At 71.4% G+C, this 113037-nt stretch carries 104 protein-coding genes (2 of these 104 cut by a window edge); 64 read left to right on the top strand and 40 right to left on the bottom strand.

Annotated features, from left to right (window positions below; translation table 11 throughout):
* Window positions 1–338, bottom strand: partial view of a hypothetical protein gene (locus tag IO24_RS0103820; RefSeq protein WP_045296029.1) — the 5' end (the start) only. It extends 1696 nt beyond the left edge of the window; only the first 338 of its 2034 coding nucleotides appear in the window; it begins with the start codon at window positions 336–338; the stop codon falls past the left edge of the window.
* A 367-nt stretch (window positions 339–705) separates the two neighbouring features.
* Between IO24_RS0103820 and IO24_RS0103815 the strand changes: the two genes are divergently transcribed.
* The 7 genes from IO24_RS0103815 to IO24_RS0103785 all read left to right on the top strand — a co-directional run bounded on the left by IO24_RS0103815 (window position 706) and on the right by IO24_RS0103785 (window position 11257).
* Window positions 706–2232 carry a leucyl aminopeptidase gene (locus IO24_RS0103815; protein WP_031131785.1) on the top strand — a complete coding sequence of 509 codons (1527 nt, stop codon included), beginning with the start codon at window positions 706–708 and terminating at the stop codon, window positions 2230–2232.
* Between the two features lie 301 nt (window positions 2233–2533).
* On the top strand, window positions 2534–3922 hold the full coding sequence (gene lpdA, locus IO24_RS0103810; protein ID WP_031131782.1) for a dihydrolipoyl dehydrogenase: 1389 nt from the start codon (window positions 2534–2536) through the stop codon (window positions 3920–3922).
* A gap of 63 nt (window positions 3923–3985) precedes the next feature.
* Window positions 3986–5791, top strand: coding sequence for a 2-oxoglutarate dehydrogenase, E2 component, dihydrolipoamide succinyltransferase (gene sucB, locus IO24_RS0103805; protein WP_031131779.1), 1806 nt, complete (start codon window positions 3986–3988; stop codon window positions 5789–5791).
* Window positions 5792–6046: 255 nt separating this feature from the next.
* A complete protein-coding gene (locus tag IO24_RS0103800) occupies window positions 6047–6670 on the top strand; it encodes a GntR family transcriptional regulator (protein WP_031131778.1) in 624 nt (207 codons plus the stop codon).
* Between the two features lie 266 nt (window positions 6671–6936).
* On the top strand, window positions 6937–9639 hold the full coding sequence (gene aceE, locus IO24_RS0103795) for a pyruvate dehydrogenase (acetyl-transferring), homodimeric type (RefSeq protein ID WP_031131776.1): 2703 nt from the start codon (window positions 6937–6939) through the stop codon (window positions 9637–9639).
* A 59-nt stretch (window positions 9640–9698) separates the two neighbouring features.
* A complete protein-coding gene (locus tag IO24_RS0103790) occupies window positions 9699–10682 on the top strand; it encodes a helix-turn-helix transcriptional regulator (protein WP_031131773.1) in 984 nt (327 codons plus the stop codon).
* 53 nt (window positions 10683–10735) lie between these two features.
* Window positions 10736–11257 carry a DUF4240 domain-containing protein gene (locus tag IO24_RS0103785; protein ID WP_199808820.1) on the top strand — a complete coding sequence of 174 codons (522 nt, stop codon included), beginning with the start codon at window positions 10736–10738 and terminating at the stop codon, window positions 11255–11257.
* Here IO24_RS0103785 and IO24_RS0103780 read toward each other — a convergent pair whose 3' ends face one another.
* Together IO24_RS0103780 and IO24_RS0103775 are read right to left on the bottom strand one after the other, a co-directional pair.
* A complete protein-coding gene (locus IO24_RS0103780; protein WP_234335192.1) occupies window positions 11258–11503 on the bottom strand; it encodes a hypothetical protein in 246 nt (81 codons plus the stop codon). It lies immediately after the preceding gene.
* A 54-nt stretch (window positions 11504–11557) separates the two neighbouring features.
* A complete protein-coding gene (locus tag IO24_RS0103775; RefSeq protein WP_234335191.1) occupies window positions 11558–12421 on the bottom strand; it encodes a peptidoglycan recognition protein family protein in 864 nt (287 codons plus the stop codon).
* Window positions 12422–12612: 191 nt separating this feature from the next.
* Between IO24_RS0103775 and IO24_RS0103770 the strand changes: the two genes are divergently transcribed.
* Window positions 12613–13797 (top strand): MarP family serine protease, encoded by a 1185-nt coding sequence (locus IO24_RS0103770; RefSeq protein ID WP_031131765.1) that lies wholly within the window; start codon window positions 12613–12615, stop codon window positions 13795–13797.
* A gap of 7 nt (window positions 13798–13804) precedes the next feature.
* Here the strand turns inward: IO24_RS0103770 and IO24_RS0103765 are convergent, their stop codons facing one another.
* Window positions 13805–14302, bottom strand: a complete 498-nt coding sequence (locus IO24_RS0103765; RefSeq protein ID WP_031131763.1) for a GNAT family N-acetyltransferase — start codon at window positions 14300–14302, stop codon at window positions 13805–13807.
* A 71-nt stretch (window positions 14303–14373) separates the two neighbouring features.
* Between IO24_RS0103765 and IO24_RS0103760 the strand changes: the two genes are divergently transcribed.
* Together IO24_RS0103760 and IO24_RS0103755 are read left to right on the top strand one after the other, a co-directional pair.
* Window positions 14374–15276, top strand: a complete 903-nt coding sequence (locus IO24_RS0103760) for a TIGR01777 family oxidoreductase (protein ID WP_031131761.1) — start codon at window positions 14374–14376, stop codon at window positions 15274–15276.
* Between the two features lie 282 nt (window positions 15277–15558).
* The gene (locus tag IO24_RS0103755) at window positions 15559–16965 is read left to right on the top strand and encodes an NAD(P)/FAD-dependent oxidoreductase (RefSeq protein WP_031131759.1); all 1407 of its coding nucleotides are present in this window, start codon (window positions 15559–15561) and stop codon (window positions 16963–16965) included.
* A gap of 80 nt (window positions 16966–17045) precedes the next feature.
* Here the strand turns inward: IO24_RS0103755 and IO24_RS0103750 are convergent, their stop codons facing one another.
* Entirely contained in the window at window positions 17046–18527 is a 1482-nt protein-coding gene (locus IO24_RS0103750; protein WP_031131757.1) for an NsdA family TPR-like regulatory protein, read from the bottom strand.
* Between the two features lie 238 nt (window positions 18528–18765).
* Here IO24_RS0103750 and lipB point away from each other — a divergent pair, with 238 nt between their 5' ends.
* The 4 genes from lipB (at window position 18766) to IO24_RS0103730 (ending at window position 21868) form a co-directional block, all read left to right on the top strand.
* A complete protein-coding gene (gene lipB, locus IO24_RS0103745) occupies window positions 18766–19566 on the top strand; it encodes a lipoyl(octanoyl) transferase LipB (RefSeq protein ID WP_031131755.1) in 801 nt (266 codons plus the stop codon).
* Window positions 19567–19660: 94 nt separating this feature from the next.
* Window positions 19661–20626, top strand: a complete 966-nt coding sequence (lipA, locus tag IO24_RS0103740) for a lipoyl synthase (RefSeq protein WP_031131753.1) — start codon at window positions 19661–19663, stop codon at window positions 20624–20626.
* A 261-nt stretch (window positions 20627–20887) separates the two neighbouring features.
* On the top strand, window positions 20888–21091 hold the full coding sequence (locus IO24_RS0103735; protein ID WP_030837456.1) for an SCO2195 family GlnR-regulated protein: 204 nt from the start codon (window positions 20888–20890) through the stop codon (window positions 21089–21091).
* A 75-nt stretch (window positions 21092–21166) separates the two neighbouring features.
* The gene (locus IO24_RS0103730; protein ID WP_031131751.1) at window positions 21167–21868 is read left to right on the top strand and encodes a DUF4191 domain-containing protein; all 702 of its coding nucleotides are present in this window, start codon (window positions 21167–21169) and stop codon (window positions 21866–21868) included.
* 71 nt (window positions 21869–21939) lie between these two features.
* Here the strand turns inward: IO24_RS0103730 and IO24_RS0103725 are convergent, their stop codons facing one another.
* On the bottom strand, window positions 21940–22407 hold the full coding sequence (locus IO24_RS0103725; protein WP_031131748.1) for an RDD family protein: 468 nt from the start codon (window positions 22405–22407) through the stop codon (window positions 21940–21942).
* 210 nt (window positions 22408–22617) lie between these two features.
* On the opposite strand from IO24_RS0103725, the gene glnA (IO24_RS0103720) reads away from it, so the two are divergent.
* The 4 genes from glnA (IO24_RS0103720) to IO24_RS0103705 all read left to right on the top strand — a co-directional run bounded on the left by glnA (IO24_RS0103720) (window position 22618) and on the right by IO24_RS0103705 (window position 26577).
* A complete protein-coding gene (gene glnA / locus IO24_RS0103720) occupies window positions 22618–24027 on the top strand; it encodes a type I glutamate--ammonia ligase (RefSeq protein WP_031131746.1) in 1410 nt (469 codons plus the stop codon).
* A 109-nt stretch (window positions 24028–24136) separates the two neighbouring features.
* Window positions 24137–24403, top strand: coding sequence for an SCO2583/SCO2584 N-terminal domain-containing protein (locus tag IO24_RS0103715; RefSeq protein WP_031131744.1), 267 nt, complete (start codon window positions 24137–24139; stop codon window positions 24401–24403).
* A gap of 28 nt (window positions 24404–24431) precedes the next feature.
* Window positions 24432–24803 carry a cupin domain-containing protein gene (locus tag IO24_RS0103710; RefSeq protein ID WP_031131742.1) on the top strand — a complete coding sequence of 124 codons (372 nt, stop codon included), beginning with the start codon at window positions 24432–24434 and terminating at the stop codon, window positions 24801–24803.
* A 151-nt stretch (window positions 24804–24954) separates the two neighbouring features.
* Window positions 24955–26577: an alpha/beta fold hydrolase gene (locus tag IO24_RS0103705; protein ID WP_031131739.1), complete on the top strand. Its 1623-nt coding sequence runs from the start codon at window positions 24955–24957 to the stop codon at window positions 26575–26577.
* Window positions 26578–26586: 9 nt separating this feature from the next.
* Here the strand turns inward: IO24_RS0103705 and IO24_RS0103700 are convergent, their stop codons facing one another.
* Window positions 26587–27219, bottom strand: a complete 633-nt coding sequence (locus tag IO24_RS0103700) for a TetR/AcrR family transcriptional regulator (protein WP_031131737.1) — start codon at window positions 27217–27219, stop codon at window positions 26587–26589.
* Between the two features lie 103 nt (window positions 27220–27322).
* On the opposite strand from IO24_RS0103700, the gene IO24_RS0103695 reads away from it, so the two are divergent.
* The gene (locus IO24_RS0103695) at window positions 27323–28378 is read left to right on the top strand and encodes an aldo/keto reductase (protein ID WP_031131735.1); all 1056 of its coding nucleotides are present in this window, start codon (window positions 27323–27325) and stop codon (window positions 28376–28378) included.
* 54 nt (window positions 28379–28432) lie between these two features.
* Here IO24_RS0103695 and IO24_RS0103690 read toward each other — a convergent pair whose 3' ends face one another.
* A complete protein-coding gene (locus IO24_RS0103690) occupies window positions 28433–28747 on the bottom strand; it encodes a hypothetical protein (RefSeq protein ID WP_031131733.1) in 315 nt (104 codons plus the stop codon).
* Window positions 28748–28976: 229 nt separating this feature from the next.
* Here IO24_RS0103690 and IO24_RS0103685 point away from each other — a divergent pair, with 229 nt between their 5' ends.
* The 10 genes from IO24_RS0103685 to IO24_RS0103635 all read left to right on the top strand — a co-directional run bounded on the left by IO24_RS0103685 (window position 28977) and on the right by IO24_RS0103635 (window position 39085).
* Window positions 28977–29336, top strand: coding sequence for an arsenate reductase family protein (locus IO24_RS0103685; protein ID WP_031131730.1), 360 nt, complete (start codon window positions 28977–28979; stop codon window positions 29334–29336).
* A gap of 120 nt (window positions 29337–29456) precedes the next feature.
* On the top strand, window positions 29457–30140 hold the full coding sequence (locus tag IO24_RS0103680) for an RlpA-like double-psi beta-barrel domain-containing protein (protein ID WP_031131728.1): 684 nt from the start codon (window positions 29457–29459) through the stop codon (window positions 30138–30140).
* Window positions 30141–30435: 295 nt separating this feature from the next.
* The gene (glnII, locus tag IO24_RS0103675) at window positions 30436–31467 is read left to right on the top strand and encodes a glutamine synthetase (RefSeq protein ID WP_031131726.1); all 1032 of its coding nucleotides are present in this window, start codon (window positions 30436–30438) and stop codon (window positions 31465–31467) included.
* A 69-nt stretch (window positions 31468–31536) separates the two neighbouring features.
* On the top strand, window positions 31537–32427 hold the full coding sequence (locus IO24_RS0103670) for a HEAT repeat domain-containing protein (protein WP_107062887.1): 891 nt from the start codon (window positions 31537–31539) through the stop codon (window positions 32425–32427).
* 985 nt (window positions 32428–33412) lie between these two features.
* Window positions 33413–33535 carry a hypothetical protein gene (locus tag IO24_RS47090; RefSeq protein WP_267886817.1) on the top strand — a complete coding sequence of 41 codons (123 nt, stop codon included), beginning with the start codon at window positions 33413–33415 and terminating at the stop codon, window positions 33533–33535.
* Window positions 33536–33653: 118 nt separating this feature from the next.
* Window positions 33654–34241 carry a winged helix-turn-helix domain-containing protein gene (locus tag IO24_RS0103655; protein ID WP_031131720.1) on the top strand — a complete coding sequence of 196 codons (588 nt, stop codon included), beginning with the start codon at window positions 33654–33656 and terminating at the stop codon, window positions 34239–34241.
* 93 nt (window positions 34242–34334) lie between these two features.
* Window positions 34335–35336, top strand: a complete 1002-nt coding sequence (locus tag IO24_RS0103650; RefSeq protein WP_078899142.1) for an SDR family oxidoreductase — start codon at window positions 34335–34337, stop codon at window positions 35334–35336.
* Window positions 35337–35420: 84 nt separating this feature from the next.
* Window positions 35421–36680, top strand: coding sequence for a sensor histidine kinase (locus IO24_RS0103645; protein WP_031131716.1), 1260 nt, complete (start codon window positions 35421–35423; stop codon window positions 36678–36680).
* The gene (locus IO24_RS0103640; protein WP_031131714.1) at window positions 36671–37324 is read left to right on the top strand and encodes a LuxR C-terminal-related transcriptional regulator; all 654 of its coding nucleotides are present in this window, start codon (window positions 36671–36673) and stop codon (window positions 37322–37324) included. The genes IO24_RS0103645 and IO24_RS0103640 overlap by 10 nt, the downstream gene beginning before the upstream one ends.
* A gap of 204 nt (window positions 37325–37528) precedes the next feature.
* Window positions 37529–39085, top strand: a complete 1557-nt coding sequence (locus IO24_RS0103635) for a DUF1996 domain-containing protein (RefSeq protein WP_031131712.1) — start codon at window positions 37529–37531, stop codon at window positions 39083–39085.
* Between the two features lie 72 nt (window positions 39086–39157).
* On the opposite strand, the gene IO24_RS0103630 is transcribed toward IO24_RS0103635, so the two are convergent.
* The gene (locus IO24_RS0103630; protein WP_031131710.1) at window positions 39158–39604 is read right to left on the bottom strand and encodes a hypothetical protein; all 447 of its coding nucleotides are present in this window, start codon (window positions 39602–39604) and stop codon (window positions 39158–39160) included.
* Between the two features lie 162 nt (window positions 39605–39766).
* Between IO24_RS0103630 and IO24_RS0103625 the strand changes: the two genes are divergently transcribed.
* The 3 genes from IO24_RS0103625 (at window position 39767) to IO24_RS0103615 (ending at window position 43085) form a co-directional block, all read left to right on the top strand.
* Window positions 39767–40294, top strand: a complete 528-nt coding sequence (locus tag IO24_RS0103625; RefSeq protein ID WP_031131707.1) for a tetratricopeptide repeat protein — start codon at window positions 39767–39769, stop codon at window positions 40292–40294.
* Window positions 40295–40341: 47 nt separating this feature from the next.
* Window positions 40342–42303, top strand: a complete 1962-nt coding sequence (locus IO24_RS0103620) for a hypothetical protein (RefSeq protein WP_031131706.1) — start codon at window positions 40342–40344, stop codon at window positions 42301–42303.
* A gap of 92 nt (window positions 42304–42395) precedes the next feature.
* A complete protein-coding gene (locus tag IO24_RS0103615; RefSeq protein ID WP_078899140.1) occupies window positions 42396–43085 on the top strand; it encodes a TetR/AcrR family transcriptional regulator in 690 nt (229 codons plus the stop codon).
* A gap of 6 nt (window positions 43086–43091) precedes the next feature.
* Here the strand turns inward: IO24_RS0103615 and IO24_RS0103610 are convergent, their stop codons facing one another.
* From IO24_RS0103610 to IO24_RS0103580, 7 genes are all read right to left on the bottom strand, one after another.
* Window positions 43092–43448 carry a 5-carboxymethyl-2-hydroxymuconate Delta-isomerase gene (locus IO24_RS0103610; protein WP_031131703.1) on the bottom strand — a complete coding sequence of 119 codons (357 nt, stop codon included), beginning with the start codon at window positions 43446–43448 and terminating at the stop codon, window positions 43092–43094.
* 103 nt (window positions 43449–43551) lie between these two features.
* Window positions 43552–48948 carry a pullulanase-type alpha-1,6-glucosidase gene (pulA, locus tag IO24_RS0103605; protein WP_031131701.1) on the bottom strand — a complete coding sequence of 1799 codons (5397 nt, stop codon included), beginning with the start codon at window positions 48946–48948 and terminating at the stop codon, window positions 43552–43554.
* Between the two features lie 192 nt (window positions 48949–49140).
* On the bottom strand, window positions 49141–50514 hold the full coding sequence (locus tag IO24_RS0103600; RefSeq protein WP_031131699.1) for an alpha-amylase: 1374 nt from the start codon (window positions 50512–50514) through the stop codon (window positions 49141–49143).
* A gap of 119 nt (window positions 50515–50633) precedes the next feature.
* Complete coding sequence (locus tag IO24_RS0103595; protein ID WP_031131696.1) at window positions 50634–52328, bottom strand: glycoside hydrolase family 13 protein; 1695 nt, start codon at window positions 52326–52328, stop codon at window positions 50634–50636.
* Between the two features lie 144 nt (window positions 52329–52472).
* A complete protein-coding gene (locus tag IO24_RS0103590; protein WP_031131693.1) occupies window positions 52473–53381 on the bottom strand; it encodes a sugar ABC transporter permease in 909 nt (302 codons plus the stop codon).
* Window positions 53382–53395: 14 nt separating this feature from the next.
* Window positions 53396–54400, bottom strand: coding sequence for a carbohydrate ABC transporter permease (locus IO24_RS0103585; protein ID WP_031131690.1), 1005 nt, complete (start codon window positions 54398–54400; stop codon window positions 53396–53398).
* A gap of 109 nt (window positions 54401–54509) precedes the next feature.
* Window positions 54510–55778 (bottom strand): extracellular solute-binding protein, encoded by a 1269-nt coding sequence (locus tag IO24_RS0103580; protein ID WP_031131688.1) that lies wholly within the window; start codon window positions 55776–55778, stop codon window positions 54510–54512.
* A 402-nt stretch (window positions 55779–56180) separates the two neighbouring features.
* Between IO24_RS0103580 and IO24_RS0103575 the strand changes: the two genes are divergently transcribed.
* Window positions 56181–57215 carry a LacI family DNA-binding transcriptional regulator gene (locus IO24_RS0103575; protein WP_031131684.1) on the top strand — a complete coding sequence of 345 codons (1035 nt, stop codon included), beginning with the start codon at window positions 56181–56183 and terminating at the stop codon, window positions 57213–57215.
* A 93-nt stretch (window positions 57216–57308) separates the two neighbouring features.
* Entirely contained in the window at window positions 57309–58241 is a 933-nt protein-coding gene (locus tag IO24_RS0103570; RefSeq protein ID WP_078899138.1) for a phosphatase PAP2 family protein, read from the top strand.
* Here IO24_RS0103570 and IO24_RS0103565 read toward each other — a convergent pair.
* A complete protein-coding gene (locus IO24_RS0103565; protein WP_031131679.1) occupies window positions 58238–61246 on the bottom strand; it encodes a bifunctional [glutamine synthetase] adenylyltransferase/[glutamine synthetase]-adenylyl-L-tyrosine phosphorylase in 3009 nt (1002 codons plus the stop codon). The genes IO24_RS0103570 and IO24_RS0103565 overlap by 4 nt on opposite strands.
* Before the next feature lie 148 nt (window positions 61247–61394).
* Between IO24_RS0103565 and IO24_RS0103560 the strand changes: the two genes are divergently transcribed.
* Genes IO24_RS0103560 through IO24_RS0103550 form a run of 3 tightly spaced genes read left to right on the top strand, consistent with a single transcriptional unit; the run spans window position 61395 to window position 63059 of the window.
* Window positions 61395–61913 carry a pyridoxamine 5'-phosphate oxidase family protein gene (locus IO24_RS0103560; protein ID WP_031131676.1) on the top strand — a complete coding sequence of 173 codons (519 nt, stop codon included), beginning with the start codon at window positions 61395–61397 and terminating at the stop codon, window positions 61911–61913.
* A gap of 15 nt (window positions 61914–61928) precedes the next feature.
* Complete coding sequence (locus IO24_RS0103555) at window positions 61929–62375, top strand: VOC family protein (protein ID WP_031131675.1); 447 nt, start codon at window positions 61929–61931, stop codon at window positions 62373–62375.
* 57 nt (window positions 62376–62432) lie between these two features.
* A complete protein-coding gene (locus IO24_RS0103550; protein ID WP_031131673.1) occupies window positions 62433–63059 on the top strand; it encodes a VOC family protein in 627 nt (208 codons plus the stop codon).
* Window positions 63060–63116: 57 nt separating this feature from the next.
* On the opposite strand, the gene glnA (IO24_RS0103545) is transcribed toward IO24_RS0103550, so the two are convergent.
* The gene (gene glnA / locus IO24_RS0103545; RefSeq protein ID WP_031131671.1) at window positions 63117–64478 is read right to left on the bottom strand and encodes a type I glutamate--ammonia ligase; all 1362 of its coding nucleotides are present in this window, start codon (window positions 64476–64478) and stop codon (window positions 63117–63119) included.
* 294 nt (window positions 64479–64772) lie between these two features.
* On the opposite strand from glnA (IO24_RS0103545), the gene IO24_RS0103540 reads away from it, so the two are divergent.
* The gene (locus IO24_RS0103540) at window positions 64773–65966 is read left to right on the top strand and encodes a globin domain-containing protein (RefSeq protein WP_031131669.1); all 1194 of its coding nucleotides are present in this window, start codon (window positions 64773–64775) and stop codon (window positions 65964–65966) included.
* On the opposite strand, the gene IO24_RS0103535 is transcribed toward IO24_RS0103540, so the two are convergent.
* Entirely contained in the window at window positions 65963–66412 is a 450-nt protein-coding gene (locus tag IO24_RS0103535) for an RrF2 family transcriptional regulator (protein WP_031131667.1), read from the bottom strand. The genes IO24_RS0103540 and IO24_RS0103535 overlap by 4 nt on opposite strands.
* Before the next feature lie 190 nt (window positions 66413–66602).
* Here IO24_RS0103535 and IO24_RS0103530 point away from each other — a divergent pair, with 190 nt between their 5' ends.
* The 8 genes from IO24_RS0103530 to IO24_RS0103495 all read left to right on the top strand — a co-directional run bounded on the left by IO24_RS0103530 (window position 66603) and on the right by IO24_RS0103495 (window position 74048).
* A complete protein-coding gene (locus IO24_RS0103530) occupies window positions 66603–67268 on the top strand; it encodes a DUF3105 domain-containing protein (protein ID WP_031131665.1) in 666 nt (221 codons plus the stop codon).
* Window positions 67265–67885 (top strand): DUF305 domain-containing protein, encoded by a 621-nt coding sequence (locus IO24_RS0103525; RefSeq protein ID WP_031131663.1) that lies wholly within the window; start codon window positions 67265–67267, stop codon window positions 67883–67885. Before IO24_RS0103530 ends, IO24_RS0103525 begins: the two co-directional genes overlap by 4 nt.
* Before the next feature lie 217 nt (window positions 67886–68102).
* Window positions 68103–70043: a S53 family peptidase gene (locus tag IO24_RS0103520; protein ID WP_031131661.1), complete on the top strand. Its 1941-nt coding sequence runs from the start codon at window positions 68103–68105 to the stop codon at window positions 70041–70043.
* A 78-nt stretch (window positions 70044–70121) separates the two neighbouring features.
* On the top strand, window positions 70122–71876 hold the full coding sequence (locus IO24_RS0103515; protein WP_031131659.1) for an NAD+ synthase: 1755 nt from the start codon (window positions 70122–70124) through the stop codon (window positions 71874–71876).
* Between the two features lie 56 nt (window positions 71877–71932).
* Complete coding sequence (locus IO24_RS0103510; protein WP_031131657.1) at window positions 71933–72235, top strand: ArsR/SmtB family transcription factor; 303 nt, start codon at window positions 71933–71935, stop codon at window positions 72233–72235.
* Complete coding sequence (locus IO24_RS0103505) at window positions 72232–72627, top strand: VOC family protein (RefSeq protein WP_031131655.1); 396 nt, start codon at window positions 72232–72234, stop codon at window positions 72625–72627. Before IO24_RS0103510 ends, IO24_RS0103505 begins: the two co-directional genes overlap by 4 nt.
* Before the next feature lie 120 nt (window positions 72628–72747).
* The gene (locus IO24_RS0103500) at window positions 72748–73476 is read left to right on the top strand and encodes a haloacid dehalogenase type II (RefSeq protein ID WP_031131653.1); all 729 of its coding nucleotides are present in this window, start codon (window positions 72748–72750) and stop codon (window positions 73474–73476) included.
* A complete protein-coding gene (locus tag IO24_RS0103495; protein WP_031131651.1) occupies window positions 73473–74048 on the top strand; it encodes an O-methyltransferase in 576 nt (191 codons plus the stop codon). Before IO24_RS0103500 ends, IO24_RS0103495 begins: the two co-directional genes overlap by 4 nt.
* A 55-nt stretch (window positions 74049–74103) precedes the next feature.
* Here the strand turns inward: IO24_RS0103495 and IO24_RS0103490 are convergent, their stop codons facing one another.
* From IO24_RS0103490 to IO24_RS0103475, 4 genes are all read right to left on the bottom strand, one after another.
* Complete coding sequence (locus tag IO24_RS0103490; protein ID WP_031131649.1) at window positions 74104–75321, bottom strand: MFS transporter; 1218 nt, start codon at window positions 75319–75321, stop codon at window positions 74104–74106.
* Between the two features lie 136 nt (window positions 75322–75457).
* On the bottom strand, window positions 75458–76510 hold the full coding sequence (locus tag IO24_RS0103485) for an endonuclease/exonuclease/phosphatase family protein (protein ID WP_031131647.1): 1053 nt from the start codon (window positions 76508–76510) through the stop codon (window positions 75458–75460).
* 179 nt (window positions 76511–76689) lie between these two features.
* A complete protein-coding gene (locus IO24_RS0103480; protein WP_031131646.1) occupies window positions 76690–77328 on the bottom strand; it encodes a TetR/AcrR family transcriptional regulator in 639 nt (212 codons plus the stop codon).
* Window positions 77329–77375: 47 nt separating this feature from the next.
* Entirely contained in the window at window positions 77376–78977 is a 1602-nt protein-coding gene (locus IO24_RS0103475; RefSeq protein ID WP_078899136.1) for an MFS transporter, read from the bottom strand.
* 201 nt (window positions 78978–79178) lie between these two features.
* On the opposite strand from IO24_RS0103475, the gene panB reads away from it, so the two are divergent.
* From panB to IO24_RS0103460, 3 genes are all read left to right on the top strand, one after another.
* Window positions 79179–80054, top strand: a complete 876-nt coding sequence (gene panB, locus IO24_RS0103470) for a 3-methyl-2-oxobutanoate hydroxymethyltransferase (RefSeq protein WP_031131643.1) — start codon at window positions 79179–79181, stop codon at window positions 80052–80054.
* 128 nt (window positions 80055–80182) lie between these two features.
* A complete protein-coding gene (locus tag IO24_RS0103465; RefSeq protein ID WP_031131641.1) occupies window positions 80183–81202 on the top strand; it encodes an ATP-binding cassette domain-containing protein in 1020 nt (339 codons plus the stop codon).
* Window positions 81199–82020, top strand: a complete 822-nt coding sequence (locus tag IO24_RS0103460; protein WP_031131639.1) for an ABC transporter permease — start codon at window positions 81199–81201, stop codon at window positions 82018–82020. Before IO24_RS0103465 ends, IO24_RS0103460 begins: the two co-directional genes overlap by 4 nt.
* 20 nt (window positions 82021–82040) lie before the next feature.
* On the opposite strand, the gene IO24_RS0103455 is transcribed toward IO24_RS0103460, so the two are convergent.
* Both IO24_RS0103455 and IO24_RS47310 read right to left on the bottom strand, forming a co-directional pair.
* Window positions 82041–85319, bottom strand: a complete 3279-nt coding sequence (locus tag IO24_RS0103455; protein WP_234335190.1) for an ATP-binding protein — start codon at window positions 85317–85319, stop codon at window positions 82041–82043.
* A gap of 81 nt (window positions 85320–85400) precedes the next feature.
* Window positions 85401–85571, bottom strand: coding sequence for a DUF6578 domain-containing protein (locus IO24_RS47310; RefSeq protein WP_338055560.1), 171 nt, complete (start codon window positions 85569–85571; stop codon window positions 85401–85403).
* 103 nt (window positions 85572–85674) lie between these two features.
* On the opposite strand from IO24_RS47310, the gene IO24_RS0103450 reads away from it, so the two are divergent.
* Window positions 85675–86475: a site-2 protease family protein gene (locus IO24_RS0103450; RefSeq protein WP_031131635.1), complete on the top strand. Its 801-nt coding sequence runs from the start codon at window positions 85675–85677 to the stop codon at window positions 86473–86475.
* 10 nt (window positions 86476–86485) lie between these two features.
* On the opposite strand, the gene IO24_RS0103445 is transcribed toward IO24_RS0103450, so the two are convergent.
* Together IO24_RS0103445 and npdG are read right to left on the bottom strand one after the other, a co-directional pair.
* The gene (locus tag IO24_RS0103445) at window positions 86486–86665 is read right to left on the bottom strand and encodes a hypothetical protein (RefSeq protein ID WP_031131633.1); all 180 of its coding nucleotides are present in this window, start codon (window positions 86663–86665) and stop codon (window positions 86486–86488) included.
* Window positions 86666–86748: 83 nt separating this feature from the next.
* Entirely contained in the window at window positions 86749–87468 is a 720-nt protein-coding gene (gene npdG, locus IO24_RS0103440) for an NADPH-dependent F420 reductase (protein WP_031131631.1), read from the bottom strand.
* Between the two features lie 151 nt (window positions 87469–87619).
* Here npdG and IO24_RS0103435 point away from each other — a divergent pair, with 151 nt between their 5' ends.
* On the top strand, window positions 87620–88222 hold the full coding sequence (locus IO24_RS0103435) for a hypothetical protein (RefSeq protein WP_031131629.1): 603 nt from the start codon (window positions 87620–87622) through the stop codon (window positions 88220–88222).
* 73 nt (window positions 88223–88295) lie between these two features.
* Here the strand turns inward: IO24_RS0103435 and IO24_RS0103430 are convergent, their stop codons facing one another.
* On the bottom strand, window positions 88296–88529 hold the full coding sequence (locus IO24_RS0103430) for a hypothetical protein (protein ID WP_031131626.1): 234 nt from the start codon (window positions 88527–88529) through the stop codon (window positions 88296–88298).
* 58 nt (window positions 88530–88587) lie between these two features.
* On the opposite strand from IO24_RS0103430, the gene map reads away from it, so the two are divergent.
* Together map and IO24_RS0103420 are read left to right on the top strand one after the other, a co-directional pair.
* Window positions 88588–89445 (top strand): type I methionyl aminopeptidase, encoded by an 858-nt coding sequence (gene map, locus IO24_RS0103425; protein ID WP_031131624.1) that lies wholly within the window; start codon window positions 88588–88590, stop codon window positions 89443–89445.
* 124 nt (window positions 89446–89569) lie between these two features.
* Window positions 89570–90217 carry a biliverdin-producing heme oxygenase gene (locus IO24_RS0103420; protein ID WP_031131622.1) on the top strand — a complete coding sequence of 216 codons (648 nt, stop codon included), beginning with the start codon at window positions 89570–89572 and terminating at the stop codon, window positions 90215–90217.
* A 23-nt stretch (window positions 90218–90240) separates the two neighbouring features.
* On the opposite strand, the gene IO24_RS0103415 is transcribed toward IO24_RS0103420, so the two are convergent.
* Window positions 90241–90885: a PhzF family phenazine biosynthesis protein gene (locus IO24_RS0103415; protein ID WP_031131619.1), complete on the bottom strand. Its 645-nt coding sequence runs from the start codon at window positions 90883–90885 to the stop codon at window positions 90241–90243.
* Window positions 90886–91046: 161 nt separating this feature from the next.
* Here IO24_RS0103415 and efeO point away from each other — a divergent pair, with 161 nt between their 5' ends.
* From efeO to IO24_RS0103395, 4 genes are all read left to right on the top strand, one after another.
* Window positions 91047–92195, top strand: a complete 1149-nt coding sequence (gene efeO / locus IO24_RS0103410) for an iron uptake system protein EfeO (protein ID WP_031131617.1) — start codon at window positions 91047–91049, stop codon at window positions 92193–92195.
* Window positions 92196–92197: 2 nt separating this feature from the next.
* The gene (gene efeB / locus IO24_RS0103405; protein WP_031131614.1) at window positions 92198–93433 is read left to right on the top strand and encodes an iron uptake transporter deferrochelatase/peroxidase subunit; all 1236 of its coding nucleotides are present in this window, start codon (window positions 92198–92200) and stop codon (window positions 93431–93433) included.
* A gap of 4 nt (window positions 93434–93437) precedes the next feature.
* A complete protein-coding gene (gene efeU, locus IO24_RS0103400) occupies window positions 93438–94271 on the top strand; it encodes an iron uptake transporter permease EfeU (protein ID WP_031131611.1) in 834 nt (277 codons plus the stop codon).
* 355 nt (window positions 94272–94626) lie between these two features.
* Window positions 94627–95619: an SCO2278 family lipoprotein gene (locus IO24_RS0103395; protein WP_078898761.1), complete on the top strand. Its 993-nt coding sequence runs from the start codon at window positions 94627–94629 to the stop codon at window positions 95617–95619.
* Between the two features lie 41 nt (window positions 95620–95660).
* On the opposite strand, the gene IO24_RS0103390 is transcribed toward IO24_RS0103395, so the two are convergent.
* Window positions 95661–96401 carry a bifunctional DNA primase/polymerase gene (locus tag IO24_RS0103390; RefSeq protein WP_031131606.1) on the bottom strand — a complete coding sequence of 247 codons (741 nt, stop codon included), beginning with the start codon at window positions 96399–96401 and terminating at the stop codon, window positions 95661–95663.
* 209 nt (window positions 96402–96610) lie between these two features.
* Between IO24_RS0103390 and IO24_RS0103385 the strand changes: the two genes are divergently transcribed.
* Window positions 96611–97468, top strand: coding sequence for a glycerophosphodiester phosphodiesterase (locus tag IO24_RS0103385; RefSeq protein ID WP_031131604.1), 858 nt, complete (start codon window positions 96611–96613; stop codon window positions 97466–97468).
* On the opposite strand, the gene IO24_RS0103380 is transcribed toward IO24_RS0103385, so the two are convergent.
* Window positions 97447–98085: a TetR/AcrR family transcriptional regulator gene (locus IO24_RS0103380; RefSeq protein WP_031131602.1), complete on the bottom strand. Its 639-nt coding sequence runs from the start codon at window positions 98083–98085 to the stop codon at window positions 97447–97449. The genes IO24_RS0103385 and IO24_RS0103380 overlap by 22 nt on opposite strands.
* Before the next feature lie 106 nt (window positions 98086–98191).
* Between IO24_RS0103380 and IO24_RS0103375 the strand changes: the two genes are divergently transcribed.
* Window positions 98192–98398 (top strand): DUF6243 family protein, encoded by a 207-nt coding sequence (locus IO24_RS0103375; protein ID WP_031131600.1) that lies wholly within the window; start codon window positions 98192–98194, stop codon window positions 98396–98398.
* 70 nt (window positions 98399–98468) lie between these two features.
* On the opposite strand, the gene IO24_RS0103370 is transcribed toward IO24_RS0103375, so the two are convergent.
* From IO24_RS0103370 to IO24_RS0103360, 3 genes are all read right to left on the bottom strand, one after another.
* On the bottom strand, window positions 98469–99452 hold the full coding sequence (locus IO24_RS0103370; RefSeq protein WP_031131598.1) for a small ribosomal subunit Rsm22 family protein: 984 nt from the start codon (window positions 99450–99452) through the stop codon (window positions 98469–98471).
* 492 nt (window positions 99453–99944) lie between these two features.
* Complete coding sequence (locus tag IO24_RS0103365; protein WP_031131596.1) at window positions 99945–101123, bottom strand: serine hydrolase domain-containing protein; 1179 nt, start codon at window positions 101121–101123, stop codon at window positions 99945–99947.
* On the bottom strand, window positions 101066–102373 hold the full coding sequence (locus tag IO24_RS0103360) for a multidrug effflux MFS transporter (RefSeq protein ID WP_031131595.1): 1308 nt from the start codon (window positions 102371–102373) through the stop codon (window positions 101066–101068). Before IO24_RS0103360 ends, IO24_RS0103365 begins: the two co-directional genes overlap by 58 nt.
* An 85-nt stretch (window positions 102374–102458) precedes the next feature.
* Here IO24_RS0103360 and IO24_RS0103355 point away from each other — a divergent pair, with 85 nt between their 5' ends.
* Together IO24_RS0103355 and IO24_RS0103350 are read left to right on the top strand one after the other, a co-directional pair.
* On the top strand, window positions 102459–103493 hold the full coding sequence (locus IO24_RS0103355) for a Gfo/Idh/MocA family protein (RefSeq protein ID WP_031131592.1): 1035 nt from the start codon (window positions 102459–102461) through the stop codon (window positions 103491–103493).
* A gap of 49 nt (window positions 103494–103542) precedes the next feature.
* Window positions 103543–104361, top strand: a complete 819-nt coding sequence (locus IO24_RS0103350; RefSeq protein WP_031131589.1) for an SDR family oxidoreductase — start codon at window positions 103543–103545, stop codon at window positions 104359–104361.
* A 262-nt stretch (window positions 104362–104623) separates the two neighbouring features.
* Here the strand turns inward: IO24_RS0103350 and IO24_RS0103345 are convergent, their stop codons facing one another.
* Both IO24_RS0103345 and IO24_RS0103340 read right to left on the bottom strand, forming a co-directional pair.
* Window positions 104624–105610: an aldo/keto reductase gene (locus tag IO24_RS0103345; RefSeq protein WP_031131586.1), complete on the bottom strand. Its 987-nt coding sequence runs from the start codon at window positions 105608–105610 to the stop codon at window positions 104624–104626.
* Between the two features lie 57 nt (window positions 105611–105667).
* On the bottom strand, window positions 105668–105994 hold the full coding sequence (locus tag IO24_RS0103340) for a hypothetical protein (protein ID WP_031131583.1): 327 nt from the start codon (window positions 105992–105994) through the stop codon (window positions 105668–105670).
* 193 nt (window positions 105995–106187) lie between these two features.
* Here IO24_RS0103340 and IO24_RS0103335 point away from each other — a divergent pair, with 193 nt between their 5' ends.
* The 3 genes from IO24_RS0103335 (at window position 106188) to IO24_RS0103325 (ending at window position 107696) form a co-directional block, all read left to right on the top strand.
* Complete coding sequence (locus tag IO24_RS0103335; protein ID WP_031131580.1) at window positions 106188–106745, top strand: DoxX family protein; 558 nt, start codon at window positions 106188–106190, stop codon at window positions 106743–106745.
* Window positions 106746–106797: 52 nt separating this feature from the next.
* On the top strand, window positions 106798–107223 hold the full coding sequence (locus tag IO24_RS0103330; RefSeq protein ID WP_234335134.1) for a MazG-like family protein: 426 nt from the start codon (window positions 106798–106800) through the stop codon (window positions 107221–107223).
* Between the two features lie 89 nt (window positions 107224–107312).
* Entirely contained in the window at window positions 107313–107696 is a 384-nt protein-coding gene (locus IO24_RS0103325; protein WP_031131576.1) for a peptidase inhibitor family I36 protein, read from the top strand.
* 64 nt (window positions 107697–107760) lie between these two features.
* On the opposite strand, the gene IO24_RS0103320 is transcribed toward IO24_RS0103325, so the two are convergent.
* The 4 genes from IO24_RS0103320 to IO24_RS0103305 form a co-directional block, all read right to left on the bottom strand.
* The gene (locus tag IO24_RS0103320; protein ID WP_031131574.1) at window positions 107761–108855 is read right to left on the bottom strand and encodes a peptidoglycan-binding protein; all 1095 of its coding nucleotides are present in this window, start codon (window positions 108853–108855) and stop codon (window positions 107761–107763) included.
* Window positions 108856–108954: 99 nt separating this feature from the next.
* A complete protein-coding gene (locus IO24_RS0103315; RefSeq protein WP_037667123.1) occupies window positions 108955–109974 on the bottom strand; it encodes a helix-turn-helix domain-containing protein in 1020 nt (339 codons plus the stop codon).
* Between the two features lie 94 nt (window positions 109975–110068).
* The gene (locus tag IO24_RS0103310) at window positions 110069–110527 is read right to left on the bottom strand and encodes a peptidoglycan-binding domain-containing protein (protein WP_031131570.1); all 459 of its coding nucleotides are present in this window, start codon (window positions 110525–110527) and stop codon (window positions 110069–110071) included.
* A gap of 370 nt (window positions 110528–110897) precedes the next feature.
* On the bottom strand, window positions 110898–113037 hold the 3' portion of the coding sequence (locus tag IO24_RS0103305; RefSeq protein ID WP_031131568.1) for a pPIWI_RE module domain-containing protein. It continues 728 nt past the right edge of the window; the window shows 2140 of its 2868 coding nt (coding positions 729–2868); its start codon lies beyond the right edge, outside the window; the stop codon is at window positions 110898–110900.

Raw genomic sequence — 113037 nt, 5'->3', positions numbered from 1 at the left:
TCGGCGGAGCCCGCGCCGAACGGCGCCTCGTTCGGCAGGACGACGCCCTGGTACTTGGCGCGGGGCCGGCCGTTCACGGTGTCGCTCAGGAACGACGCTGTGATCTTCGGCCGGCCGGAGTCGTTCAGGTCGATGGTGGTGTACGGGACGCCCGTGCTCTTCAGCTGGGCGGTGACGGCCTTCACGGGGCTGTCGCCGTTGTCCACCACCAGCACCTTCAGATCGATGCGTGGTTCCTCCGCGGCCGCCGCCCCGGGCGCTGTCACCCCGGCCGTGATCATGCCTGCCGCCGTCATCGCGGCGGCCGTGTTCCTCCATCTGCGCGCACGCTGCGCCATGATTCCTCCCCCAGAAGATCCCAGGAATCCTCTTGCGGTCGAACAGAGGAGGATCCGTGGAAATCATGCAAAGCGGCGAGCAGGACGCTCACCGGATCGCGACGAGTGTGACTCAGTTCACCGACATGAAGGATCAAGAAGTGGCCACTACGCCACGGACAGGTGAACGCCCGCATGAACGAGCGAACCGGACCACGCGCGTAGTCTCGTCGTCGAGTGTTCGCCGCGCCGGGGAAGGCCCCGTGAGATGCGGACCCCGAGGTCGGAATAGGGTCGGCCGACCGGCCCTTGGGGTCGGCTGTCGGGCCCGGTCGACCCACACCGTTCGACCACAGCAACTTCACATCGGAAGCGAGATTTCACCACCGTGACTGCTCTCACTCTCAGCACCGCCGCGGCGCCCGGTCTGCGGGCCGACGCGATCGTGATCGGTGTCGCCAAGGGTGCCAAGGGGCCGGTCGTCGCACCGGGCGCCGAGGCCGTGGACAAGGCGTACGACGGCAGGCTCGCCGGCGTTCTGGAGACCCTCGGCGCCTCCGGCGGCGAGGGCGAGGCGACGAAGCTGCCGGCACCGTCCGGCTTCAAGGCACCGCTCGTCCTGGCGGTCGGCCTGGGCGCGGTCCCGGAGAAGGACGCCGAGTACGGCACCGAGGCCCTGCGCAAGGCCGCCGGTGTCGCCGCCCGCGCCCTGGCCGGGTCCAAGAAGGCCGCCTTCGCACTGCCCCTGAGCGACGCCGCCGACGCCGGCGCGATCGGGGAGGGCGCGCTGCTCGGCGCGTACTCCTTCGACACCTACAAGGACAACGGCACGGACGCCAGGACGAAGAACGGCAAGGCCCCCCTCGCCGAGATCGTCCTGCTCGGCGGCAAGCCCCGCGACAAGGCGTACAAGGCCGCGGTCGAGCGTGCCGCCGCCGTGTCCGAGGAGCTCAACCGCGCCCGCGACCTGGTCAACACCCCGCCGAACGACCTGAACCCCGAGTCGTTCGCCGCGATCGCCCAGGCCGCGGCCAAGGAGCACGGCATCAAGGTGCAGGTGCTCGACGAGAAGGCCCTGGCCAAGGGCGGCTACGGCGGCATCCTCGGCGTCGGCGCCGGCTCGGCGGCGGGACCGCGCCTGGTGAAGCTGTCGTACACCTCCTCGAAGGCGAAGAAGCACCTCGCCTTCGTCGGCAAGGGCATCACCTACGACTCGGGCGGCATCTCGCTGAAGCCGGCCGGTCACAACGAGACGATGAAGTGCGACATGAGCGGCGCGGCCTCGGTGTTCGCCGCGGTCGTCGCCGCCGCGCGCCTCGGCCTGGAGGTCAACGTCACCGGCTGGCTCGCCCTGGCCGAGAACATGCCCTCCGGGTCCGCGACCCGTCCGGGTGACGTGCTGCGGATGTACAGCGGCAAGACGGTGGAGGTGCTCAACACCGACGCCGAGGGCCGGCTGGTGCTGGCGGACGCGCTGTGGGCGGCGTCGCAGGAGAAGCCGGACGCGATCGTGGACGTGGCGACGCTGACCGGGGCGATGGTGATGGCGCTGGGCAACCGGACGTTCGGGATCATGGGCAACGACGACGCGTTCCGCGCCGCGCTGTGCGAGGTCGCCGAGGAGGTCGGGGAGCCGGCGTGGCCGATGCCGCTGCCGGAGCACCTGCGCAAGGGGATGGACTCGGCCACGGCCGACATCGCGAACATGGGTGAGCGGATGGGCGGCGGGCTGGTCGCCGGTCTGTTCCTGCGCGAGTTCGTGGGCGAGGGCGTCACCTGGGCGCACCTGGACATCGCCGGGCCGGCCTTCAACGAGGGCGGGCCGTTCGGCTACACGCCGAAGGGCGGCACGGGCAGCGGTGTGCGGACGCTGGTGCGGCTGGCCGAGCTGACCGCCGCGGGCGACCTCGGCTGAGTTCGCCTCTCGGCCCGGTCTCGCAGGTTGTGTGGCGAGTGCGGGGGCGTGGGGGTTGTTCGCGCAGTTCCCCGCGCCCCTTCGGGCGCGCGCCCCTTCGGGGCGCTCCTTCCGAGGCGGCTCATCTGAACGTGGGGCGTCTCACACCGCAGCCCGGCGTCTCCTTGTGTGCTGACAAGTGCGAAGATGGGGCTCGGCAGGACAGGGCCCCACCGAAGGGCCGAAGAACGAGCGGCCGGACACCAGCCGCCTGCCGGTCATCGAAGACCGGCTCACGGCGCACATGCATGGAGGACGTGACGTGGCGAACGACGCCAGCACCGTTTTCGACCTAGTGATCCTCGGCGGTGGCAGCGGTGGTTACGCCGCGGCCCTGCGCGGGGCGCAGCTGGGCCTGGACGTCGCCCTGATCGAGAAGGACAAGGTCGGCGGCACCTGCCTGCACCGGGGATGCATCCCCACCAAGGCCCTGCTGCACGCGGGCGAGATCGCCGACCAGGCCCGCGAAAGCGAGCAGTTCGGTGTGAAGGCCTCCTTCGAGGGCATCGACATCGCCGGGGTCCACAAGTACAAGGACGGTGTGGTCGCCGGCCTGTACAAGGGCCTGCAGGGCCTGGTCGCCTCCCGGAAGGTGACGTACATCGAGGGTGAGGGCCGGCTGTCCTCCCCCACGTCCGTCGACGTGAACGGCCGCCGCGTCGAGGGCCGCCACATCCTGCTCGCGACCGGCTCCGTGCCGAAGTCGCTGCCCGGCCTGGACATCGACGGCAACCGGATCATCTCCTCCGACCACGCCCTCGTCCTGGACCGTGTGCCCAAGTCCGCGATCATCCTGGGCGGCGGCGTCATCGGCGTCGAGTTCGCCTCCGCGTGGAAGTCCTTCGGCACCGAGGTCACGATCGTCGAGGGCCTGAAGCACCTCGTCCCGGTCGAGGACGAGAACTCCTCCAAGCTCCTGGAGCGCGCGTTCCGCAAGCGCGGCATCAAGTTCAACCTGGGCACCTTCTTCGAGAAGGCCGAGTACACCCAGGACGGCGTCAAGGTCACCCTCGCCGACGGCAAGGAGTTCGAGGCCGAGGTCCTGCTGGTCGCCATCGGCCGCGGCCCGGTCTCCCAGGGCCTGGGCTACGAGGAGCAGGGCGTCGCCATGGACCGCGGCTACGTCCTGGTCGACGAGTACATGCGCACGAACGTGCCGACCGTCTCCGCGGTCGGCGACCTCGTCCCGACCCTCCAGCTCGCGCACGTCGGTTTCGCCGAGGGCATCCTGGTGGCGGAGCGCCTGGCCGGTCTGAAGACCGTCCCGATCGACTACGACGGTGTCCCGCGGGTGACGTACTGCCACCCGGAGGTCGCCTCCGTGGGTATCACCGAGGCCAAGGCCAAGGAGATCTACGGCGCGGACAAGGTCGTCGCTCTGAAGTACAACCTCGCGGGCAACGGCAGGAGCAAGATCCTGAACACCGCGGGCGAGATCAAGCTCGTCCAGGTCAAGGACGGTGCCGTCGTCGGCGTCCACATGGTCGGCGACCGCATGGGCGAGCAGGTCGGCGAAGCCCAGCTGATCTACAACTGGGAGGCGCTGCCCGCCGAGGTCGCGCAGCTCATCCACGCCCACCCGACCCAGAGCGAGGCGCTCGGCGAGGCCCACCTGGCCCTGGCCGGCAAGCCGCTGCACGCGCACGACTGACCCCTCGGTCGACGAACGCGACGACACAGACTTCCGCACTTTCCGTAAGGAGCAACCGAAACCATGGCGGTTTCCGTAACCCTTCCGGCGCTCGGCGAGAGCGTCACCGAGGGCACCGTCACCCGTTGGCTGAAGGCCGAGGGTGAGCGCGTCGAGGCCGACGAGCCGCTGCTCGAGGTCTCGACCGACAAGGTCGACACCGAGATCCCCTCCCCCGCCTCCGGCGTGCTGTCCTCCATCAAGGTCGCCGAGGACGAGACGGTCGAGGTCGGCGCCGAGCTGGCCCTGATCGACGACGGCAGCGGCGCGCCCGCCGCCGAGCAGGCCCCGCAGGCCGAGCAGGTCGCCGAGCCCGCTCCCGAGCCGGCCCCGGCCGCCCCGTCCACCGAGCAGGCCGCCCCGGCGCCCGCTCCCACCGCCGACGCCGCTGCCGGCGGCGGCTCCGCCGAGGGCACGGACGTCGTCCTGCCCGCGCTCGGCGAGTCCGTCACCGAGGGCACCGTCACCCGCTGGCTGAAGTCGGTCGGTGACAGCGTCGAGGCCGACGAGCCGCTGCTCGAGGTCTCCACCGACAAGGTCGACACCGAGATTCCGGCGCCCACTTCGGGCACCCTGCTGGAGATCGTGGTCGGCGAGGACGAGACCGCCGAGGTCGGCGCCAAGCTCGCCGTCATCGGCGAGGCGGGTGCCGCTCCGGCCGCCGCCCCCGCGCAGGAGGCCCCGGCGCAGCCCGAGCCCGCCCCGGCCCCGGCGCCGCAGCAGGCCGCCCCGGCCCAGCAGGCTCCGGCCGCTCCGGCCGCTCCGGCTCCGCAGGCTCCGTCGGCCCCGGCTCCGCAGCAGCAGACCGCCCCGGCTCCCGACCCGGTCCCGGCCGCTCCGGCGCCCGCCCCGGCTCCGGCCCAGGCCCCCGCTGCTCCGGCCGCCGCCAAGCCGGCCGACGACGGCGCCTACGTCACCCCGCTGGTGCGCAAGCTCGCCGCCGAGAACGGCGTCGACCTGGCCGGCGTCAAGGGCACCGGCGTCGGTGGCCGGATCCGCAAGCAGGACGTCGTCGCCGCCGCCGAGGCCGCGAAGACCGCCGCCGCTGCTCCGGCTCCGGCCGCTGCCCCGGCTGCCGCGAAGAAGGCCCCGGCGCTGGAGGCGTCCCCGCTGCGCGGCCAGACCATCAAGATGCCGCGGATCCGCAAGGTCATCGGCGACAACATGGTCAAGGCCCTGCACGAGCAGGCCCAGCTGTCGTCGGTCGTCGAGGTCGACGTCACGCGTCTGATGAAGCTGCGCGCCCGTGCCAAGGACGCGTTCGCGTCGCGTGAGGGCGTCAAGCTCTCCCCGATGCCGTTCTTCGTCAAGGCCGCGGCCCAGGCACTGAAGGCGCACGCGCCGATCAACGCCAAGATCAACGAGGCCGAGGGGACCATCACCTACTTCGACACCGAGAACATCGGTATCGCGGTGGACTCCGAGAAGGGCCTGATGACCCCGGTCATCAAGAACGCCGGTGACCTCAACCTCGCCGGTATCGCCAAGGCCACGGCCGAGCTGGCGGGCAAGGTCCGCGCCAACAAGATCACCCCGGACGAGCTGTCCGGCGCGACCTTCACCATCTCCAACACCGGCTCGCGCGGCGCGCTCTTCGACACGATCATCGTGCCGCCGGGCCAGGTCGCGATCCTCGGCATCGGCGCGACGGTCAAGCGTCCCGCCGTCATCGAGACGGAGGAGGGCACGGCCATCGGCGTCCGCGACATGACGTACCTGACCCTGTCCTACGACCACCGCCTGGTGGACGGCGCCGACGCCGCCCGTTACCTGACGGCGGTCAAGGCCATCCTGGAGGCGGGCGAGTTCGAGGTCGAGCTCGGCCTCTGACCTTCAGGTCCACGGCTGATCGGTGCCCCGTCCGGATCTTCCGGGCGGGGCACCGTCGTACCCCGGGGGCGCGGGGAACTGCGCGATCGAGCACCGGCGGCCCGCGGCCGCCCGCAGACCGTCCGGTCCGAGCTCGCATGCGCCGCAACCACCGTGTGCGCCTCGTCTCACCTGCGCGACAGCGCTCACGTCGGCCCCACCCGCGGCGCGAACCGGCCGTATTGTCTAAACGTCAATCCCGCGTAAGGAGCCCTCATGACCGCGCCCGTCATCCACTCGCTCCGCGAGCAGATCCGCGAGCACATCCTGGAGGGGATCATCAGCGGACGCTGGCAGCCGGGCGAGCGGATCGTGGAGCGCCGGATCGCCACCGAGCTGGAGGTCAGCCAGACCCCGGTCCGCGAGGCCCTGCGCGAGCTGGAGTCCCTGCGCCTGATCGAGTCCGCTCCGAACAAGGGCGTGCGCGTCCGCAACCTCACGGCCGCCGACCTGGAGGAGAGCTACCCGGTCCGGGCCGGCCTGGAGGCCATCGCCGCGGAGCTGGCCGCGCAGGGCCTCTCGGAGGACTGCTCGGCACTGGAACCCCATGTCAGCGCCCTGTACGAGGCCGACCGCGTCTCCGACGGCACGGCCCAGGTCCGCCACACCGTGGCCTTCCACCGCGAACTGGTGCGCGCCGCGGGCAACTCGGTCCTGCTGCACACCTGGGAGGGCCTCGGCATCGAGGTGTTCACGGCCCTGTCGATCCGCTGGCTGGGCACCCAGCAGCAGTCGTACGCGGAGGAGCACGAGGAGCTCGTCGCCGCGTTCAAGCGCCGCGATCCCCGTATCGCCGAACTGGTGAAGGCTCACGTCCTGGGCTGCGCACCCCGGGCGTGACACCCGAGCGCACCCTCGCTCAAACAGCTCCGACCTGCGAAAATCGTTCGAAAGTCGGTCACCGCGTGCCACTGTTGGAGGCACCCCGTGCCTATTTTCTCGTGATCAAGAGGTTTTGCCCCTCAACCCTTTGATCGATCATCGATCAGCGAGTTACAGTCGCCGACGGGCTTTCACCCGAGCCCCGCGCCCTGTCCTGCCAAAGACAAAGGGCACCCCCGATCCCGTATGTGAGGGAACCCCCTTCGACTGAGGAAGGCGGCGACATGACCGACCCCAACGCCATCCAGCCGAGCGAGCTCGACCAGCTCCACGACCGGGACCCGGAGGAGACCGCCGAATGGCAGGCCTCCCTGGACGCGGTCACCCAGGCTGCCGGGCCGCACCGTGCCGCATACCTGATGCGCCGCACGCTGGAGCGCGCAGAGGGCGCCGGCATCGCGCTGCCGAAGCTCCTCGAGACCGACTACGTCAACTCCATCCCCACCGCCGCCGAGCCCGCCGTGCCCGGCGACGAGGCGATGGAGCAGCGGATCACCGCGTGGAACCGCTGGAACGCGGCCGCGATGGTGACCCGGGGCAGCAAATACGGCGTGGGCGGCCACATCGCCACCTTCGCCTCCGCCGCCTGGCTGTACGAGACCGGCTTCAACCACTTCTTCAAGGGCAAAGAGGCCGACGGCTCCGGCGACCAGCTCTACATCCAGGGCCACGCCTCCCCCGGCATCTACGCACGCGCGTTCCTCGACGGCCGTCTGAACGAGGAGCAGCTCGACAACTTCCGCCGCGAGTCGGGCGGCAACGGCCTGCCCTCCTACCCGCACCCGCGCCGCCTGCCCTGGCTGTGGGAGTTCCCGACCGTCTCCATGGGTCTGGGCCCGCTCTCCGCCATCTACCAGGCGCGCTTCAACCGCTATCTCACCAACCGCGGCATCAAGGACACCTCCGCGTCGCACGTGTGGGCGTTCCTCGGCGACGGCGAGATGGACGAGCCCGAGTCGACGGCGGCACTGGCGCTCGCGGCCCGTGAGGAGCTCGACAACCTCACGTTCGTCATCAACTGCAACCTGCAGCGCCTGGACGGCCCGGTCCGCGCCAACTTCAAGATCGTGCAGGAGCTGGAGGCCCAGTTCCGCGGCGCCGGCTGGAACGTGATCAAGACGCTGTGGGGCACGGCCTGGGACGAGCTGTTCCAGCTCGACACCACCGGCGCGCTCGTACGCCGGCTGCGTCAGGTACCGGACGCGCAGATCCAGACGTACCAGACCCGCGACGCGGCCTACATCCGCCAGGACTTCTTCGGCGGCGACCCGGCGCTGGTGGAGATGGCGAAGCTGCTGAGCGACGACAAGATCCTCGAGTGTTTCCACCTCTCGCGCGGTGGTCACGAGGCCCGCAAGGTGTACGCCGCGTACCGGGCGGCCGTCGAGCACCAGGGCGCGCCGACCGTGATCCTGGCGCAGACGGTCAAGGGCCACACCCTCGGTGAGGGCTTCGCGTCGAAGAACGCCAACCACCAGATGAAGAAGCTGACGGTGGACGAGTTCAAGAACATGCGCGACCTGCTCGAGCTGCCGATCAAGGACAGCGACTTCGTCGACGGCGTGGTGCCCTACGGCCACCCGGGCGCCGACTCCCCCGAGGTCCGCTACCTCCAGGAGCGGCGTGCCGCCCTCGGCGGTCCGGCCCCGGCCCGCCGGGCCCACCCGGTCGCGCCGCTGCCCGCCCCGGCGGAGAAGGCGTTCGCGTCCTTCGACAAGGGCTCGGGTTCGCAGAACGTGGCGACGACGATGGCGTTCGTCCGCCTGGTCAAGGACCTGGTCCGCGACAAGGAGACCGGCAAGCGCTGGGTGCCGATCGTCCCGGACGAGGCGCGCACCTTCGGCATGGAGTCGCTGTTCCCCTCGCTCGGCATCTACTCGCCGAAGGGCCAGACGTACGAGCCGGTCGACCGCGACCAGCTGATGTACTACAAGGAAGCCAAGAACGGCCAGATCCTCAACGAGGGGATCACCGAGGCCGGTTCGATGGCCGACTTCATCGCCGCTTCGACGTCGTACGCGACGCACGGCGAGACGATGATCCCGTTCTACATCTTCTACTCGATGTTCGGCTGGCAGCGCACGGCCGACCAGATGTGGCAGCTCGGCGACCAGCTCGGCCGCGGCTTCCTCGTCGGCGCCACGGCCGGCCGTACGACGCTGACCGGCGAGGGCCTGCAGCACGCCGACGGCCACTCCCCCGTGATCGCGGCGACGAACCCGGCGGCGCTCTCGTACGACCCGGCGTTCGCCTACGAGGTCGCGGCCATCGTCAAGGATGGCCTGCGCCGGATGTACGGCGAGGCGGCCCCGGGCGAGGACCAGGACGTCTTCTACTACCTGACCGTCTACAACGAGCCGCTGCCGCAGCCCGCGAAGCCGTCCGTCGCCGGTGTCGACGAGGGCATCGTGAAGGGCCTGTACCGCTTCAACACGGCGGAGTCCGCGGGCATCACGCCCCCGGCCAACGCCCCGCGGATCCAGCTGCTCGGCTCCGGTACGGCGATCCACTGGGCGCTGAAGGCGCAAGCGCTGCTCGCCGAGGAGTGGGGCGTGGCGGCCGACGTGTGGTCGGCGACCTCGTGGAGCGAGCTGCGCCGGGACGCCCTGGAGGCGGACGAGGCGCTGCTGCGCGGCGAGGAGCGGGTGCCGTTCGTGCGGCAGGCGCTCCAGGGCGCCGAGGGCCCGGTGCTGGCGGTCTCCGACTACATGCGCCAGGTCCCGGACCAGATCGCGCAGTGGGTCGAGCAGGACTGGTCCTCGCTGGGCGCCGACGGCTTCGGCCTCTCGGACACCCGTGAGGCGGCCCGCCGCCACTTCGGTGTCGACGCCGAGTCGATCGTGGTCGCGGCCCTGGCCCAGCTCGCCAAGCGCGGCGAGGTCCAGGCGACGGCCGTGAAGGAAGCGCGCGCGAAGTACGGTCTGTGAGCACGGACCGGTGATCGGCGGGCCCTCGCTTCGGCGGGGGCCTGCTGCATGATGTGGGCATGCGTGCTGCCCGGCTGATCAAGATGGTGCTGCTGCTCCAGTCCCGGCCCTCCATGACGGCCGCCGAGCTCGCCCGTGAGCTGGAGGTGTCGGAGCGGACGGTCACACGGGACGCGCAGGCGCTGTCGGAGGCCGGTGTGCCGGTCTACGCGGACCGGGGCCGGGCCGGTGGCTACCGGCTGGTCGGCGGGTACCGGACGCGGCTGACCGGGCTGCACCGCGGCGAGGCCGAGGCGCTGTTCCTGTCCGGGGTGCCGGGGGCGCTGCGCGAGATGGGGTTGGAGGACGCGGCCTCGGCGGCCCGGCTGAAGGTGTCGGCGGCACTGTTGCCGTCCCTGCGGGACGCTTCCAGGACGGCGGCCCAGCGGTTCCACCTGGACGCGCCGAACTGGTTCAAGGAGCCGAAGACGCCCGTGCTGCTGCCGGCTGTCGCGGACGCGGTCTGGGACGACCGGCGGATCAGCGCCCGTTACCGGCGCGGGGAGGACGAGGTCGTCCGGGAGCTGGAGCCGTACGGGCTCGTACTGAAGGCCGGCGTCTGGTACCTGTGCGCGCGGGTGGCCGGGGGCTCCTTCCGGGTGTACCGGATCGACCGGTTCACGGCCGTGGAGCCGGGCGCCGAGCGCTTCGAGCGGGAGCCGGAGTTCGATCTGCCCGCGTTCTGGGAGGAACGGGCGGAGCAGTTCGCGCGGTCCATCCTGCGGGCGCGGGTCGTGGTGCGCCTCTCCCCCGACGGTGTGCGCGGACTGCCGTACGCCGTCGATTCGCCGACCGCCCGGGAGGCGCTGGCGGACGCGGAGGCCCCGGACGGCGACGGCTGGGTGACCGTTGCCCTGCCGGTGGAGTCCGAGGAGGTCGCCCACACGCAGCTGGCGGTCCTGGGCCCGGAGGTGGAGGTGCTGGCGCCGGAGGGCCTGCGTGAGCGGTTCGCCGCGGACGCGGCTCGGCTGGCCCGGCTCTACCGGCCCTGGTGCGGCGCATAACGATCCCGCGCACTCCGGGTGCGCCCCTGTGCCCCAGGGCCGATGCTTGACCCGTGATGGACGAGACGGAGTTCTGGGAGCTGGTGGACGACGCCCGGCAGGCCGCCGAAGGCGACCCGGAGGAGCAGGCCGACCTGCTCGTGGACCGGCTCGCGCGGCTGGACCCGGACTCGGTCCTGGACTTCGCCCGGCACTTCGAGTCCCGCTACAACCGCGCCTACCGCTGGGACCTGTGGGGCGCCGCCTGGGTGCTGCTCGACGGGGCGAGCGACGACGCCTTCGACTTCTTCCGGTGCTGGCTGATCGGCCAGGGCCGCCATGTCTTCGAGGGCGCCGTGCACGACCCGGACTCGCTCGCCGATCTGCTGGACGACTTCGACGAGGAGATCGACGGCGACGGCGAGGAGCTCGGCTACGCGGCGGACGAGGCCTACGAGCAGCTCACCGGCGCGGTCGCCCCCGACCTGGAGATCGCGCCGGCGCCCCCGGAACCGGAGGGCACACCGCTCGACTTCGAGAACGAGGGGCTGCTCGCCGAGCGCTATCCCCGGCTGTGGGAGCGCTTCAGGGGCTGATCAGGCGGCCCGGTGGCGGCTCGCGTCGGACGGGACGTACGCGTGCGCCCGGTCGGCCCGCACCGCGTGGTGCATCGGAGCCGCGTTGGCCCGGTCGAGGGCGGACGCGGTGACCGCGGCCGGGCCCAGGACCACGGTCGCGACCGCGCAGAGCACCGCCCAGGGGCCGCGTCCGCCCCCCGTCCGCACACCGGCGTCTCCCGTGTCTCCCGCGTCACCCGGGGCCTTCGCGCCACGGTTGCTCATGGTCCCCACCCTCCGGTCGGCTGCCTGTGCGGACGACCGTAGGGGGCCGGGATCTCAGGACGCCGCGCGTTCGCTGAGACCTTCCTGTGGACCGTCCGGCCGGCCCTGGAGCCGGGCGGCGAGGTCCCTGATCTCAGGCAGGCGGGCGTGCAGGGCGGCGCCCGGGCAGCTGGTCATGTAGCCGTCGTTGTGGCCCGCGAGGGCGGGCAGACTGGCGGTGGAGCCGGCCGCGTACCGGCTCAGGCCGTTGCTGGAGACCAGGCGGACGTCCGAGCGCGGGTCGGTGCCGGTCAAACCCAGCTTCCACGCGGACAGCGCGGCGATCGCGCGGACCATGGGTCGCGGGACGGGCATGCCCTCGGTGAAGGTGCCGAGGGCGGCGATGCCGGTGGTGCGGTGGTTGAAGCCCTGGGTGTGGGCGCCGGTGACGGCGCGCTCCACGCCCCCGGCGCGGCCTTCGTAGACGGTGCCGCAGCGGTCCACGACGAAGTTGTAGCCGATGTCGTCCCAGTCCCGGGTGCCGGTCTGGCCGGTGTAGAGGTCCCGGATGATGCGGGGCGCGTCGGCGCAGTCGTAGCCGTTGGGCGAGTCGGTGTGGTGAATGAAGACGGCGGCGACCCGGTCGTCGTAGCGGGGGCGGGGCTGCGCGCGGGCGGCGTCGCCCAGCCAGTGCGCTCTCGGCACGATGTGCGGGCGGGGGGCGGCGTAGGGCATGGCGGTGGAGCGGGGCGGGGCGGCGCGGGAGCCGGTCTCGGCGGCGTTCTCGACGCCGTGGGCGCACAGGACCAGCGCCACGACGGCGGCGACCCCCGGCAGGCAGCCGAGCAGTGCCCGGGCCGTGCGCGGCAGGCCGGCTATGCCGGGTGTCCCGTCGGCGGAGTGCCTGCGTGCGCCCCGCCGTCTTCGGAAGACACGCATGGTCCCACTGTCGGCCTGATCCGGTCCGTCCGCGATGTGTGATGTGCCACCCGGTGGAACCATCGTCACGGTCCGCGGCGTTTTTCCGAGTGCACGCCCGCGTGGCCGATTGCGATCATCCCGCGCGCGTGTGACTGATCACCGGGCCCTCCCCCCGCGTATTAAGGGGTTCCGAGAGAAAGGCGGCGTGCGTGGACCTGCTCGACATCCTGCTGTTGCTGGTCGTCCTGGCCTACGCGGCGTCCGGGTACCGGCGCGGGCTGGTGGCCGGCTGTGTGTCGCTTGCGGGCTTCGTGGGTGGCGCGGTCGTCGGCGTGTGGATCCTGCCGTGGGTCATGGACCTGGTGGAGCCGGGGACGACGCGGGCGACGGTGACGGCGGTGTTCACGGTGCTGCTCCCGGCGGCCGTGGGGCACGAGCTGGCGGGCCGCCTCGCGCTGCGGCTGCGGCGGGAGCTGGACCGGGGGCCGCTCAGAGTGGCGGACGGGATCGGCGGGGCCGTGGCCAACGCGGTGGCCGTGCTGATCGTGGCGTGGGTGGCCGCGAGCGTCCTGGGCGCTTCCTCGTCGCCGCTGGTCACCTCGGCGATCCGGGACTCCCGGCTGCTCGGCGCCGTGCAGCGGACGATGCCGGACACGACGCCGGCCTGGTTCTCGGGGGCCACGTCCGCGCTGACGCAGGCGGGTTTCCCGCAGGTCTTCAACCCCTTCGAGAACGAGTCGACGGCCGAGGTCGCCAAGCCCACCGGCGACAGCGTCACGGCCGCCGCCACCGACGCCGCCAAGCGGAGCACGGTGAAGGTCGAGGGCGTCGCGGGCACGCAGGGCCGCGAGGGCAGCGGGTTCGTCTACGCGCGCGAGCACGTGATGACCAACGCCCATGTGGTGGCGGGCATCGACGAGCCGACCGTGCAGATCGGCGGGGTCGGGCGGACGTACGAGGCGCGGGTGGTGCTCTTCGACCCGCAGAAGGACGTGGCCGTGCTGTACGTGCCGGATCTCAAGGCGCCTGTGCTGCGGTTCGACGACGACGCCGACCGCGGCGACTCGGCGGTCGTCGCGGGCTATCCGCAGGACGGCGACCTGGACCTCCAGGCGGCGACGGTCGCGAACCGGGTGCGGGCGACGGGCCAGAACATCTACAACGACGGGACCGCCACCCGGGAGATCTACTCGATCCGCTCCACGGTCCGCCCCGGCAACTCCGGCGGCCCCCTGCTCACCACGGACGGCCGGGTGTTCGGCGTGGTCTTCGCCCGCTCCACCACGGACGCCGAGACGGGCTACGTCCTGACGGCGGACGAGGTGGCCTCCGACGCGAGCAGCGCTGCGGACGCGACAGCGCCGGTGGACACGGGCGAGCTGGCCGCGTCGTAGCCCCGGCTCACAGGAAGCGCCCCATGAACACGTCGTCGACGTACGTCCCGTCGAGCAGGAACTCCTCGGGCAGGATCCCCTCGACCACGAACTCCTCGGCCGCGTAGAGCGCCCGGGCCGGGGTGTTGTGCCCGAGGACCCGCAGGGTGATGCGGCGGGCGCCGCGCCGGCGGGCCTCCTCGACGGCGGCCCGGACCAGTGCCCGCCCGACCCCCCGGCCGCGCGCCCCCTCGGCGACGGCGAGGCCCTGGATCTGGCGGACGTGCCGGTTCGAGTCGAGCGGAGTGGGGAATCCGAGGTGGACGTAGCCCGCGAGACGGCCGTCGAGCTCGGCGACGAGGCAGTCCTCGGGGGTGTGCCGCTCACTGAAGAAGGGAGCGTAGGGCGGCTGGGGCTCGGGCATCACCGCGTGCAGAGGCGACCAGGTGAGCCGGTCGAGCAGGGCCAGCTCACCGTCGTCCTCGGGCCGGGCGGCACGGATGCGCGGTGCGGGGAGCTCGGGCATGGGCGTCACCCTACGGCGAGCGGATCAAGGTCTTGCAAGGGTTTTACGGAGCCGCCCGGCAGGATGGGTTCATGGAGCGTTCAAGAATCGCGGTGGCGGGTGCGTCCGGTCTCATCGGCAGCGCCCTGGTGCGGTCCCTGGCCGCCGAGGGGCACGAGGTGCGCCGCCTGGTGCGCGGCACGCCCGGCTCGGCCGGGGAGATCCGCTGGGACCCCGAGGGCGGGCGGGTGGACGCGGCCGGGCTCGCCGGGTGCCACGCGGTGGTGAACCTGGCGGGGGCCGGAGTCGGCAACCGGCGCTGGACGGACGCCTACAAGCAGCGGATCCGCGACAGCCGCGTGAAGGGCACGGCGGCCCTCGCCGAGGCGGTCGCCTCACTGGACGCGAAGGACCGGCCGCGGGTCTTCGTCAACGGCAGCGCCATCGGCTACTACGGCGAGACCGGGGAGCGGACGGTCGACGAGAGCGCGCCCGCGGGAGAGGGTTTCCTGCCCTCGCTGTGCGTGGAGTGGGAGGGGGCCGCCGAGCCCGCCCGGGAGGCCGGGGCCCGCACCGTGTTCACGCGGACGGGGCTGGTCGTCTCGCGCGAGGGCGGTGCCTGGGGGCGGCTGTTCCCGCTGTTCCGGGCGGGGGCCGGCGGGCGGATGGGGGACGGGCGGCAGTACTGGTCGTTCGTCGCGCTGCACGACGAGGTCGCCGCGATCCGCCATCTGATCGAGACCGACGGTCTGTCCGGGCCGTTCAACGTCACCGCCCCGCACCCCGTGACGAACCGTGAGATGACGGCGGCCATGGGGCGCGTGCTGCACCGCCCGACGCTGTTCCCGGTGCCCGCGACCGTCCTGCGGACCGTGCTCGGCGAGATGGCCGGGGACGTGCTCGGCAGCGCCCGGGTGCTGCCGACGCGTCTGCTGGAGTCGGGCTTCCGGTTCGCCTTCCCGGAGATCGAGGGAGCGATCCGGGCGGCGCTGTGAGGGGCCTCCGATCCGCCGGGACGGGCCTCGACGGCGCACACCGGCCGCCTGTCCGGGATCCGGCCGGCCTTTCCGAGACAGCTTCCCGAGCCGCACACCAGCCCCCTGCGACCACTTCATGCCCACATGACGCCCGTATGCGACCGCTGTGCGACCGTGCCCTGCCGATGCGCGACTCCCGCTGACCGATCGCGGTCCTACCCTCGACCAGAACTCGCGTATCCCTGCGGCCTGTTGAGGGCATGACGTCTCCAGCGCCCGCGCAACCTCGAGGAGGGGCACGTGCTTGAGCCCGCGTACCAGGCGGACGTGGTCGTCGTGGGGGCCGGGGTCGCCGGACTCTCGGCCGCGCACCGGCTGACCAGCGCAGGAGTGACGACCATGGTCCTGGAGGCCGCCCACGGGGTCGGCGGCCGCATGGCGACGGAGAAGGTCGACGGCTTCCGGCTCGACAGGATCGGCCAGTTGCTGTCCACGGCGTATCCCGAACTACGGCTGACACCCGGTCTCGACGGGCTGGTGCTGCGGCCCTTCGCGCCCGGTGTCCTGCTGCACGGCGACGGCCGCCACCACCGCGCGGGCGTCCAGCCGGGCGCAGGGGGCGCACGGGGCGCACTGCACGCGGTTCGCGCGCTGGCGAGTGTTCCCCGGCCGCCGTCCGCACCGAGGCCGCCCAGGAGGCCGGTGGCCGTGCCCGGCCGGCAGGTCTCCGTCCCCCGGAGCCGGTCCGGCGCCCCGCTCGGCACGGCCGTCGACCAGGCCCGGCTGGGTGCCGCCCTGACCCGCCTGGCGGGCACCCCGGCCGAGCGGCTGCTGGCCCGCCCGGAGTCGCCCGCCGGTGAGGCCCTGGCGGCGCGCGGACTGCCTGCCCGTACGATCGACGGCTTCCTGCGTCCGCTGCTCGCGGCGCTGCTGTGCGACCCGGGCCTGACGACGTCCAGCCGGTGCGCGGACCTCGCGCTGCGCGCCTTCGCACGCGGCCGGTTGTGCCTGCCGGAGGGCGGCGCCGACGCCCTGCCGGAACTGCTGGCGCGCACGCTGCCGCCGGGCACGGTGCACACCGGCGTACGCGTCACCTCCGTGTCGACGACGTCGGTGACCACCGCGGAGCACGGTGAGATCCGCTGCCGGGCGGTACTGGTGGCGACGGGTGCGCGGGCCGCCGCGGAGCTGCTGCCGGGGTTGCGGGTGCCGGAGTTCCATCCGGTGACGGTGGTGCACCACACGACGGACGAGCCGCCGGGGACGGGGGCGTCGCTGCTGCTCGACGCGGATCTCGGCGGGCCGGTCGCGCACACGGCGGTGGTCAGCCAGGTCGATCCGTCCCGGGCGCCGGCGGGGCGGGCACTGGTGTCGTCGACGGTTCTCGGGCGGCCTCCCGGGGATGTCGACACCGCCGCGCGCATGCATCTGGCACGGCTGTACGGGGTGTCGACGGCGCGGTGGGAGACGCTGGCCGTGCACCGGACGGTGGAGGCGGTGCCGGCGATGCGGCCGCCGCATGATCTGCGGCGGCCGGTGCGGTTGCTGGCCGGGCTGTATGTGTGCGGGGATCACCGGGACACCAGCACTGTCCAGGGCGCTCTGCACTCCGGGCATCGGGCGTCGGCGGCGATTCTGGCGGACTTGGGGGCGGGGCGGTCGATGCATGTTGCCGATCCGCTGCCGACTGTGCCGCGGGCTGCTTAGGGCGCTTCGTCGGCTGCGGGCGCGTGGGGGGTGTTCGCGCCCACGCGGCGGAGCCGCATAATCGGCACAGCCCCGCGCCCCTAAAGAAGGGCCGCTACCTTGTCGCGGTAACTGCGCACCGGCGCCGCGTCCTTGTACGGCTCCAGCCTTCGCTCGAAGTCCCGCACGTACTCCACCGCCCGCACCGAACGCATCTCCGCCGCCTGGCCTGCCGCTTCCGCGGCGAGCTGGCAGGCCTGGTCGAGTTCGCCGAGGCCCAGGCGGGCGGTGGCCAGGACGATCCGGCAGAAGAGGCGGCTGCGGGCGTAGGAAGGGGCCCGGAGCTGGAGTGAGCGTTCCGCGTGCTGGGCGGCGGCGCGGAACTGCTGCAGGTCGCGGTGGCAGTGGCCGAACTCGTCGGCGAGCTGGGCCTCGTCGAAGAACTTCGCCCAGTACGGCACGTCGTCCCCGGGCCGGGCCGTCTCCAGGGCGCGTTCGGCGCGGACCAGGGCCGCGGTGCAGGCCCGGACCTCGCCGAGCACCCCGTGCCCGCGCGCCTCGGAGGCGTGCAGCAGAGCCTGGACGACGGGCGGGCCGGAGGTGCCGGCGCCCTGCTGGGCCACGCGGGCGAGCTGCACCGCCTCCCGCCCGTGCCCGAGGTAGACGGCCTGACGGCTCATGGTGACCAGCACGTACGCCCCGTACGTCCGGTCCCCGGCAGCCTGGGAGAGCCGCAGCGCCTGCACGAAGTAGCGCTGGGCGAGTCCGTGCGCGGCGATGTCGTACGACGTCCAGCCCGCGAGCCGGGTCAGGTCGGCGGCGGCCGCGAAGAGCCGGCGGCCGGTCTGCTCGCCGTAGGTGCCGCGCAGCATGGGCTCGCACTCGTGCTCCAGGTAGCGTACGAGGGCCTGGCGGGCGTGGCCGCCGCCGTAGGCGTCGTCGAGAGTGCGGAACAGTTCGCCGACCGAGCGCAGGGCGGCGATGTCGCCGGCGGTGACCTTCTGGCCGGGCCCGCGTTCGGCCTGGCCGCGCTGGCGGGGCAGGGACGGCACGCCCTGCTCGGGCGTGGCCGTCGGGCGCGGGGCCGGGCGGCCCTGCGCCGGGATACCACGGCCGCCGGCCGGCTCGCCCCGGGCGACCTTCTCGTCGGCCCGGCCGATCAGCCAGTCCCGGCTGGGCACCACGAGCCCGGCCGGGGTGAAGGCGATCTTGCGGAGTTCGGCATGGCTGCCGGAGTCCTTGCGCCACAGCCCGCTGACGATGTCGACGGCCTCCTCGGGGGTGGCGGCGAACTCCAGCCCCGCGTAGACCGGGGCGCAGGCGTCCAGGCCGAGGTCCTGGGCGGTGAGGCGGCGGCCCAGGCGCCGGGTGAAGACCTCGGCGATCAGGGCGGGCGTCGTGCCCCTGGGCTGCTGACCTCGCAGCCACCGGGTGACGGATGTCTTGTCGTATCTCAGATCAAGCCCGTGTTCGAGACCGAGCTGGTCCACGCGACGGGCGAGTCCCGCGTTGGAGAACCCCGCTTCTGCGATGAGCGCGGCGAGCTGTCGGTTGGGGGTGCGCTGCGCGGGTCGTTCCGTCATGGTGCGGTGCGGTCTCCTGCCTTCCGGTGCTGGTGATGTGCCGGATTGCCTGTGAGCAGGCCTTTTGGCTTGCTGAACGGCGCGAATGTAGCGGAGAGTAAGCACCCCATCACACATTTTCCCGGACATTCATCCGATCGTGTGAGGATTGCCTTCGGGGCTGACGTGTCCGGGCCGGACGTACAGTGGCTTGGGCGCGCTACGTGCCTGACACACCCGTCCGAGGGAGGCGCTTGCCGTGAGTGGGTTGCGGTTCGTCCGCATGGGGTTCGGTGACGAGGCCGTCGAGTACCAGGAGGCGTGGGACGAGCAGCGCCGGGTGCACGCGGCGCGCTTCGCCGACGAGGTCCCCGACACCGTTCTGCTCCTGGAGCATCCCCCGGTCTACACGGCCGGACGGCGCACGGCGGACAGCGAGCGGCCCCTCGACGGCACTCCCGTCATCGACGTGGACCGCGGCGGCAAGATCACCTGGCACGGCCCCGGCCAGCTGGTGGGCTACCCGATCCAGAAGCTCCCGCGCCCCGTGGACGTCGTGGCGCACGTGCGCCGCCTCGAGGAGGCCCTGATCCGCACCTGCGCGGAGTTCGGCCTGGAGACGAGCCGGGTCGAGGGCCGCAGCGGCGTGTGGATCCTGGGCGACCCGGTCGAGCAGCGCCCCGCGCTCGGCGGGCTGTCGCTGGACTTCGACCCCCGGCTGCACGACGAGGAGTTCGACCCGCGCATGAACGGCCCGGAGTACGCGCCGTCCAACGCGGGCCAGCGCCGCGAGGACCGCAAGATCGCCGCGATCGGCATCCGCGTGGCCAAGGGCGTCACCATGCACGGCTTCGCGCTCAACGTGAACCCGGACAACAAGTGGTTCGACCGGATCATCCCGTGCGGCATCCGGGACGCGGGCGTCGCCTCACTGGCCGGCGAGCTCGGCCGGGACGTGACGATCGAGGAGGTCCTGCCGGTGGTCGAGCGCCACCTGCGGGAGGTCCTGGAGAACGCGGAGCTGAAACCGCGGGAGATCGAGAAGACCCCGGCGGCATAAGTGCGCGCGTGGAGGGGCTAGCACCCACACAGGCATTCAAATCGACGGGCGTACCCTTGAGGACGCCGAAGAATCAAACGCTAGGGAGCCGGTCGTGTCCGCAGTCGCACCCGACGGACGCAAGATGCTGCGCCTGGAGGTCCGCAACAGCCAGACCCCCATCGAGCGCAAGCCCGAGTGGATCAAGACCCGGGCGAAAATGGGTCCCGAGTACACCGCGATGCAGAAGCTCGTGAAGAGCGAGGGGCTGCACACCGTCTGCCAGGAAGCCGGCTGCCCCAACATCTACGAGTGCTGGGAGGACCGCGAGGCGACCTTCCTCATCGGCGGCGACCAGTGCACGCGGCGCTGTGACTTCTGCCAGATCGACACCGGCAAGCCCGAGGCGCTCGACCGCGACGAGCCCCGCCGCGTCGGCGAGTCCGTCGTCACGATGGACCTGAACTACGCCACGATCACCGGCGTCGCCCGCGACGACCTGGAGGACGGCGGCGCCTGGCTGTACGCCGAGACCGTGCGCCAGATCCACCAGCAGACGGCCGGGCGCGAGGCCGGCCGTACGAAGGTCGAGCTGCTGGCCCCCGACTTCAACGCGGTCCCCGAGCAGCTGGCGGAGGTCTTCTCCTCCCGGCCCGAGGTCTTCGCGCACAACGTCGAGACGGTCCCGCGGATCTTCAAGCGCATCCGCCCCGGCTTCCGCTACGAGCGCTCGCTGAAGGTGATCACCGAGGCGCGCGACTACGGCCTGGTCACCAAGTCGAACCTCATCCTCGGCATGGGCGAGACCCGCGAGGAGGTCAGCGACGCGCTGAAGCAGCTGCACGAGGCAGGCTGCGAGCTGGTCACCATCACGCAGTACCTGCGCCCCTCCGTGCGCCACCACCCGGTGGAGCGCTGGGTGAAGCCCCACGAGTTCGTGGAGCTGAAGGAGGAGGCCGAGCAGATCGGCTTCTCCGGCGTGATGTCCGGGCCGCTGGTGCGTTCCTCGTACCGCGCCGGGCGGCTCTACGGGATGGCCATGGAGAAGCGCGACGGGCACGTCGCGGCGCCGGCCGTCTGACGAACCGTCACCACCCCTGCCCACCCCAGGGCGGACAAGCGTGTGAATTCGCGCACAAGAGACTACTCACCGGTAGCGACCGATTTGACGCGGTCCTGACCGTCCTCGCAGATGAGGGCACATGTCAGGACCGCGTCGGCGTTCCACCGCTCCCCGCCGGGGCTTCATGGGTGTTTGACCGGCCGGTCACGCCCTGGTAACACCAATCAGTGACGCTGAACTCACAGCACGTACACCCATGACCCGAGGGGGACCTCACCCATGCAGGCCGCGCCGCCCGTCCGCGCCACCGCGATTCCGTCCTTCACGACAGCACTGCGCGCCGTCGAGTCGCTGCTGATGAGCAGCGGTCAGCGCACCGCCCGCCGCAACGCATGGACCTCCGTGCTGGAGGACCGCCGTCGCGCCAAGGACCGGGTCGAGACGCAGCGCGTCATCGAGCAGTCCCTGTCCGTCCGCCCCTGACCCACGGCCCTCCCCCAGGGGCCCCGGCGGGCACTGCCGTCGTCGGCGCTTGTGGGGCCACGTAGACTTCGTGGCATGGCGAGGAAGGAACCTGCAGCGGACGCTGCGAACCCCGGGCGACTGAAGCAGATCGCTCTGACCTACAAGATGACCCGCAAGGCCGACAAGAAGATCGGCCTTGTACTCGCGGCAGTCGGAATCGTCACCTTCGGTGTCTTCCTCGCGATCGGTTTCTTGATCGGTCACCCCATCTATCTCGGCATCCTGGGCCTCCTGCTCGCCTTCCTCGCGTCGGCGATCGTGTTCGGGCGCCGGGCCGAGCGGGCCGCCTTCGGGCAGATGGAGGGACAGCCCGGCGCCGCGGCGGCGGTGCTCGACAACATCGGCCGGGGCTGGACGACGACCCCCGCGGTGGCGATGAACCGCAGCCAGGACGTGGTGCACCGGGCGGTCGGCAAGGCCGGCATCGTCCTGATCGCCGAGGGCAACCCGAACCGGGTGAAGACCCTGCTGGCCGCCGAGAAGCGGAAGATGAACCGCATCGTCGCGGACGTCCCGGTGCACGACCTGGTCGTGGGCACGGGCGAGGGCCAGGTCGAGCTGAAGAAGCTGCGGACGACCATGCTGAAGCTCCCGCGCGTGCTGACCGGCCCGCAGGTCACGTCCACCAACGACCGGCTGCGCGCCCTCGGTGACCTGATGAGCAACATGCCGCTGCCGAAGGGGCCGATGCCGAAGGGCATGCGGCTGCCGAAGGGCGGGCCGAAGGCTCGCTGACACCCCGCACACGACATGAACGAGGGGCGCCCGGATCACACCGGGCGCCCCTCGTTCGTGTCACTTGCGGGTCAGATGCGGACCTCGACCGTGCCCGCCAGCCGGTCGTGCAGGCCGCGGCCGTCGCGGTCCCAGATCAGGGCGGGGATCGCGAGGAAGAGCAGGACCGTGCGCAGTACGGCGCGCCACGGGCTGACCCCGCCGGTCTCCAGGGCGAGCACCCGCAGGCCGAGGAGGCGCTTTCCGGGGGTGAAGCCGACCGAACCGACGGTGAGGACCATCAGCGCGAACATGATGAGCGGCGCCCAGATCTGGGCCGCGTCGTTGTAGCTCTGCGTGATGAGGCCGTATGCGATCAGGAGGCACAGGCCCCAGTCGACCGCGAGAGCGCCGAGCCGGCGGCCCGGGCGGGCGATCGAACCGGGTCCCTCCTCGGGCAGACCGAGTTGCTCGCCCCGGTATCCGAAGTCGACACCGGCCTCTTCCGCGGCCGCGCGGGGCCCGGAAAGCCACGATCCGAGTGCTTGCCTGTTGTCCACCCGTCCACGGTACTGCGCCCGTAAATGACCAGGGCACGGCGGGGTGTGTCCGGGCTACGGTGGAGGGTGAGCCGGTTAACTTGTGCGAAACAAATGAGTCACGCCCGAGAAACCACCCGTCCCTAGGGTCGAGGTCAGCGTGTGCCACCCGCACTGGCCGCACGAACGAACTACCACCCCGGCGGGACGGTCGGGAGTAGGAGGAGCTGGATGTTCCAGAACGCCGACGAGGCCAAGAAGTACATCGCGGACGAGGACGTCAAGTTCATCGACGTCCGCTTCTGCGACCTGCCGGGCGTGATGCAGCACTTCACGATCCCTGCCGAGGCCTTCGACCCGGCCGAGGAGCTCGCCTTCGACGGCTCCTCGATCCGCGGCTTCCAGGCCATCCACGAGTCCGACATGGCGCTCCGCGCGGACCTGTCGACTGCCCGGGTCGACCCGTTCCGCCGCGACAAGACCGTCAACATCAACTTCTTCATCCACGACCCGATCACGGGCGAGCAGTACTCCCGTGACCCGCGCAACGTGGCGAAGAAGGCCGAGGCCTACCTCGCGTCGACCGGTATCGCGGACACCGCGTACTTCGGCCCCGAGGCCGAGTTCTACGTCTTCGACTCGGTCCGCTTCTCCACCTCGGCGAACGAGAGCTTCTACCACATCGACTCCGAGGCCGGCGCCTGGAACACCGGTGCGGTCGAGAACAACCGTGGTTACAAGGTCCGCTACAAGGGCGGCTACTTCCCGACCCCGCCGGTCGACCACTTCGCCGACCTGCGTGCCGAGATCTCCCTCCAGCTGGCCGCCTCCGGCCTCCAGGTCGAGCGCCAGCACCACGAGGTGGGCACCGCCGGCCAGGCGGAGATCAACTACAAGTTCAACACGCTGCTCGCCGCGGCCGACGACCTCCAGCTCTTCAAGTACATCGTGAAGAACGTGGCCTGGCAGAACGGCAAGACCGCGACCTTCATGCCGAAGCCGATCTTCGGTGACAACGGCTCGGGCATGCACGTGCACCAGTCGCTGTGGACCGGCGGCCAGCCGCTCTTCTACGACGAGGCCGGCTACGCGGGCCTGTCCGACACCGCCCGCTACTACATCGGCGGCATCCTCAAGCACGCCCCGTCGCTGCTGGCCTTCACCAACCCGACGGTGAACTCCTACCACCGTCTGGTCCCGGGCTTCGAGGCGCCGATCAACCTGGTGTACTCGCAGCGCAACCGCTCCGCGGCCATGCGTATCCCGATCACGGGCTCCAACCCGAAGGCGAAGCGCGTCGAGTTCCGCGCGCCCGACTCCTCCGGCAACCCGTACCTCGCCTTCTCGGCCCTCCTCCTCGCGGGTCTCGACGGCATCAAGAACAAGATCGAGCCGGCCGAGCCGATCGACAAGGACCTCTACGAGCTGGCTCCGGAGGAGCACGCGAGCGTCGCGCAGGTGCCGACCTCCCTCCCGGCCGTCCTCGACCGCCTGGAGGCCGACCACGAGTTCCTGCTCCAGGGCGACGTGTTCACCCCGGACCTGATCGAGACGTGGATCGACTACAAGCGCGCCAACGAGATCGCGCCGCTGCAGCTGCGTCCGCACCCGCACGAGTTCGAGCTCTACTTCGACGTGTGATCGACGCCTGATCGAGGCATGACGCTCGCGCCCCCGCTGTCGTTCCGACAGCGGGGGCGCGAGCGTATGTTCTATTCTTGGGTCAGGATCTCACGGGGGTGGAGCGGACATGCCGGAGCACGAACAGGACGACCAGCAGCGGGAGTTCGACCTCAGATGGGCGGACGGAGCCGAGCACAAGGAGCCCTCGGCCCGGGCCCGTATGCTCGCCGCCCGCTGGAAGGACAACCCGCCCGGTCCCGTGCCGTTCCGCGCCGACCCGGAGTACGTCTCGTCCCGCCGCCGCTCCTCCTGGATCTCGACCGCCGTGGTACTGGGCTGCGTGGCGGCGGTGATCGTGCTGCTGGGGTACATCAACTTCCGGGCGCCCTACTAGACGACGGCGGCTGCTAGCGTCCGGCCCCGTGAACGACAGCGTGCATGTGGGCAACGCGGGCCGGGACGCGGCGCTGGACCGGGGATGGCTCCTCGGGCATTTCAAGGACGCCGGGGATCCGCGCCACAGCGAGGCGGTGGAGATCAAGTGGGGTGTGCACCCGCGGGGCGACGAGCGCTCGCGGTGGGTGAGGGGTGAGGAACGGACAGCGCTCCTGGTCCTGATCAGCGGGCGCTTCCGCGTCGAACTCCCCGGGCGCAGTGTGCTGCTGGAGCGGCAGGGGGACTACGTCGTGTGGGGGCACGGGGTCGATCACTCCTGGTACGCGGAGGAGGAGTCGGTGGTGCTGACCGTGCGGTGGCCGTCCGTGCCCGGCTACGCGGTGACCGCCGACGGCTGACGGCTTTGCCGGCCCTGGGGGCGATCACGACCCCTTCGTGGGCCCGGGTGCGCACGTATCGAGCAGGACATGAGCCGCTGGTTCCCGGTGTGGGGAGCGCCGGGACTGTGAACGCCCCTCGGGGCCGGGGGCCGCGTGAGTGAATGGCCGTATGAGTGAGCTGATCCCCTTCACACACGTCATCGGCGGTGAACGACTCAGCGGGCTGACCACCGGTGGCGGCGAGAGGGCCCGGGCCACGGTCGTCCTGCTGCACGGCGCGGGCAACGGCAGCAAGGAGCGACTGGTGCCGCTGCTGGCGGAGTTCGCCGCCCACGGCTGCCACGCCCTCGCCTTCGACTTCTCGGGACACGGGCAGAGCACGGGCCTGCTGCCCGAACTGAGTCTGCGCCGCCGCTTCGAACAGGCCGTCTCCGTCATCGACGCCCGCGCGCGCGTGGACGGGCCGCTGGTCCTGGTCGGGTTCAGCATGAGCGGCCAGACGGTGGCGGATCTCGTACGGCATTACGGGGACCGGGTGGCGGCCCTGGGGCTGTGCGCGCCGGCGGTGTACGCGGCCGAGGCGTGGGACGTGCCGTTCGGCGCGGGTGACGGGCGGTTCAGCGAGATCATCCGCAGGCCCGGGAGCTGGCACGCGGCTCCCGGACTCGACGCCCTGCGGGCGTTCGAGGGACGGGCGGTGCTCGCGGTGCCGGGCACGGACGAGGTCATCCCGCCCGCGGTGACGGAGGCGTTCTCCCAGGCGCTGGCGCGGCGCGCCCAGTTCACCCACTGGGAGCTCCCCGACGCCGGGCACCGGTTGGGCCTGTGGTTCGGCGGCCACCCCGACGACCGGCGGGAGTTCGTCACCGCCGTCCTGACCGGGCTCGGCGAGCGGGGCTGGACGGCGACCCGCGCGTGGGTGGCCAAGCAGCTCCCCGAGGGCCGTACGGTCGACAAGTCGGCTTTCATGACCGGCGGCTGGAGCGCCCAGATGCGGCGGCTCACCCTCGACGACGGCACCGAGCTGGCGCTGCGGACCTTCGTGAAGCCCTTCTTCCGGCGGCACGCGCCCGGGCTGCTGGCCCGCGAGGCGGAGATCCTCACGCTGCTCGCGGAGCAGGAGGGGGTGCCGGCCGCCGAGCTGGTCGGTGTCGACGCGACCGGCGAGCACTGCGACCATCCGTCCCTGCTGATGTCCGTGCTGCCGGGGCGGGTCCGGGTCGACGAGGAGGAACTCGGCCCGCGGGTGGACCTGCTGGCGGGTCAGCTGGCCCGGATCCACCGGATCGTCCCCCGTCAGCGTCCGCGCCCGTACCAGGCGTGGACGTCGCCGGCGGCGGTTCCCCCGGGGTGGGAGCGGGCCGTGGACGTCATCCGCCGCGATCCCCCGCCCTACGACGGCTGCTTCCTGCACCGGGACTTCCATCCCGGGAACGTCCTCTTCACCGGTTCGGGGGCCGGTCTGCGGGTCAGTGGTGTCGTCGACTGGGTGGAGACCTCGTGGGGTCCTGCCGACCTGGACGTCGCGCACTGCTCCACGGCACTCGCGCTGCTGTACGGACCCGGGTACGGCCTCGGTTTCCGGGAGCGCTACGAGGCCCGGGGCGGTCGCCGCCTGGCCGTCGGCCCGGAACATCTGTACTGGCGGCTGCTCGACGCCCTGGCGTACGTCCCCGACGCGGCGAAGCTGGCGGGGCCGTGGCGGGAGCTGGGGCGGACCGATCTGACGCCGAAGGTGCTGGGTGAGCGGCTGGAGGCGTATGTGACGGGGCTGCTGGAGCGGTACGCCTGAGGCGTTCGGTCACGCGCGCCGGAGCTTACCCTCGCCTCGCACGTACACCCCCGCCCGCGCCGCCGTCACCGCCGCCTCGGCGGCCCGGTCGGCCATGGCCTCGTCGAGCCGGCCGCCGCTGATCAGCAGGTGGTAGTAGAGCGGGGCGGACACCGCGCGGACCACCTCGTGCGCGTCGGTGCCCTCGGGTGCCTCGCCCCGGTCGACGGCCTGCCGGACGCAGGGGGCCCACTCCCGGACGCGGATGTCGTAGAAGCGGTGCAGCGCCGCGGCCGTCTTCGCGTCGCCGGTGGCCGCGGCGATCAGCGCCTTGAACAGCGGCCCCTGCCGGGGGTCCGTCAACGTGCGCTGCACGAGACGGGCGTTGGCCGTCAGGTCGCCGAGCAGTGAGCCGGTCTCGGTGCGCGGCGCGGACTGCTCGGCCATGTCCGCCAGGAGGTCCGCCACCAGACCGGTCACTGTTCCCCAGCGGCGGTAGACGGTCGTCCTGCCCACGTCTGCGCGGCGCGCGATCTCGGCCAGGTCCAGGCCGGTGAGGCCCTGCTCGGTCAGGGCGTCCTCGGCCGCCCGCAGCACCGCCTCCCGCACTCGCGCCGTGCGCCCCCCGGGCCGTACGGTCCCCGGTTCGCCCCCCTCAGCCATAACGGCGCTCCCGTTCCATTAGTGACTCCATCCTGCTACCTTAGTGACTACTAACGGAACAACAGACCCATTAAGAAGGGGTCGTCGCCGAGAGGGGTCCGAGATGGAATACAGGCGATTGGGCGCGTCCGGGCTCATGGTCCCGGCACTGAGCTTCGGAGCCGGCACCTTCGGCGGCCGAGGCCCGCTCTTCGGCGCTTGGGGCACGACCGACGCGCAGGAGGCGCGCCGCCTGGTGGACATCTGCCTGGACGCCGGGATCACGATGTTCGACACCGCCGACGTCTACTCCGCCGGCGCCTCCGAGGAGGTGCTCGGGGAAGCGATCAAGGGCCGCCGCGACCAGGTGATCGTGTCCACCAAGACGAGCCTGCCGATGGGCGACGGGCCGGGCGACGCGGGCTCTTCCCGCTCCCGGCTGATCCGCGCCTGCGAGGACGCCCTGCGCAGGCTCGGCACGGACCACGTCGACCTCTTCCAGCTCCACGCCTTCGACGCCGGGACGCCGGTCGAGGAGGTGCTGGCCGCGCTCGACTCACTGGTCCAGGCGGGCAAGGTGCGCTACACCGGTGTCTCCAACTTCTCCGGCTGGCAGGTGATGAAGTCCCTCGCGGCCGCCGAGCGGCACGGCCGTCCGCGCTATGTGGCGCACCAGGTGTACTACTCGCTGATCGGCCGCGACTACGAGTGGGAGCTGATGCCGCTCGCCCTCGACCAGGGCCTCGGCGCGATCGTCTGGAGCCCGCTCGGCTGGGGGCGCCTCACCGGCAAGGTCCGCCGCGGCACACCGCTCCCGCCCGACAGCCGCCTGCACCGCACCGCCGGCTACGGCCCGCCCGTCTCCGACGAGCACCTCTACGGCGTGGTCGACGCACTGGACGAGATCGCGGAGGAGACGGGCAGGGCGGTGCCGCAGATCGCCCTCAACTGGCTGCTGCGGCGACCGACCGTGTCCTCCGTCCTCATCGGCGCCCGCGACGAGCGGCAGTTGCGCCAGAACCTCGGCGCCGTCGGCTGGAGCCTCACCCCCGAGCAGGTGGCGAAGCTCGACGCGGCGAGCCACCGCCCGGCGCCGTACCCCTATTTCCCCTACGAGCGCCAGGAGGGCTTCGCCCGCCTGAATCCGCCGGTCTTCACGGCGCCCGGCCGGGCGGCATGAGCGAGCGCCGGGCACCCCGTGGCCCGGGGCGCCCGGCGCTCGGACCGGAGCGGCTCAGCGCGCGTACCGCATGAACGCCCGCACCATGTGGCACGTCGTGTCCGACGGCGGGTGGACGCCGATCAGTTCCGCCGTGTCGCGGATCGTCTCGTTGCGGGCCTGGTTCGGCATGAAGATCCCGGAGTCGAGCAGGGCGATGGCGAGGCGCATCGCCTTGAGGCGGCGGTTGTGCGTCACGTACCACTGGCGCGGCCGGCCCGGCGGCAGCGGCCGCTTCTCCACGGGCGCGTACGGCAGGTCGAGCAGGACGGGACGCTTCGCGGTGGACTGGGTGGGCAACGGCTTCGACTTCAGGGCGGCAGCGGGCACAGGCATCCTCCTGTCGCGGTCGGGCGGCTCACCGAAGACGTCGGCATCTCCGGCGCCACCCTCGAACACTGCTTACAGTCTACCGCCCGGCACTGACAACGGGCAGTGTGCAGAGCCCGGCAAACGACCAGGTGAGCCAGGTAATTGACGTCCCGTCACGACAGGTTCGCGAGGTACGGGTGGGGTGTCGGAAAATCGAACAAGACCGTCGGGCGCGTACCGTGTGCACATGGAGATCTGGATCAACCCCGCGTGTTCGAAGTGCCGCAGCGCCCTGACGCTGCTCGACGCCGAGGGTGCCGACTACACCGTCCGCCGCTACCTTCAGGACGTGCCGAGCGAGGACGAGATCCGGGACGTGCTCGAGCGCCTCGGTCTCGAACCGTGGGACATCACCCGCACCCAGGAGGCCGACGCCAAGGAGCTCGGGCTCAAGGAGTGGCCGCGGGACGCCGGTTCGCGCGATCGCTGGATCACGGCACTCGCCGGGCATCCGAAGCTGATCCAGCGCCCGATCATCACCGCGGACGACGGAACGGCGGTGGTCGGCCGCACCGACGAGGCCGTGCGGGACGCCCTGTCGCGCTGACGGCACGCCATCGCGCATGTGGCACAGGTCACTTCAGGGACTCCTGTAAACCGCTGAGTAACCTCGTTCGGTATCTCGTACATAGCGGCGTACGCTCCCCTACCTCTTCAGGAGGCGCGCATGTCGCGCAGGAGAACACTCGGCACGAAGAAGAAGATCGCGCTGCTGGTGAGCGCGGCGACGGTGGCGGGAGGCGGGGCCTTCGTCATGGCGAGCACGTCGAACGCCGCCCAGACCCCCAAGTCGGCGTCGGAGTCGACGGTCTGCCTGGGTCTGGCCACCGCCCTCGGCAACAACCAGAAGTTCATCGCGGACCAGCGGGCCGCCCCGGACGCGCAGTCCGAGGCACGGATCGCCAACCGCGAGGCGGTCGTCGCGGAGATCAAGCGGAAGCAGGAGGCGTCGGGGTGCGCCGTCGGGGAGTCGGCTCAGGACTCCCAGACCGCGCAGCCGTCGCAGCCGGCGCAGCCCTCGGACCCCGCGGAGTCGGCGCAGCCCTCGCAGCCCGCCGCGTCCGCCCCCGCCGCGGACCCCGGCGGCGGTGCCGCGGCCTCCGGGCAGCAGGTGTGCAACGGCTCCACCGTGACGCTCTCCGGCGAGGGCGGTGCGCCTGCCGCGTCCAGCAACCAGTTCCCGGCCGGCACGAAGCTGAAGGTCACCAACCTGGACAACGACAAGTCCACGACGGTGGAGGTCACTTCGGTCTCCGGCAGCTGTGCGCTGCTCAACAACGCGGCCTTCGAACAGGTCCGTGAGCCCGGCAAGTTCCTGATCCGCCGGGCCCTGATCGAGAAGGTGGGGTGAGGCCGCAGGCCGACTGAAGGGATGAGGCGGCGGCCACCCCCTCGGCCGCCCCCTCGTACGTGTCACCGGTCCTGCTGCTCCCGGCCAGGGGCAGCAGGACCGGCGTGTCTGCGGCACAACACCCTCTCGGTGGTGAAGCGCGGCACAGCGGTGCCAGGTAACACGGGGTTCACATACGAGCAATGGCCGGGAAATCGCCTGTTGACAGGCTGCCGGGCAGCTGAGGCGGCGCCCCAGTGCCGCAGCGCCGCAGCACCCGCATCGCGCCTAGACACACCCCCGAAGGATGAGGCCCGTGACCTTCAAGGCTGAGTACATCTGGATCGACGGCACCGAGCCGACGGCCAAGCTGCGTTCCAAGACGAAGATCATCGCGGGCTCTCCCGCCGGTCTCGACGCGCTGCCGATCTGGGGCTTCGACGGGTCCTCCACCAACCAGGCCGAGGGCCACGCCTCGGACTGCGTCCTCAAGCCGGTCTTCACCTGCCCGGACCCGATCCGCGGCGGCGACGACATCCTGGTGCTGTGCGAGGTCCTGAACATCGACCTCACACCGCACGCCACCAACACCCGTGCGGCGCTGGCCGAGGTCGAGGAGAGGTTCGCGGCGCAGGAGCCGATCTTCGGCATCGAGCAGGAGTACACGTTCTTCAAGGACGGCTACCCGCTCGGCTTCCCCAAGGGCGGCTTCCCGGCCCCCCAGGGCGGCTACTACTGCGGTGTCGGCGCCGACGAGATCTTCGGCCGTGACGTCGTCGAGGCGCACCTGGACAACTGCCTGAAGGCCGGTCTCGCCATCTCCGGCATCAACGCCGAGGTCATGCCCGGCCAGTGGGAGTTCCAGGTCGGCCCGGTCTCCCCGCTGGAGGTCTCCGACCACCTGTGGGTGGCCCGCTGGCTGCTCTACCGCACCGCCGAGGACTTCGACGTCGCCGCCACGCTCGACCCGAAGCCGGTCAAGGGCGACTGGAACGGCGCCGGCGCGCACACCAACTTCTCCACCAAGGCGATGCGCGAGTCCTACGACGCGATCATCACCGCGGCCGAGTCGCTCGGTGAGGGCTCCAAGCCGCTCGACCACGTCAAGAACTACGGCGCGGGCATCGACGACCGCCTGACCGGCCTGCACGAGACCGCCCCGTGGAACGAGTACTCCTACGGCGTCTCCAACCGCGGTGCCTCGGTCCGCATCCCGTGGCAGGTCGAGAAGGACGGCAAGGGCTACATCGAGGACCGCCGCCCGAACGCCAACGTCGACCCGTACGTGGTGACCCGGCTGCTCGTCGACACCTGCTGCTCGGCTCTGGAGAAGGCCGGCCAGGTCTGATCCACGCGCCTTCCCGAGAGGGGCGCCTGCCGTCTTGGCGGGCGCCTCTTTTGCGTATCCTGCGCCGTCATGGGGACCGACGGGGTGGGGCGAGTGCATACGTACGGCTCGGCGGGGGACGTGTCCGGGCTGCTGCGCGCGATGGAGTCGACGGACGCGGACGTGCGCGAGGAGGCGATGAACCGGCTGTGGCCCGCGGCCTGGAACGACGACGACCTCGCCGTGGCGACCGCGGGTGCGGTGCCGCGACTGGCCCGGCTCGCCCTGGAGGGGCCCGGCCACCGGGAGGACCTGCTGCGGCTGCTCGGCAGCCTCGCGACCAGACCCGGGTGGCCGAGCGAAGAGGAGCCGGCCCCGCGGGCGGTGGCGGACGAGCTGCCGCCCCTGCTGCCCTTCGCGCACCACGCCGACCCGCGGGTACGGGACGCGATGGTGCTGCTGATCGCCGCGTGCGGCCGGGAGGACTGCCTGCCCCTGTTGCGCCGGCGGCTCGGCCAGGAGACCGACCCGCCGGTGCGTGCCCACCTGGTGACCGCGCTCGGGCTGCTGGATCCCGGCGACGGCGCGCGGCGGAACGCTCTGCTCACCGACCCTGAACCCCGGGTCGCGCTCGCCGCCGCCGAGGACCTGCTGCGCACTGCCGAACTGCCGCTGCCCGAGCCGCTGGTCGACCACTGCGTGCGGGCGTACACGGCCGACCCGCACGAGCCGGACCCCCGCCCTGGGGCCGGACCCGCACAAGCCGTACACCGACCGGCTCCTGGAGGACCCCGAGGCCGCGCTGCGGGCCGTGGCCGGGGGTGTGCCGCTCGCCTTCGACATCACCGCCCGTTGGCGCGACCGCGAGGCCGACGTGTTCCCCTGGGTGCTGCGCGAGACGGAGGGCGAGGCCTGGGAGCTGCACCGGCTGGCACAGCTGACCTGCGCGCTGCCACCGGAGCTGCACCCGCGCGTGCGTGACCACGTGCTGCCCCACCTGACCTCCTCCGTGCCGGACTTCCGGGCGGCTGCGATCACCGTGCTCGCCCGGGCGAAGGTGCCGGAGGCCGTCGAGGAGGCCGTACGCCTCGTGGAAGAGACGCCCGGTTCGTACGGTACGGCCCGCGCCGCCCACGCGGTGGCCGAGGAGTTCGGAGCCGGGGCCCGGGCTGTGGCGCGGGCCGTGGCCCGGCAGCTGGGAAGCGCCCGTCCGGATCTGGTCGAGGTGCTGACGCGGTTCCCCGAGGTGGCGGCCGACGCCGTCGAGGAACTCACCGTGCTGCTCTCCCGCACGGGCACCGGACACCCGCCGGTCGCGGTCGCCGTGCTGGGCCGGATGGGTCCCGCCGCCGGTGAGCGGGCGCAGCGGGCGCTGCTGGCCTGCGTGACCGAGCAGGCCCACCTCTCGGTCTCGGCGGTCGCCGCGGTCGCACACCACCGGGTCAGCGATGACCCCGAGCCGGCCCTGTCCTTCTTCCTTCGACAGGTGGACGAGCGGTACCCGTTTCCGATGATGGACCGGGCGAGTGAACTCGGGCCCGCTGCCGCGCCCCTGCTGCCGTTCATCGAGCCGTCCCTCACCGACGACGGCTCGTCCCTCGCGGCTCTGGCGGTCTGGCGCATCACCGGCCGGACCGAGGACACCGTGCGGCCCCTGGCCCGGCAGGCACTCGAGTGGGAACGGTTCTACGGCGGCAGGCCCCACCCCGTGGTGACGCTCACGGAGATGGGACTCCTGCCCCGCTTCGCCGTGGCCCCGCTGCGACGGGGAGCCGAGGCGCGGCACCGGGTCGTGCACGACTTCATGTCCGGCGACGGCCCGCATCCGGACTACGTCGTCCGGGCGGCCGTCCGCCACCTGCTGGAGACCGCCCGGGTCGTGGACTGAGGCCGGCTTTCCGCCAGGAAACGTCCACGCAGTGAGAGAAGTCTGCTGCCACGGGCGGGGGTCTGCTTCAATGGGCCCATGACCGGCTACCAGAAGCACACCGCGACGGGTCGCCATGACCTCGAGCCCTTCTGGCCGTCCCGCCAGGACCACGACTTCGACCGGGTGTGTTGCCGCGCGACGAACGCGCCGGCCCTCTAAAGCCGTACACCCCGGCCTTCGGCCAGCGCGAACCGCGTACGTCCCTCGGCGAGCCCGACCACGAATCGCGGCCGTCGATCTCCCCGACGAACTCCTCGCGCGAAAGAGCTGACCTCTCATGGCGACCACTCGTTCCCTGTCCACCGCCGCCCCTCTCGACGCCCCCGCACCGCACGGCCCCCGGCATCGGCTGCGTGCCGTCGACCGGGACGAGGTGGTGACGGTCGCGGACCTGCTGCCGGGTGCCACCTGGCTGCCGGCGCCGCAGCACACCCTGCCCGTGCTGCCGGGGCAGCCGCCGATGATCGGCTACCTGGTGCTCGTCCCGGCCGACCAGCAGCCGCCGTTCCCGGTGGCGGTGCCCGACCTGCCGCAGGCCGCCGGCCCGGAGACCGTGGCCGAGCCGGGCGGCGAGCCGCTGATCCGGGTCGACACCGTGCAGCGCACCGCCCGGGTGGCCGGACGGCCGCTCGACCTCACGTACCTGGAGTTCGAGCTGCTGGCGCACCTGGTGGCGCACCCGGGCCGGGTGCACACCCGCGACCAGCTGGTCGGCACGGTGTGGGGCTACGGGCACGTGGGCGACGGCCGCACGGTCGACGTCCACATCGCCCGCCTGCGCCGCAAGCTGGGCGTGGAGCACCGCGACACCATCCGCACCGTGCGCCGCGTGGGCTACACGTACGTACCGCCGACAGCGCACTGAGGCACGTCCCCGCCCGCCCTGTTCCGTCGCGTCGTGTCTGCTGACAGCAGATCCCCGTTCCGTCCCCTCGCCCCACCGGGCAGAGTCACCGGCATGAGGCTTCTGATGCTGGGTGGTACGGAGTTCGTGGGGCGGGCCGTCGTGGAGGCGGCGCTGGGGCGGGGCTGGGAGGTGACCGTCTTCCACCGGGGGCGGCACGACGCACCGCCGGGCGTGCGGTCGCTGCTCGGTGACCGCACGGCGCCCGGCGGCCTGGCAGCCCTCGAGGAGGATCCGGGCGAGTGGGACGTCGTCGTCGACACGTGGTCGGCGGCGCCGCGCGCGGTGCGGGACACGGCGCGGCTGCTGCGGGGCCGCGCCGGCCGGTACGTGTACGTGTCGAGCTGCTCGGTGTACGCGTGGGCCCCGCCCGCCGGGTTCGACGAGGAAGCGCCCCTGGTGGAGGGGGCGTCGGCCGACGCGGAGCAGACCGCGTACCCGCAGGACAAACGGGGCGGCGAGCTGGCCGTGCTGGACGCCTTCGGCGCGGACCGGTCGGTGCTCGTACGGTCCGGGCTGATCCTCGGCCCGTACGAGAACATCGGCCGGCTGCCCTGGTGGCTGGGCCGGACGGCACGCGGGGGGCCGGTGCTGGCGCCGGGCCCGCGTGAACTGCCCCTCCAGTACGTGGACGTGCGCGACCTGGCCGGGTGGATCCTGCACGCGGCCGAGCGGGAGCTGAGCGGGCCGTACAACCTGGTCAGTCCGCAGGGGCACGCCACCATGGGCGCGTTGCTGGAGACCTGCGTGCGGGTCACCGGCGGCGCCGCCGAGCTCCGCTGGACCGAGCCCGGGGTGATCCTGGAGGCGGGCATCGAGCCGTGGACCGAGCTGCCGGTGTGGGTGCCACCGGGCAGCGACCTGCACGACGCCCTGCACAGCGCGGACGTCTCCCGGGCGATCGGGGCCGGGCTGGTCTGCCGGCCCGTCGAGGAGACGGTGGCGGACACCTGGCGGTGGCTCGAGGACCTCGGGGGTGTGGCACCCCAGCGCCCGGACCGGCCACGCTCGGGACTCGACCCGGAGGTGGAGGCGAAGGTGCTCGCGGCCGGCTGAGCCGCACGAGGTGTACGTAGCACCACCCCCGGCCGGGTGTCCCGGCCCCGTGACCCGGCACGCGCGCTCGACGAGACTGACGCCATGACCATGGACACGAAGAACGGCAGCGGGCGGACGACAGGGCGGGGCATCGGGCTCGCCGCGGTGCGGGGGCTGGCGCTCGCCCTCGTCTCCCTGCCGGGGGCGGTGCTGTGCTTCTGCCTTTCCCTGGTCTCGATCGCGCTCATCCCGATCGGGGTCGGGCTCGTCACGACGCCGTACGTGCTGACGGGCGTGCGGGCGTTCGCGAACGGGCGGCGGGTGCTCGCGGCGGAGTGGGGCGGGGTGCGGATCCCTCCGGCGTACCGGCCGCTGCCGAAGGACGCCACCCCCTGGGCACGCACCTTCGCGATGCTGCGCGACCCGGCGACCTGGCGGGACCTGCGGTGGCTGCCGGTCGACATGACCGCGGGGTTCGTCACGGCGCTGCTGCCGGCGGTGCTGTTCCTCTATCCGCTGGAGGGGTTCGCGCTCGCGGTCGGGTTGTGGCGGGTCTTCCCCGACGGGTACTGGTACGGGTTCGTGCCGGTCAGCGGGCAGGCTTCCGCGTTCGGAGCGGCGGCCCTGGGCCTGGTGCTGCTGTTCCTCGCCCACTTCTTCACCCCGCGCCTGCTGAGCGTGCACTTCCGGCTCACCCGGGCCGTGCTCGGCAGCAACCAGAGGGAACTGGCCGAGCGGGTGCGGGTGCTGACCGAGACGCGGCGTGACGCCGTCGACGCCTCCGCCGCCGAACTGCGGCGCATCGAGCGGGACCTGCACGACGGGGCCCAGGCCCGGCTGGTCGCCGTCGGCATGGACCTGGGCACCATCGAGGCGCTCCTCGACAAGGACCCGGCGCAGGCCAAGGAGCTGATCGCGCAGGCCCGCAAGTCCTCGGTGGAGGCGCTGTCCGAGCTGCGCGAGCTGGTGCGCGGCATCCACCCGCCGGTCCTCGCCGAGCGCGGCCTGGGCGACGCGGTACGGGCGCTGGCGCTGCGGCTGCCGGTTCCCACCGAGGTGAGCGTGGACCTGCCCGGGCGGGCTCAGGCGCCCGTGGAGTCGGCCGCGTACTTCGCCGTGAGCGAGGTGCTCACCAACGCCGTGAAGCACTCGGGCGCCGACCGGATCTGGGTCGACCTGCACCAGGCGGACGGCATGCTGCGGGCGAGCGTCACGGACAACGGCAAGGGCGGTGCGGTGATCGGGGCCGGTTCGGGGCTGGCCGGGGTGGAGCGGCGACTGGGTACATTCGACGGCGTCCTGGCCGTCAGCAGCCCCGCGGGCGGTCCCACCATGGTCACCATGGAGATCCCTTGCGCGTAGTCCTGGCCGAAGACCTCTTCCTGCTGCGCGACGGACTCGTCCGGCTGCTGCAGGCGCACGGTTTCGAGATCGCGGCGGCCGTCGAGTCCGGGCCCGAACTGGCCGCCGCGCTGGCCGAACTGGACCCGGACGTCGCCGTGGTCGACGTCCGCCTGCCGCCCACGCACACCGACGAGGGCCTGCAGTGCGCGCTCGACGCCCGCAGGGAGCGGCCCGGACTGCCGGTGCTGGTGCTCTCCCAGCACGTGGAGCAGCTGTACGCGCGCGAGCTGCTCGCCGACGGCAACGGCGGGGTCGGCTATCTGCTGAAGGACCGGGTGTTCGACGCCGAGCAGTTCGTGGACGCCGTCCGGCGGGTCGCGGCCGGTGGTACGGCGATGGACCCGCAGGTCATCCAGCAGCTGCTGGCCCGCCGTTCGGGCGACGACCGGCCGCTGGCACGGCTGACGCCCCGGGAGCGGGAGGTGCTGGAGCTGATGGCGCAGGGCCGGTCCAACGCGGCGATCGCCGGGAAACTGGTCGTGACGGAACGGGCGATCGCCAAGCACACCGCGAACATCTTCGGCAAACTGGGCCTTGAGGTCTCTGACGACGACAACCGCCGCGTGCTGGCGGTTCTCGCGTATCTCGACCACGGCCGGTGAAACCGGACCCGTCTCCTCACCCCCTGTGGATGATCCACAACTCCTGGTACTCCAGGGGCTGTTGAGGGACACAGAGTCCTCACGAATCTCGCATCAATTTCCGGGACCTCTGAACACCCGTGGGACGCCCTGCGTATGGAAGGGAGCCGCTTCACTCCTGTCGGGCGCCTCGATGCCCCCGAAAAAGGAAGTCAGAGGAGTTCCATGGGACGCAACACAAGAAAACGCCGTACGCCGCTGGCCACCAAGGCCATTGCCGCATCGGCGGCCCTAGCGCTCGGTGGGGGCGGGCTGATCTGGGCAAACTTCTATGCCTCGGCGCATGAGGAGAACTCGGCGAACCAGACGAAGGCCGCGGGCGCGCAGATCGCAACGATCCAGTGCCCGGACGTAGGACAGAAGCTGACCGATGTGCCGGACGGTGCCCGCCAGGGGGTGGACAAGGAGCTGGCCAACCTCGACAAGCAGATCAGCGAGGCCTACACCCGGCTCGCCTCCACGCGTCAGGCCCAGGCCGGTGACTCGGGCTTCGTCAACAACGCCATCCTCGGCCCGCTGAAGTCGAAGCGTGTCGCGGCCATCGACCGGATCGGCATCAACATCCGGCGGGTGGGCGGGCAGGCCCCGGGCAACCTCGAGCAGCTGGCCACGTGCCAGGGCATGGCCGCCGACGCCAACACCAACGACGGCCAGGCCGGCGGTGGTCAGAACAACGACGGCCAGAACGACGGCGGCCAGAACGACGGCGGTCAGAACGACGGCGGTCAGGACCAGGGCCAGGACAACGGCGGCCAGGACAACGGGCAGGGGCAGGGCGGCAACGGCGGGCAGGCCGGCAACGGCCCCGCGGCGGGCGACTTCATCAACATCGAGGACGTCCAGCCCAACTCCCGCAACCTGCCGAACGGTCTCGCCGCGAACGGTGACGGCGGTTCCACGGGCTCGTTCACCACGAACTGCGGCACCAACGAGAACGAGAACCGCAACTCGGACAACGTGATCGTGGCGCCGGGTGTCTCCAACGGTGCGCAGCACCAGCACGACTACGTCGGCAACCAGGACAACAGCGCCTTCGCGAGCGACGAGGACCTGGCGAACGCCGACACGTCCTGCCAGAACCAGGGCGACAAGTCGTCCTACTTCTGGCCGGTCATCCGCATCCAGGACGGTACGCAGGACATCGACCAGGGTCAGCCCGGCGGCGGTCAGGACGGCAACGTCGGCAAGATCGTCGAGCCGGCCGAGGCCCAGCTGAAGTTCGTCGGCAACCGCACCAGCGACGTCGTCGCGATGCCGAAGGCCCTGCGCATCATCACCGGTGACGCCAAGTCCCTCACCAACGGCCTGAACAACGCCAACACCTCGTGGAGCTGCACCGGCTTCGAGGACCGGCAGGTGACGGACAAGTACCCGATCTGCCCCGAGGGCAGCAGCGTGGTGCGCACGTCCAACTTCCAGAGCTGCTGGGACGGCCAGAACATCGACAGCGCCAACCACCGCACCCACGTGGACTTCGTAGAGGCGGACGGCAGCTGCTCGAACGGCTTCCAGGCCATCCCCCAGCTCCAGGTCCGGCTGGTCTACGACGTCCAGGCGCCGCAGATCAACAACGGTCAGGTCCAGAACGCCTTCGCGGTGGACTCCTTCCCGGAGCAGCTGCACAAGCCGATCACCGACCACAACGACTTCATCAACTTCTTCGACGAGAACGTGATGAACGAGATGGTCGAGTGCATCAACAACGGCGAGGACTGCCAGTAGTCCTCACCCGGTGAGAAAGCCGGCGGTGGGAATTCCCACCGCCGGCTTTCGCTTGCCCGGATATCCGTGCGGTCAGCCGTGGCTGCCGCCGCCGTGTCCGCCCTTGTTGTGGCTGCCGCCGGGGTTCATGTGCTCGGAGCCCTCTTCCATGGTCCCGCCGAGGGTGCCCTGCAGCGCCGTGACCGTCTTCTGCTGGCCGACGGCGACCCACTTGCGGCCGACGAGGTAGTAGCCGCCGTAGTCCTTGGCGCTGTTCAGCCACTCGCGCTGGCCGCGGTCGGTGGCGAAGGTCGCGAGGACGTACTTCTCCTTGCCCTTCTTGCAGAGGGCCTGGCGGATGGTGTCCGCGTCGGTCTGCATGTTGGGCTTGCAGTCGGCCTCGGCCGCGATGTGCTCCAGGCTGCCGGACACCGCCTCCGGGACGGCCGCTTCGTCCTTGCCGCCGGATCCGCCGCAGCCGGCCAGCGCCAGTATCACCACCGCGCCGCTCAGCGCGAGCATCGGTCGGGTCACCCTCATCTGTTCCTCCGGTCCTTGTCGGCACGGTCCCTGTCACGGCACGATCCGGACGCATGCCGCACGGAGCCCCGGCAAGAGGCTCTCGCCTTCGATACGGCTGCGGCGCCCACCGTGCTCAAAATTCCGCTGCCCCGGTGTGCACTCCTGTGCGAGGGTGGGCCGGTGGATCAGGACTGGGAAGACCGCGTGGCCGCCCTGTGGGACCGTTTCGACGACTACGCGGAGACGGAAGAGGACGAGTCCCGCTTCCGCGCCGACGTCGACGCCCTCGTCGCCGAGCTTCCCGAGGGCAGCCCGCACGGCCCGTTCGAGCAGGCCTGCGCCTGGGACTCCACGGGCCGCTCGGACAAGGCGGTCCCGCTGTACCGGGAGGCACTGGCCCTCGGCCTCGCGGACGACAGCCCCTACAAGGCCCGCCGGACGAAGATCCAGCTGGCCAGCTCGCTGCGGAACACCGGCCGGGCCGAGGAGGGCGTCGCGCTGCTGACGCCCGAGCTGGTCGCCCCGTCCGACGACCTGGACGACCCCGTACGCGCCTTCCTCGCTCTGTGCCTGTCGAGTCTCGGCCGTGACCGGGAAGCCCTGGCGCTGGCCCTGGGCGCCCTGGCCCCGCACCTGCCGTGCTACCAGCGGTCGACGGCGAACTACGCCCGGCTGCTCGTGGAACCGGCCGAGCACCCGGAGGCGTGACGCTCCGCAGCAGGTGACCATCCAATGATTCGCTCGTTCTGCTGAACGTGCAGTCACAGGATGTCGCCCAGCGCCCCGCACCCTCCGCCCATGCCGGACCGGTCGTCGACGTCGAGCAGGCCGAGGCCGCGCTCGTCGAGCACTACCCGCGGCTCGTCCGGCTTGCCTACCTGGTGCTGCCACCCCGGCTGGGCCGCAGCCGCCGCGTCCTGACCGCGCACGCCCTCACCCAGCGGGCCCTCCCCCGGCACCGCACACCGGCCCCGGTGATCCCGGCGCAGTACGGGGGTCCCCCCTGCTCGAGCGGAGCCGAGAGCGTGCGGGACGGCCGGGACGGCGATCCGGGGTACGCCCTGGTCCGTCTCCAGGTGCTGCGCACGGCGCTGGAGGCGGGGCTGCCGCTGAAGGCCAAGGCGTGGCCCAAGAGGTCCCAGCTGCCGCCGCTGCTGCCGCACGTGTGGGGCCTGAAGCTGTTCCCGCGTTCCGGCGGCGCCGACGAACTCGCCCTGGACCAGCGGCTGGCCACCCTGTCGGGCCCGGCCCGGGCCGCCTACGCGCTGCGCGGCCTGGAGCGGCTCACGGACGACGGGGTGTGCAAGGTCCTCGCGGCAGCGGGCGTCGCCGACCCGGAGGGCGCGGTGCTGGAGGCCGACGGGATCCCCGCCCAGTACGGGCTGCTCGACTCCCCCGAGTTCGACCCCTGCTCGCTCCAGGCCCGCCCCACCGACCTGATGCGCCGCCGCCAGCACCTGAAGGCCGCGCTGGTCGCCGGCGCCGCCCTGCTGGTGTGCGGTGCGCTGCTCGGCCTGCCCGGCGAGGGCTGGGGCCCCGAGGGCGCCGCGGCACCCCCGTACGCGCGCAACCCGGCCGCGCAGGCCGCCCTGGACCCGGCGAAGCTGACCCGGGTCCCGCCCGGCGCGTGGCGCAGCACGGCGCGCACCGACTTCTCCGTGTGGCCGGCCCGCGGCGACCGCGCCGGTGACCAGGCCCTGCTGCGCCGCGCCTTGGCCGTGTGGGCCCGCCCCGGCGAGACGGTCCAGGTGTCGGCGACCCCCGGAACCCTCTCCGGCGGCCCGGCCGGACCGCCCCAGCTGCTGTACGCGGGGACGGTCGACGCGGCGCGCGTGGTGATCCTCTACGACGGTCTGCGCATCGCCCGGTACGCCGAGCCGAAGGACGGCACGCAGGGCGCCGCCCTCGACTTCGCCCGGGTCGACGGGGCCGGCCGGGCCGAGGCGGGCGCGGTGGTCCTGGGCCGGTCCGACGGCAACGTCCGTTATCTGACGGCCCCCTGGGTGAAGAAGGCGGGCGAGCGGGACCTGATGAAGCCGGTCTCCGGCGCGATGGACCTCACGCTCACCGACGGTGTCACCGCACCCCTGGCCAGTCCGGCCCTGCGGTCCGGCCCCTGCACCTCGTGGAACGTGCTGCAGGTGGCCGACGGCCCCAGGACCCGGCTGCTGACCGACCTCGGCGAACTGGTCCCGGCCCGGCTCACCGCCGGACGGCCGGGCTCACCCCGTGAGGTGTCCGGTGCCGCGGCGCTGCGCACCTGGCAGCCGTTCGCCTGCTCGCTGGGCACGGTGCGCTCGGCGGGGGTGCGGAGCGTCAACGCCTGGGCGTTCAACACGCAGCCGCTGCCCGACGCGAGCGGCTCTGCGGCGTGGGTGTGCACGCGGGCGGAGACCTGGCGGGGCGGTGGGGCGCGGGTGCTGGCGCAGTTCCACACGCCGGGCGGGGCGTACGGGGCGGTGGCGGCGAAGGCCGAGAACGTCCCGGCGTGCGGGCCGCGGGACCCGCATGTGCTGGCCGGGGTGCTGTGGAAGTCGAAGGCCGGCGACCGGTACCTGCTGGCCGCCGGAAGCCGGAAGACGGCGTCGATCCGGGCGACGGGCGGTGTGGACGGGGCGGCGCAGAGCAGTCTGCTGACCGCGCCGGCCGAGCAGGGAGCACAGGCTCAGCTCAAGGGGACCCTGAAGGACGGGCGTTCGCTCCGCGGGCTGCGCTGACAGGGCGGTTCCCGGGCCCGTCCGGTGAGGCCGGTCGAACCCCGTGATCGATCCGGCCGTTCGAGGCCGGAATCGATCGGTAAGGTGTTCGTATGACTACCGGGGTTCGCCGCAGAATGGGAGTCGAGGAGCGGCGGCAGCAGTTGATCGGCGTCGCCCTCGAACTGTTCAGCCGCCGCTCGCCCGACGAGGTCTCCATCGACGAGATAGCGTCGGCCGCGGGCATTTCACGCCCGTTGGTCTACCACTACTTCCCCGGCAAACTCAGCCTGTACGAGGCCGCGTTGCAGCGCGCCTCGGACGATCTGGCGGCCCGGTTCGTGGAGCCGCACGAGGGTCCGCTGGGGGCGCGGCTGCTGCGCGTCATGCACCGCTACTTCGACTTCGTGGACGAGCACGGGCCCGGTTTCTCCGCCCTGATGCGCGGCGGCCCGGCGGTGGGGTCCTCGACGACCAACGCGCTCGTCGACTCCGTACGGCAGGCCGCGTATGTCCAGATCCTTTCGCACCTGGGCGTGACCGATCCGCCCGCGCGCCTCGAACTGGTCGTCCGTTCCTGGATCTCGCTCGCCGAGTCGACCGCGCTGATCTGGCTGGACGGCCGGCGCATCCCGCGTGAGGAGCTGGAGCCCCAGCTCGTCAACGACTTCGCCGCCCTCGCCGCGGTCAGTGCCGCCTACGACGAGGAGATGGCCGCGCTGCTGCGCGGCATCGTCGAGGACGAGCCGGCCGACGGCCCGTTCTCGCTGCTGGCCGGCCGGCTCATCGCCCTGGCGAGCTGAACCGGCTCAGCTCTCGGACTTCGCGTACGACGGGTCCAGGTCGCGGACCTCGGCGGAGGCGTGCAGCGCGAGCCCCTCGACGGGCTCGAGGTGGGTCCGCAGCAGTTCCAGCGCGGCCTGGGTGAGCCGGGCCTTGGTCTCGTCGGTGCGGCCGGCGAGCAGCGCGATGTGGACGTGCACATGGGCGTGCCCCTCGGTCTCGGGGCCGACCACGATGTCCTCGGTCGGGCGGAACCGGGTCTTGCACGCCGGCGGCTTGGCGGCCGCGATCTCGACCGTCGCCTCGTGCAGCGCCTTCGCGAATCCGGGCCGGTCGAAGCCGTCCGCGAGGTCGGCGGAATAGTCGACGGTGATCTGCGGCATCAGTACTCCTGTTTCTGGGCCAGTGGCCTCACCTTAGAGCCTGTCCGGCACATGGGGGCGGGGCAGCCCGTGGGTCACGGACTGCCCCGCCCCGCGTGGTGCGCTATCCGGCGGCCCGGGTGAAGACGGCGACCGTGCGCCCCGGAACGGCGAACGTGCCCGATTCCGCCGCGTAGGAGGAGGACCTGACGGTGGCGTCCGCCCCCGCCGCCTGGACCGGATGCAGCCGGTATCCGGCCCCGGCGAGTGCGGGGACGCGCTGTTCCTGCCGCTGAGGAGTGGCGTTGAAGACGACGACGAGGTCACCGAGCCGCATGGTGATCACGCCGGGTGTCTCGTCCTTGCCGGACAGCGGGAAGGAGAGCCGGGACTGCACCTGCCCGGCCGTGCCGAGGGAGAAGTCCTTCTCGGTGCTCCGGATCCGCAGCAGGTCGCGGTACGCGGCCGAGGTGCCCTCGATCTGCTCGCAGCCCACCTCGACCTTGGTCAGCAGCGGCTTGGCGTACGGCCACTTGTCCGCGTTGTCGGCCGCCATGGGCAGGCCGCGGCCGAAGCCGTTGCCGTCCTCGCACCTCCAGTGGACGGCGTTGAACCAGTCGCCGCTGTCGTAGGAGTTGCGGTCCAGGGACTTGGAGCGGAGCAGGTCGGTGCCCGCCTGGGAGAGGGCCGGGCCCTGCGAGAGGGTGGCCGTCGCCATGGCGAGGACCTGCATCCGGGCCCGGTCGGCCGGGCTCGTCGAAGCGGGCAGTTTGAAGGCGAGCGCGTCGAACAGGGACTCGTTGTCGTGGGCGTCGGCGTAGGCGAGGGCGTCGCCCGGCGCGTCGGCGTATCCGGCGGGGGCGCCGTTGTAGTCGACCTCGGAGCCCTTGACCTCCTTACCGGCGGTGTCGGTGAACCGGTAGCCGGCCAGGTTCCCGGAGAGGCCGACCTTGATGAGGTCCTGGTAGTGCAGCAGGCGGGCCTTCTGTTCGGCCGGGGTGCCGTTGGTCTTTGAGGAGTTGGGGTCCGTGTACAGACCGGACGCGAAGCCCTGGACGCCGGGGTCCTCGTCGAAGGGGCCGCCGCCGCGCACGGCGTCGCGGGCGCGGTCGGAGAAGGTGGCGATGCCGGTGCCGGCCATGTTCTTCTGCGTGGCCTGGACGAACCGGGCGTCGTCGGCGACCTCGCCGAAGTTCCAGCCCTCCCCGTAGAGGATGATCTTCTTGCCGTCGACGCCGTCCTTCGCGAGGGTCAGCGCGTCGAGGGCCTTCCTGACCGCGAGGATGCCGGCCTTCGGGTGGTGGCCCATGAGGTCGAAGCGGAAGCCGTCGACCTTGTACTCCTTGGCCCAGGTGACGACCGAGTCGACGACGAGTTTGCCCATCATGGCGTTCTCGGTGGCGGTGTTGGCGCAGCAGGTGCTGTCGGCGACCGAGCCGTCGGCGAGGAGCCGCTGGTAGTAGCCGGGCACGATCCGGTCCAGGACGGAGGTGTCCGCCTGGCCGCTCGCGGCGGTGTGGTTGTAGACGACGTCCATGACGACCCGCAGCCCGTCGTCGTTGAGGGCCTTGACCATCCTGCGGAACTCGACCGTGCGGGCGGTGCCGTCCGGATCGGTGGCGTAGGAGCCCTCGGGGACCGTGTAGTGGTACGGGTCGTAGCCCCAGTTGTAGGCGTCCTTCGCGGCGATCTTCCCGACGCACTCCTGCTGCTTGTCGGAGTCGGCCGGGAAGGAGGCCAGGTCGCAGTCGGTCTTCGCCTGGTCGGCCTGCTTCTCCGGGATGGTGGCGATGTCGAAGGCGGGCAGCAGGTGGACGTAGGAGGTGCCCGCCTTCGCCAGTTCACGCAGGTGCTTCGAGCCGTCGCTCGCCTTGTCGGTGAAGGCGAGGTAGGTGCCGGGGTGCTTCGCCGTCCGGTCCGCCACGGAGAAGTCCCGGATGTGCAGCTCCTGGATCTGCGCGTCCCTCAGCGGTACGGCCCTGGGCTTGGCGTACGACGACCAGCCGGAGGGCTTGAGCGCCCTGTCGTCCAGGTCCACGACGAGGCTGCGCTCGGAGTCGGCGGTGAGGGCGAGGGCGTAGGGGTCGGTGACCTTGTTGGTGACGACCTTGCGGACGCTGGGCGCCCAGACCTTCACGACGTACCGGTAGGGCTTGTTCTTCCAGGACTTCGGGCCGGTGACGGACCAGACGCCGGTGGCGGAGTCGCGCTTCATCGGGACGGTGGCGTCACCGATCTCCAGGGCCACCTGCTGTGCGGTCGGCGCCCAGACGGACAGCGTGGGGCGGCCCTCGGAGAACGTGGGGCCCAGGCCGGCCCGGGTCGCGCCGGAGTACAGGTCGTCGAGGACTCCGGCGATCTGGACGCCGGTCGCCGCGAGCACGGCCCCGTTCGCCGTGTGCTGCGTGGCGACGACCTGGCCGCGCAGGGCCTCGCGGACCCGGTCGCGGTCGCGTGGGTCGACGGTCCAGGCGTCGTACTCCCTCAGATGCGGGAACTTCGCCTTCTGGGCGTCGGTCAGCTCGCTCTTCGACAGGCGCAGCCACGTCGCGTCACCGGTCAGGGCGCCGTCCTTCACGGCGATCGAACCGTCGCGGGAGTACAGCAGCTGGGTGGAGGCGGCGGCGTCGGAGCCGTTCCAGGCGAGGGTGTTCCGGTCGATCCAGACCGCCTTGGAGGTGGTCGGGTCGAGGGCGGCCGCGCTGCCCGCGGGCTGCGGGAGCAGGTACTTCTCCTGGCCGTTCACCAGCCACACCTCGTGGCCGTTCGCCTTGAGGTCGAGCGACTGGTCGGTGGGAAGGTCCTTCTCGTCGCCCTTGTGGATGATGTAGCTGAGACTGGTGGCACCCTCGGTGAGCGGCACCTCGAAGACAGCGCCATAGGAGTCAGTCTTCACCGGCTTCAGGGGGTTCGACCAGTCGGTGGGGTTCGCGGCACCGGTCCACACGTGCAGGCCCCAGCCGTCGTGGTTCCCGTCGGCCCGGTGGTAGTGCAGGACGGCCTTGGTCTTGTCGGGCGCCGGTAGATCGGGGCGCTCGGTGGTGACGGTCTCCTTGCCCTGCTCGATCCAGACCTCGCCGGTCCTGGTGACATCGATCGTGCGGTCGGCGGCGACGTCCTTGTCGCCGTCCTTGTCGATGACGAGGAAGTTGACGTGCGAGGCGCCGGGCTTCAGCTTGACCCAGGCGAAGGCGCCGTAGGCGTCGCGGCCGGTGAAGGGGTGGCTGTCCGGCCACTCGGTGGTCTCGCCCTCGGCGAGGTCGCCCCAGGCGTACAGGCCCCAGTCGGCGTAGTCCCCGTCGGCGCGCTGGTAGTGGACGATCGCGTAGTCGCGGGAGGACGCGGTGGGCGGCTCCTCGGCGGGCGGGGTGCCGGTGGTGGAGGCGGCCAGGGCGCTCGCGGTGCGGCCGGCCGAGTCGACCACGACGGCCTTGTAGCGCAGGGCCGTGCCGGGGGCCACGTCCTGGCCGATGGGGTGGGTGACCTTGTACGGGGCGTGGTCGGCGGAGCCGAGGACCTGCCACTTTCCGTTGCCGGTCTGCGCGGCGAAGACGACCCGGTCGAGCTGCCCGCCGTCCACGTCGGCGCTGAGCTCGACGGTGCCGGTGGCGCCGGCCGCGGGGGCCTTCAGGGTGACCGCCGGCGCGGTGGCGGGCTCGGCGAGCCTTCCGGCCGCTTTGAGGACGATCGCCGAGCCGGCCGGGACGGTGACGGTGAGCTTCCTGCCGCTGTCGCTCTTCAGGGTGGCGTCGGTGCCGTGGATGCCCTTGAAGGTCATGCCGGCCGAGCCGGCCGGGAAGGTCGCGGTCTTCTCCTCGCCCGCGTTGTTGAAGGCGACGACGTACTCGGTGCCGTTCTTCGCGTCCGTTCGGGAGAAGGCGTAGACGCCCGGGCCGTCGGCCGCGTACCGCTCCTGCTGGACGCCGTCGGTCAGGGCCGGGTTGGCCTTGCGGAGCTCGGCAAGCGCACTGATCTGCCGGTAGAGGGGCGCCTTCGTGTCGTAGGCGTCCTCGGCGTGGGTGCGGTCGGTGCCGATCCGGTCGTCGTCGAGGTAGTCGGCGGTACGGGAGGCGAACATGGTCTGCCGGGCGTCCTTGTCGCCGCCCGGGCCGGTGAAGCCCTGCTCGTCGCCGTAGTAGACGACCGGGTTGCCGCGGCTGAGGAACATCAGCTCGTTGGCGAGCTTGTCCTTGGCGAGGATCTCGGCGTCGGTGGCCTCGGGGTTGTCCTGCTCGAGGAACGAACCGATGCGGCCCATGTCGTGGTTGCCGAGGAAGGTGACCTGCTCGTAGGCGTTGGCCTTGCCGGTCGTGTACTTGTAGTCGTCGCCGAAGACACCCGCGAGCTTCTGCGCGCTCCCGCTCCGGGAGGCGTACTGGCGGGCCGCCTCCTGGAAGGGGAAGTCGAGCGTGGCGTCGAGCCGGCCCCGGGTGACGTAGGGGGCGGTGACGTTCGTGTCGGCCGAGTAGACCTCGCCGAACATGAAGAAGTCGTCCCGGCCCCGCTTGGCGGCGTACGCGTCGAGGGCGGTGGCCCACTGCGTCCAGAACTCCATGTTGACGTGCTTCACGGTGTCGATCCGGAAGCCGTCGATGTCGAAGTCCCGCACCCAGCGCTGGTAGATCCTCTCCATGCCCCGCACGACCTCGGGCCGCTCGGTCCACAGGTCGTCCAGGCCGGAGAAGTCGCCGTGGGTGGAGCTCTCACCGGCGAAGGTGGAGTCGCCGCGGTTGTGGTACATCGTCGGGTCGTTGAGCCACGACGGGACCTTGTTCTTCCGGGTCACTTCGGGCGTGCGCGGGAAGGAGTCGCGGTCGACCTCCGGGAAGTCCCGCTTCCCGTCCGCGTAGTCGGCGTCGTCGAACGGCTTCCCGTCCTTCGTCAGGTACGGGAAGGCCCCCTTGGAGAGGTAGTCGTAGGACTTCTCCTCGTAGTCGACGACGTCCGCGGTGTGGTTGGTGATGACGTCGAAGAAGACCTTCATGCCCTTGGCGTGGGCCTTGTCGATGAGGGTCTCGAGGTCTTTGTTGGTGCCGAAGTGCGGGTCGACCTGGGTGAAGTCGTTGATCCAGTACCCGTGGTAGCCGGCGGACGCGTCGGAGCCGGTGCCCTGCACGGGCTGGTTCTTGAAGATCGGGGCCATCCAGAGGGCGGTGGTGCCCAGGCCCTTGATGTAGTCGAGCTTCTTGGTCAGGCCCTTGAGGTCGCCGCCCTGGTAGAAGCCCTTGTCGGTGGGGTCGTAGCCGGTGGTGAGGCGGGAGCCGGTCAGGCCGCCCTTGTCGTTGCGCGGGTCGCCGTTGGCGAAACGGTCGGGCAGGACGAAGTAGAACTGCTCACGGGTGGCGTCGTGCCGGGCCGGCTGGGCGGCCAGCGCGGCGTCGGACGGCGGCGCCGGCGGGGTGGCCGCCCCGGCGGCGAGCGGCTGGACGAGTGTGGCGGCCAGCGCGGCGGCGGTGACCGCGGCGACCCGTCCGGCACGGGCGGTTCGGCGCCTGGACGGCACCGGCCATCTCGGTATCACAGATGGGCTCCTAGCGATTGCGGCTCTCTCGGGTCCGACCCCGCGCGACCGTATCGCCGCCGAAACGCTTACAGCAAGAGTCCTGAAAGCATTGGAAAGAACTTTCAACCACCGGAGTTGGTCCCGTCCGGCGGCCCCCTGCCGCACGGGACGTGCCGCGGGGGCCGCTTCGCACCTTGAGGGAGTCCGCCGCTAGCAGCCGGACTTGCCCGCGTAGACGGCCAGGGCGGTGTTCGGGCCCAGGGTGGCCGTGAACTGCCCGCTCGGATTCACCGTCACCGGCGTGTTGTTCTGCACGTTGCAGTACGTGCCCGCCGGCAGCGAGGTCTGGTAGGTCCGGGTCAGGGTGCCCGGCTCGTGGTTGACGGCCACGAAGCCCTTGCCGCCCCGGCCGAAGGCGATGGCGTCGCCGCCGTTGTCCCACCAGTCGGTGACGGCCTGGCCCCGGGTGGCGTTGCGGAAGCCGACCATGGACTTGATCTCGGGCCAGTTGTGCTGGCACTTCCAGCCGTTCTGCCAGCAGGCGTTCACCTGGCCGCCGTTCGGCGGGCCGGCGTCGTGGTCGGTGAACTCGTAGCCGGAGTTGATGTCGGGTGCGCCGTAGGGCCAGGCGAGCATGAAGACGTTGGCCAGGGTGTAGGTGGCGTTGTCCTTGTAGCTGAGGGTGGAGCCGTTGCGCTCGGTGTCGTGGTTGTCGACGAAGACACCGGAGACACCGCTGTTCATATAGCCCCAGCCCTCGCCGTAGTTCTTCAGGTAGGCGAGGTTCTCGTTGTTGAAGACCCGCTTGAGGTCGTAGGCGTAGCGGAACTCCTGGACGTCGCCGTTACTCGTGTATTCAGTGGGCTGGACGGCCTCGCCGGAGCCGTGGATGACCTCCTGCTTCCAGTACACCGACGGGTTGTTGAGCCGGGACTTGATGTTCGCCAGGTCGGCGGCATCCATGTGCTTGGCCGCGTCGATACGGAAGCCGTCGACGCCGAGCGAGAGCAGGTCATTCAGGTACCCGGCGATGGCGCCACGGACGTACGACTCGCTGGTGTCCAGGTCGGCCAGGCCCACCAGTTCACAGTGCTGGACGTTCCAGCGGTCCTGATAGTTGCCGATCCGGCTCGTGCAGTCGTCGAAGTCGGGCGGGGAGTACAGGCCCGGGTAGTCGTACTTGCCGTACGGCGAGCCGCCGGTGCCGGTGCCGTCGCCCGCCGCCATGTGGTTGACGACGGTGTCGACGACGACCTTCACACCGGCCGCGTGGCAGGTGTTCACCATGTTCCGGAACGCCGTGCGGTCGCCGAGCCGACCGGCAATCTTGTAGCTGACCGGCTGGTACGAGGTCCACCACTGCGGGCCCTGTATGTGCTCGGCGGGCGGGGAGACCTGGACGTAGCCGTATCCGACGGGCCCGAGGGTGCTGGTGCACTCACGGGCGACCGAGGCGAAGTTCCATTCGAAGAGGACGGCGGTGACGTCCTTGGTGCCGGGTGGGGAGGCCTGCGCACCAGTCGGGTTCATGACAACCGAAGCCGCGGCGAGCGCCACGGCGGCGGCGAGGTATCTGCGTGCCATGTGGGGTTTCCTTCGTCGTTGAAGGTTCTTGCAGCAAGGTTCAGAAACCTTGCGGTGACGCAGATAGTAGAGGCCCGCCGCCCGAAAGGGCAGCGGGCCGTACCAAATTCAAAGGAAAATCAGGCGGTGATCGCCGTGGTCCACCACACCGTGGTGTCGGCGGGCACCTTCGCCTCGTCGTCGACCTGGACGACCTCCCCGCTGGCGACCAGCACCCGGCCGTACGCCGGCATCGCCACCGACTCGCCGGTGGTGTTCGCCACGCACACGAACTCCCCGCGCCGGAAGGCCAGCACGCCCTCGGGCGCCCGCAGCCACTCCACCGACGTGCCGGCGCCGAGGTCGGGCTGCTCCCGGCGCACCGCGAGCGCGGCCCGGTACAGCTCCAGGGTCGAGCCGGGCTCACCGGTCTGCGCCTCGACGCTCAGCTCGCCCCAGCCCTCCGGCTGCGGCAGCCAGCTGCCGCCGTCACCGAAGCCGTACGACGAACCCGTCCGGGTCCACGGGATCGGCACCCGGCAGCCGTCCCGGAAACCGTCCTGGCCCGCGCCCCGGAAGTACGCCGGGTCCTGGCGCACCTCGTCCGGCAGGTCGACGACGTCGGGCAGTCCGAGCTCCTCGCCCTGGTAGACGTACGCCGAGCCGGGCAGCGCCAGCATCAGCAGGCTCGCGGCCCGGGCCCTGCGCAGCCCCAGCTCGCGGTCTCCGGCCAGGCGGATCTGGGTACCGAGGCCCGGCGGGTTGGCGAAGCGGGTGGCGTGCCGGGTCACGTCGTGGTTGGACAGCACCCAGGTGGCGGGGGCACCGACCGGGCGCATGGCCTCCAGGGTGCGGTCGATGACCTCGCGCATCTCCTCGGCGTCCCAGTGAGTGCTGAGGTACTGGAAGTTGAAGGCCTGGTGCAGCTCGTCGGGGCGGACGTAGTGGGCCGTGCGCTCGATGGTCGGTGTCCAGGCCTCGGCGACGAAGATGCGCTCCCCCGCGAACTCGTCGAGGACGAGCCGCCACTGCCGGTAGATCTCATGCACGCCCTCCTGGTCGAAGAACGGCATGACATCGTTGCCCAGCAGCTTCACCTGGTCGTGGGATCCAAGGTCGGGCAGCCCCTCGGCCTTCACCAGGCCGTGGGCGACGTCGATCCGGAAGCCGTCGACGCCCATGTCCAGCCAGAAGCGCAGGATGGAGCGGAACTCGTCGCCGACCGCCGGATGCTCCCAGTTGAAGTCGGGCTGCTCGGGGGCGAAGAGGTGCAGGTACCACTCGCCGGGCGTGCCGTCGGGTTCGGTGACGCGGGTCCACGCCGGGCCGCCGAAGATCGACTCCCAGTCGTTGGGCGGCAGCTCGCCGTCCTTGCCCTTGCCGGGGCGGAAGTGGTAACGCTCCCGCAGCGCGGAGCCCGGACCTTCGGCGACGGCCCGCTTGAACCACTCGTGCTGGTCGGAGGAGTGGTTCGGGACCAGGTCGACGATGACCCTGAGGTTCAGCCGGTGGGCGTCGCGGATCAGCGCGTCGGCGTCCAGGAGGCTGCCGAACATCGGGTCGACAGCGCGGTAGTCGGCGACGTCGTAGCCGGCGTCGGCCTGCGGCGAGGCGTAGAAGGGGCTGAGCCACACGGCGTCCACGCCGAGGTCGCGCAGGTACGGCAGGCGGGTGCGGACACCTTCCAGGTCGCCCATGCCGTCACCGTTGCTGTCGGCGAAGCTGCGCGGGTACACCTGGTAGATCACCGCGTCCCGCCACCAGTCGCGGCGCTTGGCGACGGCGGCCACGGCGGACGCGGAGGTGGGGGCAGGTGCAGCTGAGTGCTGGCTCATGTCGTCCTTGATGCGTAACGAGGTTGTGGTCATGTGAGGCGTGGGGTGGTGACGAGGCGGCCGCGGCACAGCGGGGTCGGATGGGCGCCGCGGCCGCCTCGGGCTTGTGGAGTGCTGTCGGGCAGCGCCCCGGGGGGCGCGGGGTCACCCCTTGGTGCCACCTGCGGTGAGCCCGGTCACCAGGTTCTTCTGCACGAGGTAGAAGAACAGGGCGGCCGGTATGGCGATCAGCACAGCCGTCGCGGCCATCAGGTTTCGCTGTGCGTCGTGCTCGCTCACGAACGTCTGCAGACCGACGGCGAACGTGTACTTGTCGTCGCTCAGCATGAAGGTGGAAGCGAACGCGACCTCACCGAAGGCCGTGAGGAAGCTGTAGAACGCCGCGACCGCGAGGCCCGGCTTGGCGAGCGGCAGGATGAGCCGCGCGAACGTGCCGAAGGGGGTCAGCCCGTCGACGCGCCCGGCCTCGTCGATCTCGAACGGGATGGTGTCGAAATAGCCCTTCATCAGCCAGGCGCAGTACGGCACGATCGTGGTGCAGTTGACAAGGATGAGACCAAGGTAGCTGTCGATGAGCTGCAGATCCGAGAGGATCTGGTACATCGGCACGATCAGTACCGCGATCGGGAACATCTGGGTGACCAGCAGCACCCACATCAGCTTCCGATAGCCGGGGAACCGCATCCGGGAGACGGCGTAGCCGGTGGACGCGGCGACGACGACGCCGATGACCGTCGTGCCCAGCACCACGACCAGCGTGCTCTTCAGCCAGTCGAAGAAGCCGGTGTCCTGCAGGACGAACGCGTAGTTGTCGAACGTCATCTTGCCCCAGATGCGCCCGGGGTGGAGGTAGTCGTCCTTGTCCGGGCCGAGGGACAGGAAGGCCAGCCAGGCGACCGGGAAGAGCGCGGTCAGGCTCGCGCCGATCAGCACGGCGTGGGAGGCGAGGGCGGCCGCGCGGGTCTGCTCGCCGCGCCGGCGTGTCCTGCCGGGGGCGCCCGCGGGGCGCCGCCCGGCCGCCGGGGCGGGGGTCTCGACGGTGGTCGTACTCATTTCGGACTCCTGCCTCAGATCGCGAGCTGCTGCTCGTTGCGGTTCAGCCAGCGGCGGTAGAAGGAGGTGAAGACGATCAGGATGGACAGGAGCAGGATTCCGTAGGCGGCGGACTGGGCGTAGTCACGCGGCTGCTGCCCGAAGCCCAGGTGATAGGCCCATGTCACGAGGATCTGGGCGTCCGGGGCGGTGTTGCCGAACAACAGGAAGATGATGGCGAACTGGTTGAAGGTCCAGATGACGCCGAGGAGTACGACCGTCGTGCTGACGGACCTCAGACCGGGCAGGGTGACGTAGCGGAACCGCTGCCAGGCGCCGGCGCCGTCCATCTCGGAGGCCTCGTACAGGCTCGCGTCGATCGACTGCAGGCCACCGAGGAGCGAGACCATCATGAACGGCACACCGCACCAGGTGTTGACCATGATCGCGGAGAACCGCTGCCAGAAAGTGTCCTCCAGCCACGAGGGCGTCGGCAGGTGCAGCAGTTCCAGGCCGGAGTTGATGATGCCGCCGTCGGCGAGCATGAACCGCCAGCCGAACACGGTGACGAAGGTCGGCACCGCCCAGGGCAGCACCAGGATCATGCGGTAGAGGGTGCGGCCGCGCAGCTTCTGGTTGAGCAGCAGGGCCAGGCCGAGACCGATGCCGTAGTGCAGGGTGACGCAGGCCGCCGTCCAGAAGATCGTCCAGAGGAAGTGCGACCAGAACCGGTCGTACGCCGTGGGGCCCCACAGGATGTCGGCGTAGTTGTCCAGGCCGATGAACTTGTAGGTGGCGTCGATCTCGTTGACGCCGATCGTGCGGGCGGTGTTGAGGCTGGTGGCGTCGGTGAGCGTCAGGTACAGGCCGTACGCCAGCGGGTACAGCACGAGGACGCCGAGGACGATCGCCACCGGGGCGATCATCGCGTAGGCGTACCAGTGCTTGTTCAGGCCGTTCTTCAGCCGCTGCACCGGTCCGGGCCGTGGTTCCCGCTCACCGCGCCGCTTGCCGGTCGCTCGGTCGATGGCGACTGTCATGGTTCGACACCTTCTGGAGGTTCAAGGAGGTCAGGGGGCTGCCCAGGCGCGGGCCGGTGGCCGCCGGCCCCCTCCCCCATGACGGGGGGATCCGGCGGCCACGCGGCGGTCACTTGGAGAAGTCCGGCACCAGCTTGGCGATGGCGGTCTCGGCGTTGCCGAGGCCCTTGTCCAGGGACTCCTTGCCGCCGGCGATCTTGATCAGCTCGTCGTCGAGCGGACCCCACAGGGAGCTGTACTCGGGCAGCGCCGGGCGCGGCTGGGCGGCGGACAGCACGCCCTGGTAGCCGGCGATGCCCGGGTCGGCCTTGACCTTCGCGGTGTAGGCGTCCTCCCGCGTGGGCAGCGTGGAGTTCTTCAGCGCGATGGTCTCCTGGGCCTTGGCCGAGGTCATGAACTTCACGAACTGCAGCGAGGCCTCCTGGTGGGCCTTGTCCGAGCCCGCGTACACGGAGAGGTTGTGGCCGCCGGTCGGGGCACCCGTCTTGCCGGTGGAGCCGGCCGGGACGGTGGCGATGCCGAGGTTGTTCTTGTCCTTGAAGGCCGAACCCTTGTAGAAGTTCGTGATCTCCCACGGGCCCTGGACGATCGAGGCGACCTTGCCGCTGACGAACGCCTCCTGGATGTGGGCGTAGGCGTCGGCGGTGGTGTCGGCCTTGTGCAGGCCCTTGCCCTTGAACAGGCCCTGCCAGGTGCCGTAGGCCTTCTTGGCCTCGGGCGAGGAGACGGTGATCTTCTTGGCGTCGGCGTCGACGGTGTCGGTGCCCTCGCCGTAGAGGAAGGACTGGGCGTAGTAGGCCTGGGTGGAGCCCCAGTAGCCGTCGACGCCGGTCTTGTCCTTGATCGTGGCGGCGGCCTTCTTCAGGTCGTCCCAGGTCTTGGGGGCCTCGACGCCGGCCTTCTTGAACAGGGCCTTGTTGTAGACGAGGGCGAGGGTGTCCGTGGTGAAGGGGACGCCGTAGGTCTTGCCCTCGTACTTGGCCTGCTCGATCAGGCTGGGCTGGAACTTGTCCTGCTCGGCGAGGGCCTCGGTGCCGTCCAGCGGCGCGAAGAAGCCCTTCTTTGCGAAGGCGGGGGTCCAGCCGACCTCGGAACGCAGCACGTCGGGGGCGCCCTTGGAACCGGCGGCGGTGTCGAACTTGTTCTGCGCCTGGTCGAAGGGGACGTTGACGTAGTCGACCTTGATGTCCTTGTTGGCGGCCTCGAACTCCTTGACGAGGGCCTGGTACGTCGGCGCCTCGTTGGTCGCGTTGGAGGTGTCCCACCAGGTGATGGTGACCGGGCCGCCGGCCTCGTCGCCGCTGTCGCTTCCGCCGCAGGCCGTCGCCGCGAGGGCGAGGGACGCCACCAGCGCGGTGGCCGCTATGCCACGCCGCATGAGTTCTCCTTGAGGGTGAAAGCCCGTTCGTGCTGCCGACTGCGCCGTTGGCGGCCGGGCGTCGGTGAGATTAGCCGCGCTGCAACGAGTTGCGAAAGACCTTGCAGCAAAAAGGTGCAAGAGATGCGGATGGTTATCCCGCTGTGACCTCCCCTCGGCCTCTCCTCGACCCAGGCGCAGCCCGCATATCCAGCTGTTCGGCAGGGAGTCGGACAGCTGTGCAAGACTCTGCAAGCACTTGCCATGCGCGTCCGCCGGGGGAATCATCCGTTGCGGATCGGACGCCGACCACGACTTCGAGGGACCGCGATGACCAAGCCACCCGCAGCGGGCCGTGCGACGGCGCGCATCAGGCGTCCCGTCGGTGTGCAAGGAGAACCCCGGCCGCTACAGTCCAGTGCTGTGACCACACGGCTTGCCGACATCGCTGTGCAGGCGGGGGTGAGTGAAGCGACCGTCAGCCGCGTCCTCAACGGGAAGCCGGGTGTCGCCGCCACCACCCGCCAGTCCGTGCTGGCCGCCCTCGACGTCCTGGGCTACGAACGCCCGGTGCGCCTGCGCCAGCGCAGCGAGGGCCTGGTCGGCCTGATCACCCCGGAACTGGAGAACCCGATCTTCCCGGCCCTGGCGCAGGTCATCGGCCAGGCGCTGACGCGGCAGGGCTACACCCCGGTGCTGGCCACCCAGACCCCGGGCGGCTCGACGGAGGACGAGCTCACGGAGATGCTCGTGGACCGCGGGGTCGCCGGAATCATCTACGTCTCCGGACTGCACGCGGACACCACCGCCGACATGCAGCGCTACGACCGGCTGCGCGCCCAGGGCGTGCCCTACGTACTGGTCGACGGTTTCTCGCCGAAAGTGCAGGCGCCGTTCATCTCCCCCGACGACCGGGCGGCGATGAGCCTCGCGGTCACGCACCTGGTGTCCCTGGGGCACACCCGGATCGGTCTGGCCCTCGGGCCCAAGCGGTTCGTGCCGGTACAGCGCAAGATCGAGGGGTTCGTGCGCACGGTGCAGGACCAGTTGGGCCTGAGCGCCGAGACCGTCGAGTCGGAGCTGGTGCAGCACTCCCTGTACACCCTGGAGGGTGGTCAGGCGGCGACCACGGCGTTGATCGAGCGGAACTGCACGGCCGTGGTGTGCGCCAGCGACATGATGGCGCTGGGCGCGATCCGGGCGGCCCGGCAGCTGGGTCTGGACGTGCCGAAGGACATCTCGGTGGTCGGCTTCGACGACTCCCCGCTGATCGCCTTCACCGACCCGCCCCTGACCACGGTCCGCAAGCCGGTCCCGGCGATGGGTCAGGCGGCGGTGCGCACGCTGCTGGAGGAGATCGGCGGAACGCCCGCGCCGCACAGCGAGTTCGTGTTCATGCCCGAACTGGTGGTGCGCGGTTCGACCGCTTCGGCTCCTGGGGAACGTGGCCGCCCCTGAGCCCTGCGGCCTGATTTCGCCGTAGAACATGCGGCTCGGACAGGGCCGCGGGATGATCGGTGGGGAAGTCCTTTTCTGGCAGACTTTGCACCTATGGGCGAAACGACCGTAACGAAGCCGGAGGGCCTGGAAGCGGCCCTCCCGGACCCCGTTGCGGCCGAAACGGGGCGTGGTCCGCTTCGCCGGCTGCGCACCCCGCGCCGGCCCCGGTTCTGGTTCGAGATCCTGCTGATCGCGATGAGTTACTGGACGTACTCGCTCGTCCGCAACGCCGTACCCGAGCAGAGGGCCGAGGCCCTGCGCAACGCCGACTGGATCTGGCAGGCCGAGCACCATCTGGGCATCGCCGTCGAGGAGTCGGTCAACCACACCGTGAACTCGGTGCATTGGCTCATCGTCGGGATGAACTACTACTACGCGACGCTCCACTTCATCGTCACGCTGGGTGTCCTGGTGTGGCTGTACCGTCGCCATCCCGGCCGCTACACGGCAACCCGCACGGTGCTGTTCGCGACCACCGCCGTCGCCCTGGCCGGTTACTACCTGTATCCGCTGGCACCCCCGCGGCTGATGAACGGCCGCGGCTTCATCGACACGGTCATGGTCCACCAGACCTGGGGTTCGATGGCGTCCGGCGACCTGAAGCACATGTCCAACCAGTACGCCGCGATGCCGTCGATGCACATCGGCTGGTCCGTGTGGTGCGGACTGACGATCTTCGCCCTCGCCGCGGTCCCCTGGGCCCGGGTGCTGGGCCTGCTGTACCCGGCGCTGACGCTGGTGGTCATCGTCGCCACGGCCAACCACTTCTGGCTCGATGCGGTCGGTGGCGTGCTGTGCCTGGCCTTCGGGTTCACGGTCGCGCGGCTCTGGTACGGCAGGCAGCCGTACGCACTGCCGAAGACCGTGCCGGCACCCAGACCGGGCGAGCCCCGGCCCGCGGCGGAGGCGTACAGCACCGGAGGGGCCCCGGGGCGTGCCGGGCGTCGCAGCCGAGCGGGCAGGGAGCTGTCGGACAGGCCCTAGCGCTCGGTGATGCCGTAGAAGAGTTCCTCCACCACACCGCGCGCCCGGCGTGCCGTACGCCGGTACGCGTCGAGCATGTCGCCCGCGTGGCCGGGGCCGTATCCCAGATACCTGCCCACGGCGGCCAGTTCCCGGGGCTCCGTCGGGAAGGTGTCGCCGGCACGGCCGCGTACCAGCATCACCGCGTTGCGGACCCGGGTCGCGAGGACCCAGGCCTCGTCGAGGACCGCCGCGTCCTCGTCGCTGATGAGCCCGGCGGTGCGGGCCGCGGCCAGGGCCTCGCGGGTGCGGGTGGTGCGCAGGCCAGGCTCCGCCGAGCCGTGCCGCAGCTGCATGAGCTGCACGGTCCACTCCACGTCGGACAGGCCGCCCGGCCCGAGCTTGGCGTGCAGCTTGGGGTCGGCGCCGCGCGGCAGCCGCTCGGACTCCATGCGGGCCTTCAGCCGCCGGATGTCGCGGACGGCCTCGTCGGCGAGCCCGTCCGCCGGGTAGCGCAGCGGGTCGATCAGCTCGATGAAGCGGCGGCCCAGCTCCTCGTCGCCGGCGACCGGCTCGGCCCGCAGCAGCGCGTGCGACTCCCACGTCAGCGCCCACCGGCGGTAGTACGCCTCGTACGACGTGAGGGTGCGGACCAGTGGCCCGGACTTGCCCTCCGGGCGGAGGTCGGCGTCGATGAGCAGCGGCGGGTCGGCGCTGGGGATCTGCAGCAGGCGGCGCATCTCGGAGACGACCTTGCCGGCCGCCTGCGAGGCTTCCCGCTCGTCGACGCCGTCGAACGGTTCGTGCACGAACAGCACGTCCGCGTCGGAGCCGTAGCCCAGCTCGTGGCCGCCGAAGCGGCCCATGCCGATGATCGCGAACCGGGTGGGCAGGCCGTCCCCCCAGCCGTCCCGCACGACCGCGCGGAGCGTGCCGGCCAGGGTCGCGGCGGTCAGGTCCGACACCGCGGCACCGACCCGGTCCACCAGGGCGCCCTGATCCGCCTCGGCGGGCTGCTCCTCGGTGCCGTAGGAGCCGACGATGTCGGCGGCGGCCGTACGGAACAGCTCGCGGCGGCGCACACCACGCGCCGCCGTGACGGCCTGGGCTCCGCCGTCGGCGCGCTTCACCGCGGCGACTATCTCCTGCTCCAGATGGGCGCGCGGCCGGGGCGCCAGACCCCCGCCGTCCCCGTCGCCGAGCAGCGCGACCGCCTCCGGGGCGCGCATCAGCAGGTCGGGCGCGAGACGGCCGGCGGACAGCACCCGGGCGAGGTTCTGTGCGGCGGCGCCCTCGTCCCGGAGCAGCCGCAGGTACCAGGGGGTCTTGCCGAGCGCGTCCGAGACCTTGCGGAAGTTGAGCAGACCCGCGTCCGGGTCGGCGGAGTCGGCGAACCAGCCGAGCAGCACGGGCAGCAGGGTGCGCTGGATGGCGGCCTTGCGGGTGACTCCGGAGGCCAGGGCCTCCAGGTGACGCAGGGCGGAGGCGGGGTCGGCGTAGCCGAGGGCGACCATGCGTTCCCGGGCCGCCTCGGTGCTGAGCCGGGCCTCTCCGGTGGCGAGCTGGGCGACCGCGTCGAGCAGCGGCCGGTAGAAGAGCTTCTCGTGCAGCCGGCGTACGACACCTGCGTGCCGCCGCCACTCGCGGTGCAGGTCGGCCACCGGGTCCGCGCGCAGGCCGAGGGAGCGGCCGATGCGGCGCAGCTCGGCCTCGTCCTCGGGGACGAGGTGGGTGCGCCGCAGCCGGAACAGCTGGATGCGATGCTCCAGGGAGCGCAGGAAGCGGTAGGCCTCGTCGAGCTGGGCCGCGTCGGACCGTCCGACGTAACCGCCGGCGGCGAGGGCCTTGAGCGCGTCCAGGGTCGTACCGCTGCGCAGGGAGGTGTCGGCCCGGCCGTGCACCAGCTGGAGCAGCTGCACGGCGAACTCGACGTCCCTGAGGCCGCCCGGGCCCAGCTTCAGCTGGCGGTCGACCTCGGCGACGGGGATGTTCTCCACGACCCGGCGGCGCATCTTCTGCACGTCGGGGACGAAGTTCTCGCGCTCGGCGGCCTTCCACACCAGCGGCTGGACGGCGGCGACGTACTCCTCGCCGAGGTCGAGATCGCCGGCCACCGGGCGGGCCTTGAGCAGCGCCTGGAACTCCCAGGTCTTGGCCCAGCGCTGGTAGTAGGCCAGGTGGCTGGAGAGGGTCCGCACCAGGGGGCCGTTGCGGCCCTCGGGGCGGAGGTTGGCGTCGACGGGCCAGATGGAGCCCTCGACGGTCGTCTCGGAGCAGATCCGCATCATGTGCGAGGCGAGCCGGGTCGCGGCGCGTACGGCCTTGGTCTCGTCCGTCCCCTCGGTGGCCTCCCCGACGAAGATGACGTCCACGTCCGACACGTAGTTCAGCTCGTGGCCGCCGCACTTGCCCATCGCGATGACGGCGAGCCGGCACAGGCCGGCGTCCTCCGGCGCGGCCGCCTCGGCGATACCGAGGGCGGCGCGCAGGGTGGCGGTGGCGAGGTCGGCCAGCTCGGCGGCGGACTCGGCGACGCCGGTGGTGCCGCAGACGTCCCGGGCGGCGATGGACAGCAGGCAGCGCCGGTAGGCGACCCGCAGGGAGACCGGGTCGTCGGCCTCCGCGAGGCCGGCCTCGAACTCCTCCACCCCGGGGTGCAGGTCGTACGCCTCGTACATGACGAGGGCCTGCCAGTCGTCCGGGTGCCGCGTGAGGTGGTCGGCGAGGGCGGTGGAGGCGCCGAGCACGCCGAGGAGGCGGTCGCGCAGGGGCTTGGCCGCGATCAGGGTGTCGAGCAGTTCCCGGCGGGCGCCGGGGCTCTGCTGGGCCTCCAGCAGCCGGACGAGGCCGAGCAGCGCGAGATCGGGGTCGGCGGTGGCGCCCAGCGCCTCCAGCAGCACCGGGTCGTCGCGCAGGGGCGCGAGCTCCAGGCTGTCCAGGAGCCGCTCGGCGGCGGAGGCGTCGGTGAATCCGTGCCGCAGCAGCCGCGTGAAAGTACTGCTCCTGCGCCCCGGCGCCGTCGTCATCCGGGCCTCCCTCGCACTGTTCCTCGGACATGCATCGGATCAAGGTCGTACGGCTTCGAGCCTATCCGCACGGGCCGGGGGAAGCGCCGATGAGTTCGTCAGGCGGGCGGAGTCTGCACTGGTGGGCACCGAGGCCGGGAGGACACCCATGACCACCATGCACCCGCAGACCCGTCTGGACCCGCGCTACAGCAGCGAGACGGCCACAGCCACGGACTGGCAGGAGGCGCAGGCACGGCTCACCGCTGCGGAGCTGTTCTGGATCACGACGGTACGACCGGACGGACGGCCCCACGTCACCCCGCTGCCGTCCGTCTGGTCGGACGGCGCCCTGCACTTCTGCACGGGCCCGGAGGAACGCAAGGCGCTGAACCTCGCGGAGAATCCGCACGTCGTGCTGACCACCGGCACGAACACCTGGAACGAGGGATACGACCTGGTCGTGGAGGGCGAGGCGAGGCGCGTCACCGACGACGCCCGGCTACGCGAACTGGCCGCGGTGTGGGAGGCGAAGTACGGCAGTTTCTGGCACTACGAGGTACGGGAGGGGTATTTCCACCACGGCGCGGGCCGCGCGGCCGTCTACTCGGTGGCGCCGCGCACAGCTTTCGGCTTCGGTAAGGGGGAGCCGTTCAGCCAGACGAGGTGGCGGTTCACCGATGCCTGACAAAGGAGTCACGCCATGGACTTCACCCTCGAAGTCATTCCCCTGCCCGTGACCGACATCGACCGCGCCCGGGACTTCTACCGGGACAAGGTCGGCTTCCACGTGGACATCGACCAGGAGGTCATGCCCGGGATGCGGATCGTCCAGCTCACCCCTCCGGGCTCCGGCTGTTCGATCGCCCTCGGCGAGTCGATCTGGGAGATGACCCCCGGCCCCACGCCTGCGCCCGGCTCCTACCAGGGCCTGCAACTGTGCGTCGCCGACATCAAGGCGGCCCACGCGGAACTCGTCGAACGCGGCCTCGACGTCTCGGAACCGGTCCAGTACTCCCCCGACGACGGCGCCACGTTCATGCACTTCCAGGACCCGGACGGCAACGGATGGGCGGTGCAGGAGTACCGGCGCCGGGCCACCGAGCCGCTGCACCAGCTGCTGGCGGACCTGAAGCGGCAGCAGGCCTGACACACCTGGTCAGGAATCGAGAAGCACGGGTGCAGGAGCGCGATTAGCGTCGTTGTCATGACTTCCATCGCATCCGTCACCCTCGAGGTGGCCGACCTCGCCGCCGCCGACCGCTTCTACTCCACCGCCTTCGGTCTGGACGACCGGCTGCGCCTGCGGGCGTCGGAGGCACCGACCTCCGGCTTCCGCGGGTTCACGCTGTCGCTCGTGGTCTCCCAGCCGGCCGACGTGGACGCCCTCGTCGACGCGGCCGTGCAGGCCGGGGCGACGACGCTGAAGCCCGCCGCCAAGTCGCTCTGGGGCTACGGGGGCGTCGTCCAGGCCCCCGACGGGACGATCTGGCAGATCGCGTCGTCGTCGAAGAAGAACACCGGCCCGGCGACCCGGCAGGTCGACGAGTTCGTCCTGCTGCTCGGCGTCGAGGACGTGAAGGCCGGCAAGCAGTTCTACGTCGATCACGGCCTGGCCGTGGGCAAGAGTTTCGGCAGCAAGTACGTCGAGTTCGCCACCGGGCCGGGCCCCGTCAAGCTGGCGCTGTACAAGCGCCGCGGCCTCGCCAAGGTCGCCGGCGTCTCCCCCGAGGGCACCGGCTCCCACCGCCTCACCATCACCAGCGACGCCGGGCCGTTCACCGACCCGGACGGATTCGCGTGGACGACGGTGTCGGAGGACGCGTCGCTGTGAGCGCGCCGCGGGAGTTCCGCCGGGCCCGGCGGAACTGACCTGCAGTGCCGGAAGGACCTACAGCGCCGGAAGGTTCTTCCGCAGCTCGAACGCCGTGACCTCCGAGCGGTACTCCTCCCACTCCTGCCGCTTGTTGCGCAGGAAGAAGTCGAAGACGTGCTCGCCGAGGGTCTCGGCGACCAGGTCGCTGCGCTCCATGAGGGTCAGCGCCTCGCCCAGGTTCTGGGGAAGCGGCTCGATGCCCATCGCGCGGCGCTCCGCGTCGGAGAGGGCCCAGACGTCGTCCTCGGCGCCCGGCGGGAGCTCGTAGCCCTCCTCGATGCCCTTGAGGCCGGCGGCCAGCAGCAGTGCGTAGGCGAGGTAGGGGTTGGCGCCGGAGTCGATGGACCGGACCTCCACCCGGGCGGAGCCCGTCTTACCGGGCTTGTACATCGGGACGCGGACGAGCGCCGAGCGGTTGTTGTGGCCCCAGCAGATGTACGAGGGGGCCTCGCCACCCGCGCCCGCGGTGCGCTCCGCGCCACCCCAGATGCGCTTGTAGGAGTTGACCCACTGGTTGGTGACCGCGGAGATCTCCGCCGCGTGCCGCAGGAGGCCCGCGATGAAGGAGCGGCCGACCTTGGAGAGCTGGTATTCCGAGCCCGACTCGTAGAAGGCGTTGCGGTCGCCCTCGAAGAGCGACAGGTGGGTGTGCATGCCGCTGCCGGGGTGCTCGGAGAAGGGCTTCGGCATGAACGTGGCGTGCACGCCCTGCTCCAGTGCCACCTGCTTCATGACGAGGCGGAACGTCATGACGTTGTCGGCCGTGGACAGCGCGTCGGCGTAGCGGAGGTCGATCTCCTGCTGGCCCGGCGCGCCCTCGTGGTGGGAGAACTCCACCGAGATGCCCATCGACTCCAGCATGGTGATCGCCTGGCGGCGGAAGTCCATGCCGACGTTGGTCGGGGTGTGGTCGAAGTAACCGGAGTTGTCGGCGGGCGTCGGGCGGCTGCCGTCCAGGGGCCGGTCCTTCAGCAGGAAGAACTCGATCTCCGGGTGGGTGTAGAAGGTGAAGCCCAGGTCGGAGGTGCGGGCGAGGGCGCGCTTGAGCACGTAGCGCGGGTCGGCGAAGGACGGGGAGCCGTCCGGCATGAGGATGTCGCAGAACATGCGGGCCGTGCCCGGGGCCTCCGCGCGCCAGGGCAGGATCTGGAAGGTCGACGGGTCCGGCTTGGCGATCATGTCGGATTCGTAGACCCGGGCGAAGCCCTCGATCGCGGAGCCGTCGAAGCCGATGCCCTCGTCGAAGGCCTGTTCCAGCTCGGCCGGGGCCACGGCGACGGACTTGAGGAAGCCCAGCACGTCCGTGAACCACAGGCGTACGAACCGGATGTCGCGCTCCTCCAACGTCCGGAGCACGAACTCCTGCTGCTTGTCCATCTTCCGCTTCCCCATCCTTGCTGGTCAGGCCGCCTGTCTTCCGTACCACGGGAGGCGGTCGGGCACCTGAGCATCCCACCACACCACCATTTCGTACGCGTTGCGGACCATGATCGCCCGGGCGGCCCGGGGTCGAACGCCTCACGTACGGCGGGTGAACTGCTCTTCCGCCCATAGTGCCTGCTCGCACCGACATCCGTAACGGCCGGTTCCTCTCGCTGCGCCACCCGTTTAATTTGCATCTCATATGCAAGTTTAAATAGCGTGCGCACAGTCGAGCCTTGAGGAGCCCTGATGCTGTCCGAGCAGTCCGCCGCCACCGTCCGCGCCACACTCCCCGCCGTCGGCGCGGCCCTCGGCACGATCACCGAGCGTTTCTACGCCGGCCTGTTCGAGGCCCACCCGGAGCTGCTGCGGGACCTGTTCAACCGGGGGAACCAGGCCTCCGGCACCCAGCGGCAGGCGCTGGCCGGTTCCGTCGCCGCGTTCGCGACGCACCTGCTGGACCGTCCGGGGCAGCGGCCGGACGCGATGCTGGCGCGCATCGCCCACAAGCACGGCTCGCTCGGCGTCACGCAGGAGCAGTACCGCATCGTCCACGAGCACCTGTTCGCCGCCATCGCCGAAGTCCTCGGCGACGCGGTCACGCCGGAGGTCGCCGCCGCCTGGGACGAGGTCTACTGGCTGATGGCGAACGCGCTCGTCGCCGTGGAGCAGCGGCTGCGCGAGGAGCGCGGCGGGCCCGCCTGGCGGGCCTGGGAGGTCGTCGAGCGGGTCACCGAGACGGCCGACGTCGCCACCTTCCGGCTGCGGCCCGCCGACGGCGGCCCCGTGCGGGACTTCCTCGCGGGCCAGTACGTCTCCGTCCGCGTCGCGCTCGCGGACGGCGCCCGGCAGATACGGCAGTACAGCCTGTCCGGGGCGCCCGGCCCGGACCTGCGGCAGATCAGCGTGAAGCGCATGCGCGAGGGCGGGGCCCCCGACGGCGAGGTGTCGAACCACCTGCACGCGCGCGTGCGGGTGGGTGACGTCCTGGAACTGTCGGAGCCGTACGGCGACCTGGTCCTGGACGCCGGTCCCGACGACACGCCCCTGCTGCTGGCCTCGGCGGGCATCGGTGTGACCCCGATGACCGCGATGCTGGCCCACCTCGCCGACTCGGGGCACCGCGCCCCGGTCACCGTCGTGCACGCCGACCGCTCCCCCGCGACGCACGCCCTGCGCACCGACCACGAGGCCTACGCGGCCAAGCTCCCGGACGCGGCCGTCCACCTCTGGTATGAGCAGGACGCCCCGGCGGGCACCCACCCCGGCCTGGCCGACCTCACCGGCGTTCCGCTCGCCCCGGGCACGCGCGCGTACCTGTGCGGTCCGCTCCCGTTCATGCGGGCGGTGCGGACCCAGCTGATCACGAAGGGCGTGGCCCCCGCCGACATCTACTACGAGGTGTTCGGCCCGGACCTGTGGCTGGCGGGGCAGTCGGCCTAGACGTCCCGGGGATCAGCTCCCCGCGAGATCCCCAGCAGCAGGACCCCGGTCGGCTCCGCCACGATGTCCTGCACCGTGACCGGGTCCAGTGAGGCGAAGAACGCCTCCTGGGCCCTGCGCAGGGCTGCGCGCAGGCGGCAGGCGGAGTTGAGGGGGCAGGGGGTGGGGCCCTCGCAGTCCACGACGTCGCCGTCGCCCTCGAAGGCGCGGACCACCGCACCCACCGAGGCCGTGCGGCCCTGCTCGGTGAGGGTGAGCCCGCCGCCGCGGCCGCGGCGGGCCTGAAGCAGTCCCATGTGCTGGAGCTCGGCGACGACCTTCGCCAGGTGGGTGTAGGGCACGTCCATGCCGTCCGCGACGTCCCGGGTCGTCGGGCTGGACCCGCCCGCGACGGCGAGCCGCATCAGGACCCGCAGGGCGAGGTCGGTGGAGCGCAGCAGCCGCATGCAGGCAGCGTAAGTAATGGGAATCTGCGGTTCAAATTATCCGGCGGGCGACCGGCGCCGGGATCGGTGAACCTGTCGTGCAGCTGTCGGTGCCGTATCGATTCGGCCCATTCCGGTGGCAGCCCTACGAGGCGCCCCGCCTCCCCCATTACGATCAGCCCCCCGTCACTTTTCCCACGAAGGACACCTCATGGGCTCCGCCAACAAGGGCAGCACGGCACGCAAGGCGCGAATAGAGGAGATGCGGCGCGCCGAGCAGGCCCGTGAGCGCCGCAACCGGATCCTCACCATCGCGGCCAGCGTGGTGATCGTCACCGGCCTCGTCGTCGGCGGCGTCGTGCTCGTGCGCTCGCAGGACGACAAGGGCAGTGACACCGCGGCGAGCGACTCCTCGGGCAAGGGCAAGTTCGTGACGGGCAAGGACGGCGTGAAGACGTGGGAGGGCAAGCTGTCCCGCAACCACGTCAGCAAGGCCGTGAAGTACGCCTCCGAGCCGCCGGTCGGCGGTGACCACAACCAGGTCTGGATGAACTGCAACGGCGACGTCTACACCGAGCAGCTGGACAACACCAACGCCGTGCACTCGCTGGAGCACGGCGCGGTGTGGGTGACGTACAACGCCGACGCGAAGAAGGCCGACATCGACGTACTCGCGGCGAAGGTGAAGAAGACGCCGTACACGCTGATGAGCCCGATGGACGACCAGAAGGACCCGATCATGCTCTCGGCGTGGGGCCACCAGCGCACGGTGACGGGTGCGAGCGACCCGAACGTGGACAAGTTCTTCGAGAAGTTCGTCCAGGGCGAGCAGACCCCCGAGCCGGGTGCCGCCTGCACGAACGGCCTGTCCAAGTGAGGCACGTCGGGCTGGTCGCCGGGGCCGCGGCGGCGGCGCTCGTCGCGGCCGGGGCGATCACCTACGCCGTCGCCGGGGACGACGGCAACGGCAGGACGCCGACGGCCGAGTCCGCGGACGCCGGCTTCGCCCGGGACATGGCGGTGCACCACCAGCAGGCCGTGGAGATGTCGTACATCGTGCGCGACCGCACCAAGGACGAGGAGGTCCGGCGCCTGGCGTACGACATCGCGCAGACGCAGGCCAACCAGCGCGGCATGATGCTCGGCTGGCTCGACCTGTGGGGCCTGCCCAAGGTGTCCTCCGAGCCGCCGATGACCTGGATGGACATGGGTGGCATGGCCTCCGGCAAGGACGGCGCGCTGATGGCGGGCATGGCGACCAACTCCGAGATGAAGAAGCTCGGCGAGCTCAGCGGCAAGCAGGCGGAGGTCTTCTACCTCCAGCTGATGACGGACCATCACAAGGGCGGCGTCCACATGGCCCAGGGCTGCGTGAACAGGTGCACGGTCGGCGTGGAGAAGCGGCTCGCGCAGGGCATGGTGGACGCGCAGCAGTCGGAGATCTCCCTGATGGCGGACATGCTCAAGGAGCGCGGCGCCGCGCCGCGTCCCTGAGGGGTGTCCGCGGCGTCCCGCGTACCGTGCGCTGCCCGGCACGCCCGGCACGCCCCTAGGGCGTAAGCCCCAAATCGTCCTGCATCAAGGCGCCTTGGGCACTTCTTGGCCTGCGTAGAACGCTTCTTGGGTTTCGCATTCCCCTGACATGAACGGTTCGTCGCGAGAGTGGCGACCGTCGAGTGATCCACTCGCGACGAACCGCACAGGGGGTTCCATGAGATCCAAACGCGCCAAGGTGCGCGCCGGGGTGAGCATGGCAGCGACACTGCCGATGCTCGCCGGCGCGCTGGCGCTCGGCATACCCACGGCGCACGCAGCCGACCACCCGCTTCGCGACCTGCTGTCCGGGACCCGGCCGGCCTGGGCCACGGCCCGAGCGGACAAGGGTGCCGCCTCCGACGGCGCCCGGGTCTCGGCCCGGGTCTACCTGGCCGGCAAGGACGCCGCGGGCCTCGCCGCCTACGCGAGGGCCGTCTCCGACCCGGACTCGGCCTCGTACGGCAAGTACCTGACGGCCAAGCAGGCGCAGGCCCGCTTCGGTGCGACGAAGGCCCAGGTGGCGGCCGTGAAGGCCTGGCTGACCGCGGCCGGTCTGAAGGTCACCGGCGTCACGCGGCACTACGTGTCCGTCAGCGGTGACGTGGCCGCCGCCGAGAAGGCGTTCGGCACCCAGCTGCACAACTTCGCCAAGGGCTCGAAGACCTACCGCGCCCCGGCGAGCGCCGCCTCCGTGCCGCAGGGCCTGGCCGACGCCGTCCTGACCGTGACCGGGCTGGACAACGCGCCGCACATGGCCACGCACGACGACCAACTGCCGCCGCCGGACACCGTGTTCCGCAACGCGGGGCCGTTCTCCTCGTACTACGGCTCGAAGACCGCGAGCACGCTCCCGAGCGCGTACGGCAAGAAGCTCCCGTACGCCGTGAAGGGTTACACGGGCAAGCAGCTGCGGGCCGCCTACGGTGCGGGCACGCGCACCGGCAAGGGCGTCCGGGTCGCCATCACGGACGCCTACGCCTCCCCGACGATCGCCTACGACGCCGGCACCTACGCCAAGCGCAACGGCGACGCGGCGTGGAAGACGGGCCGGCTGCACCAGGTGCTGCCCCAGAAGTACACCGACACCAAGGACTGCTCGGCCTCCGGCTGGTACGGCGAGGAGACCCTGGACGTCGAGGCCGTGCACGCGGTCGCACCGGCCGCGGACGTCACGTACGTGGGCGCCGCCTCCTGCGGGGACGGGGACCTGCTCGACGCTCTCGGCAAGGTCGTGGACAACCACCTGGCCGACATCGTCTCCAACTCCTGGGGCGAGGTCGAGGCCGTGCAGACTCCCGACCTCGCGGCCGCCTACGACCAGGTGTTCCAGCTGGGCGCGGTCGAGGGCATCGGCTTCTACTTCTCCTCCGGCGACGACGGCGACGAGGTCGCGAGCTCCGGGACGAAACAGGTCGACTCCCCTGCCAACTCTGCGTGGGTCACCGCCGTCGGCGGTACCTCGCTGGCCGTCGGCAAGGACGACACGTACCTCTGGGAGACCGGCTGGGGCACCGACAAGGCCGACCTGTCGGCCGACGGCAGGAGCTGGACGGGTTTCCCCGGCGCCTTCACCTCCGGCGCGGGCGGCGGCACCAGCAGGACGGTCGCCGAACCCTCCTACCAGCGGGGTGTCGTGCCGGACGCGCTGGCGAAGGCGGACGGCGCGGACGGCAACCGGGTCGTCCCGGACATCGCGGCGATCGCCGACCCCAACACCGGCTTCCTGGTGGGGCAGACGCAGAGCTCGCCCGACGGGAAGAAGCAGGCCTACAGCGAGTACCGCATCGGCGGCACCTCGCTCGCGGCTCCGACGATCGCGGCCCTCCAGGCCCTGGCCCAGGAGGCCCGCGGCAAGGCGATCGGCTTCGCCAACCCGGCGATCTACGCCAAGGCCGGGTCGAAGGTCTACCACGACGTCACCGACAACCCGACGGGCTCCGGCCTCGCCGTGGCCCGGCTGGACTTCGTGAACGGCTATGACGCCACCGGCGGTCTGTCCACGTCCGTACGCAGTCTCGGCAAGGACAGCTCGCTCACGGCCGTGAAGGGCTACGACGACGTCACCGGCGTGGGCACGCCCGCGAGCGGCTACGTGGAGTCGTACCGGCGGCACTGACCTCCGCAAGGGGACCGGGGTGGTGTGGGATGACCCACACCACCCCATTGTGTCGCATTGACGATTACACTGGGCGGCGTGCCTCAACTACGTCTCGCCCTGAACCAGATCGACGCCGGCGTCGGCGACCTCGCCGGGAACACCGAGTCGATCGTCCGCTGGACCCGGCACTCCGCCGAACAGGGAGCGCATCTCGTGGCGTTCCCGGAGATGGTGCTGACCGGGTATCCCGTCGAGGACCTGGCGCTCAGGTCGTCCTTCGTGGAGGCCTCGCGCGCGGCGCTGCGCTCTCTCGCCGCGCGCCTGGCCGAGGAGGGCTTCGGAGACCTGCCGGTGATCGTCGGCTACCTCGACCGCAGTGCGACCGCCCAGCCGAAGTACGGCCAGCCGGCCGGTGCGCCGCAGAACGCGGGTGCGGTGCTGTACGGCGGTGAGGTGGTCCTGAACTTCGCCAAGCACCACCTGCCGAACTACGGCGTGTTCGACGAGTTCCGCTACTTCGTGCCCGGCGACAGCATGCCGGTGCTGCGGGTGCACGGCGTGGATGTCGCCCTGGCCATCTGCGAGGACCTCTGGCAGGACGGCGGCCGCGTGCCCGCCGCCCGTTCGGCGCAGGCGGGCCTGCTGGTCTCGATCAATGCCTCCCCTTATGAGCGCAACAAGGACGACACGCGCCTGGAGCTGGTCCGCAAGCGGGCCCAGGAGGCCGGCTGCACCACGGCGTACCTGGCGATGATCGGCGGCCAGGACGAGCTCGTGTTCGACGGCGACTCGATCGTCGTCGACAAGGACGGCGAGGTCGTGGCGCGCGCGCCGCAGTTCGCCGAGGGCTGTGTGGTCCTGGACCTGGACCTGCCGACGGCGTCCGCGGACGCCCCGACGGGAGTGGTGGACGACGGCCTGCGCATCGACCGCGTGGTGCTCTCACAGGAGCCGCTGCCCCGGTACGAGCCGGAGCTGACCGGCGGCTACGCGGACCGCCTGGACGACGACGAGGAGGTCTACTCGGCGCTGGTCGTGGGCCTGCGGGCGTATGTCGCGAAGAACGGCTTCACGTCGGTCCTGATCGGCCTGTCGGGCGGCATCGACTCGGCGCTGGTGGCGGCGATCGCGTGCGACGCGGTGGGCGCGCAGAACGTGTACGGCGTGTCGATGCCGTCGAAGTACTCCTCGGACCACTCCAAGGACGACGCGGCCGAACTGGCCCGGCGCACGGGCCTGAACTACCGGACCGTTGCCATCGAGCCGATGTTCGACGCGTACATGGGCTCGCTGGGCCTGACGGGCCTGGCGGAGGAGAACCTCCAGTCGCGTCTGCGCGGCACACTGCTCATGGCGATCTCCAACCAGGAGGGCCACATCGTCCTGGCGCCCGGCAACAAGTCGGAACTGGCGGTCGGCTACTCGACGCTCTACGGCGACTCGGTCGGCGCGTACGGCCCGATCAAGGACGTGTACAAGACGTCGGTCTTCCGCCTGGCCGAGTGGCGTAACCGGGCCGCCCGGGAGCGCGGCCAGACCCCGCCGATCCCGGAGAACTCCGTCACCAAGCCGCCGAGCGCGGAGCTGCGCCCGGGCCAGGTCGACACGGATTCGCTGCCGGACTACCCGGTGCTGGACGCGATTCTGGAGCTGTACGTCGACCGGGACCGGGGCGCGGACGAGATCGTGGCGGCCGGGTTCGACGCGGAGCTGGTGGCGAAGACGCTGCGTATGGTCGACACGGCCGAGTACAAGCGGCGCCAGTACCCGCCGGGCACGAAGATCTCGCCCAAGGGCTTCGGGAAGGACCGGCGGCTGCCGATCACGAACGGGTGGCGGGAGTCGCTCTGACGGGCAGGCCGGGGAGGGACTTGATAGGCAAGTGAACACTTGCCTATCATGGGGCCGTGGCCGACGACCTTTTCAAAGCCCTGGCCGACCCCACCCGTCGCACCATCCTCGACGAGCTCGCGGAGAAGTCCGGGCAGACGCTGTTCGAGATCTGCTCGCGGCTGAGCATGAAGCACCGGCTCGGCATCTCGCGCCAGGCGGTCTCCCAGCATCTCGCGGTGCTGGAGGCCGCCGGGCTCGTCGAGACGAGGCGGGAGGGCCGCTACAAGTTTCACGACCTGAACACGGCCCCGCTCGGGCAGATCACGGAGCGATGGCCGGCGCCCGACCCCTCCGGACCGGAAGAGAGCCCGCCATGAGGATCCATCTGACCAGCGTCTTCGTCGACGACCAGGCCAAAGCCCTCCGCTTCTACACCGAGGTCCTCGGCTTCGTGAAGAAGTACGACGTCCCGGTGGGCGAGACGGACCGATGGCTGACCGTCGTCTCCCCCGAGAACCCCGGCGGCACGGAACTGCTCCTGGAGCCCTCCGGCCACCCGGCCGTCAAGCCCTACCGCGACGCACTCGCCGCGGACGGCATCCCGCTCGCCCAGTTCGCCGTGGACGACGTCCGGGCCGAGTACGAGCGCCTCAGCGGCCTCGGCGTCCACTTCACCCAGGAGCCCCTGGACATGGGGCCCGTCACCACGGCCGTCTTCGACGACACCTGCGGCAACCTGATCCAGATCGCGACCCAGCCGCAGCAGTAGCAGTCGCGGCGCTCCCCCTGCGCACGCGTCGTCACCCCCTTGACCGGTGACCGACGCGTTGACACCATCATCACCAGTTCAAGCGGTGACGCAACCGGTGGACGGGACGCGGGAGAGCACATGGCGGAGATCCGCGACATCGAGGTGGTCGTCTTCGACGTCCTCGGCACCATGGTCGACGAAACGGGCGGACTTCGATCGGCCGTCCAGGAGGCGACACACCGGTCCGACGCGGCGGTCACCGGTGAACTGGTCGCCCTGTGGCAGCTCCACCGCGAGCAGGAACAGGAGCGGATCCGCAGAGGGCTCCGCCGGTACGCCGGCAGCGACATCCTCGACGCCGAGGCCGCCCGGCGCGTGGCCCGGCAGGCCGGCGTCACCGACCCGGGGGCCGTCGCCCGGCTCGCCACCGCGGGGCGGCGCCTTCCCCCGTGGGACGACTCGGTCGCCGAACTGGAGCGGCTCACGCGGCGGTTCCCCGTGATCGGGCTGTCCAACGCCTGCCGCACGACCCTGCTGCACCTCAACGCCCATGCCGGGCTGCGCTGGCACCAGGCCCTGTCCGCCGAGGCCGCCCAGGCCTACAAGCCGGCGCCGGAGGTCTACCGACTCGCCCTCGACAGCGCCGGATGCCCGCCGGAACGCGTGCTGGTGGTGGCCGCGCACGCCTGGGACCTCCGCGGGGCGCAGGCGGTCGGCATGCGGACCGCCTACGTCCGGCGCCCGGTCGGGGACCCGCCCACGGACTCCGACGACTTCGACCGGCGGTTCGGCGGACTCGATCAACTCGTCGATGCGCTGACCGGCGGTCACGTAGCGTGGGGCCGGCGAAAGGGGGGCCGGTCATGAGTGAGCGTGCTGTTCCGGCGCGGGTCGTGGCTGCCGAACGCCTCGCCGCCGAGGCGGGGTTCGAGAAGAGCTGCATCCCGGAAGTCGGCAGGCTGCTGAGGACGGCCGCCGCCGCCAAGCCCGGCGGGGTCGTCGCCGAGAGCGGCACCGGGTCGGGAGTGGGGACGGCCTGGCTGCACAGCGGGCTCGGGGCCGGTGCGCGGCTCGTCACCGTGGAGCGGGACCGGGAGCTGGCCCGTCGCGCGGCCGGGGTCTTCGCCGGCGACAGCCGCGTCAGCGTCCTCACCGGCGACTGGCGGCTGCTCGAACCGCACGCGCCCTTCGACGTGTTCTTCTGCGACGGCGGCGGCAAGCGGGACGATCCCCGCAGGGTCGTCGAACTGCTCGCTCCCGGCGGGATTCTCGTCCTGGACGACTTCACACCGTCGGCCGAGTGGCCGCCCCGGTTCGAGGGCGAGGTGGACGAGCTGCGCCTGTTCTATCTGACCCATCCGCACCTGGACGCGACCGAAGTCCTCACCACGCCCGCCAGTTCGGCGATCGTCGCGGCGCGGCGCCAGACGCCCCGGTAGACGGAACGGCGGCTCGCGGGACCCGGTCCCACGAGCCGCCGCGCACCGGATGCCGTCAGTGATGCACCGCTTCCGCCTCCTGCGGGACATGGCTCGCCACGATCCGCTCGCGCCCGGACACCGGAGCCCGGCGCCGGTCCACCGCGTAGGCCAGCGACGCCACGGCCAGGCCGAGGACGGCCAGGGCCACACCGGCCAGGGCCGGGGAGGTGACGCCGAAGCCCGCGGCCAGGGCGAGGCCGCCGATCCAGGCGCCGCCGGCGTTGGCCAGGTTGAAGGCGGCCTGGTTGGCCGAGGAGGCCAGGGACGGGGCCGAGGAGGCCTTCTCCATGACCATGAGCTGGAGCGGGGAGCCGGTGGCGAAGGCGGCCATGCCGAGCAGGATCACGGCCACGGCGGCCGTGAGCTCCGTGCGCATCAGCAACGGGAACAGCGCCAGGACCGCCACCAGCGAGACGAGGCCGCCGAACAGCGTGCCGCGCAGGGAGTGGTCGGCCAGGCGGCCGCCCAGCAGGTTGCCGGCGGTCGCGCCGACGCCGAACAGCGCCAGCAGCAGGGTGACGCTGGCGTCGGCGTAGCCGGCGGCGTCCGTGAGCATCGGCGTGATGTAGCTGTAGGCCGAGAACAGGGCACCGAAGCCCGCGACGGTCGTGCCGAGCGACAGCCAGACCGGCACGGAGCGCAGGGCGGCGAGTTCGCCGCGCAGGCCCTGGGCGGTGGTGTGCTGGTGGTCGTTCGGGATGAGGAACGCGAGCGCGGCGATCGCCGCCAGGCCGATGGCGCTGACGCCGAGGAAGGTCGCCCTCCAGCCGAGGTGCTGGCCCATGAGGGTCGCGACCGGCACGCCCGCGACGTTCGCGACCGTCAGGCCGAGGAACATCAGCGAGACCGAGCGCGCCTTGCGTTCGGGGGCGACCATGTTCGTCGCGACGACGGCGCCCACGCCGAAGAAGGCGCCGTGCGGCAGACCGCTCAGGAAGCGGGCGGCCAGCAGCCAGCCGTTGTCGGGTGCGAGGGCCGACAGGGCGTTGCCCACGACGAAGAGTCCCATCAGGCCGATCAGGACCGTGCGCCGGGACATCTTCGCGGTGACCGCGGCCAGCAGCGGGGCGCCGATGACGACGCCCAGCGCGTACGCCGACACCAGATGGCCGGCGTCGGGTATCGAGATGTTCAGGTCGTCCGCGACATCGGGCAGCAGCCCCATCATCACGAATTCGGTCGTACCGATGCCGAAGGCGCCCACGGCGAGGGCGAGCAGGGCCAGGGGCATGAAGGAGCCTTTCGAGACTTGCTTGGAGATCCGTACACGTATGTTCAAGTACGGAACAAAGTCTCTCAGGCGCACTATTCCACGCGGTGACGCCCAGGTTGCCGATTTCTGCCGGAACTGCCCTGACCAGCGGTTTTCAGGAGCCGCTTGTGGTGACCCTCACACGGGCCGCGACCGGCAGATGGTCGCTGCCCGTCTGCGGGAGGGTCCACGAGCTCTCCGGCTTCAGCCCCCGGACCATGATCTGGTCGATGCGCGCCATCGGGAACGACGCGGGCCAGCTGAAGCCGAGGCCGTCGCCGGCCGCGCCCTGCGTGGAGCGCATCTGGGAGGTCACCGCGTTGAGCGCGCGGTCGTTCATCGTGCCGTTCAGGTCGCCGAGCAGGACGACGTTCTTCAGCGGCTCGTGGGCGATGGCCTCGCCGAGGTAGTCGGCGCTCCGGTCGCGCTGCCGGGCCGTGAAGCCGGCCTCCATCTTCACGCGTACGGACGGCAGATGGGCGACGTAGACCGCGATCTGCCCGGACGGTGCGGTCACGGTGGCGCGCATCGCGCGCGTCCAGCCCATGTCGAGGTCGACGTCCCGCACGCCTGTCAGCGGGTACTTGCTCCACACGCCGACCGTGCCCTGCACCGAGTGGTAACGGTACGTCGACGCCAGCGCCTTCTCGTACGTCGGGACCTCGTCCGGCGTCAGCTCCTCCAGGGCCAGCACGTCCGCGCCGGAGGCGGCCACGTCACGGGCGGTGCCCGCCGGGTCCGGGTTGTCGGCGTTGACGTTGTGCGTGACCACCGTGAGGTCGCCGCCGGCCGCGGTCTTGTCGCTGAGCTGGCCGCCGAAGAGGTTCAGCCAGACCACGGACGGCAGCACCAGCGCGACCAGCGCGGTCGCGGACCTGCGGACCAGGGCGAGGACGAGCAGCACCGGGACGAGGAGCCCCAGCCAGGGCAGGAACGTCTCGGTGAGGCTGCCCAGGTTGCCGATCGTGTTCGGGATGCGCGAGTGCAGCAGCATCACCAGTGCCAGCAGCACCGCGCAGGCGGCGACGACCAGTCCGCGCCGCCAGATTTTCGGATCGCCCCGCCAGGGGCCCGCCAGCCGGTCGAACAGGCGCCGAAGCCGGGTTCCCTGGCGCTCAGGCCCCGAGCCGCCGTTGTCCGTCTCCGTCATGTACGCCTGCTGCGCCATACCGTCGCCTCACTGCCTGCCGTGCACACCATCGCCCCCGTGTCTTTACGACCCTAGGGGATGATCCGTTCCGTTCCCGCCGTCCTTCGACGGCCGTACGGGGGCGATGACGTTCGAGTCCCCACGGCGAGTTCCGGGCACGCCCGCCGAAAGCGCCGTCTGTGACGAAACGCGCACACTCACCGGGGCCGGTGCGGCTCGGAACCGACAGGGCGCAGGCCTTCGAGCAGGGTGTCGACGATCTGTGCGGCGAGGTCGTCGGGGAGGTCGTCGTCCGGGTGCAGTACGGAACGCAGGAGCATCGGGCCGACGAACAGGTCGTAGAGCAGTTCGAGGTCGACGTCCGTGCGCAGTTCACCGTTGTCCCGGCCGCGGCGCAGGACCTCCATGCCGAGCCGGCGGCGCGGGGCGACGACCGTGGCGTGGTACGCCGCCCACACCTTCGGGCTGCTCTTCATCTGGGCGTGCACGCTGTGCCAGATCGCCGACGAGCGGTTGGCCAGGCCCCGTTGGCGCGCCTGTTCCAGCAGGGCCACGATGTCGTCGCGCATGGACGTGCCGGGGAGCGGGAGAGCGGCGGGCTCGGCGGCGCGCACGACGTCGACGAAGAGTTCCTCCTTGCCGCTCCAGCGGCGGTAGATCGTGGCCTTGCCGACGCCGGCGGTGCGGGCGACGCGCTCGATGGACAGCTCCGCGAGGGGCACGCCGTCCTCCAGGAGCCTCATCACCCCCTCGATGATGGCGCGCTCGACGGCCTCGCTTCTGGGGCGGCCCCTCGGCGGACCGTCGTGCGGGGTGTGCCGTTCGGCGAGGCTCACGCGCTGCGTCCCTTCTCGACCCGGTGTCGCCGCATTCTCCCGCAGGCCTACGAGCCCGTGTGCGACAGCTCCTTCTCCCCCTCCGCCCGCTCGGGCGCCGGCGGCTTCCCCGGCAGGAACAGCGCCACGACGACCGCGCCGATCAGGGCGACGCCCGCACCCCACAGGGCGGTGATGTGCATCGCGTGCAGGAACGCGTCGTGGGCCGGGGTGACGAGGGACTCGCCCTGCGGGCCCAGCCGGTCCGCGATGCCGAGCGTGGCCTCGATGGACTCCCCCGCGGTGTGGCGCAGGGCCGGGGGCAGCGCGCCGAGCTTGTCGTCGATGCCCGTGCGGTACGCCGTGGACAGCACCGAGCCGAGGACGGCGATGCCGAGGGCGCCGCCGACCTGGCGGAAGGTGTTGCTGAGCGCGGAGGCGGAGCCGGCCTTCTCGCGGGGCAGGGCCTGCATGATGACGACGCTGACCGGCGTCATGATGTGCGCCATGCCGGCACCCATGAGGAAGAAGATCACTTCCAGGATCCACAGGGGCGTGCCGGCCTCCAGAGTGGCGAAGGCGGCCAGCATGGCGGCGACGACGAGCAGTCCGGCCGTGGTCGTGGCCTTGTTGCCGAAGCGGTCGACCACCAGCCGGGCGCGCGGCGCGAAGATCATCTGGGCGGCGGCCAGCGGCAGCATCAGCAGACCGGTCTGCAGCGGCGAGTAGCCGCGCACGCTCTGCGTGTAGAAGACGGAGAAGAAGGTCACGCCCATCAGCGCGAAGAACACCAGCGCGATGGCGGTGACGGCGGCCGAGAAGACCTTGTTCTCGAAGTACCTCACGTCGATCGACGGGTGGTCGCTGCGCTTCTCGAACACGACGAAGGCGACGAGCACGGCGAGTCCGCAGCCGATCGTGGCCAGCACGGTGGCGTCGGTGAAGTCGGCGAGCTGGCCGCCCTTGATGATGCCGTAGACGAGCAGCACCAGGCCGACGACGGACAGCACGACGCCGACGGGGTCGACCCGGCCGGGGTTCGGGTCGCGCGAGTCGGGCACCAGCCAGAGCATCAGCGCGAGCGCGAGCAGCACGATCGGCACGTTGATGAGGAAGACCGAGCCCCACCAGAAGTGGGCGAGCAGCACTCCGCCGGTGATCGGGCCGATGGCGATGGCGAGGCCGACGCCGCCCGCCCAGATGCCGATGGCCTTGGGCTGCTCCTCGCGCTCGAAGACGTTCATGAGGACGGCGAGGGTGGCGGGCATGACGAACGCGGCACCCAGGCCCATCACGGCCCGGAAGGTGATCAGCTCACCCGGCGAGCCGGAGAACGCGGCGAACGCGGAGCCGATGCCGAACACCGCCAGACCGCCGATCAGCACCTTCTTGCGGCCCAGCCGGTCGCCGAGCAGCCCGGCGGTGAACAGCAGGCCCGCGAAGACGAGGGTGTAGGCGTTGATCGCCCATTCCAGCTCGCTCTGCGTGGCGCCCAGGCCGGTCGGGGCCGGGGTGGAGATCGTCTTGATGGCGACGTTCAGGATCGAGTTGTCGAGCACGACGATCAGCAGGCTCAGCATCAGAACGCCGAGGATCGCCCAGCGGCGCCGGTGCACCGCTTCCGGTATGCGCGGGCCGGTGGGGGCGGCCGGGGCGGCGGGGGTAGTCATGCCGTCGAGCGTAGAACCATTTCGATACGAGACCGTCTCGTATCGGAATACTCTTACCGGGGTCTTACGCAGCGGCCGTTTCCCGGCCCCGGACGGAACTCACAGGGGCTCCCCTAGCCCTCGATGGCACGAGGTGCCACCATGGACGTGGTCCGGGGACGCCGTCAGGGCGCCTCGAGATGACGTGTTAGGAGCCGTGCAATGACGCAGCTTCCGGCTGCCCAGACTGCTCAGATCAAGACCTCCGACAGCGGCAGGGCGCTGTACGGGGGCAAGGGCACCCGCCGCATCACCGTGCGCGACATCGCCGCCGCCAAGGAGCGCGGCGAGAAGTGGCCGATGCTCACCGCATACGACGCGATGACCGCGTCCGTCTTCGACGAGGCCGGCATCCCGGTGATGCTCGTCGGCGACTCGGCGGGCAACTGCCACCTCGGGTACGAGACGACCGTGCCCGTCACCCTCGACGAGATGACGATGCTGTCGGCGGCGGTCGTACGGGGCACCTCGCGGGCCCTGATCGTCGGCGACCTGCCCTTCGGCTCCTACCAGGAGGGCCCGGTGCAGGCGCTGCGCTCGGCGACCCGGCTGGTGAAGGAGGCGGGCGTGCAGGCCGTGAAGCTGGAGGGAGGCGAGCGGTCGCACGAGCAGATCCGGCTGCTCGTCGAGTCCGGCATCCCGGTCATGGCGCACATCGGCCTGACCCCGCAGTCCGTCAACGCGATGGGCTACCGCGTGCAGGGGCGGGGCGAGGAGGCGGCCCAGCAGCTGCTGCGGGACGCCAAGGCCGTGCAGGACGCGGGCGCCTTCGCGGTGGTCCTGGAGCTGGTTCCCGCGGAGCTGGCCGCCGAGGTGACGCGGGTGCTGCACATCCCGACCGTCGGGATCGGGGCGGGCCCCGAGACCGACGCGCAGGTGCTGGTGTGGACCGACATGCTGGGTCTGACCGGCGGGCGCGTGCCGAAGTTCGTGAAGCAGTACGCCGACCTGCGTGAGGTCATGGGGAACGCGGTGAAGGCGTTCGCCGACGAGGTCGTCGGCGGAACGTTCCCGCAGGAGGAGAACTCCGTCCACTAGAGCCACAGCGGTACCACGGACAGCCCGTCGATCGTCCCCCGTCGACGGGCTGTCCCCTTTCCGGGATCACCGGCGGCTGTCGGTGATCTGTCGGCGGTTTGTCGGTGGCGCCTGAGAGCGTCTGTCCCATGACGCGAATCGACAATCAGACCAGCGGCGCCGCTGTGACCGTGCGGGGGCTGGTGAAGCACTACGGGGAGACCAAGGCTCTGGACGGGGTCGACCTGGAGGTGCGGGAGGGCACCGTGATGGGGGTGCTCGGGCCGAACGGGGCCGGGAAGACCACCCTCGTGCGGATCCTGTCCACGCTGCTCGCCCCCGACTCGGGGCAGGCCACGGTGGCCGGGTACGACGTCGTACGGCAGCCGCGGCACCTGCGGCGGGTGATAGGGCTCACCGGGCAGTACGCCTCCGTCGACGAGAAACTCCCCGGCTGGGAGAACCTGTACATGATCGGCCGGCTGCTCGACCTGCCCCGCAAGGAGGCCCGCGCGCGGGCCGACGCGCTGCTGGAGCGGTTCTCGCTGACCGACGCCGCCAAACGGCCCGCGAGCACCTACTCCGGCGGTATGCGGCGGCGGCTCGACCTGGCCGCCTCGATGATCGGGCGGCCCGCCGTCCTCTTCCTCGACGAACCGACCACCGGCCTCGACCCGCGCACCCGCAACGAAGTGTGGGACGAGGTCAAGGCCATGGTCGGCGACGGCGTGACCGTGCTGCTGACCACGCAGTACATGGAGGAGGCCGAGCAGCTCGCCTCCGAGCTGACGGTCGTGGACAAGGGCAAGGTCGTCGCGGGCGGCGGCATCGAGGAGCTCAAGGCCAAGGTCGGCGGGCGGACCCTGCGGATCCGGCCGGCCGACGCCCTGCACCTGCGGCCGCTCGCCGCGCACCTGGACGACCTCGGCATCACCGGGCTCGCGACCACCACCGTGGACACCGACTCCGGCACCCTCCTCGTCCCGATCCTCAGCGACGAGCAGCTGACCGCCGTCGTGGGCGCCGTCACCTCCCGCGGCATCACACTCGCCGCCGTCACCACCGAACTGCCCAGCCTGGACGAGGTGTTCCTGTCCCTCACCGGCCACCGTGCCAGTGCCCCGCAGGACACCCCGCCCGCCGAGGACCGCGAGGAAGTCACCGTATGAGTGCCAGCACCCTTTCCGCCCCCGCGCCGGCCGACGACGCCCGCATCACGCTGCGCGGCCATCTGCGGCACACCGGTGCCCTCGTCCGCCGCAATCTGCTGTGGATCCGCCAGGACCCGGAGTCGATGGCCGACGCACTGCTGATGCCGGTCATCTTCACCCTGCTGTTCGTGTTCGTGTTCGGCGGCTCGATCGGCCAGGCGCTGGGCGGCGGGCAGGACCAGTACGTGCAGTACGTGATCCCCGGCATGATCGCGATGATGAGCATGACGCTGTCCCAGGGCGTCGGCACCGGCTTCAGCCAGGACTTCAACTCCGGTGTCATGGACCGCTTCCGGTCCCTGCCCATCGGGCGCGGCTCGGTGCTGTTCGCGAAGATCTCCGTGGAACTGCTGCGGATGCTGTTCGCGACCGCCGTGCTGATGATCGTCTCCGTGGCGGTCGGGTTCGAGATCACCAACTGGCCCGGGCTGTTCGCGGCCGTGGCGCTGTCCACGGCGTTCGCCTCGTCGATCATGTGGGTGTTCCTCACCCTGGGCGTGATCATGAAGAGCGCGCAGTCCGTGCAGGCGATGGGCTTCCTGGTGCTGTTCCCGCTCCAGTTCGGCTCGTCGATCTTCGCGCCGACCACGTCGATGCCGGGCTGGCTTCAGGCCTTCACCGACTACAACCCGCTGTCCACGCTCGCGGACGCCGCGCGCGGTCTGATGGTGGGCGGGCCGGTCGCGCACGACCTGTGGGTGACGCTCGGCTGGTCGGTGGCGATCACGGCCGTGATGGCGCCCGTCGCGATCCACAAGTTCCGGACCAAGAGCTGACCGAACGCGCCCGGTCCGCGTCAGAGCAGGGCGGCGGCCTCGTCGGGGGAGAGGCCGCCGCCCTGCGCGTACGCGGTCTCGTACGCCGTGTCGCCGAGCGATGTCCGGGCCGCCCGCTCCGCCCGCTCGCGGGTCGCGCGCTCCTGCAGCTGGGCGGCGTGGCCGGGCGGCAGCAGGGCGTCGAAGGCGCCCAGGCAGCGGGCCGCGTCCAGGGCGCGCCGCCCGCCGTCGAGACCGGCCAGCGCCCAGGCGCCGATGAGCAGGTACCCCGAGCGCATATGGGGCACGATGGCGGTCGACAGCGGATCGGCGGCCCGTTCCAGTGCCTTGCGGATGAGGTCCAGGCACTCCTCGTACCGTCCCTCCGCGGCGTCCAGCCAGGCCTCCGCGCCGAGGATGAACGCGTCGAAGACGATGAAGTGGGCGATACGGAAGTCCTGGCGCAGCCGCCGCAGTTGCTCGCGGGCCTCGGTGGTGCGGTCCGTCATACCGAGCCGGCCGGCCAGGAACAGGCGGGCGGCGGGCATGGCCTCGCTGTGCGAGTCCTCGTGCTGGGCGATCACCTCGCGCAGCAGCCGCTCGCCGCGTTCACTCTCGCCGGCCTCCAGCAGGGCGCTGCCCAGCCGGGCGGCGAGGACGGCTGCCTGGGCGCGGGCGCCGAGGTGTTCGGCGTGGGCGATGGCCGCCTCGTAGTCGACGGCGGCCCGGGCGTGGTCACCCCGGCGTTCGTGGGCCTCGGCGCGGGCGGAGAGGGCCTCGGCGGTGCCCCAGGCGTCACCGAGGCGCCGGTAGATCTCCAGCGACTCGTCGGCGTCCCGGGCGGCGTCGCCCGCCCAGTCGGTGCGGTTGGCCAGGAAGTTGGCCCGCATCTGGAGGCCGGAGGCCAGCTCCCAGTCGAAGCCGGGGGTCCGCCGGCACGTCTGGACGGAGGCGTCGACGATGACGCGCAGCCGGTCCATGTCGCCGGTCAGCATCACGGCGAAGAACCAGAACAGGCCGGGAAGCCGGCAGTTCTGCGGCAGACCGGGCTCGTAGGTTCGGGCGATGGCCCGCAGCTTCTCCTGTGACCGCGGGTTCTGCCAGGAATCCAGCTCGGTGTCCATACAGGCGAGATGGGCGAGGTGGATGCCGCGCCGGGCCTCCACGAGGACCTCGCCGGCCATCGGGGGCGGGGCGTCGGTGCAGCGCTGCCACACCGCGGTGGCGGGGCGGACGGGCTCGGTGAAGGGGTCGGGTCCGAGCGCCATGACCTCGCGGCACCAGTTGCGCGCCTCGATGCGCAGGTCACGCATCTGCCAGTACCAGACGAGGGACAGCGCCAGGCACAGCGCCTCCTGCTCGTCGCGCAGGGCGACGGCGTGCCGCAGCGCCGTGCGCAGGTTCTCGTACTCGCGCTCCAGCCGGCGGATGGCGGCGAGCTGACCCGGGCCGCGCAGCAACGGGTCGGTGGTACGGGCGAGTTCACGGTAGTACGTCAGGTGGGCGCGCTCGGCGTCGGCGCGCTGCCCGGACTCGTCCAGCCGTTCGGCGGCGTACTCGGCGACCGTCTCCAGGAGCCGGTAGCGCATCTCCCCGTCGGCCGACGTGCCGGGCGGGGCCGCCACGACCAGGGAGCGGTCGACGAGGGAGCCGAGCGCCTCCAGGGCGGCCGGTCCGCACACCGCCTCGGCGGCGGGCAGGTCGCAGCCGCCGGCGAACACCGACAGCCGCCGCAGGACGTCGCGCTCGTCCTCGTCGAGCAGGTCCCAGGACCAGTCGACGACGGCTCTGAGGGTCTGCTGGCGGGGCAGGACGGTGCGGCTGCCGGAGGTGAGGAGACGGAAGCGGTCGTCCAGCCGGTCGGCGATCTGGCGGGGGGTGAGCATCCGCAGCCGGGCGGCGGCCAGTTCGATGGCCAGCGGCAGGCCGTCCAGGCGCCGGCAGATCTCCGCGCACGCCTCGGGATCGTCCTCGATCCGGAAGCCTGCCCGGGCCGCCGCTCCCCGGTCGGCGAGCAGGCGCAGCGCGACCGGCTCGGGCAGCGGCTCCACCGGACGCAGCAACTCCCCCGGCACGCCCAGGGGTTCACGGCTGGTGGCCAGGACGGTGAGGTCCGGGCAGCGAGCCAGGAGATCCTCGGTGAGCCGGGCGGCGGCGTCGGCGACGTGCTCGCAGTTGTCGAGGATCAGCAGCATGCGGGGCCGGGAGCAGTGCTCGGCGAGCCGCTCGACGGGGTCGTCGAGCCGGTCGGCGACGGCGGCGCGGATGCCCTCGGCGCCGGCACCGTACAGCACGGTCTCGCGGGCGCCGACGGCGGTGAGTACGGCCTCCGGTACGGCGTCGGGGTCGTCGACGGGGGCGAGTTCGGCCAGCCACACCCCGCCGGGCATGGCCTCGCGCACGGTCTCCGCGGTTTCCTGCGACAGGCGGGTCTTCCCGGCGCCGCCGGGGCCGAGCAGGGTGACCAGCCGGGCCGCCGCGAGATCCCCGCGGATGGTCTCGATGTCGGTTTCCCGGCCGATGAAGGAGGTGAGGCGGGCGCGCAGGTTGCCGGCCGGCCTGTCGGGCTCCCCGGCGGCGGGCGCGGGTACGGGCGTGTCTCCCGGGCTGAGCAACTCCGCATGCAGTGCCCGCAGTTCCGGCCCCGGGTCGGCGCCGAGGCGGTCGGCGAGCAACCGCCGGAGATCCTCGTAGGCGTCCAGCGCCTCCGCCGCACGGCCGGCGTCCCGCAGGGCGCGCAGACGCAGGGTCTGCAGGGGCTCGTCCAGGGGATGGCCGTCGCACAGGGCGGTCAGTTCCGGCAGGGCCTGCTCGGCCTGGCCGAGGGCGAGGGCGGCGGTGTGGCGGGCGCGCAGCACGTCCAGGCGGCGGGTGTCACAGCGGGCCGCTTCGGCGGTGCGGTCGGGCAGGTCGGCGAGGGCCGGGCCCCGCCACAGGGCGAGCCCGTCGTCGAGGACCGCGGCGGCCTTGGCGGAGTCGCCGTCGGCCAGCGCCCGCAGCCCCTCGCCGGCCAGCCGCTCGAACCGGTGCAGGTCGACGTCGTCGGGCAGGGCCGTGAGCCGGTACCCGCCCTCGGCGGAGACGACCGCGTCCGCCCCGAGCGCCCGCCGCAACCGCCCGACCAGCGCCTGCAGCGCCCCCGGCGCGTCGGCGGGCGGCTGCCCGCCCCACACCTCGTCGACGAGCAGTCCCACGGGCACGGTCCGTCCGGCCCGCAGCGCGAGCACGGTCAGTAACGCGCGCAGCCGGGCCCCACCGACCGGAACGACCGTCCCGTCGGTGCGGAGCGCCTGCGTGGTGCCGAGGATGCGGTAGTGCACGGGCTCATTGTCTCCGGTGTACAGGGGCGGGTCACGGCGGTTGCCGGAACGGCGGGGCGTTCAGGGACCGGCGGCGGGACGTCAGGGCCACCGGCAGCGCCGGGCACGGCCGGCTGGAGCCGGTGGACGGGCCCTCTCCGTGCGGCGTCCGGGGCGAGGCCGCTGGGGCCGGCTCACCTCGTCCCCCACCGGGAACGGCGTGCCGCAGCACTCCGTCTGCCAGTCCGCGGAGAACACGTGCCACAGCCCCATGGCCCCACCCTCTCCGGAACCGGCCGCCCGCGCGAGACGTTTTTCACCTGCGCCCAGTACTGTCGGGCCGTCCCACCCCGTGTCCGAAAGTGCAGGGAGCCCCATGACCACCGCCACCACCCGCCACAGCGAGCGGCGGATCAGTCCCGTGTTCGCCGGGATCCTCGCCGTGACGGCGGTCACGGGATGGGCGACCTGGACCGGGTTCGCCGAGCAGCCCGGCGTCGCCGTGTTCCTGTTCGTGACGGCGGCGTGGATCGTCTCGCTGTGTCTGCACGAGTACGCGCACGCGCGCACCGCCCTGCACAGCGGCGACATCTCGGTCGGCGCGAAGGGCTATCTGACCCTGAACCCGCTGAAGTACACGCACGCGCTGCTCAGCATCGTGCTCCCGGTGATCTTCGTGATCATGGGCGGTATCGGGCTCCCCGGCGGCGCGGTGTTCATCGAGCGGGGGCGCATCCGGGGCCGCTGGAAGCACAGCCTGATCTCGGCGGCGGGCCCGCTGACGAACGTGCTGTTCGCCCTCGTGTGCACCGCCCCGTTCTGGCTGGACGCGCTGGACGGCGTCCCGAACGACTTCCGGTTCGCGCTGGCCTTCCTCGCGCTGCTCCAGGTGACGGCCGCGCTGCTGAACTTCCTGCCGGTGCCGGGCCTGGACGGCTACGGCGTGATCGAGCCCTGGCTGTCGTACGGCATCCGGCGCCAGGTGGAGCCGTTCGCGCCGTTCGGCCTGCTCTTCGTGTTCGCGCTGCTGTGGCTGCCGGCGGTGAACGGCGTCTTCTTCGACGTGATCGACACGATCCTGAAGTCCCTCGGGATCAGCGACTTCGAGACGTACTGCGGTCAGGAGCTGTACCGCTTCTGGCAGGGCTCGAACGAGTTCTGCTCGGCGGCCCCCTGACGGGCGCGGGTCAGCCGGTGACCGACTTCCGGTGCTTGGCGCGCTTGACGTAGTACCAGCACATGTTGGACGACAGGCCCGCCAGCAGCACCCACACGATCCCCAGGAAGCTGCCCCGTGTGAAGGAGACGACGGCCGCGGCCACGGAGAGGACGCAGACGATCAGGGCGTAGAGGGCGAGGCGGGGCATGGCGGTCGGCTCCTGTCGGGGGACACTTCTGGCACAGCTGGTACCGCTGATGCCGTCCAGTGTCCCCCATGGCCGTCACCGGCTCACACGTCGGTGACGCGCAGCCCCGCGTGCGCCTTGTACCGGCGGTTCACGGAGATCAGGTTGGCCACCAGCGACTCCACCTGGTGGGCGTTGCGCAGCCGCCCGGCGAAGATCCCGCGCATCCCGGGGATGCGCCCGGCCAGGGCCTGGACGATCTCGACGTCCGCCCGCACCTCGCCGAGCACCATGACGTCGGTGTCGATCTCCTCGATCTGCGGGTCCTGGAGCAGCACGGCCGACAGGTGGTGGAAGGCGGCCGTGACCCGCGAGTCCGGCAGCAGGGCGGCGGCCTGCTCAGCGGCGCTGCCCTCCTCGGGCTTGAGGGCGTAGGCGCCCTTCTTGTCGAAGCCGAGCGGGTTGACGCAGTCGACGACGAGCTTGCCGGCCAGTTCCTCGCGCAGGGACTCCAGGGTCTTGCCGTGGCCGTCCCACGGCACGGCGACGATCACGATGTCGCTGCGGCGCGCGGTCTCGGCGTTGTCGGCGCCCTCGACGCCGTGGCCGAGTTCGTCCGCGGCGGCCCGGGCGCGGCCGGCCGCCCGCGATCCGATGATCACCTTCTGGCCGGCCTTGGCGAGCCGGTAGGCCAGGCCCTTGCCCTGCGGCCCGGTTCCGCCGAGCACCCCGACCACGAGTCCGGAGACGTCGGGCAGGTCCCAGGGGTCCTTGGCGGGCGCCTTCTGGGCGTTGTCGGTGGCAGCACTGTCGGTAGAGGTCATGGCCCCGACTCTACGACCGCGCCACCGCCGCCGAAGTCTCCGGTCTCGTACGTTCGACGGTGGTACGGGTGACCGGTCGGCCTACCCAGGCCGGGCTAACGCGTGGTGAACTCCACGTCACGGGTGACCGTTCGGGGCAGGATGCGGTCCCATGGATGCGGTACGGGTCGCGCTGCTGCGGGAAGTGCTCGCCGGGACGGAGTGGCTGGGCGCCACACGGCGGTTCGCCGGGGCGCTGCGCGGCTCGGTGGTGTCGCACCGGGGCGGTCTGCTGCTCGTCGGCACGCCGGAGTACGAGCCGTGGCATCTCGCCGCACACCTGGTGGACGAGGCCGCCTGGTCGGGCACGCCGGAGCTGGCCCCGACGCTGGTGCGGCACGACGCGCGCCCGTCGGATCCGGCTCATCTGGCGGTCGGCCTGGGCCGGCTGGAGGCGGCCCGGCGGGGCGAGACGCTGCTGGTGGTCGCTCCCCAGGGGCCCGCGGCGCCCCTCCTGGAGCGGGTGTCCGACGCGCGTCGGGCCGGCGTGACGGTCCTGGCCCTCGGCCCCGGACAGGGCGAGCTGCCGTCCCTGGCGCACGAGACCCTGGCCGTGCCCGACGGCTCGGAACTGGACCTCGACACGGTGCAGCACCTGGTCGGCGCGGCGGCCGGGGAGAACGCCCTGCCGGTCCCGCGGGGGCGGCGCCGCTTCCGGGACCGGGTGGCGCGACTGGCGGAGCACCTGACGGCACCGCCGCCGGCCCGCTGGTGACACGGGCCGTCCCGCTGTCCGCCCGGGCATCGGGCACGCCCTGGGCTGCGGTCGCCCAGGGCGTGCGGGGGGCTCAGGTCTCGTCGTCCCGGCTGCCCGCCGGGGCGTCGTGCCACTTGGGGTCGTTCTCCCACTGGAGGTTGCGCTCGCGGGCGGTCGCCATCGCGTGTTCGGCCTCCGTGCGGGTGGCGTACGGCCCGAACCGGTCCTTGTTGGGGCACTCGGGCCCCTCCTCGACCTTCTTGTGCTCCAGGCAGTAGTACCACTCACCCGGCTTGCCGACCGTCCGCTTCTTGAACAGGGCCATGACCAGCTCCTCTCGCCATCGACATGTTCCCCCGTGGCCGCTGGTTAGACTCGCTGGCATGTCTGGCCAGTCGCTGCTCGTTCCAGGGGAGCTGTCCCCCACCCGTCCCGTGCCCGGAAACATCCGTCGCCCCGAGTATGTCGGCAAGCCCGCGCCGACGCCGTACACCGGACCGGAGGTGCAGACGCCCGAGACCGTCGAGGCGATGCGCGTGGCCGGCCGGATCGCGGCCCGGGCGATGGCGGAGGCCGCGAAGCTGATCGCCCCCGGGGTGACCACGGACGAGTTGGACAGGGTCGCGCACGAGTACATGTGCGACCACGGCGCCTACCCCTCGACGCTGGGTTACCGCGGCTTCCCGAAGTCGCTGTGCACGAGCGTCAACGAGGTCATCTGCCACGGCATCCCGGACTCGACGGTGCTGCGCGACGGCGACATCGTCAACCTCGACGTGACGGCGTACATCGGCGGTGTGCACGGCGACAACAACGCCACGTACCTGGTGGGTGACGTCGACGAGCAGTCACGGCTGCTGGTGGAGCGGACCAGGGAGTCCCTGGAGCGGGCGATCAAGGCGGTCAAGCCGGGTCGGCAGATCAACATCATCGGCCGGGTCATCGAGTCGTACGCCAAGCGCTTCGGTTACGGGGTGGTCCGGGACTTCACCGGGCACGGCATCAACTCGTCGTTCCACTCGGGGCTGGTCATCCCGCACTACGACAGCCCGCACGCCACGACGGTCATCCAGCCCGGCATGACGTTCACGATCGAGCCGATGCTGACGCTCGGGACGCACGAGTACGACATGTGGGACGACGGCTGGACGGTCGTCACGAAGGACCGGAAGCGGACGGCCCAGTTCGAGCACACGCTGGTGGTGACGGACTCGGGCGCGGAGATCCTCACGCTGCCGTAGCACCCGCCATCCGCACATCACCGCACGGCCCGCTCTCCCCGGAGGGCGGGCCGTTCTCCGTGGACGTTGCCCACCGGAACCACCGACAGGTTTTTACCGACACGATGTCGGGAAGCTACCGGCCATGGAATCCTTCTCGGCGCTCCTTCGGACCGCCTCCCGCGAGCAGCACGAAGAGGTCAGGGGCTCGACCTTCATCGGCGACCTGCTGGGGCACAGACTCGGAGTCGACGCGTTCGCGCGCTACACGGAACAGCTGTGGTTCGTGTACGGCGCACTGGAGTCCGGCGCCCGGCAGCTCGCCGCGGACCCGGTGGTGGGCCCCTTCGTCCGTCCGGAGCTGTTCCGCATGACAGCGCTGGAGCGGGACCTGGAGTATCTGCGCGGCCCCGGCTGGCGGACGACGGCCGACGCACTGCCGGCCACCCTGGAGTACGCGGAACGGATCACGGCATGCGTCCGCACCTGGCCGGCCGGCTACATCGCCCACCACTACACCCGCTATCTCGGCGACCTCTCCGGCGGCCAGATCATCCGCGACACGGCCGAGAAGACATGGGGTTTCCCGAAGAGGGGCGACGGGGTCCGCTTCTACGTCTTCGAGGGGATCCCCAACCCGGCCGCCTTCAAGCGGACTTACGCGCGGTTGCTGGACGCGGTGCCCGGTGACGAGCTGGAGCGGCAGCGGATCGTGGCCGAGTGCAAGCGGGCCTACGGGCTGAACAACGGGATGTTCGAGGCGCTGGGCAAGGAATTCCCCCTGATGGCGTGAACGGGCGGGGCCCCCTCATGCGGTCAGCGTTCGAGGTGGACGCGGCCGCCGACCTCGGTCCATCCTCCCGGCTGGGGCGCCGTCAGGATCTGGGAACCCGCCCCCTGGATGATATTGAGGGCCCGGCCCAGCCGGTCGGTGAGCAGCAGGGCCGCGGCCCCGGTCGCCTCGTCCTCGTCGATGCCGTCGTCCCGGCCGGGGAAGGCCCGGGCCCGGATCCGCCCGGCGGGTTCGTCCTCCCACGCCCAGGCGTACACCCACTCCCCCGGCGGCGGCACGGCCAGGTCGTCGACCTCGGCGGCACTGCCGTACTGCCGCAGGGTCCGCGGCGGCACCCACTCCGCCCGGGCCTCGATCCAGCAGAACTCCCCGTCCTGCCGGGCGCCGGCCACCCCCGCGGAGGTGACGAGCTCGGGCACGTCGAGCAGCCAGGCCGTGCCCACGCAGGGATGCCCGGCGAAGGGCAGCCGCAGCGTCGGGGTGTAGATGTCGATCACTCCGCGCTCGGGATCGTCGACGAACACGGTCTCGCTGAACCCGACCTTCGCGGCGAACGCCTGCCGCTCACTCCGCTCCGGCATCACGGAACCCTCACGCACGACCCCGAGTTCGTTGCCGTACCCACCGTTCGGCCCGCAGAAGACGCGGAGCACGTCGTAGTCAGTCACGAGGGGCATTCTCCCCGGTCAGGAGCGTGCGCCGGTGAGGCAGGGGGCGGGATGCGACCTTTGACCCTCCCTTGACTCGACCATGGGGGCGATTTTGGGCCACTTAGGTAATCCTTATGCCTGTCTTAGGTGAGCCTCACCTTCTCTCTCCTGGAGCTCTCATGCGACCCGCCCGTCCCGCTTCCGTCGTCATCGCCGCCGCCGCGGCCCTGGCCGCCGTCACCGGCTGCACCGAGAAGAGCGACGCGAAGGACGGCGACCACGTGATCAACGTGACGGCGACGGACGACGAGTGCCGGGTGTCGAAGAAGGAGTTCCCGGCCGGGCACGTCGAGCTGGCCGTCGAGAACAAGGGCTCCAAGGTCACCGAGGTCTACGTCCTCTTCCCCGACGACCGCGTGGTCACCGAGCGGGAGAACATAGGCCCCGGCACCAAGCAGCGGGTCACCGCCGAGGTGAAGGCCGGCGACTACCAGATCGCCTGCAAGCCCGGCATGAAGGGCGACGGCATCCGACAGGCCGTCAAGGCCACCGGCGGCAAGGCCGTACAGCGCGACCCCCGCCTGGACAAGGCCGTCGCGGCCTACCGCGCCTACGTCCAGCAGCAGGCCGACGAGACGCTGCCGAAGGCCGAGGCGTTCGCGAAGGCCGTCGAGGACGGCGACCTCGAAGCCGCGAAGAAGGCCTACGCCCCCTCCCGCATCGGCTGGGAGCGCACCGAGCCGGTCGCCGAGTCGTTCGGCGACATCGACCCCAAGGTCGACGTCCGCGAGGACGGCCTGGAGGACGGCCAGGACCCGGCCACCGACTGGACGGGCTGGCACCGCCTGGAGAAGGCCCTCTGGCAGGACAAGAAGATCGGCACCCGCGAGAAGGACCTCGCCGGCCTGCTGATCAAGGACCTGAAGGACTGGCAGAACCGGGTCGGCAAGGCCGAGATCACCCCCACCTCCATGGCCAACGGCGCCAAGGAACTCCTCGACGAGGTCGCCACCGGCAAGGTCACCGGCGAGGAGGAGCGCTACTCCCACACCGACCTGGTCGACTTCAAGGCCAACGTCGAGGGCGCGCAGAAGTCGTACGACCTGCTGAAGCCGGTCGCTAAGGAGAACGACGCGGCCCTCGTCACCGAACTCGACGAGCAGTTCGCGGCCCTGGACAAGCTGCTGGACAAGTACCGCCCCGACACCACGTCGTACGACTTCACCTCCTACGACAAGGTCGGCAAGGCCGACCGCAAGGAGCTCTCGGACGCGGTCAACGCCCTGGCGGAGCCCCTGTCGAAGCTCGCCGCGGCCGTGGTGAAGTAGCGATGACGGACACCGGCTCCCCCTCCCCCAGCCGCCGTTCCCTGCTCGGCTGGGGCGGCGCGGGCCTGGCACTCGGCGCGGCCGCGGCGGGCGGGGCGGCGGCGATGGCCCGCACCGAGGACGGCACCGAACCGGCCGGCTCGGCGATCGCCTTCCACGGCCCGCACCAGGCGGGCATCGCCACCCCGGTGCAGGACCGCCTGCACTTCGCCGCGTTCGACGTGACGACCGACGACCGGGACGCCTTCGTTCAGCTGCTGAAGGACTGGACGGCGGCCGCCCGCCGCATGACGGCCGGACACACCGTCGGCGAGGGCGCCTACGGCGGCCTGGCCGAGGCGCCCCCGGACGACACCGGCGAGGCCCTCGGCCTGAAGCCCTCCCGCCTGACCCTCACGATCGGCTTCGGCCCGTCCCTGTTCGAGAAGTTCGACCTCACGGACCACCGCCCGGAGGCCCTGGCCGACCTGCCGAAGTTCGCCGGCGACAACCTCGACAAGAACCGCAGCGGCGGCGACCTGTGCGTCCAGGCCTGCGCCGACGACCCCCAGGTCGCGGTCCACGCCGTCCGCAACCTGGCCCGCATCGGCTTCGGCAAGGTCGTCATCCGCTGGTCGCAGCTCGGCTTCGGCAAGACGTCGTCGACGACACCCGAGGCGCAGACGCCACGCAACCTCATGGGCTTCAAGGACGGCACCCGCAACATAGCGGGCACGGAACCGGACCGACTGAAGAAGTTCGTCTGGGTGGACGAGAAGGACGGACCGCGCTGGATGGAGGGCGGCTCCTACCTGGTCGCCCGCCGCATCCGCATGCACATCGAGACCTGGGACCGCACCTCCCTCCAGGAGCAGGAGGACATCTTCGGCCGCGACAAGGGCGAGGGCGCCCCGGTCGGCAAGGCCAAGGAACGCGACGAGCCGTTCCTGAAGGCGATGAAGCCCGACGCGCACGTCCGGCTCGCGCACCCCGACACCAACCACGGGGCGACGATCCTGCGCCGCGGCTACTCCTTCACCGACGGCACGGACGGCCTCGGTCGCCTGGACGCGGGCCTGTTCTTCCTGGCCTACCAGCGCGACGTCCGCAAGGGCTTCATCCCGATCCAGCGCAGCCTGGCCGCGGACGCGCTCAACGAGTACATCCAGCACGTGGGTTCGGCGCTCTTCGCCATCCCGCCGGGCGTCCGCGACCAGGACGACTGGTGGGGCCGGACGCTGTTCTCCGAGGAGGCCTGAGCCCGTGTTCTCCAACTACCTGATCGGCCTGCGCGAGGGCCTGGAGGCGAGCCTCGTCGTCTGCATCCTCATCGCCTACCTGGTCAAGACGGACCGCAGGGACGCCCTGAAGCCGATCTGGACCGGCATAGCCGTCGCGATCGCCCTCGCGCTGGGCTTCGGCTGCGCCCTCGAATTCGGCTCCCAGGAACTGACGTTCCAGGCGCAGGAGGCACTCGGCGGCTCGCTGTCGATCCTCGCGGTGGGCCTGGTGACGTGGATGGTGTTCTGGATGCGCCGCACAGCCCGCCACCTCAAGTCCGAGCTGCACGGCAGGCTGGACGCGGCGCTGGCGATGGGCACAGGCGCGCTGGTCGCGACGGCCTTCCTCGCGGTGGGCCGGGAGGGCCTGGAAACGGCCCTGTTCGTCTGGGCGTCGATCCACGCCGCGAGCGACGGCACGCCGCGCCCCCTGCTCGGCGTCGCCCTGGGCCTCCTGACGGCGGTCCTCCTGGGCTGGCTGTTCTACCGGGGCGCGCTGCGCATCAACCTGGCGAAGTTCTTCACGTGGACCGGCGGCATGCTGGTGGTCGTCGCGGCCGGCGTCCTGGCCTACGGCTTCCACGACCTCCAGGAGGCCGACTTCCTGCCCGGCCTCACCGACAAGGCCTTCGACATCTCCGGCACGATCCCTCCGGACAGCTGGTACGGCACCCTCCTCAAGGGCGTCTTCAACTTCCAGCCCGACCCCACCACGCTCCAAGTGGCGGCCTGGCTCCTGTACTTGATCCCGACCCTGGCCCTGTTCCTGGCCCCGGCCCGGACGGCGACGCCAACTCCGCTGCGCGACAGGGCGTGACAACCCACCGCCCTCGACGCGAATGCCGGGTGGGTGCGCAACCCGGCGGAACGGGGTGCCGCTGCGCCCACCCGTGCCGCCCCAAGCGGCACGCATGCCCGCAGCTAGGGCCGCCGTACGACGCAAGGGGCCGTGCCGGGGGGTGTCCGCCCGCAGCTGGTTGGCGCGTCAACGGACAGTCAGTCGGCGTGAGACCCCATCGCGCCGTTCCGAGGACGGACACCCCCCGGCACGGCCCCGACCCACCACCCGGCGAAAGGCGAAGGCGCGCACCCGCCCCACCCCCACCCCCGGCCCAACCGCCAGAGGCACCCGGTAGGGTTCGCCTCCGGAAAGGGGAAGGTGAAGGTACCCGATGAGCAGGGATCGCGACCCTCGAACGCTCCGCAGGCCCGCCCGGAGCGCCCTCATAGCAACCTCGGCGACCGCTTTGTCGCTGACGGCCAGTGGATGCGTCGTCGTGCACGGCGAACGGGAGATCCTCCCGTCCACGACCCGCGCCGAAGCCGCCAAGGCCCTCCAGGAGTTCACGACCGCGTACAACGAGGCCGACAAGGCCTTCGACGGCACCCTGGACGCCGACCACACCACCGGTGCCCTTGCCGACATCGACTCGGCCCGCCTGAAGGCCGGGAAGGCGAACAACCCGGACGGCAACCCGAACCACACCCCGCTGAAGCTGACGGACGCGAAGTTCACCATCCCCAAGAAGGCCGGCTGGCCCCGCTGGTTCGTCGTCGACGCGGCCGGCAACAAGGGCGGCGCCGCCCGCTGGCTGCTGGTGTTCACCCGCAGCAGCCTGGACGACCCGTTCCAGGTCGCGTACCTGACGCTCGTCGCCCCGGGCAAGGTCCCGCAGTTCAAGAAGGACGCCGACGGCTGGGCCGAGTCCGTCCCCGCCAACTCCACCGACCTGGCCACGGCCCCCGGCGCCCTGAGCCGGACGTACGCGACCTACCTGAAGAGCGGCGGAGAGACCTTCGCGGACGGCGCCCACACCACCCAGTGGCGTGCCCTGCGCCAGAAGAACTCCAAGAAGCCGGGCATGGTCACCCAGTACATCGACGAGCCGCTGACGAACGGCGACTACGCACCGCTGGCCCTGCGCACGGCGGACGGCGGGGCCCTGGTCTTCTTCACCACACGCCACTTCGAGAAGCAGACCGCCTACGCGGGCACGTCCGTCCCCGCCCCCAACAAGGACGTCCTCGCCCTGACGAAGGGCGAGATCAAGCAGTCCCTCACGATGGAGTTCGTCTCCAACGAGGTGGCACTGGATCCCAAGGGCCAGGGCAAGGTGACGATCCTGGGCAGGATCCAGGGCCTGACCTCGGCGGAAGGCTCGTAGACAAGTAGACAATGCTTGCACGGCACAGCCGCCGACAAGCCTCAGTGCCGCGGCGGCCAGCCCGCTCCGGCGGCGTGGTCGGCGTCGTCCGCGCCGACATAGCGCCCGCAGACCTCCGTGAGCACCTCCAGCAGGCTCAGCGGATCCGGCAGCGCGTGCTCCGGCCCGCGCACCCACCGCACCGCCTGGTCCTCACCGGGCAGCCGCGCCGGCGGCACGAGGACGTAGGAACCCCGGCAGTGCCAGCGCAGCCCGGGGTGCTCGTCCGCGGTCTCGGGGTGGCAGTCCAGTTCGCACGGCCACCACTCGTCCTCGTCCTCGGGCGTACCGCGGGTGAGCGTGAAGAAGAGGAGGCGGCCGTCGTCGCTCTCGGCGACCGGTCCGACCTCGACACCGGCGGCGAGCAGCCGCTCCAACGCGTCGCGACCGGCATCGAGGGGCACGTCGAGGACGTCGTGCACCATGCCGGTCGCGGTGATGAAGTTGGCCTGCGGCTGGTGGCGGGCCCAGCGCTCGATCTGGGCGCCGTCGGTGGTGGACTGCGTCTGCCAGGCGAAGGACACCGGGTGCCGGGCGGGAGTGGGGCAGCCGACCCGGTCGCAGGAGCAGCGGTACCCGGCCGGGTGGGCGGCGGGCGCGAGAGGCAGTCCCGCGTCGGCGGCGGCGAGCAGCAGGGCCTCACGGCCGCCGTCCCCGGCGGTCTCCTTGGGCCGGCGCCCGGCGCGCAGCCACTGGGTGAGTTTGCCCTGCAGGCCGGTCCGGCCGCCGAACTCCGCGCTCATCAATCCCCTCGCCTCGCCGTCGTGCGCAACAGCATGCCTCATGGTCCCATCTTCGCGCGCACCGGGGGGCCAGTGCCCACATCCGGGACAGGAAGGACGCAAACGTACACCAGGCGTCTCGACGGGAGAGAAGCGGCGAGCCCCGCTCTGCCCCGTGATCGGGTGTCATTGCCTGCTTTGCCGTGACATGGCGTCCTACCGTGGTCGCCATGGTCACTTGGATCGCGCTGACGGGTCTGGCCTCCGTGGCTTCCGTGGTCTCGCTGACTCTCACGGGGCCCGGCGGCCGCGCCCCGGCCCCGCTGGAGTGGGGGGCGGGGCCGCTGACCGTGGCGGCCCTGCCCCGGATCACGTACGTCGCGCACCGCGGCGGCGCCCGCGAGGTCCCCGAGAACAGCATGGCGGGGCTGGCGGCCGCCTACGAGCGCGGGACGGCGCAGGTGCTGGACTTCGACACGCGACTGCTGCGCGACGGCACGCCGGTGGTGTTCCACGACGAGACCCTGAACCGCACCACGTACCTGGGCGGTGAGGTGCGCGGCCTGGACGCCGGGGAGTGGCAGGGCGTACGGCTGCGCCCGAAGGACAGGCTCCCGGGGAGCTGGCGGTCGGAGCGGCCGCCGACGGTCGCCGAGGTGCTGGATCGTTTCGGCGGGCGGATCGTGCTGATGCTGGAGGCGAAGGACCCGCGGAGCCTGGACCGGCTGGCCGCGCTGATCCGGGCCCGCGGCCTGACCCGCTCGGTGTTCGTGAACTCCAACGACCCCGAGGTGGCCCGGCGCGTCCACCGCCTCGGGCTGCTCGCGCAGTTGTGGCGCTCGGCGGAGCAGCTGCGCACGGACCGCCCGGAGCGCTGGCGGTCGTTCGTGGACCTGCTGGACGTGGACCACCGGGCGCGCGACGCGGATCTGGTGCGGGCGGTGAACTCGGGGATCGCGCGGGTGTGGGCGCACACCGTGGTGACGGACGCGCAGCGGGACCGGGTACTGGCGCTGGGCTGCTCGGGCGTGATCACGGACGCGCCGGGGCGGCTGGCCCGGGCCGCTCAGCGCGGGGCGAGGCCGTGAAGGGCGTAGTCGACGAGGGTGTCGGTGTACTCGTGGGAGATCGGGCCCGTGTGCTGGAGCCAGCGCTGGGCGAGCGGGGAGATGAAGAACTCCAGGGCGATGCGCGGGTCGATCTCGGGCCGCACCTGGCCGGCGTCCTGCGCAGCGCGCAGCCGGCCGATGTAGAGGTCGAGTGAGGGCTGCATCAGCTTGGCCACGAGTTCACGCCCGAGCTGCTCGTTGACGACGCCCTCGGCGGCCAGCGCGCGGGAGGGCGCCTCGAACCTCGGGTCGCGCAGTTCGTCGACGGTGGCCCGCAGGACGGCCTTGAGGTCGGCGGCGAGGTCGCCGGTGTCCGGGAAGGTGTACGGCACCGCCCCGGCCTCCTCCGTGGACTGCTCGGCCAGGTCGAGGAACGCCTCCATCAGAACGTCCGCCTTGGACGACCACCATCGGTAGATCGTCTGCTTGCCGACACCGGCGCGGGCGGCGATGCCCTCGATGGTGGTCTTGGGGTAGCCGACCTCCACGACGAGCGCGAGGGCGGCGTCGTAGATGGCGCGGCGGGACTTCTCGCTGCGCCGGGTGGAGTCGGGGGCGGGCTTGCCGGGGGCGGGCTGGGACTTCTGGACGGCCATGCGTCGAATTTATCAGGTTGACAAGACGGAGCGTCTCGCGGACAGTGGAGCGCACGCACGAGACGAACCGTCTCGTCACGTGGAGAAGACAGGGAAGGAACCCGAGATGACCCGAGGCGGAGCCGGAAACATGCTGGGTGTCGGCGGATCACGCAAGAAGCTCGGCCGCGGGGCGCTGCGCGGCGGCGGCCGGGGCGACCGGATCGGCGGCGGCGTCGACCCGCAGGCCCAGAAGCGCGAACTGCTGCGCAAGCTTCAGGAGAAACGGCAGCAGGGAGCACGGAAGGAGGGCACGGCCGACGAGGCGTCGTGACCCTCCCCCACGCACGGGATCGTCCCGGCCTGTCCGGCGCGGGTCGATCTTGTGCGTAGCCGGCAGAAGCTCAGGAGGGCGGCCAGGTGTCTCCCCAGTCGGCGTCCCGTGCAGCCTTGTAGAGGTCGCCGTGTCGTTTGGTGACGGTGGCGCGGCGCAGGGACGGTTCGCTCTCGCACAGGTCCAGGAGCACCTGGCCCTTGCGGATCTGGGGGCGCCTGACGACGCGGGAGGGCGCCGGCTCGACGGGGAAGCGGGCGGCGGCGACGTAGGCGAACTTCTCGTCCTCGTAGGGGAGGGAGCCACCCTTGACCTGGCGGTGCAGGGAGGAGCGGCTGACCCGGGCGGAGAAGTGGCACCAGTCCGTGCCGGGCGCGATGGGGCAGGCGGCGCTGTGCGGGCAGGGGGCGGCGATCCGGAAACCGGCGGTGATCAGCCGGTCGCGGGCCTCGATGAGACGGCCGTAGCCGTCGGGGGTGCCGGGTTCGACGATCACGACGGCCTGCGCGGCCGCCGCGGCGGCGTCGACCAGGGCGGTGCGGTCGGCGGCGGTCAGCTCGTTGAGGACGTAGGAGACGGTGACGAGATCCGTGCTCTCGAGGGTGAGCGCCGCTCCGATCCGGGAGCGCTGCCAGCGTACGTCCCTCAGCTCCGGGTTGGCCGCGGCGATCTCGCGTCCGAGGGCGAGCGCGGGTTCGGCCCAGTCGAGCACGGTGACGGGCCGCTCCCCGCCCCAGACCGCGCTCACGGCCCAGGCCGCGGCGCCCGTGCCCCCGCCCAGGTCGGTGTGCCCGCCCGGCACCCACTCGGGCGCGGCGTCCGCGAACGCCTCCAGCGCGGAGCGCACGGCCTCGAAGGTCGCGGGCATCCGGTAGGCGGCGTAGGCGGCGACGTCGGCCCGGCCCCGGAGGATGGGAGCGTCGGTCGGGGTGGCCCCCCGGTAGCTGGCGATCAGCCGCTCGACCGCCTGCGAGGCCTGCCGGGGCGGCAGCCCGTCGAGCAGACCGGCGAGGGCGGCGCGGAGGTTTTCGGCCGGGGGTGCGGGGGCGTTCACCCGGTGATTCTACGAGGCGGACCGGGGCAGGCGACGAGCCCGGGACGGACCCCCGCCCGAGACGGGCCAAGGGCGAGCGGCAAGCCCGAGACGGGTCCCGCCCGAGACGGACTCAGGGGCAAGCGGCCAGCCCGAAGCGGGCTCAGGGGCAGGCGGCCAGCCCGAAACGACCCCCGCCCGAAGCGGGCTCAGGGGCAAGCGGCCAGCCCGAAGCGGGCTCAGGGGCAAGCGGCCAGCCCGAGGCGGACCAAGGGCAGGCGGCGAGCCCGGGCAGAGGCCCCGCCCGCGCTAGCCCGCCACAGACCGGCCGGCCCGGCGGCGAGCCAAGCGCCCTTCCCCGGGGCCGGCCGGGCCGCCCGCCCGGCCGTGGTGAGAGGGCGCGACCGCCGATCCACAGCGTCCACCGAGGCTGTGACTGTGACGTCCAGGACGTCACCCTTTGCCCGGGCACCCCCGGCTCACCCCTCACTTCGCCGGAGCCCCCGGCAGAGGTCACCGCACCGCCCGGGCCACTCGCGACGCCGCTGCCGCCCTCGGGGCGTTGTCCGGGCGGCGGCGGCGTGGGTGGACCGCGTTGGTGAGGAGGATCAGGAACGTGTCCGTGGCCGGGTCGAGGACGAGGGACGTGCCCGTGAAGCCCGTGTGGCCCGCCGCGCCGCGACCGGCCAGGTCGCCCATGAACCACGGCTGGTCGAGGGAGAAGCCGAGGCCCGGCGGGGTGAAGAGCAGTTCGACGAAGTCGGGGCCGAGGATGCGGGCGGGGCCGTAGGAGCCGCCCGCCAGGAGGGTGCGGCAGAACACCGCGAGGTCCCGGCCGGTGGAGAACAGCCCGGCGTGGCCCGCCACTCCCCCGAGGGCCCAGGCGTTCTCGTCGTGGACCTCGCCCCGCAGCATCCCCCGGTCCGTCTTGGCCCAGGGCCGCCGCTGGTCCTCCGTCGCCGCGGCGCCCGGGCACGGCCCGAAGTCCGTCGCCGTCATGCCCAGCGGCCGGGTGATGCCGTCGTGGACGAGAACGTCGAGGGTGCGGCCGGTGACGCGCTCCAGGACGTACTGGAGGAGCAGCATGTTGAGGTCGGAGTAGCAGTAGGTGCCCGGCGCCCCGACCGGCGCCTCGGCCCGGAGTGCAGCCAGCCGCTGTCCGTCGTCGGCGCAGTCGTACAGCGGCAGTTCGGGCCGCAGCCCGGAGGTGTGGGTGAGCAGCTGCCGTACGGTGATGCCGTGCCGGGCGGCGGCCGTGAAGTCGGGCAGGTACGCGCCGACCCTCGCGTCGATGCCGAGCGTGCCGCGCTCGATCTGCTGCACGGCGGCCACGGACGTGAAGAGTTTGGTCAGGGACGCCAGGTCGAAGGGCGTGGCGACGGTCATCGGGACCCGCTCCTCGGGCGGCAGCTCCACCCCGGCGTCGGCGTCCGGGTCGTAGGCCGCGTAGCGCAGGGCCCAGCCCGCCGCCTCCTCGACCGCGATCACCGGGCCGCGTCCGACGACCAGGACAGCGCCGGGTGCCCAGGGGCGCTGCCCGGTGGTGAGGACGTGGACCTCCCGGACGAGGTGACGCAGTTCCGCGGGGTCGAGTCCGGCCCGCTCCGGCGTGCCGTCGCGCAGTCTGGGTGCGCTCAGCTGACTGCCCCCTCCACGCTCGCGCGGCCGCTCTCCTTCTTCCAGGGTCGGCACATTCCCACGAAGCAGGCCACTGCCACCAGTGCGGCGGCCAGTTGGACGACGGCCATCGGGAGGGCGGTGTCCTCCCCGGCGACGCCGACGAGGGGGGAGGCGATCGCGCCGATGAGGAAGGAGGACGTGCCGAGCAGGGCCGACGCGGAACCGGCCGCGTGCTTGGTGCGCATCAGGGCGAGGGCCTGGGTGTTGGGCAGGGTGATGCCCATCGCGGACATCAGCACGAACAGCGCGGCGGCCACGGGCACCAGACCGACCTCACCGAAGACGCCGAGGGACAGCAGCAGCAGCGCGGTCGCGGCGGTGACGACGATCGCGAGGCCGGTCCCCAGCACCCGGTCGAGGTCGACCCGGCCGACGAGGATCTTGCCGTTGATCTGGCCGACGATGACCAGCCCGACGGAGTTGAGTCCGAACAGCAGGCTGAACGTCTGCGGGGAGGCGCCGTAGATCTCCTGGATGACGAACGGGGACGCCGAGATGTAGGCGAAGAGGGCGGCGAAGGCGAAGCCGCCGGTGAGCATGTAGCCGGTGAAGGAGCGGTCGGCGAGGAGTGTGCGCATCGAACGCAGGGCCTCGCCGACGCCGCCGCTGTGCCGGTCGGCGGGCGCCAGGGTCTCGGGCAGCCGCGCCCAGACCAGGGCCCCGATCAGCACGCCGATGACCGTGAGCACGGCGAACACGCCCCGCCAGTCCGTGACGCGCAGGACCTGCCCGCCGATCAGCGGCGCCACGATCGGGGCGACCCCGGAGATCAGCATGAGGGTGGAGAAGAAGCGGGCCATGGCCATGCCGTCGTAGAGGTCGCGGACGACGGCCCGGGCGATGACGATGGCGGCGGCGCCCGCGAGGCCCTGGGCCAGCCGGAAGGCGACCAGCAGCTCGACGGTCGGCGCGAGTGCGCACAGGACGGTGGCGACGATGAAGACGGCGAGCCCGGCGAGCAGCGGGCGGCGGCGGCCCCACCGGTCGCTCATCGGCCCGACGACGAGCTGCCCGAGCGCCATGCCGGCGAGGCAGGCGGTGAGGGTGAGCTGGACGGTCGCGGCGGGCGCGTGCAGGGAGCGGGTGACCTCCGGCAGGGACGGGAGGTACATGTCCATCGCCAGGGGCGGTACGGCGGTCAGGCTTCCGAGGAGGAAGGTGACCAGGAGTCCGGTGCGGCGGTGCGATGTGAGGTCGGGGGATTTCGTCCCGGTCGCGGCCCCCTGCGCGGTGTTCGATATGGACGCCCCACCCTCGGGCATGAGTCCCTCCCTTTTCGAGTCGATCGCCACCTATGCTCTCAGCTCGTACGGACTGCTCGGGGTCACGAGGTGGAGGCGGAGCGCAATGACGGCGGACACGGTGCGGTGGGGGATCCTGGCGACCGGCGGAATAGCGAGCGCGTTCACCGCGGATCTGATCGACCTGCCGGACGCGGAGGTCGTGGCGGTGGCATCGCGGTCCGAGGCGTCGGCGAAGACGTTCGCGGAGCGGTTCGGGATCCCCCGGGCCTACGGCGACTGGAACGCGCTCGCGCAGGACGAGGACATCGATGTCGTCTACGTCGCCACCCCGCACACGGCGCACCGGACCGCCGCCGGGCTGTGTCTCGCGGCCGGGCGGCACGTGCTGTGCGAGAAGCCCTTCACGCTGAACGTGCGCGAGGCGGAGGAACTCGTCGCGCTGGCGCGCGAGCACGGGCGCTTCCTGATGGAGGCGATGTGGATGTACTGCAACCCGCTGGTACGGCGGCTCAAAGCCCTGGTCGACGACGGGGCGATCGGCGAGGTGCGCAGCGTCCAGGCCGACTTCGGGCTGGCCGGCCCCTTCCCGCCCTCGCACCGACTGCGGAACCCGGAGCTGGGTGGCGGCGCGCTGCTCGATCTCGGCGTGTATCCGGTGTCGTTCGCGCAGCTGCTGCTCGGGGAGCCGTCGGACATCACGGCGCGGGCGGTCCTCTCCGAGGAGGGTGTCGACCTCCAGACGGCGGCGGTGCTCTCCTTCGACAGCGGCGCGCTCGGTTCGGTGCACTGCTCCCTCGTGGGCGGTACGGCGACCTCCGCGTCGGTGACCGGCTCCAAGGGCCGGATCGACATCCCGCACGGGTTCTTCTTCCCGGAGCAGTTCGTCCTGCACCGGGACGGCCGCGACGCCGAGGAGTTCACGGCCGACCCGGCGGACGGCCCCCGCAACAGCCTCCGTCACGAGGCGGCCGAGGTGATGCGGGCCGTGCGCGCCGGTGAGACCGAGTCCCCGCTGGTCCCGCTCGACGGCACGCTCGCCGTGATGCGGACGCTCGACGCGATCCGGGGCCGGGTCGGCGTCCGCTACCCGGGCGAGGACCCGGACGAGGACCTCACGGCGGAGCTCACGCCGGCTTGAGCCCTGGGTCCCGCAGCGTGTGGATGCGGCTCCCGTACGCTGCGGGCCCATGAATGCCAAGGACAATGCAATCGCGGTGGTGACCGGGGCGGGTTCCGGCATCGGCCGGGCGGTCGCCGTGGAACTGCTGCGCGCGGGCTGGTCGGTGGCGCTGGCGGGCCGTCGCGTCGAGACGCTGGAGGAGACGGCGGCCCTGGCGTCCGAGGGCACGCACGAGGGCCCAACCGGAGGCACCAGCGGGGGCGCAGCCGGGGGCGCAACTGGGGGTGCCGCTCTCGCCGTACGGACGGACGTCTCACGCCCCGAGGACGTGGCCGCCCTCTTCGCCGCCACCGTCGAGCGTTTCGGCCGGGTCGACCTGCTGTTCAACAACGCGGGCACGTTCGGCCCCGGCGGGGTGCCGGTCGAGGAACTGCCCTACGAGGCCTGGCGGCACGTGGTGGACACCAACCTCAACGGGGCGTTCCTGTGCGCGCAGGCGGCGTACCGGCAGATGAAGGAGCAGGACCCGCAGGGCGGCCGGATCATCAACAACGGCTCGATCTCCGCACACACGCCCCGCCCGCTGTCGGTGGCCTACACGGCGACCAAGCACGCGCTGACCGGCCTGACCAAGTCGCTGTCGCTGGACGGGCGGCCGTACGGCATCGCGGTGGGGCAGATCGACATCGGCAACGCGGCCACCGACATGACCTCCCGTATGCAGACGGGAGCGCTCCAGGCAAACGGGGAAATCGCCCCGGAACCGGTGATGGACGTCGCGGACGTGGCCCGCACGGTGCGGCACATGGCGGAGCTGCCGCTGGAGGCGAACGTGCAGTTCGCGACGGTGCTGGCCACGGCGATGCCGTACGTCGGACGCGGCTGAGCGCGCGGCGCAGGTCGTCAACTCATCAACTTGCACAACCGGAATAGAAACGTCCGCACCATTGCGGCCGGTAGGGCCCTTATGCTCAACTCTCCTACACCAAAGCTTCACAGTTGGAGCAGAGCGCTCCCGTCAGCCATATCCAGGGGGGAGGCGGCAGTCGTTCCACAGCACCGGGTGGGGGTGGATTCCGCGAGGGACCGCGGAGTACGCACCGGTGGGCGTGGAACGACTGCCGCTCACATCAAAGACCGATGAGGGATCACCGCCCGAGCAGCCGGTCTGCCTCGGCCAGCTGCGCCCCGGTCAGCGCCCCCTTCTCCAGAGCCCCCGCGTTCTCCTCCGCCTGGGCGACCGAGCGGAAACCGGGGATGGGAACCGTCCGCGGGCTGCGCGCCCACAGCCAGGCCAGGGCGCCCTGGGCGAGAGTGCGGCCCTCGCTGGTGAGGACCTCTCTGAGGGCGTCGACACGAGCGAGCCACTCCGGATCGGCGCCGGACCCGTCGCCGAAACCCTGCAACCAGGCCGGGGGCCTGCTGCGGATGTCCCCGGCCTCCAACGGCTGCCGCTCCCGGCGCTTGCCGGTGAGCAGCCCCATGGCGAGCGGACTGCGGTTGACGCTCGCGAGGCCCGCCTCCTCACAGAGCCGGAGCATCGCGGGCGCGTCGTTCAGGACGTTGAGAGCGTGCTGGACGGCGGCGCAGTGCGGCCCCTCGGCGAACACGGCGGCGCGCACGGGATCGTCCGTGCTCCACGCGTAGGCCCGTATCAGTCCCTCGCGGACCAGTTCCTCGCACGCGTCCCGGAGCAGGGCGGCCTGCTCGGGCCCGGCGTCGGAGAGATGGAACTGGTAGAGATCGACGTAGTCGGTGCCGAGCCGGTCCAGGGACGCGGTCAGGGCGCGGCGCAGGTAGGCCGGGGAGGCGTCGCTGCCGGTGAGGGTCCTGGTGTTCTCGTCGAACACGTTGCCCCACTTGGTGGCGACGACGACATCCGCCCTGCGCTTGCCGAGGGCCCGGCCGAGCACGCGTTCACTGTGCCCGGCGCCGTAGGTGTCGGCGGTGTCGAAGAAGGTGACGCCCAGGTCGAGGGCGCGTCGCACCGCCCGTACCGACTCCTCGTCGTCGACCCTGCCCCAGCCGAGCGGCTGCCCGTCGGCGGCCTGCCATTCACCGCCGATCGCCCAGCAGCCGAAGCCGAGTGCGCTCACCTCGATGCCGCTGCGTCCCAGCGGCCGTGTGGTCTCCATGCAGGGAGGCTAGAAGTTGGAGTGCACGCGAGGACAAGCCCCGCGGGGGTCTGGGTTTCAGGCCTGCCCGGTCTCGAAGCGCGTGATCCTGCCGTCGTCGTCCACGGTGAAGCTCCACCGGGTGCGCATCTCGCCCCAGGTGTCGTTGCTGTAGCGGGCGATGAGGGAACGGCCGCCGTTGGACTCGTTGTCGACCTCCATGTGGCCGTGGGAGGAGAAGATCTCCCGGTCCACCCAGTCGTCGAGGTCGCGGTCGGAACCGTCGTCCGTCATGGTCGCGCCCGGCGCGAGGAGCGCCATGAAGCTCTCACGGTCGTGGTTGTTCACGGCGGCCACGAAGGCCCGGACGGCCGGATCGCTCAGGCGCGTGGTCTGAATCGTCATGCGAGCCAGCCTCGTACCGGCCACGCCCGCACGCCACCCGTGCCACCCGAACGGCGTCCCGCGCGGCTCCGCCAGGTGTGGCCCGGGGCCGCGGATGCGACGGTGAAACCGGCGAGAGACGCCCTGCTGTCCCGTTCCTGCTATCCCGTTCCTGCTGTTCCTGCTGTTCCTGCTGTCCGCTCCGGGAGACGACGTGACGCGTAACGACCGACGTGATCTTGGCCTGCTGCTGCTCCGGCTGGGAGCGGGCGGTGCGCTGGCCGCCCACGGCGCGCAGAAGCTGTTCGGCTGGTTCGGCGGGCACGGCATCGAGGGGACCGGCCAGTTCATGGAGTCCGTCGGCTACGTCCCCGGCAAGGCGAGCGCGACGGCGGCGGGCCTCGCGGAGACCGGCGGCGGCACGCTGCTGGCCCTGGGCCTGGCCACCCCGGCCGCGGGCGCGGCGGCGGCCGGCGCGATGGCGGGCGCGGCGGCGGTGCACGCCCCCAACGGCTTCTTCAACCAGGGCGGCGGCTACGAGTACGCGGCGACCCTGGGCCTGACAGCCGCGGGCCTGGCCGTCACCGGCCCGGGCCGCCTCTCCCTGGACCACCTGCTCGGCCACGCGGTGAACCGCGGCTGGATGATCCCGGCGGCGTTCGCGGCGACCGCGGCGGGAACGGCGGTGGTGGTGGGCGCCCGGGCGCGGCGGCTGCGGAAGGCGAAGGAGGGGGAGCAGGAGTCGTTGTTCGAGGAGGAGTACATGGAGTAGGGGACGGCCGGGGCCGGGGCGTTGTCAGTCCCGCATGGCAGGCTGCGCCCCTATGAACGAGCAGACCCCCACCCCTGAACTCTGGTCCACCATCGACGCCTTGTCGGAGTGGCTCGACACCAACCGCCCCGTCGAGGGCCGCGAGGGCGTCCTCCTGCGCATCCTGAAACTGTCCGAGGAGGTCGGGGAGGTCTCCCAGGCGGTGATCGGGGCGACGGGGCAGAACCCGCGCAAGGGCGTCACACACACATGGGAGGACGTGCAGGCGGAGCTGTGCGACGTCGTCATCACGGCGCTGATGGCGCTGCGGATGCTGACGCCGGAGGCGCGGGAGGTGTTCGGGGGGCATCTGGAGCGGGTCGCGCAGCGGTCACTGGGGGCGGTTTCTCCCTCCCTCGCGACATCCCGTCTCCCCGAGAACCGGCAGGCCGGCGGGGGTGAGACATCCCAGCCTCCCACAGGGGCCCTCGGCGGTTGATCGGTCACGCAGCGGTGTGAGAGACCTCTTCGTGGCTCGGCGCGGAAGGACGAAGGCGCTGAGTTCCGATCCGACGAAGGGGGAAACACATGAGCGTGTTCAGCGGGGTGCGCACCAAGGCGGGGGTCGTCTCGGGCGCCGTGCTGCTGGCCGGTCTGGGAATCGGCGCGACGAGCGGCACCGCGGCCGCCGCGTCGGGCGACTGCCCGAAGGGCTGGTTCTGCGTCTGGGCCGGCGAGAACTACACCGGCCGCATGCAGAAGGTCCAGTACGACAACGCGGACCTGTCCTCGCACACCGTCTTCGCCAACGGCTTCCGCTCCGCCTTCAACAACGGCAACAGCTGCGATGTGCAGGTGTACGGCGGTAAGAACTACACCAAGTCCCTCGGCACGCTCAAGCGTGGCCAGAAGGGCAGCTCCGACGAAGTGACGATCAAGGTCCTCTCCAACAGGTGGGTCAACTGCCGCTGACCGACGCACGGTCCGCCGGCGCACCTGGCCTGCCGACGGGCGGCGACTCACTGACCCGAGCCGGTCAGGGGGCGTCGCCGCCCTCGCCCGGCGGGGGGTCCTCGGCGGCGGCGGCGCAGTGGGGCCAGTCGGAGAAGGTCTCGTCCTGAGCCCACAGCCGGTGTGCCGCCCGGATGTTCCAGTCCGGGTCCATGGCCTTCTCCGGGGTGCCCCGCAGATCGCGCAGCCGGGCGTCGGAGATCTGGAAGATGCCCCAGTTCCGGGTGCCGTTGGTGTTGGGTGTGATGTAGAGGGGGTCCAGGAAGGACTGGCAGCGGGCGATCCGCACGGCCGTGTCCGCCTTCTTCCCGAAGACCTCGTGGATACGGTCGGCCACCTGCTTCTTGCTCCAGGTCTTCAGGGACACGTCCTCGTCGTACAGCGCCCGCTTGGTGTCGTCGTCGACGATGCCGTCCACGTTCAGTCCGACCCGCAGCTGGAACGCCTCGACCCGGCGCAGGGTCTCGGGGCCGAAGATGCCGTCGATCCCTATGGTCACTCCGGTTCTGGACAGCAGCAGCTGGACCTCCCGGACACACCTGTCGCTCTGACCGTCGCGGACCGGCTCCTTGCACTCACCGGTGAACAAGGGACGGTTGTCGGCCACGGTCTCGGACGGTTCCTCAGCGCCCTCGTTCCCTATCAGGGCGGCGGCGGCGAGCGCGGCGGCAGAGAGCACGGCGGCAACGGTCCACGGCCACCGGAGCGACCGGGAGTCTCCGGCCCCCACGGCCTCCCGGCCCTCTTCAGCGGGAGTTGCGGCGGGGCTCAAGACCTCGGTTTCGCCGCCGACCGGCCCGTCCTCGACAGGCACCGGCGTCGAGGCCCCGGCGGCAGCGGGTTCCGGCACTGGAGACGGCGTACGCGGCTCGCTCGCCAGCACCCACAGCCGGTGCAGCTCCGTCACCTCGTCCCGGTCAGCCCCGGCCTGCCGGGCTAGCCGCCTGACCACGTCGAAGTCGGCGGGTACGGCCCTGCCCGAGCAGTACCGGTGCAGCGCGGAACGGCTGATGTCCAGCCGGGTGGCGAGCGTCTCGTAACTGTGTGGCGTGCGTTCCTTCAGCGCGAGAAGCGCCTCGGCGAACTCCCTGACACGGGCCTCGGCCCGATCGCCCTGCATCTTCTCGGACCTCCGCAGCATGATCCCCCGGCGCACGCGGTGCCCATGCTACGGAAAAGCGGGCGCTTCGGCATCAACTGTGGCCGCATGCAGACGAGTTCACAGCTGATCCACGGGTTCCACCGTGACGTTGCAGTGCGGCCACGCGCGGAAGTCCTCGTGCCGGGACCACAGCCGGTGGGCGGCCCGGATGTTCCACTCCGGGTCCAGCGCGTCCACGGGGGTTCCGTCCAGCTCCCGCAGGTGGGACTCGGAGAGCTGGAAGACGCCCCAGGTACGGGTGGAATCGGCCTGGGACGTCGTGGCGAGCGGCTCCAGCAGGGACTGGCACTCGGCTGTGCGCACGGCCTGCCCGGCGTCCCGGTCGAAGACCTCGCGGATGCGGTCCGCCACGCGCTCCTCGCTCCAGGTCTGCAGGGAGACGTCCATGTCCTCGTCGTACAGCGCCTGCTTGGTCGCCGTGTCGACGACGCCGTTGTCGTGCAGCCCGGCGAACGTCTGGAAGGCCACGACCAGGCTGCGGGTGTCCCCGATGAAACGCCCGGTGACGTCGAGGTCCCCGCCGGCCTCCACCAGCAGGCGCTGGACCTCCCGGACGCATTCTCCCCTCTCTCCCATGCCGACCGGCCCCTTGCAGGCCTGCGAGAGCAGCAGTCGCTCCTCGTCGGACGCTCCCGCGGTGCCCCGTACGACACCCAGCAGCCCCGCGCCGACGACGACGGCGACCGCGACGCCGACCAGGTTCCTGGACCTCCACCGGGCCCTTGCGGCCACGGTCGGCCGCGCCCGCGGCCGAGGCACCTCCGGCTCGACCGGTTTCGGTGCCCGTCCCGAAGCATCCGGTTCGTCCGGCTCCGCATCCCTCCCCGGGGCATCCGGTTCGGTCGCCCGGACCCACAGCCGGTGCAGCCCGACCAGTTCGTCCCGGTCCGCCCCGCACCGCTTGGCGAAGCGCTCCACGGTCGCGAAGTCGGCCGGAACCGACGTGCCCGAGCAGTAACGGTGCAGCGCGGACCGGCTGATACCGGTCCGCGCCGCCAAGGTCTCGAAACTGTGCGGTGTACGGTCCTTCAACTCCCGCAACGCCGCCGCGAACTCCGTCCCTCCGCAGTGCCCCATCCCGGTCCTCCCCCGATGACACGGTGCGCGTGCAGACGGAGTGATGGTATCGGGACGGGCGCGGGGCAAGGGGGTTCAGCCGCGCCTCACCGTCTCAGGCACCGTTTCGGAGTTCACCGCAGTACCAGAGGTTGCGGTTCTCGTACCAACGCCACTTGAGATTGGTGCGCGACTGCTCGCCGTACTTGCCGTCCTTTCCGATGCCTTCCTTGCCCTGGGCGTACTCGAGCGCCTCCTTGGTGTCCTTGCCGAAGATTCCGTCGACTTCGAGGTTGCGGTCGTAGCACCAGTTCAGGTTCTTCTGCAGCGCCTTGACGGCTTTGCTTTCCGCACCCTGGTTCATGTAGCAGTCGATATCGCCGCCGTGGGCGGGGAGGTACGCCTTGTAGGAGCCGCCGGAAGCGGCCGCCCTCTTCTTGGTCACCTCGGAATTGCAGTAGCCCGCATAGGCGACGGCCGGTGTAGCGGTGGCCAGGCCGATTCCGGCGCAGGACAGCAGGACGGCGGCGGCGGAGATGGCCGACTTGGAGCGCAGTGCTCGGGTCTTGTTCACGTGATTGTCCCCCATGGGCTGGTGAGTGTGCGTGTGCTGCAGACTCGGCGCTCGTCCGAGGGCGCTGAGTTCACGGGTGGATGGTCGTCATGGCCGGGCAGGGGGCGTCAATCAGATGCGGAAGGTGCGGGAGGCAGGGATGTCCCACCCGGCCTGACCTGGTGATTCTCCGCGCGATGGGACGGCCGGCGGGACGGCTGCGAGCAGGGCGATATGCCGCACGGGGGGTGCTGCGCGGGGTCCGGGTGTCTCAAGAGGGTGTGCGAAAAAGCAGGTGTGCCGAAGTGGCGGACCAGTCGGGCGTACGCCGGGGACAACCACCCGATCTGCGAGCGCAGCTCCCTCGCACATCACCCAGGAAGCACGCAGGTCACTCGCCGATAACCCCACCATCGATGCAGAAGTCGAAGGCGATCTGGCCCCATAGGGCGTCGTCCGGGGAGGCCGTAGTCTGAGGATCTGCCAGGTCCAAAACTTCGTCGATCTCGTGCGGCAGAGCGTAGTCGTCCGCGAGTCGTGCAAGGTGCAAGATCAGCGGTAGAGCCAACCCTTCACGGCCCGCGCGGTAGTCCTCACTGAAACGCTGCTGGTGTACGAATGCGGACCATGCCTCGGCGTCATCGCCCGGCTGAAGGCACGCAACGGTCAGCTCAAGGAGGTCCGGGTTCCAGGCATTCACTGTCGGACGGTAGGAGTTGTTACCCGCTGCGTTGGTGTGCGGAGTCAGCTTCGCGTCATCGTTGGTGAGCTTCGTCTGCGTGCCGGACTTGCCGGTCGTGCTGTAGAAGACGCGGTCCGAGTCGCCCCGCGCCCCGGGCCGCCACAGCCCCATCGCGATGCCCCCGCGCTGCTGGCCCTCCAACTCCGGAGAGCGTTCCTCCGCCTCTGCCCAGCACTGGGCCGTCTCGTCCCGACTGCCGTCGGCGACCCGGACGACACGAAGCTGCTTGCCGTACAGACCGATCCGCTGGGTGGGGCCTCCGTCGAGGCCGAGCCTGTCCCGTTCCAAACCGTCGTTCCTCAGCCAAGGCCATCGCTTCCGGACGTCCTGAGCGTGGGCCATGACGAGCGTCGGGGTACTGCGCAGTTGCGCGAGGGTCTTCTTGACGAAGGCCGCCGTGAGGGCCGACTGCTCCGCGCTGTTCTTCCGTCCTTCAACCCGTCCCGTCAAGGTCTTGAGGAGTTCGGGGTACGGCACCCATTCGTGCATGTCGGCCGACTTGCCCAGCACGCACTTCGCGCCCGGCCGGATGAGCACCGCGATCGGCGTGAACTGCTGCTTGCCCGTGGGTCCGTCTAGGCGGCGTTCCACCAGATGGAAGGCCACCTGGTTCAGGTTCGCGGGGATGAGCGTGTCGCCGAGCGTGTGCTGGGGCACCAGCCGCATGCCGGTCTGACGCAGGCCGTCAGACCAGGCTGCGGCTGCACGCAGACCTGCATCGGCGAGAGCCTCGTCCGCCTCCATATCCGGGTCTGGCGGCCGGATGAACTGGGTCACCAGGCCTGCGTCCGCGCAGCCGAGGCGGATGGCGTGCTTGGGGTCGCTCCGTCGCTTGGCATGGCGGAAGGCGTCCTGCCCGTCGAGTTCCACGAAGGCCAGCCGGACCCCGGGGACGGCTTCCCGCAGGGCTGCCATGGCGCGCGCGACACCGGTACGGCGCTCCTCGATGGCCTTGTCGTGCTCCTGCCCCCGGCGCGGCGCACTGTCGTCTCCCAGCGGTGCACCCAAAACCCCCAGGGGCTGAGCGTGCAGCCGAACAGTGAGTTCCTCCGTCTCCCACACCCAGGTGTCGGGACCCTGCGCACGCCGGTGCCCGGCCAGCCCCAGCCCCGTCTCCGCCGCGGCGATCATCTGATCGCGGATGGCGTCGCTCTGGTGGAGCACGACCGCGGTGAGGTCTTCCCCTTCGAGTGCTTCGGCCAGGCGTGCCCGCAGCACCTGAGCGTTGTGGGCCGCGTTCAGCTCACGCTCATCCAGGATGACCGCGAGGTCTTCGGGATCCTTCTTTTCCACGTTCTTGGGAATGGACGGCAGCTTCTTGAGCTGCTTCCTGGGCGGCCGCGCGTACGCACTGCGCTCGAGCTTCGGAACGGGAACGAACTCGGGAGCGATCGCCTGCTCCGCCCACTCGATCAACCGTCGGCGTTCACTGGGCATCAGTCCGGTGCCGATCGTGTGCCTGCCCATGGCGGCCTGGTGCCCGATCGCGATCCGGATGCCATCCCGGCCGTGGATCCAGTGGCCGGCCTCCTTCACCAGCCGGTCCGGGGACGGCAGTGCGTCGAGTGCGCTGATCCGGGCGAGCATTCCTTCAGCTCCGCCCTGACGCCAGTCTGTGGTGCCGTTCTTCCACTCCAGCATGGCGACCGCAAAGCGCTGCGGCTGCGGGCCGTCGTGGACGAGGGAGTCGTCGGGGAGGAGGTACGCGGACACGCCCTTGCCGTACGGCATGTAGACCTTGCCGGTGACGAACCGGCGCACACCGGCGGCTACATGGACGCGCGGGACG

The organism is Streptomyces flavovariabilis (assembly GCF_000725785.1).
Classification (GTDB): Bacteria; Actinomycetota; Actinomycetes; order Streptomycetales; family Streptomycetaceae; genus Streptomyces; species Streptomyces hawaiiensis.
The sequence above is the reverse complement of the archived record's forward strand: the minus strand, read 5'-3'. Positions and strand labels throughout refer to the sequence as shown.

Bases quoted from the DNA above. Each gene is read 5' to 3' on its own strand.
- sucB (WP_031131779.1), top strand. From the start codon at position 3,986: ATGGCGGTTTCCGTAACCCTTCCGGCGCTCGGCGAGAGCGTCACCGAG.
- IO24_RS0103800 (WP_031131778.1), top strand. From the start codon at position 6,047: ATGACCGCGCCCGTCATCCACTCGCTCCGCGAGCAGATCCGCGAGCAC.
- aceE (WP_031131776.1), top strand. From the start codon at position 6,937: ATGACCGACCCCAACGCCATCCAGCCGAGCGAGCTCGACCAGCTCCAC.
- IO24_RS0103790 (WP_031131773.1), top strand. From the start codon at position 9,699: ATGCGTGCTGCCCGGCTGATCAAGATGGTGCTGCTGCTCCAGTCCCGG.
- IO24_RS0103780 (WP_234335192.1), bottom strand. From the start codon at position 11,503: ATGAGCAACCGTGGCGCGAAGGCCCCGGGTGACGCGGGAGACACGGGA.
- IO24_RS0103775 (WP_234335191.1), bottom strand. From the start codon at position 12,421: ATGCGTGTCTTCCGAAGACGGCGGGGCGCACGCAGGCACTCCGCCGAC.
- IO24_RS0103765 (WP_031131763.1), bottom strand. From the start codon at position 14,302: ATGCCCGAGCTCCCCGCACCGCGCATCCGTGCCGCCCGGCCCGAGGAC.
- IO24_RS0103760 (WP_031131761.1), top strand. From the start codon at position 14,374: ATGGAGCGTTCAAGAATCGCGGTGGCGGGTGCGTCCGGTCTCATCGGC.
- IO24_RS0103750 (WP_031131757.1), bottom strand. From the start codon at position 18,527: ATGACGGAACGACCCGCGCAGCGCACCCCCAACCGACAGCTCGCCGCG.
- IO24_RS0103735 (WP_030837456.1), top strand. From the start codon at position 20,888: ATGCAGGCCGCGCCGCCCGTCCGCGCCACCGCGATTCCGTCCTTCACG.
- IO24_RS0103730 (WP_031131751.1), top strand. From the start codon at position 21,167: ATGGCGAGGAAGGAACCTGCAGCGGACGCTGCGAACCCCGGGCGACTG.
- glnA (WP_031131746.1), top strand. From the start codon at position 22,618: ATGTTCCAGAACGCCGACGAGGCCAAGAAGTACATCGCGGACGAGGAC.
- IO24_RS0103715 (WP_031131744.1), top strand. From the start codon at position 24,137: ATGCCGGAGCACGAACAGGACGACCAGCAGCGGGAGTTCGACCTCAGA.
- IO24_RS0103705 (WP_031131739.1), top strand. From the start codon at position 24,955: ATGAGTGAGCTGATCCCCTTCACACACGTCATCGGCGGTGAACGACTC.
- IO24_RS0103700 (WP_031131737.1), bottom strand. From the start codon at position 27,219: ATGGCTGAGGGGGGCGAACCGGGGACCGTACGGCCCGGGGGGCGCACG.
- IO24_RS0103695 (WP_031131735.1), top strand. From the start codon at position 27,323: ATGGAATACAGGCGATTGGGCGCGTCCGGGCTCATGGTCCCGGCACTG.
- IO24_RS0103685 (WP_031131730.1), top strand. From the start codon at position 28,977: ATGGAGATCTGGATCAACCCCGCGTGTTCGAAGTGCCGCAGCGCCCTG.
- IO24_RS0103680 (WP_031131728.1), top strand. From the start codon at position 29,457: ATGTCGCGCAGGAGAACACTCGGCACGAAGAAGAAGATCGCGCTGCTG.
- IO24_RS0103670 (WP_107062887.1), top strand. From the start codon at position 31,537: ATGGGGACCGACGGGGTGGGGCGAGTGCATACGTACGGCTCGGCGGGG.
- IO24_RS47090 (WP_267886817.1), top strand. From the start codon at position 33,413: ATGACCGGCTACCAGAAGCACACCGCGACGGGTCGCCATGACCTCGAG.
- IO24_RS0103655 (WP_031131720.1), top strand. From the start codon at position 33,654: ATGGCGACCACTCGTTCCCTGTCCACCGCCGCCCCTCTCGACGCCCCC.
- IO24_RS0103650 (WP_078899142.1), top strand. From the start codon at position 34,335: ATGAGGCTTCTGATGCTGGGTGGTACGGAGTTCGTGGGGCGGGCCGTC.
- IO24_RS0103645 (WP_031131716.1), top strand. From the start codon at position 35,421: ATGACCATGGACACGAAGAACGGCAGCGGGCGGACGACAGGGCGGGGC.
- IO24_RS0103635 (WP_031131712.1), top strand. From the start codon at position 37,529: ATGGGACGCAACACAAGAAAACGCCGTACGCCGCTGGCCACCAAGGCC.
- IO24_RS0103630 (WP_031131710.1), bottom strand. From the start codon at position 39,604: ATGAGGGTGACCCGACCGATGCTCGCGCTGAGCGGCGCGGTGGTGATA.
- IO24_RS0103615 (WP_078899140.1), top strand. From the start codon at position 42,396: ATGACTACCGGGGTTCGCCGCAGAATGGGAGTCGAGGAGCGGCGGCAG.
- IO24_RS0103610 (WP_031131703.1), bottom strand. From the start codon at position 43,448: ATGCCGCAGATCACCGTCGACTATTCCGCCGACCTCGCGGACGGCTTC.
- IO24_RS0103600 (WP_031131699.1), bottom strand. From the start codon at position 50,514: ATGGCACGCAGATACCTCGCCGCCGCCGTGGCGCTCGCCGCGGCTTCG.
- IO24_RS0103595 (WP_031131696.1), bottom strand. From the start codon at position 52,328: ATGAGCCAGCACTCAGCTGCACCTGCCCCCACCTCCGCGTCCGCCGTG.
- IO24_RS0103590 (WP_031131693.1), bottom strand. From the start codon at position 53,381: ATGAGTACGACCACCGTCGAGACCCCCGCCCCGGCGGCCGGGCGGCGC.
- IO24_RS0103585 (WP_031131690.1), bottom strand. From the start codon at position 54,400: ATGACAGTCGCCATCGACCGAGCGACCGGCAAGCGGCGCGGTGAGCGG.
- IO24_RS0103580 (WP_031131688.1), bottom strand. From the start codon at position 55,778: ATGCGGCGTGGCATAGCGGCCACCGCGCTGGTGGCGTCCCTCGCCCTC.
- IO24_RS0103570 (WP_078899138.1), top strand. From the start codon at position 57,309: ATGGGCGAAACGACCGTAACGAAGCCGGAGGGCCTGGAAGCGGCCCTC.
- IO24_RS0103565 (WP_031131679.1), bottom strand. From the start codon at position 61,246: ATGACGACGGCGCCGGGGCGCAGGAGCAGTACTTTCACGCGGCTGCTG.
- IO24_RS0103560 (WP_031131676.1), top strand. From the start codon at position 61,395: ATGACCACCATGCACCCGCAGACCCGTCTGGACCCGCGCTACAGCAGC.
- IO24_RS0103555 (WP_031131675.1), top strand. From the start codon at position 61,929: ATGGACTTCACCCTCGAAGTCATTCCCCTGCCCGTGACCGACATCGAC.
- IO24_RS0103550 (WP_031131673.1), top strand. From the start codon at position 62,433: ATGACTTCCATCGCATCCGTCACCCTCGAGGTGGCCGACCTCGCCGCC.
- glnA (WP_031131671.1), bottom strand. From the start codon at position 64,478: ATGGACAAGCAGCAGGAGTTCGTGCTCCGGACGTTGGAGGAGCGCGAC.
- IO24_RS0103540 (WP_031131669.1), top strand. From the start codon at position 64,773: ATGCTGTCCGAGCAGTCCGCCGCCACCGTCCGCGCCACACTCCCCGCC.
- IO24_RS0103535 (WP_031131667.1), bottom strand. From the start codon at position 66,412: ATGCGGCTGCTGCGCTCCACCGACCTCGCCCTGCGGGTCCTGATGCGG.
- IO24_RS0103530 (WP_031131665.1), top strand. From the start codon at position 66,603: ATGGGCTCCGCCAACAAGGGCAGCACGGCACGCAAGGCGCGAATAGAG.
- IO24_RS0103520 (WP_031131661.1), top strand. From the start codon at position 68,103: ATGAGATCCAAACGCGCCAAGGTGCGCGCCGGGGTGAGCATGGCAGCG.
- IO24_RS0103505 (WP_031131655.1), top strand. From the start codon at position 72,232: ATGAGGATCCATCTGACCAGCGTCTTCGTCGACGACCAGGCCAAAGCC.
- IO24_RS0103500 (WP_031131653.1), top strand. From the start codon at position 72,748: ATGGCGGAGATCCGCGACATCGAGGTGGTCGTCTTCGACGTCCTCGGC.
- IO24_RS0103495 (WP_031131651.1), top strand. From the start codon at position 73,473: ATGAGTGAGCGTGCTGTTCCGGCGCGGGTCGTGGCTGCCGAACGCCTC.
- IO24_RS0103490 (WP_031131649.1), bottom strand. From the start codon at position 75,321: ATGCCCCTGGCCCTGCTCGCCCTCGCCGTGGGCGCCTTCGGCATCGGT.
- IO24_RS0103485 (WP_031131647.1), bottom strand. From the start codon at position 76,510: ATGGCGCAGCAGGCGTACATGACGGAGACGGACAACGGCGGCTCGGGG.
- IO24_RS0103475 (WP_078899136.1), bottom strand. From the start codon at position 78,977: ATGACTACCCCCGCCGCCCCGGCCGCCCCCACCGGCCCGCGCATACCG.
- panB (WP_031131643.1), top strand. From the start codon at position 79,179: ATGACGCAGCTTCCGGCTGCCCAGACTGCTCAGATCAAGACCTCCGAC.
- IO24_RS0103465 (WP_031131641.1), top strand. From the start codon at position 80,183: ATGACGCGAATCGACAATCAGACCAGCGGCGCCGCTGTGACCGTGCGG.
- IO24_RS0103460 (WP_031131639.1), top strand. From the start codon at position 81,199: ATGAGTGCCAGCACCCTTTCCGCCCCCGCGCCGGCCGACGACGCCCGC.
- IO24_RS47310 (WP_338055560.1), bottom strand. From the start codon at position 85,571: ATGGGGCTGTGGCACGTGTTCTCCGCGGACTGGCAGACGGAGTGCTGC.
- IO24_RS0103450 (WP_031131635.1), top strand. From the start codon at position 85,675: ATGACCACCGCCACCACCCGCCACAGCGAGCGGCGGATCAGTCCCGTG.
- IO24_RS0103445 (WP_031131633.1), bottom strand. From the start codon at position 86,665: ATGCCCCGCCTCGCCCTCTACGCCCTGATCGTCTGCGTCCTCTCCGTG.
- npdG (WP_031131631.1), bottom strand. From the start codon at position 87,468: ATGACCTCTACCGACAGTGCTGCCACCGACAACGCCCAGAAGGCGCCC.
- IO24_RS0103435 (WP_031131629.1), top strand. From the start codon at position 87,620: ATGGATGCGGTACGGGTCGCGCTGCTGCGGGAAGTGCTCGCCGGGACG.
- IO24_RS0103430 (WP_031131626.1), bottom strand. From the start codon at position 88,529: ATGGCCCTGTTCAAGAAGCGGACGGTCGGCAAGCCGGGTGAGTGGTAC.
- map (WP_031131624.1), top strand. From the start codon at position 88,588: ATGTCTGGCCAGTCGCTGCTCGTTCCAGGGGAGCTGTCCCCCACCCGT.
- IO24_RS0103420 (WP_031131622.1), top strand. From the start codon at position 89,570: ATGGAATCCTTCTCGGCGCTCCTTCGGACCGCCTCCCGCGAGCAGCAC.
- efeO (WP_031131617.1), top strand. From the start codon at position 91,047: ATGCGACCCGCCCGTCCCGCTTCCGTCGTCATCGCCGCCGCCGCGGCC.
- efeB (WP_031131614.1), top strand. From the start codon at position 92,198: ATGACGGACACCGGCTCCCCCTCCCCCAGCCGCCGTTCCCTGCTCGGC.
- IO24_RS0103395 (WP_078898761.1), top strand. From the start codon at position 94,627: ATGAGCAGGGATCGCGACCCTCGAACGCTCCGCAGGCCCGCCCGGAGC.
- IO24_RS0103390 (WP_031131606.1), bottom strand. From the start codon at position 96,401: ATGAGCGCGGAGTTCGGCGGCCGGACCGGCCTGCAGGGCAAACTCACC.
- IO24_RS0103385 (WP_031131604.1), top strand. From the start codon at position 96,611: ATGGTCACTTGGATCGCGCTGACGGGTCTGGCCTCCGTGGCTTCCGTG.
- IO24_RS0103380 (WP_031131602.1), bottom strand. From the start codon at position 98,085: ATGGCCGTCCAGAAGTCCCAGCCCGCCCCCGGCAAGCCCGCCCCCGAC.
- IO24_RS0103375 (WP_031131600.1), top strand. From the start codon at position 98,192: ATGACCCGAGGCGGAGCCGGAAACATGCTGGGTGTCGGCGGATCACGC.
- IO24_RS0103360 (WP_031131595.1), bottom strand. From the start codon at position 102,373: ATGCCCGAGGGTGGGGCGTCCATATCGAACACCGCGCAGGGGGCCGCG.
- IO24_RS0103355 (WP_031131592.1), top strand. From the start codon at position 102,459: ATGACGGCGGACACGGTGCGGTGGGGGATCCTGGCGACCGGCGGAATA.
- IO24_RS0103350 (WP_031131589.1), top strand. From the start codon at position 103,543: ATGAATGCCAAGGACAATGCAATCGCGGTGGTGACCGGGGCGGGTTCC.
- IO24_RS0103345 (WP_031131586.1), bottom strand. From the start codon at position 105,610: ATGGAGACCACACGGCCGCTGGGACGCAGCGGCATCGAGGTGAGCGCA.
- IO24_RS0103340 (WP_031131583.1), bottom strand. From the start codon at position 105,994: ATGACGATTCAGACCACGCGCCTGAGCGATCCGGCCGTCCGGGCCTTC.
- IO24_RS0103330 (WP_234335134.1), top strand. From the start codon at position 106,798: ATGAACGAGCAGACCCCCACCCCTGAACTCTGGTCCACCATCGACGCC.
- IO24_RS0103325 (WP_031131576.1), top strand. From the start codon at position 107,313: ATGAGCGTGTTCAGCGGGGTGCGCACCAAGGCGGGGGTCGTCTCGGGC.
- IO24_RS0103320 (WP_031131574.1), bottom strand. From the start codon at position 108,855: ATGCAGGGCGATCGGGCCGAGGCCCGTGTCAGGGAGTTCGCCGAGGCG.
- IO24_RS0103315 (WP_037667123.1), bottom strand. From the start codon at position 109,974: ATGGGGCACTGCGGAGGGACGGAGTTCGCGGCGGCGTTGCGGGAGTTG.